The 113,434-nt window shown below is 74.5% G+C and carries 93 protein-coding genes, 1 pseudogene and 2 riboswitches (1 of these 96 running past the window's edge); of the genes and pseudogenes, 42 read left to right on the top strand and 52 right to left on the bottom strand.

All coding sequences use genetic code 11. The features are described 5' to 3' along the window. The 5 genes from ACIQ9P_RS29820 to ACIQ9P_RS29800 all read right to left on the bottom strand — a co-directional run. A protein-coding gene (locus ACIQ9P_RS29820; protein WP_402362834.1) for a condensation domain-containing protein crosses the window boundary here: on the bottom strand, positions 1 to 1,986 show its 5' portion. Its footprint begins 1,251 nt before the window's first position; 1,986 of the gene's 3,237 nt are visible here — the first part of the coding sequence; it begins with the start codon at positions 1,984 to 1,986; its stop codon lies beyond the left edge, outside the window. Between the two features lie 260 nt (positions 1,987 to 2,246). Next, positions 2,247 to 3,599 (bottom strand): non-ribosomal peptide synthetase, encoded by a 1,353-nt coding sequence (locus tag ACIQ9P_RS29815; RefSeq protein WP_402362831.1) that lies wholly within the window; start codon positions 3,597 to 3,599, stop codon positions 2,247 to 2,249. A gap of 70 nt (positions 3,600 to 3,669) precedes the next feature. Beyond that, entirely contained in the window at positions 3,670 to 5,103 is a 1,434-nt protein-coding gene (locus tag ACIQ9P_RS29810; protein ID WP_402362828.1) for an MFS transporter, read from the bottom strand. A gap of 431 nt (positions 5,104 to 5,534) precedes the next feature. Further along, positions 5,535 to 6,479 (bottom strand): hypothetical protein, encoded by a 945-nt coding sequence (locus ACIQ9P_RS29805; RefSeq protein ID WP_402362825.1) that lies wholly within the window; start codon positions 6,477 to 6,479, stop codon positions 5,535 to 5,537. Positions 6,480 to 6,637: 158 nt separating this feature from the next. Then, positions 6,638 to 7,102: a PPOX class F420-dependent oxidoreductase gene (locus ACIQ9P_RS29800; protein WP_402362822.1), complete on the bottom strand. Its 465-nt coding sequence runs from the start codon at positions 7,100 to 7,102 to the stop codon at positions 6,638 to 6,640. 250 nt (positions 7,103 to 7,352) lie between these two features. Here ACIQ9P_RS29800 and ACIQ9P_RS29795 point away from each other — a divergent pair, with 250 nt between their 5' ends. Beyond that, positions 7,353 to 7,763: a hypothetical protein gene (locus ACIQ9P_RS29795; protein WP_402362820.1), complete on the top strand. Its 411-nt coding sequence runs from the start codon at positions 7,353 to 7,355 to the stop codon at positions 7,761 to 7,763. Positions 7,764 to 7,902: 139 nt separating this feature from the next. After that, complete coding sequence (locus tag ACIQ9P_RS29790; protein ID WP_402362817.1) at positions 7,903 to 8,655, top strand: class F sortase; 753 nt, start codon at positions 7,903 to 7,905, stop codon at positions 8,653 to 8,655. 119 nt (positions 8,656 to 8,774) lie between these two features. On the opposite strand, the gene ACIQ9P_RS29785 is transcribed toward ACIQ9P_RS29790, so the two are convergent. Continuing rightward, a complete protein-coding gene (locus ACIQ9P_RS29785) occupies positions 8,775 to 9,806 on the bottom strand; it encodes a methyltransferase (RefSeq protein WP_402362814.1) in 1,032 nt (343 codons plus the stop codon). Between the two features lie 124 nt (positions 9,807 to 9,930). After that, positions 9,931 to 11,019 carry a nitrous oxide reductase family maturation protein NosD gene (locus ACIQ9P_RS29780; protein WP_402362811.1) on the bottom strand — a complete coding sequence of 363 codons (1,089 nt, stop codon included), beginning with the start codon at positions 11,017 to 11,019 and terminating at the stop codon, positions 9,931 to 9,933. Positions 11,020 to 11,253: 234 nt separating this feature from the next. On the opposite strand from ACIQ9P_RS29780, the gene ACIQ9P_RS29775 reads away from it, so the two are divergent. After that, on the top strand, positions 11,254 to 12,282 hold the full coding sequence (locus tag ACIQ9P_RS29775; RefSeq protein ID WP_402362808.1) for a deoxyribonuclease IV: 1,029 nt from the start codon (positions 11,254 to 11,256) through the stop codon (positions 12,280 to 12,282). 112 nt (positions 12,283 to 12,394) lie between these two features. Here the strand turns inward: ACIQ9P_RS29775 and ACIQ9P_RS29770 are convergent, their stop codons facing one another. Further along, positions 12,395 to 13,813 carry a lamin tail domain-containing protein gene (locus tag ACIQ9P_RS29770; protein WP_402362805.1) on the bottom strand — a complete coding sequence of 473 codons (1,419 nt, stop codon included), beginning with the start codon at positions 13,811 to 13,813 and terminating at the stop codon, positions 12,395 to 12,397. A gap of 415 nt (positions 13,814 to 14,228) precedes the next feature. Here ACIQ9P_RS29770 and ACIQ9P_RS29765 point away from each other — a divergent pair, with 415 nt between their 5' ends. Both ACIQ9P_RS29765 and sph read left to right on the top strand, forming a co-directional pair. Next, a complete protein-coding gene (locus tag ACIQ9P_RS29765) occupies positions 14,229 to 16,325 on the top strand; it encodes an MMPL family transporter (RefSeq protein WP_402362802.1) in 2,097 nt (698 codons plus the stop codon). 72 nt (positions 16,326 to 16,397) lie between these two features. Then, positions 16,398 to 17,435: a sphingomyelin phosphodiesterase gene (gene sph, locus ACIQ9P_RS29760; RefSeq protein ID WP_402362799.1), complete on the top strand. Its 1,038-nt coding sequence runs from the start codon at positions 16,398 to 16,400 to the stop codon at positions 17,433 to 17,435. A 31-nt stretch (positions 17,436 to 17,466) separates the two neighbouring features. Here the strand turns inward: sph and ACIQ9P_RS29755 are convergent, their stop codons facing one another. The 3 genes from ACIQ9P_RS29755 to ACIQ9P_RS29745 are packed head-to-tail and all read right to left on the bottom strand — an operon-like array spanning position 17,467 to position 22,725. Continuing rightward, a complete protein-coding gene (locus ACIQ9P_RS29755) occupies positions 17,467 to 17,775 on the bottom strand; it encodes a hypothetical protein (RefSeq protein ID WP_402362796.1) in 309 nt (102 codons plus the stop codon). 3 nt (positions 17,776 to 17,778) lie between these two features. After that, a complete protein-coding gene (locus ACIQ9P_RS29750) occupies positions 17,779 to 20,976 on the bottom strand; it encodes an SNF2-related protein (protein WP_402362793.1) in 3,198 nt (1,065 codons plus the stop codon). A gap of 39 nt (positions 20,977 to 21,015) precedes the next feature. Then, positions 21,016 to 22,725: an FAD-dependent monooxygenase gene (locus tag ACIQ9P_RS29745; RefSeq protein WP_402362790.1), complete on the bottom strand. Its 1,710-nt coding sequence runs from the start codon at positions 22,723 to 22,725 to the stop codon at positions 21,016 to 21,018. A 258-nt stretch (positions 22,726 to 22,983) separates the two neighbouring features. Here ACIQ9P_RS29745 and ACIQ9P_RS29740 point away from each other — a divergent pair, with 258 nt between their 5' ends. The 5 genes from ACIQ9P_RS29740 (at position 22,984) to ACIQ9P_RS29720 (ending at position 28,183) form a co-directional block, all read left to right on the top strand. Further along, complete coding sequence (locus ACIQ9P_RS29740) at positions 22,984 to 23,175, top strand: YegP family protein (RefSeq protein WP_402362787.1); 192 nt, start codon at positions 22,984 to 22,986, stop codon at positions 23,173 to 23,175. Between the two features lie 145 nt (positions 23,176 to 23,320). Then, positions 23,321 to 24,634 (top strand): glycosyltransferase family 4 protein, encoded by a 1,314-nt coding sequence (locus tag ACIQ9P_RS29735; RefSeq protein WP_402362784.1) that lies wholly within the window; start codon positions 23,321 to 23,323, stop codon positions 24,632 to 24,634. Then, positions 24,631 to 25,785, top strand: a complete 1,155-nt coding sequence (locus ACIQ9P_RS29730; protein ID WP_402362781.1) for a glycosyltransferase — start codon at positions 24,631 to 24,633, stop codon at positions 25,783 to 25,785. Before ACIQ9P_RS29735 ends, ACIQ9P_RS29730 begins: the two co-directional genes overlap by 4 nt. A 169-nt stretch (positions 25,786 to 25,954) precedes the next feature. Next, on the top strand, positions 25,955 to 26,917 hold the full coding sequence (locus ACIQ9P_RS29725; RefSeq protein ID WP_402362779.1) for an SGNH/GDSL hydrolase family protein: 963 nt from the start codon (positions 25,955 to 25,957) through the stop codon (positions 26,915 to 26,917). Between the two features lie 150 nt (positions 26,918 to 27,067). Continuing rightward, positions 27,068 to 28,183, top strand: a complete 1,116-nt coding sequence (locus ACIQ9P_RS29720; RefSeq protein WP_402362776.1) for an NUDIX hydrolase — start codon at positions 27,068 to 27,070, stop codon at positions 28,181 to 28,183. Between the two features lie 32 nt (positions 28,184 to 28,215). Here ACIQ9P_RS29720 and ACIQ9P_RS29715 read toward each other — a convergent pair whose 3' ends face one another. The 5 genes from ACIQ9P_RS29715 to ACIQ9P_RS29695 all read right to left on the bottom strand — a co-directional run bounded on the left by ACIQ9P_RS29715 (position 28,216) and on the right by ACIQ9P_RS29695 (position 31,819). After that, positions 28,216 to 29,013 (bottom strand): maleylpyruvate isomerase family mycothiol-dependent enzyme, encoded by a 798-nt coding sequence (locus ACIQ9P_RS29715; protein WP_402362773.1) that lies wholly within the window; start codon positions 29,011 to 29,013, stop codon positions 28,216 to 28,218. Positions 29,014 to 29,252: 239 nt separating this feature from the next. Then, positions 29,253 to 29,627 (bottom strand): hypothetical protein, encoded by a 375-nt coding sequence (locus ACIQ9P_RS29710; protein ID WP_266273136.1) that lies wholly within the window; start codon positions 29,625 to 29,627, stop codon positions 29,253 to 29,255. Between the two features lie 164 nt (positions 29,628 to 29,791). Then, positions 29,792 to 30,184 (bottom strand): roadblock/LC7 domain-containing protein, encoded by a 393-nt coding sequence (locus tag ACIQ9P_RS29705; RefSeq protein ID WP_402362769.1) that lies wholly within the window; start codon positions 30,182 to 30,184, stop codon positions 29,792 to 29,794. 82 nt (positions 30,185 to 30,266) lie between these two features. After that, positions 30,267 to 31,439, bottom strand: coding sequence for a hypothetical protein (locus ACIQ9P_RS29700; protein WP_402362766.1), 1,173 nt, complete (start codon positions 31,437 to 31,439; stop codon positions 30,267 to 30,269). Continuing rightward, positions 31,436 to 31,819, bottom strand: a complete 384-nt coding sequence (locus ACIQ9P_RS29695; protein ID WP_402362763.1) for a hypothetical protein — start codon at positions 31,817 to 31,819, stop codon at positions 31,436 to 31,438. The genes ACIQ9P_RS29700 and ACIQ9P_RS29695 overlap by 4 nt, the downstream gene beginning before the upstream one ends. 753 nt (positions 31,820 to 32,572) lie before the next feature. Between ACIQ9P_RS29695 and ACIQ9P_RS29690 the strand changes: the two genes are divergently transcribed. Next, the gene (locus ACIQ9P_RS29690; RefSeq protein WP_402362760.1) at positions 32,573 to 33,220 is read left to right on the top strand and encodes an alpha-ketoglutarate-dependent dioxygenase AlkB; all 648 of its coding nucleotides are present in this window, start codon (positions 32,573 to 32,575) and stop codon (positions 33,218 to 33,220) included. A 41-nt stretch (positions 33,221 to 33,261) separates the two neighbouring features. Here ACIQ9P_RS29690 and ACIQ9P_RS29685 read toward each other — a convergent pair whose 3' ends face one another. The 4 genes from ACIQ9P_RS29685 to ACIQ9P_RS29670 all read right to left on the bottom strand — a co-directional run bounded on the left by ACIQ9P_RS29685 (position 33,262) and on the right by ACIQ9P_RS29670 (position 37,048). Further along, positions 33,262 to 33,789: a nucleotidyltransferase domain-containing protein gene (locus ACIQ9P_RS29685; RefSeq protein WP_402362757.1), complete on the bottom strand. Its 528-nt coding sequence runs from the start codon at positions 33,787 to 33,789 to the stop codon at positions 33,262 to 33,264. An 88-nt stretch (positions 33,790 to 33,877) separates the two neighbouring features. Beyond that, a complete protein-coding gene (locus ACIQ9P_RS29680) occupies positions 33,878 to 34,726 on the bottom strand; it encodes a carbohydrate ABC transporter permease (RefSeq protein ID WP_402362754.1) in 849 nt (282 codons plus the stop codon). Beyond that, on the bottom strand, positions 34,723 to 35,700 hold the full coding sequence (locus tag ACIQ9P_RS29675; RefSeq protein ID WP_402362751.1) for a carbohydrate ABC transporter permease: 978 nt from the start codon (positions 35,698 to 35,700) through the stop codon (positions 34,723 to 34,725). The genes ACIQ9P_RS29680 and ACIQ9P_RS29675 overlap by 4 nt, the downstream gene beginning before the upstream one ends. Positions 35,701 to 35,737: 37 nt before the next feature. Beyond that, the gene (locus tag ACIQ9P_RS29670; RefSeq protein WP_402362748.1) at positions 35,738 to 37,048 is read right to left on the bottom strand and encodes an extracellular solute-binding protein; all 1,311 of its coding nucleotides are present in this window, start codon (positions 37,046 to 37,048) and stop codon (positions 35,738 to 35,740) included. Between the two features lie 320 nt (positions 37,049 to 37,368). Here ACIQ9P_RS29670 and ACIQ9P_RS29665 point away from each other — a divergent pair, with 320 nt between their 5' ends. From ACIQ9P_RS29665 to ACIQ9P_RS29655, 3 genes are all read left to right on the top strand, one after another. Continuing rightward, positions 37,369 to 38,193, top strand: a complete 825-nt coding sequence (locus tag ACIQ9P_RS29665; protein ID WP_402362745.1) for an IclR family transcriptional regulator — start codon at positions 37,369 to 37,371, stop codon at positions 38,191 to 38,193. 286 nt (positions 38,194 to 38,479) lie between these two features. Beyond that, on the top strand, positions 38,480 to 39,211 hold the full coding sequence (locus ACIQ9P_RS29660; RefSeq protein ID WP_402362742.1) for a dienelactone hydrolase family protein: 732 nt from the start codon (positions 38,480 to 38,482) through the stop codon (positions 39,209 to 39,211). A 369-nt stretch (positions 39,212 to 39,580) separates the two neighbouring features. Further along, positions 39,581 to 41,242, top strand: coding sequence for an alpha/beta hydrolase (locus ACIQ9P_RS29655; protein ID WP_402362739.1), 1,662 nt, complete (start codon positions 39,581 to 39,583; stop codon positions 41,240 to 41,242). A 315-nt stretch (positions 41,243 to 41,557) separates the two neighbouring features. Here ACIQ9P_RS29655 and ACIQ9P_RS29650 read toward each other — a convergent pair whose 3' ends face one another. The 3 genes from ACIQ9P_RS29650 to ACIQ9P_RS29640 form a co-directional block, all read right to left on the bottom strand. Beyond that, complete coding sequence (locus tag ACIQ9P_RS29650) at positions 41,558 to 42,007, bottom strand: hypothetical protein (protein WP_402362736.1); 450 nt, start codon at positions 42,005 to 42,007, stop codon at positions 41,558 to 41,560. Continuing rightward, entirely contained in the window at positions 42,004 to 42,558 is a 555-nt protein-coding gene (locus tag ACIQ9P_RS29645; protein ID WP_402362733.1) for a universal stress protein, read from the bottom strand. The genes ACIQ9P_RS29650 and ACIQ9P_RS29645 overlap by 4 nt, the downstream gene beginning before the upstream one ends. Before the next feature lie 151 nt (positions 42,559 to 42,709). Continuing rightward, complete coding sequence (locus ACIQ9P_RS29640; RefSeq protein WP_402362730.1) at positions 42,710 to 43,459, bottom strand: TetR/AcrR family transcriptional regulator; 750 nt, start codon at positions 43,457 to 43,459, stop codon at positions 42,710 to 42,712. A 280-nt stretch (positions 43,460 to 43,739) separates the two neighbouring features. On the opposite strand from ACIQ9P_RS29640, the gene ACIQ9P_RS29635 reads away from it, so the two are divergent. Then, on the top strand, positions 43,740 to 44,834 hold the full coding sequence (locus tag ACIQ9P_RS29635) for a substrate-binding domain-containing protein (RefSeq protein WP_402362727.1): 1,095 nt from the start codon (positions 43,740 to 43,742) through the stop codon (positions 44,832 to 44,834). A 50-nt stretch (positions 44,835 to 44,884) separates the two neighbouring features. Here the strand turns inward: ACIQ9P_RS29635 and ACIQ9P_RS29630 are convergent, their stop codons facing one another. From ACIQ9P_RS29630 to nirB, 3 genes are read right to left on the bottom strand one after another with little or no spacing between them, the layout of a single operon-like run. Further along, entirely contained in the window at positions 44,885 to 46,252 is a 1,368-nt protein-coding gene (locus tag ACIQ9P_RS29630) for a nitrate/nitrite transporter (protein WP_402362724.1), read from the bottom strand. Between the two features lie 60 nt (positions 46,253 to 46,312). Continuing rightward, positions 46,313 to 46,687 (bottom strand): nitrite reductase small subunit NirD, encoded by a 375-nt coding sequence (nirD, locus tag ACIQ9P_RS29625; protein ID WP_402362721.1) that lies wholly within the window; start codon positions 46,685 to 46,687, stop codon positions 46,313 to 46,315. After that, a complete protein-coding gene (gene nirB, locus ACIQ9P_RS29620; protein ID WP_402362718.1) occupies positions 46,684 to 49,299 on the bottom strand; it encodes a nitrite reductase large subunit NirB in 2,616 nt (871 codons plus the stop codon). The genes nirD and nirB overlap by 4 nt, the downstream gene beginning before the upstream one ends. Positions 49,300 to 49,581: 282 nt before the next feature. Between nirB and ACIQ9P_RS29615 the strand changes: the two genes are divergently transcribed. Then, positions 49,582 to 50,742 carry a uroporphyrinogen-III synthase gene (locus tag ACIQ9P_RS29615; RefSeq protein WP_402362715.1) on the top strand — a complete coding sequence of 387 codons (1,161 nt, stop codon included), beginning with the start codon at positions 49,582 to 49,584 and terminating at the stop codon, positions 50,740 to 50,742. Beyond that, complete coding sequence (locus ACIQ9P_RS29610) at positions 50,742 to 51,599, top strand: sirohydrochlorin chelatase (RefSeq protein ID WP_402362712.1); 858 nt, start codon at positions 50,742 to 50,744, stop codon at positions 51,597 to 51,599. The genes ACIQ9P_RS29615 and ACIQ9P_RS29610 overlap by 1 nt, the downstream gene beginning before the upstream one ends. Here the strand turns inward: ACIQ9P_RS29610 and ACIQ9P_RS29605 are convergent. Next, positions 51,589 to 52,122, bottom strand: coding sequence for a hypothetical protein (locus ACIQ9P_RS29605; protein WP_402362709.1), 534 nt, complete (start codon positions 52,120 to 52,122; stop codon positions 51,589 to 51,591). The two genes, ACIQ9P_RS29610 and ACIQ9P_RS29605, sit on opposite strands and share 11 nt — an antisense overlap. 207 nt (positions 52,123 to 52,329) lie before the next feature. Here ACIQ9P_RS29605 and ACIQ9P_RS29600 point away from each other — a divergent pair, with 207 nt between their 5' ends. From ACIQ9P_RS29600 to ACIQ9P_RS29590, 3 genes are all read left to right on the top strand, one after another. Beyond that, the gene (locus ACIQ9P_RS29600) at positions 52,330 to 53,844 is read left to right on the top strand and encodes a carboxyl transferase domain-containing protein (RefSeq protein ID WP_402362706.1); all 1,515 of its coding nucleotides are present in this window, start codon (positions 52,330 to 52,332) and stop codon (positions 53,842 to 53,844) included. A 455-nt stretch (positions 53,845 to 54,299) separates the two neighbouring features. Further along, entirely contained in the window at positions 54,300 to 54,695 is a 396-nt protein-coding gene (locus tag ACIQ9P_RS29595; protein WP_402362703.1) for a transglycosylase SLT domain-containing protein, read from the top strand. Between the two features lie 317 nt (positions 54,696 to 55,012). Beyond that, complete coding sequence (locus ACIQ9P_RS29590; protein ID WP_402362700.1) at positions 55,013 to 56,233, top strand: ROK family protein; 1,221 nt, start codon at positions 55,013 to 55,015, stop codon at positions 56,231 to 56,233. A 330-nt stretch (positions 56,234 to 56,563) separates the two neighbouring features. Here the strand turns inward: ACIQ9P_RS29590 and ACIQ9P_RS29585 are convergent, their stop codons facing one another. Continuing rightward, entirely contained in the window at positions 56,564 to 57,028 is a 465-nt protein-coding gene (locus ACIQ9P_RS29585) for an HD domain-containing protein (RefSeq protein ID WP_402362697.1), read from the bottom strand. Positions 57,029 to 57,213: 185 nt separating this feature from the next. On the opposite strand from ACIQ9P_RS29585, the gene ACIQ9P_RS29580 reads away from it, so the two are divergent. Next, positions 57,214 to 58,140 carry an AEC family transporter gene (locus ACIQ9P_RS29580; protein ID WP_402362693.1) on the top strand — a complete coding sequence of 309 codons (927 nt, stop codon included), beginning with the start codon at positions 57,214 to 57,216 and terminating at the stop codon, positions 58,138 to 58,140. 9 nt (positions 58,141 to 58,149) lie between these two features. Here ACIQ9P_RS29580 and ACIQ9P_RS29575 read toward each other — a convergent pair whose 3' ends face one another. Next, a complete protein-coding gene (locus tag ACIQ9P_RS29575; RefSeq protein WP_402362690.1) occupies positions 58,150 to 58,605 on the bottom strand; it encodes a MarR family winged helix-turn-helix transcriptional regulator in 456 nt (151 codons plus the stop codon). Positions 58,606 to 59,027: 422 nt separating this feature from the next. Between ACIQ9P_RS29575 and ACIQ9P_RS29570 the strand changes: the two genes are divergently transcribed. Then, on the top strand, positions 59,028 to 59,723 hold the full coding sequence (locus tag ACIQ9P_RS29570) for an alpha/beta fold hydrolase (protein ID WP_402362687.1): 696 nt from the start codon (positions 59,028 to 59,030) through the stop codon (positions 59,721 to 59,723). Positions 59,724 to 59,772: 49 nt separating this feature from the next. Here the strand turns inward: ACIQ9P_RS29570 and ACIQ9P_RS29565 are convergent, their stop codons facing one another. Continuing rightward, entirely contained in the window at positions 59,773 to 60,036 is a 264-nt protein-coding gene (locus ACIQ9P_RS29565; protein WP_402362684.1) for a dsRBD fold-containing protein, read from the bottom strand. Between the two features lie 356 nt (positions 60,037 to 60,392). Here ACIQ9P_RS29565 and ACIQ9P_RS29560 point away from each other — a divergent pair. Continuing rightward, positions 60,393 to 61,232 (top strand): annotated as a pseudogene (locus tag ACIQ9P_RS29560) (DMT family transporter); the annotation flags it as partial. Positions 61,233 to 61,547: 315 nt separating this feature from the next. Next, entirely contained in the window at positions 61,548 to 62,213 is a 666-nt protein-coding gene (locus tag ACIQ9P_RS29555) for a DUF6629 family protein (RefSeq protein ID WP_402362681.1), read from the top strand. A gap of 76 nt (positions 62,214 to 62,289) precedes the next feature. Here the strand turns inward: ACIQ9P_RS29555 and ACIQ9P_RS29550 are convergent, their stop codons facing one another. The 3 genes from ACIQ9P_RS29550 to ACIQ9P_RS29540 all read right to left on the bottom strand — a co-directional run bounded on the left by ACIQ9P_RS29550 (position 62,290) and on the right by ACIQ9P_RS29540 (position 65,504). Continuing rightward, positions 62,290 to 63,738 (bottom strand): MFS transporter, encoded by a 1,449-nt coding sequence (locus tag ACIQ9P_RS29550; RefSeq protein WP_402362678.1) that lies wholly within the window; start codon positions 63,736 to 63,738, stop codon positions 62,290 to 62,292. Continuing rightward, the gene (locus ACIQ9P_RS29545; protein ID WP_402362675.1) at positions 63,735 to 64,364 is read right to left on the bottom strand and encodes a helix-turn-helix domain-containing protein; all 630 of its coding nucleotides are present in this window, start codon (positions 64,362 to 64,364) and stop codon (positions 63,735 to 63,737) included. The genes ACIQ9P_RS29550 and ACIQ9P_RS29545 overlap by 4 nt, the downstream gene beginning before the upstream one ends. A gap of 126 nt (positions 64,365 to 64,490) precedes the next feature. Further along, positions 64,491 to 65,504, bottom strand: a complete 1,014-nt coding sequence (locus ACIQ9P_RS29540; protein WP_402362672.1) for a hypothetical protein — start codon at positions 65,502 to 65,504, stop codon at positions 64,491 to 64,493. Positions 65,505 to 65,786: 282 nt separating this feature from the next. Between ACIQ9P_RS29540 and polX the strand changes: the two genes are divergently transcribed. After that, entirely contained in the window at positions 65,787 to 67,517 is a 1,731-nt protein-coding gene (gene polX / locus ACIQ9P_RS29535) for a DNA polymerase/3'-5' exonuclease PolX (protein WP_402362669.1), read from the top strand. A 345-nt stretch (positions 67,518 to 67,862) separates the two neighbouring features. On the opposite strand, the gene ACIQ9P_RS29530 is transcribed toward polX, so the two are convergent. Both ACIQ9P_RS29530 and ACIQ9P_RS29525 read right to left on the bottom strand, forming a co-directional pair. Continuing rightward, positions 67,863 to 68,546, bottom strand: a complete 684-nt coding sequence (locus ACIQ9P_RS29530) for a response regulator (RefSeq protein ID WP_402362666.1) — start codon at positions 68,544 to 68,546, stop codon at positions 67,863 to 67,865. A gap of 298 nt (positions 68,547 to 68,844) precedes the next feature. After that, positions 68,845 to 70,185 (bottom strand): sensor histidine kinase, encoded by a 1,341-nt coding sequence (locus ACIQ9P_RS29525; RefSeq protein ID WP_402362663.1) that lies wholly within the window; start codon positions 70,183 to 70,185, stop codon positions 68,845 to 68,847. A gap of 503 nt (positions 70,186 to 70,688) precedes the next feature. Between ACIQ9P_RS29525 and ACIQ9P_RS29520 the strand changes: the two genes are divergently transcribed. Continuing rightward, the gene (locus ACIQ9P_RS29520; protein WP_402362659.1) at positions 70,689 to 71,492 is read left to right on the top strand and encodes a (2Fe-2S)-binding protein; all 804 of its coding nucleotides are present in this window, start codon (positions 70,689 to 70,691) and stop codon (positions 71,490 to 71,492) included. Between the two features lie 131 nt (positions 71,493 to 71,623). Here the strand turns inward: ACIQ9P_RS29520 and ACIQ9P_RS29515 are convergent, their stop codons facing one another. The 5 genes from ACIQ9P_RS29515 to ACIQ9P_RS29495 all read right to left on the bottom strand — a co-directional run bounded on the left by ACIQ9P_RS29515 (position 71,624) and on the right by ACIQ9P_RS29495 (position 79,037). After that, a complete protein-coding gene (locus tag ACIQ9P_RS29515; RefSeq protein WP_402362656.1) occupies positions 71,624 to 72,547 on the bottom strand; it encodes a hypothetical protein in 924 nt (307 codons plus the stop codon). Between the two features lie 583 nt (positions 72,548 to 73,130). Continuing rightward, positions 73,131 to 74,783, bottom strand: coding sequence for an alpha-amylase family glycosyl hydrolase (locus tag ACIQ9P_RS29510; RefSeq protein ID WP_402362653.1), 1,653 nt, complete (start codon positions 74,781 to 74,783; stop codon positions 73,131 to 73,133). Between the two features lie 290 nt (positions 74,784 to 75,073). Continuing rightward, the gene (locus ACIQ9P_RS29505; protein ID WP_402362650.1) at positions 75,074 to 75,700 is read right to left on the bottom strand and encodes a bifunctional 4-hydroxy-2-oxoglutarate aldolase/2-dehydro-3-deoxy-phosphogluconate aldolase; all 627 of its coding nucleotides are present in this window, start codon (positions 75,698 to 75,700) and stop codon (positions 75,074 to 75,076) included. Positions 75,701 to 75,900: 200 nt separating this feature from the next. After that, entirely contained in the window at positions 75,901 to 77,622 is a 1,722-nt protein-coding gene (locus tag ACIQ9P_RS29500; RefSeq protein ID WP_402362647.1) for an amidohydrolase family protein, read from the bottom strand. After that, positions 77,622 to 79,037: an alanine racemase gene (locus ACIQ9P_RS29495; RefSeq protein ID WP_402362644.1), complete on the bottom strand. Its 1,416-nt coding sequence runs from the start codon at positions 79,035 to 79,037 to the stop codon at positions 77,622 to 77,624. Before ACIQ9P_RS29495 ends, ACIQ9P_RS29500 begins: the two co-directional genes overlap by 1 nt. Positions 79,038 to 79,480: 443 nt before the next feature. On the opposite strand from ACIQ9P_RS29495, the gene ACIQ9P_RS29490 reads away from it, so the two are divergent. From ACIQ9P_RS29490 to ACIQ9P_RS29475, 4 genes are all read left to right on the top strand, one after another. Beyond that, positions 79,481 to 80,599 (top strand): sugar kinase, encoded by a 1,119-nt coding sequence (locus ACIQ9P_RS29490; RefSeq protein ID WP_402362641.1) that lies wholly within the window; start codon positions 79,481 to 79,483, stop codon positions 80,597 to 80,599. After that, positions 80,596 to 81,345, top strand: coding sequence for an IclR family transcriptional regulator (locus ACIQ9P_RS29485; protein ID WP_402362638.1), 750 nt, complete (start codon positions 80,596 to 80,598; stop codon positions 81,343 to 81,345). The genes ACIQ9P_RS29490 and ACIQ9P_RS29485 overlap by 4 nt, the downstream gene beginning before the upstream one ends. Positions 81,346 to 81,485: 140 nt before the next feature. Next, positions 81,486 to 81,902, top strand: coding sequence for a RidA family protein (locus tag ACIQ9P_RS29480; protein ID WP_402362635.1), 417 nt, complete (start codon positions 81,486 to 81,488; stop codon positions 81,900 to 81,902). A gap of 164 nt (positions 81,903 to 82,066) precedes the next feature. Next, positions 82,067 to 82,789 carry a DUF2470 domain-containing protein gene (locus tag ACIQ9P_RS29475; RefSeq protein WP_402362632.1) on the top strand — a complete coding sequence of 241 codons (723 nt, stop codon included), beginning with the start codon at positions 82,067 to 82,069 and terminating at the stop codon, positions 82,787 to 82,789. 405 nt (positions 82,790 to 83,194) lie between these two features. Here the strand turns inward: ACIQ9P_RS29475 and ACIQ9P_RS29470 are convergent, their stop codons facing one another. Further along, the gene (locus tag ACIQ9P_RS29470; protein WP_402362629.1) at positions 83,195 to 84,214 is read right to left on the bottom strand and encodes a peptidoglycan DD-metalloendopeptidase family protein; all 1,020 of its coding nucleotides are present in this window, start codon (positions 84,212 to 84,214) and stop codon (positions 83,195 to 83,197) included. Positions 84,215 to 84,217: 3 nt separating this feature from the next. Then, positions 84,218 to 84,381: riboswitch (cyclic di-AMP (ydaO/yuaA leader) on the bottom strand. A 311-nt stretch (positions 84,382 to 84,692) separates the two neighbouring features. Here ACIQ9P_RS29470 and ACIQ9P_RS29465 point away from each other — a divergent pair. Then, positions 84,693 to 86,216, top strand: coding sequence for an MFS transporter (locus ACIQ9P_RS29465; protein WP_402362626.1), 1,524 nt, complete (start codon positions 84,693 to 84,695; stop codon positions 86,214 to 86,216). A 103-nt stretch (positions 86,217 to 86,319) separates the two neighbouring features. On the opposite strand, the gene purB is transcribed toward ACIQ9P_RS29465, so the two are convergent. The 4 genes from purB to ACIQ9P_RS29445 form a co-directional block, all read right to left on the bottom strand. Beyond that, the gene (gene purB, locus ACIQ9P_RS29460) at positions 86,320 to 87,759 is read right to left on the bottom strand and encodes an adenylosuccinate lyase (protein ID WP_197698729.1); all 1,440 of its coding nucleotides are present in this window, start codon (positions 87,757 to 87,759) and stop codon (positions 86,320 to 86,322) included. 176 nt (positions 87,760 to 87,935) lie between these two features. After that, the gene (locus ACIQ9P_RS29455; protein ID WP_402362623.1) at positions 87,936 to 88,379 is read right to left on the bottom strand and encodes a MarR family winged helix-turn-helix transcriptional regulator; all 444 of its coding nucleotides are present in this window, start codon (positions 88,377 to 88,379) and stop codon (positions 87,936 to 87,938) included. A gap of 175 nt (positions 88,380 to 88,554) precedes the next feature. Then, entirely contained in the window at positions 88,555 to 88,971 is a 417-nt protein-coding gene (locus tag ACIQ9P_RS29450) for a DUF3037 domain-containing protein (RefSeq protein ID WP_402362620.1), read from the bottom strand. Next, on the bottom strand, positions 88,968 to 89,723 hold the full coding sequence (locus ACIQ9P_RS29445; protein ID WP_402362617.1) for a HipA family kinase: 756 nt from the start codon (positions 89,721 to 89,723) through the stop codon (positions 88,968 to 88,970). The genes ACIQ9P_RS29450 and ACIQ9P_RS29445 overlap by 4 nt, the downstream gene beginning before the upstream one ends. A 348-nt stretch (positions 89,724 to 90,071) precedes the next feature. Between ACIQ9P_RS29445 and ACIQ9P_RS29440 the strand changes: the two genes are divergently transcribed. Then, positions 90,072 to 91,430, top strand: coding sequence for an NAD(P)/FAD-dependent oxidoreductase (locus tag ACIQ9P_RS29440; RefSeq protein WP_402362614.1), 1,359 nt, complete (start codon positions 90,072 to 90,074; stop codon positions 91,428 to 91,430). Between the two features lie 64 nt (positions 91,431 to 91,494). Here the strand turns inward: ACIQ9P_RS29440 and ACIQ9P_RS29435 are convergent, their stop codons facing one another. After that, positions 91,495 to 92,685 (bottom strand): GDSL-type esterase/lipase family protein, encoded by a 1,191-nt coding sequence (locus ACIQ9P_RS29435; protein ID WP_402362611.1) that lies wholly within the window; start codon positions 92,683 to 92,685, stop codon positions 91,495 to 91,497. Between the two features lie 291 nt (positions 92,686 to 92,976). Next, positions 92,977 to 94,341, bottom strand: a complete 1,365-nt coding sequence (locus ACIQ9P_RS29430; protein ID WP_402362608.1) for an aminotransferase class I/II-fold pyridoxal phosphate-dependent enzyme — start codon at positions 94,339 to 94,341, stop codon at positions 92,977 to 92,979. 34 nt (positions 94,342 to 94,375) lie between these two features. On the opposite strand from ACIQ9P_RS29430, the gene ACIQ9P_RS29425 reads away from it, so the two are divergent. The 6 genes from ACIQ9P_RS29425 to ACIQ9P_RS29400 all read left to right on the top strand — a co-directional run bounded on the left by ACIQ9P_RS29425 (position 94,376) and on the right by ACIQ9P_RS29400 (position 100,244). After that, on the top strand, positions 94,376 to 95,122 hold the full coding sequence (locus tag ACIQ9P_RS29425) for a pyridoxamine 5'-phosphate oxidase family protein (protein WP_402362605.1): 747 nt from the start codon (positions 94,376 to 94,378) through the stop codon (positions 95,120 to 95,122). Between the two features lie 12 nt (positions 95,123 to 95,134). Continuing rightward, entirely contained in the window at positions 95,135 to 95,797 is a 663-nt protein-coding gene (locus ACIQ9P_RS29420) for an FMN-binding negative transcriptional regulator (RefSeq protein WP_402362602.1), read from the top strand. 118 nt (positions 95,798 to 95,915) lie between these two features. After that, positions 95,916 to 97,328 carry a sugar porter family MFS transporter gene (locus ACIQ9P_RS29415; RefSeq protein WP_402362599.1) on the top strand — a complete coding sequence of 471 codons (1,413 nt, stop codon included), beginning with the start codon at positions 95,916 to 95,918 and terminating at the stop codon, positions 97,326 to 97,328. Between the two features lie 170 nt (positions 97,329 to 97,498). Further along, positions 97,499 to 98,200, top strand: coding sequence for a dienelactone hydrolase family protein (locus ACIQ9P_RS29410; protein ID WP_402362596.1), 702 nt, complete (start codon positions 97,499 to 97,501; stop codon positions 98,198 to 98,200). Positions 98,201 to 98,272: 72 nt separating this feature from the next. Then, the gene (locus ACIQ9P_RS29405) at positions 98,273 to 99,577 is read left to right on the top strand and encodes an MFS transporter (protein ID WP_402362593.1); all 1,305 of its coding nucleotides are present in this window, start codon (positions 98,273 to 98,275) and stop codon (positions 99,575 to 99,577) included. A 136-nt stretch (positions 99,578 to 99,713) separates the two neighbouring features. Beyond that, the gene (locus ACIQ9P_RS29400) at positions 99,714 to 100,244 is read left to right on the top strand and encodes an HAD domain-containing protein (protein ID WP_402362590.1); all 531 of its coding nucleotides are present in this window, start codon (positions 99,714 to 99,716) and stop codon (positions 100,242 to 100,244) included. Between the two features lie 29 nt (positions 100,245 to 100,273). Here ACIQ9P_RS29400 and ACIQ9P_RS29395 read toward each other — a convergent pair whose 3' ends face one another. Both ACIQ9P_RS29395 and ACIQ9P_RS29390 read right to left on the bottom strand, forming a co-directional pair. Then, positions 100,274 to 101,062 carry a CPBP family intramembrane glutamic endopeptidase gene (locus ACIQ9P_RS29395; RefSeq protein ID WP_402362587.1) on the bottom strand — a complete coding sequence of 263 codons (789 nt, stop codon included), beginning with the start codon at positions 101,060 to 101,062 and terminating at the stop codon, positions 100,274 to 100,276. A 171-nt stretch (positions 101,063 to 101,233) separates the two neighbouring features. After that, a complete protein-coding gene (locus ACIQ9P_RS29390) occupies positions 101,234 to 102,739 on the bottom strand; it encodes a glutamate--cysteine ligase (RefSeq protein WP_402362584.1) in 1,506 nt (501 codons plus the stop codon). 363 nt (positions 102,740 to 103,102) lie between these two features. On the opposite strand from ACIQ9P_RS29390, the gene ACIQ9P_RS29385 reads away from it, so the two are divergent. Further along, positions 103,103 to 103,723, top strand: a complete 621-nt coding sequence (locus ACIQ9P_RS29385; protein ID WP_402362581.1) for a hypothetical protein — start codon at positions 103,103 to 103,105, stop codon at positions 103,721 to 103,723. Positions 103,724 to 104,075: 352 nt separating this feature from the next. Then, on the top strand, positions 104,076 to 104,267 hold the full coding sequence (locus ACIQ9P_RS29380) for a DUF5999 family protein (RefSeq protein WP_266273201.1): 192 nt from the start codon (positions 104,076 to 104,078) through the stop codon (positions 104,265 to 104,267). A gap of 205 nt (positions 104,268 to 104,472) precedes the next feature. Here the strand turns inward: ACIQ9P_RS29380 and gcvP are convergent, their stop codons facing one another. Then, positions 104,473 to 107,373 carry an aminomethyl-transferring glycine dehydrogenase gene (gcvP, locus tag ACIQ9P_RS29375; protein ID WP_402362577.1) on the bottom strand — a complete coding sequence of 967 codons (2,901 nt, stop codon included), beginning with the start codon at positions 107,371 to 107,373 and terminating at the stop codon, positions 104,473 to 104,475. A 240-nt stretch (positions 107,374 to 107,613) separates the two neighbouring features. After that, a riboswitch (glycine riboswitch) is annotated at positions 107,614 to 107,717 on the bottom strand. Between the two features lie 235 nt (positions 107,718 to 107,952). On the opposite strand from gcvP, the gene ACIQ9P_RS29370 reads away from it, so the two are divergent. Together ACIQ9P_RS29370 and ACIQ9P_RS29365 are read left to right on the top strand one after the other, a co-directional pair. After that, positions 107,953 to 109,185, top strand: a complete 1,233-nt coding sequence (locus ACIQ9P_RS29370; RefSeq protein ID WP_402362574.1) for a PRC and DUF2382 domain-containing protein — start codon at positions 107,953 to 107,955, stop codon at positions 109,183 to 109,185. Positions 109,186 to 109,329: 144 nt separating this feature from the next. Beyond that, a complete protein-coding gene (locus ACIQ9P_RS29365) occupies positions 109,330 to 110,820 on the top strand; it encodes an MFS transporter (protein WP_402362571.1) in 1,491 nt (496 codons plus the stop codon). 159 nt (positions 110,821 to 110,979) lie between these two features. On the opposite strand, the gene ACIQ9P_RS29360 is transcribed toward ACIQ9P_RS29365, so the two are convergent. Both ACIQ9P_RS29360 and ACIQ9P_RS29355 read right to left on the bottom strand, forming a co-directional pair. Next, positions 110,980 to 112,437, bottom strand: coding sequence for a DNA polymerase IV (locus tag ACIQ9P_RS29360; protein ID WP_402362568.1), 1,458 nt, complete (start codon positions 112,435 to 112,437; stop codon positions 110,980 to 110,982). Positions 112,438 to 112,491: 54 nt separating this feature from the next. Next, positions 112,492 to 113,235 carry a vancomycin high temperature exclusion protein gene (locus ACIQ9P_RS29355; protein WP_402363044.1) on the bottom strand — a complete coding sequence of 248 codons (744 nt, stop codon included), beginning with the start codon at positions 113,233 to 113,235 and terminating at the stop codon, positions 112,492 to 112,494. Positions 113,236 to 113,434 lie beyond the last annotated feature (199 nt).

Genomic DNA, 113,434 nt, shown 5'->3' with positions numbered 1-113,434 from the left:
CAGCACCTCCTCCAGGGCCACGTCGAAGGACGGCCGGGCGAACAGCAGCACCCGGTCGGCCGGGCCGAGACCGTAGCGGGCGGTCACGGCGGTCAGGTAGCGGGCCAGCGCGGCGCGGCCGACCAGGACCGGCTTGGGCACGCCGGTCGAGCCCGAGGTGTGGATCACATAGGCGGCGCCGTCGAGCACCGCGGCGGGCCGGGCCCCGGGGAAGGCCGGGCCGTCCAGCAGGGCCGGGGCGGTGTCGGCGGGCAGGGCGAGGGCGCTCTGCCGGGTGGTCAGCACCAGGGCCGGGGTGAGCCGCTCCAGCAACAGGGCCAGCCTGGCCTGCGGGTCCTCGGCCGAGAGCGGCGCGTACACCGCGCCATGGCGCAGGCAGGCGAGCAGGGCGACGACGCTGTCGACGCCGCGCGGCAGCACGGTGGCGACCGGCTGCCCGGGGGTCACCCCCGCGGCGCGCAGACGCGCGACCAACTCGCCGACCCGGCGGTCGAGGTCGCCGTAGGTGAGCCGCTCGGACCCGGCGAGCAGGGCGAGCGCGGTGGGGTCGTGGGCGGCGGCCGGGTCCAGGTCGGCCGGCTCGGGCAGGGCCCCGGCAGCGGTGCCGGGGTCGGGGTCGGCGGCGGCGTCCTGGTCGGTGCCGGTCGTGACCGGCGCGAGGTCGGCCAGCAGGGCGTCCGGGCCGTCGAGGTAGCCGCGCAGCAGGTCGAGCAGCCGCTCGGAGAGCAGGGTGGCGATCCTCTCGCCGAACAGGTCGGCGTCGTAGTCCCAGACCAGGGTCATCCCGGCCGTGCCGTGCTTCTCGCCGACCACCCGGCGGTCGTCGGGCAGCAGGACGAGGTCGAGGTCGAACCGGGTGGTGCCGGTGTTGAAGCCCTCGTAGAGCGAGATCTCCAGGCCGGGGGCCTGCACGTCGGGCAGCGGCGCGTCGTGCGCGCTGAACATCACGCTGAACAGCGGGTTGTCGGCGCCGGTGGTGTGGCGGCCGAGCGCCCGCGTCAACTCCTGCACCGGCACGTCCTGGTGGGGCAGCGCGCGGAACAGCACATCGGTCACCTCGTCCACCGACTCCGTGCCCGGCGCGGCCGGGTCCAGCCGCAGGCGCAGCGGCACGGTGTTGACGAACATCCCGACGGTGCCCTCGAAGCCGGGCGGCCGGTTGCCGACGGCGGTGCCGACCATCAGTTCGTGGTGGCCGCTGTGCCGGCGCAGCAGTTCGGCGAAGAGGGTGAGCAGGGTGGAGAACGGGGTGTGGCCGTCGGCCTTGGCCCGCTCGCGCAGCCGCTCGGCGAGGTCGGCGCCGATCGACTGCCGCAGCTGGCCGCCGCGGTGGCGGCGGCGGGCGCCGGGGCGGGCCAGGCCGGGCAGCGCGAGGTCGAGCGGGGCGTCCGCCAACTCCTGCTTCCAGAAGGCGAGTCCGCGCTCCCGCCCGGCTTCCCGGACGGCCTCGGCGGCGTGCACGTGCTCCTCGTAGGAGGGCGCGGCGGGCAGGGTGACGGCGTCGGCCTCACCGAGGACGTGCGCGCGGTAGACGGTGAAGAGGTCGCGCAGCAGGATCGCGAACGAGTGGCCGTCGTGAATGAGGTGGTGCTCGACGTGGATCAGCCGGTGGTGGTCGTCGCCGATCCGGACCAGGTGCCAGCGCAGCAGCGGGGCGTCGGTGGTGTCCAGCGGCTCCTCGGCCTCGGCGGCCAGCAGGGCCCGGAACGCGGCCTCGGGGTCGGCCTCGGCGCTCAGGTCGCTGTCGCGCAGCCGCGGCGCGCTCCGGACGCCGACCCGCTGGAGCGGCAACCCCTCGGCCCGGTGGACCAGTTCGAGCCGCAGGCCGGGGTGATGGGCGAGCACGGCGGTGAGGCCGGCCCGGAGCGCGTCGGTGTCGAGCGGCCCCCAGAGATCGAGGGCGGCGGTGAAGTTGTAGGCACGACTGCCGGGCTGCATCTGCTCGTGCAGCCAGACGATCTCCTGCGAAGAGGAGAGTGCGAACATGGGCAACTCCCAGGTTGTGTCGGGTTGTTGATTCGGTTCGGTGGATCGGGGCGGGCCATGTGGGGCCCTGCCCCGGACCGGGACCCGCCGGGGGTGGTGGCGGGCCCGGCGGGACGGGTCGGGATCAGTCGTGATCAGTCGGGGTCGGGACGGGACGGTCGTGCCGGACCGGCCGGCCTGCGGGCGCGGCAGTCGGCGGGTGGAGCGGTCAGGGGCCCCGGGGCGGCAGCGGCCCGGGCCGGTGGAACGGGCCCGGCGGGTCAGGCCCCGGCGCCGAGGTGGTGGCGCAGGGTCGCGAGCAGCGCCGCGAAGGCCGCCTCCGCCGCCGCGTCCGAGTAGCGCTCGCGGTCCCAGGCCAGCCGGACCAGCAGGTCCTCGCCGTGCGAGGCGGAGACCGCGATCGGCGCGGCGAGCGGACGGCCCGCGAGGTGGACCTCGCGGCCGGCGGCCCCGCCGAGCACCAGCGGCGGCCGGCGGTGCAGATCCTCGAAGGTGAGCAGCCCGTCGAGCGCGCCGGACCAGCTCGCCCCGGCGGAACGGGCCGCGCGCACCACCTCGTCGAACGGGGTGTCCGCGTGGTCGAGGTCGTCCCACCAGTCGGCGCCGAGCGCGTCGAGCGCGCGCGGCGGGCCGGGCGGCGCCGGGTGGACCAGGGTGTTGAGGAAGCAGCCGAGCACGGGCGCGGTCCCGGCGGGGCGGCCGCCCCACGGGTAACCCAGCGCGAGCACCCTGCCGCCCTCGTCGAGCCGGTGCGCGGCGGCGGCCACGGCGTCCAGCAGGGCGGGGAAGACGCCGCCCCGGGCGGCGCCGGTCACGGCGGGCAGCCGGTCGACGGCCATGCCGGTCGACCGGGCGGCCCCGGCCGGCCCGGTCCCCTCCGGGGCGTCGGCCAGGGAGCCGAGCCGGGCGGCCCAGTGGAGCTGCGCGGCCTCGCCGGCGGCTCGCGCCTCGGTGGCCAACTGGCCTTCCACCGCGGCCCGGTAGACCTCGACGGCCTCGTCCGGACCGGGCCCGGGGGCGTGCTCGCCGCCGTCGGGGTCGGTGTAGGCGGCGCCGAGCCCCTCGGTGACCAGGCCGAGCGACTGCTCGTCGCAGGCGGCGTGGTCGAGGGCGACGGCGAGCAGTTCCTCCTCGTCCTCCGGTCCGGCCGCCAGCAGCAGCCGCAGCGCCGGTCCGTCGGTAGGCCAGTCCAGCAGCGCCCGCAGCAGCGCGGCCCGGGCCGCGCCGTCCGGCAGGCCGGTACCCGCGGCATCGTCGGTGGCGGCCGGGCCGGCCGGGTCCACCGGCACCCGGGCCACCTCGACGGAGGGCCCGCCGAGCCGCAGCACCGGCGTACCGCGCAGCACCGTGAACTCGCCGCGCAGCGCCGGGTGCCGCGCGACGAGCCGGAGCGCGGCACGTCGCAGCCGGGGCAGGTCGACGGTGCCGCGGGGGAAGGCGAAGAACAGGGGGACGATGTCCGTCCGGGCCAGCCGGTCGCGGTGGCGGGTGATCAGGAAGCGGCGCTGGGCCCCGGTGAGCGGGAGCAGCGGCGCGGGGCCGGCGCCGGTCCCGGCGGCGGAGGCGAGGGACCGGTAGCGGGTGAGGTAGGCGGCCGTGATGCTGGAGTGCACGGGAGGGTCTCCGCTTTCGGTTCGGGGCGTTCGGTGGGTCGGCCTGGTTCCGGGCCTGGTCGGGCGGCGGTCAGCGGGCCCTTCCGGCGTCGGCGGCATCGCGGCCGGCGCCGGCCCCGGCGACCGGGTCGCCGTCCGCGGCGGGCCGCACGCCCGCCGCCGGGGTCCGGTCGGCCGTCGGGTCGGCCGTCGCGGCCGGGTCGTCGTCCGCACCCGGACCGGCGTCCGGGCCGTCGTCCGCGCCCCCGTCCTCCGGCGGCGCCGACGGCAGGTCCCGCATTCCGCGCAGGGGCGAGAACACCAGCGGCACCGGCACGAGCAGGAAGCCCGCCGCGCAGAGCCAGAGCGCGGCGCGCGGACCGGCCTGCTCGGCGACGGCGCCGCCGAGCAGGGCGCCGAGCGGCAGGGTGCCCCAGACCAGGAACCGCATGGTGGCGTTCATCCGGCCGAGCAGCCGGGGCGGGCAGAGGCTCTGCCGGAAGCTCACCTGGGCGACGTTGTAGACCACCGCGCCGAACAGCACCGCCACCCCGCCGATCGCGAACAGCACCGCTCCCGCGCCACCGTCCGCGAGCGGCCAGAGCAGCGCGAACGGGCCGGTGACCAGGGGGGCGAGCCAGATCAGCCGGGCCTGGCCGATCCGCGCGGCGAGCCGCCCCGCGCACAGGGCGCCGACGAGCCCGCCGACCGCCGAGACCGAGAGCAGCGCCCCGATCGCGGCCGGCGAGAGGTCCAGCACCCGCACCCAGAAGACGGTCTGCACGGCCATCAGCACCGCGCTGAACAGGTTGGACGCCGCCGTGGTGGCGGCGATCACCCGCAGCAGCGGGTGGCCCAGGACGAACCGCAGGCCCTCCGCGACCTCGGCCCGCAGCGAACGCCCGGGCTCGCGCGCGGGCAGCCGCTCCTCGGCCCGGATCCGGGCGAGCAGGGCCGCCGAGACCAGGAAGCCGAACGCGTCGGCGACGATCGCCAGCGGCGCGCCGAGCAGTTGGACCAGTCCGCCGCCCAGTCCCGGTCCGGCGATCTGCGCCGAGGACCGGACGGTCTCGATCGCCCCGTTGCCCGCGACCAGGCGGTCGCGCGGCAGCAGCACCGGGAGGAAGGACTGGTGGGCGACGTCGAAGAAGACCGTCGCGACCCCGGTGACCAGGGCCACCAGGTAGAGCTGGAGCAGGCTGAGCAGGTCCAGCGCGGCGGCCACCGGGATCGAGCCGACGGCGAGGCAGCGCAGGACGTCGGCGCGGACCAGGACCGGCAGCTTGCGCATCCGGTCCAGCCAGGCGCCGGCGGGCAGGCCGACGAGGAGGAAGGCGGCGGTCTCGGCGGCGGTCAGCAGGCCGACCTGGAAGGGCGTGGCATCGAGTTCCACCACCGCCACCAGGGGCAGTGCGACCAGGGTGACCTGACTGCCCGCCTGCGCCGCGACGGCCCCCGAGAGCAGGAGGCGGAAGTCGCGGCGGGCGGACGGGCCGGTACTGGGCAGGTGAGGCGTTTCGTTCATCAGTACGACCCTCGGTTACCGATTCGCTACAGGGCAACCGGCTGGCCGGATTCCGGCCCCCGCCCGAATCGGCCGGATACCACCGCTCCCCGAGCCTTCCCTCACCTGCTCCTTATCCGCCCGCGCGGGCCCGGAAGGGGCACCCGCGGGCACGACCAGCGGCATCGCGCCGACCGGTCTTCCCGTTCGGGATGTCCACCCGGATGTCCGCTATCCGGACCATGGATTTCAGCCAGCGGACGCCCGCCCTCAACTTGGCCGGAACACGGGGACCGTTGACTGTCCGTCACCTGACAGTGGTGCGGACGTGATATCGGGACACGCGAACGGCCCCCGGACCTGGTCGGTCCGGGGGCCGCGGGGGCACCTGGGGCGCGGGTCCGACCGGGGCGGGGCCCGGTCGGGGAGGGGTGTCGGGCCCGGGAAGGGCGTCAGGCCGAGCCGAGGACGGCGTCCGGGGTTCGGCCCGCCTGGGCCTGCTCGATCCGGGCGACCAGCATCGCGGCCAGTCGCCGGGTGCCCGCCGCGTCGACCGGACCGCCCTCGGTGGTGACGGTCGCGACCACCGTTCCGGCGCGCAGCACGACCGCCACGCCGTCCCGGCCCGCGAGCTGCCCCTGGAACGCGCGGCTCTCCGTCCCCAGCAGGCCGATGTCGGCCGGGCCGTACTTGCTCGCGTCGGCGTAGGCGCCGTACGCCTCCTTGAACCGGTCCTGGGCCTGCGCCCGGCCGGGCAGGGTGTCGACGCCGAAGCGCACCACCACCTCGCCGGCGGAGTACCTCGCGCTGCCGCTCAACGGCTTGCCCTTGCAGGGCGCGGCGGCCGTGCAGGTGGTGACGTGGTCGGCGGTGTCGACCCGGCGCTTCTCCTCCTCCCAGCCGGTCATCGCCTTCTGGTCGGGCAGCAGCAGGGCGACCAGCGCGGAGTCCAGCAGGGCGGTCTCCGAGTCCGGCCCGGTGGCCGGCTGCCCGGCACCGGCGCCACCGGTGCCGCCGCCCGTCCCCGCGGTACCGGCCGTGGCGCCCCCGGCCGCCGCTCCGGCGCCCGAACCCGCTCCGGCACCCGCCGTCGCCGCCGGGGCGGTCGCGCCCGGCGTCGCGGCCGGGGTGCCGCCGGTGCCCGCGCCCGCGCCGCCCGTCCCGGCGGCGGCGCCCGTCGTCCCGTCCGTCGCCGCGGCGGTGCCGGACCCGGCGCCGGGTGTGGCCGCGCCCCCGGCCGCCGGGTCCACCGTCGCCCCCGGACTCGCCGACGCGCCCGCCGTCCGCTTCGCCGCGTTCTCGGAGCTCGCGGAGCTCCCGGAACCGCAGGCGGCCAACGCCGCCAGCAGCGCACCCGTGGCCGCCGCGGCGGCCACCTTCCGACCGGCCGTGCCCATGTGCGCCCCTCTCGTGTCCGTGGCCCCTCAAGATAGACGCGGCCCCGGCCGACCGGTTCCCCGGGGCCGCCGGCGCGGCGAACGGTCGCTCCGGAGGGCCCGGGGGCGGGTACGGACACGAGGACGGACCAGGCGGACCCGGCGGACCCGGCGGAGGCTCAGCCCGCCTCGGGGCCGGGGTCGGCCGGGAAGCTCCCGGGAGCGCCCGGCGGCAGCGGCTCGATGCCCACCACCCGGCTGATCCTCGTCGGCTCGACCAGCACCACCACCCGCCGCTCCCCCGGGATGCCCCAGCCGTACCGCTCGACACCGAGGTACGTGTGCGCCAGCCGGTCCATGTTCCGAACGGCCTCCTCGCCCTCCACGAACCGCACCGCCCGCCCCCGGATCTGCACCCGGTCGTACGGGTTCCCGGGGTCGGCGAGCGACAGGCAGACCCGCGGGTCCCGCCGCAGGTTGCGTTCCTTGACCCGCCCGACGGAGGTGTTGAACAGCAGCAGGTCCCCCTCCGTCCCCACCCACATCGGGCTCACATGCGGCGACCCGTCGGCGTTGACCGTGCCGACGTACCAGATGTGCCCCGCCTCGATCCGCTCATGGACGTCCTTCGAGATCTCGACCATGGGCCGAGTCTGCCCACCCGCCCGGGCCCCACTCCCGCTCCCCCTACACGCGCCTCACCCGGATCGCCCAGGGCACTCGGGTGAACACGCCCGGGACTCCACCCGAAGGGGTCACCGGCCGGGCCGGGGCTGCCACCCTCCGGTGGCAGCGGGCGTCACGGTGGTTGACGGTGGATCAGGCGCCACTCCGCGAGTCCCCCGCCCGATGATGTGTCGGCGATCGCGGTACCGCGCCGGAAGGATCATCATCATGCGTTCTGCACGCACCCTGCTCGCCGGAGCAGCCGTCGCCGCCACCCTCACCGTCGGCGCCCCGCTCGCCTACGCCGACGGGGCCGCCGACCAGGGCAAGAACCTCACCTGGCAGGAGAAGCAGGACAAGGCCGCCACCTCCGACGGCCAGAAGACCTGGGACGAGAAGCAGAAGGGCGCCTCCGGCACCGAGGAGAGCAAGGGCACCGAGAGCAAGGGCTCGGACAGCAAGGGCACCGAGGGCAAGGGCGAGGAGAAGACCCCGCACGGCGGCGTGCACACCGGCGGCGGCGGGCTGGCGCTCTCCGGCGGCGGCCTCGCCTCCGGCGCGGTGCTGCTGCTCGGCGGCCTCGGGGCGGGCGCGATCGCCCTGCGCCGCGGCCGCCGCACCGCGGACGCCGCCATCTGACCCCGCGCCGTTCCCGCCGCCTCCCCGTCGTGGCCCGCGCCCCGCGCGCCGGCCGCGGCGGGGGCGTGCGGGGCGGCGCTTCGCCGTGTCGGGCCCGCGGCACCCCGAGCGCGGGCCGCTGAGAGGAGTACGAGCGACGATGGCCGGTCTGATCCCCGGTACGTCCCGACTGCTGCGCGCGGGGATGGGCGCGGCCGCGGTCGGTCTGCTGCTGATCTACAACTCGGTGGACAGCGTCCCGGCGGACGGCGAGGAGCAGGGTCGGGCCGCGCCCCCCGCCGCCGCCGCGTCCGCCGTACCGGGACCGGCGCCGGGCTCCGCCCCGGGAGCACCGGCGGCCACCGGCTCCGCCGTCCCGTCCCCGACCGCGCCCCCGGCCGCCGCCGGGCCCGCCCCCGCCGCGCCGGTCAAGGCGGCGGCGCCGCTGAAGCGCTCCAAGCCGACCAGGCTGCGGATCCCGCAGCTCAACGTGGACGCCCCGTTCACCGAGCTCACCCTGAGCCCCGCCGGCCAGCTCAACGCCCCGCCGCCGGACGACAAGAACCTGGTCGGCTGGTACCGCGACGGCGTCACCCCCGGCGAGCGCGGCGCCGCGGTGGTCGCCGGTCATGTCGACACCACCAAGGGCCCGGCGGTGTTCCTGCTGCTCAGCCTGATGCTGCCGGGCAACAAGGTGGAGGTCCGGCGGGCGGACGGCACCGTCGCGGTGTTCTCGGTGGACGCCGTCGAGACCTTCGCCAAGGACGCCTTCCCCGACCAGAAGGTGTACGGGAAGACGCCCGACGCCCAGCTCCGGCTGATCACCTGCGGCGGCACCTACGACAAGAAGCGCCGCGACTACCTGGACAACGTGGTGGTCTTCGCGCACCTGGAGTCCTCCCGCAAAGCCTGAGTCCCGACCTCCGGGGCGTCGGCCCCCGGCCGGGCCCACCACGCGAACCGGACGCGCGAAGCGGCCGCCGGTCCCCCCTCGGAAGGGGACCGGCGGCCGCTTCGCGCGGGCGGGCCGGGTCAGCCCCGCACCACGGCCTCGAAGGCGTGCAGGTACGGGTTGACCGGGCACACCTCCCGGACCTCCAGCCCGGCCTCGGTCATCAGCCGGACCATGCTCTCCTCGGAGTGCTTGGCGCCGCCGACGTTCAGCATCAGCATCAGGTCCATCGCGGTGGTGAAGCGCATCGAGGGGCTGTCGTCGACGAGGTTCTCGACCACCACCACCCGGGCACCCGGCCGGGCCGCCGCGACCACGTTCGCCAGCGTCCGGCGGGTGCTCGCGTCGTCCCACTCCAGGATGTTCTTGATGATGTAGAGGTCCGCGACCACCGGGATCGCCTCCCGGCAGTCACCGGGGACCAGCCGGGCCCGGTCGGCGAAGGCGCCGCCCTCGCGCAGCCGGGCGTCGGCGCCCGCGACCACCTTGGGCAGGTCCAGCAGGGTGCCGTGCAGCGCCGGGTGCTTCTCCAGCAGGCTGGCGAGCACATGGCCCTGGCCGCCGCCGATGTCGACCACCGCGTCGATCCCGGTGAGGTCGAGGTAGGCCGCGAAGTCGGCGGCGGACTGCCGGCTGGAGGTGGTCATCGCCTTGTCGAAGACCTTCGCGGACTCACCCCCGTCGCTGTGCAGGTAGTCGAAGAACTCCTTGCCGAACAGCTCGGGGAAGACGTTGCGCCCGGAGCGCACCGCCTCGTCCAGCTTCGGCCACGCCTCCCACGTCCACGGCTCGGTGCACCACAGGGAGATGTGGCGGAGGCTGTTCGGCGCGTCCTCGCGCAGCAGCCGGGACATGTCGGTGTGGGTGAAGCGGTCGCCGTCGAGCTCCTCGAAGATGCCGTAGCAGGTGAGGGCGCGCAGCAGCCGGCGCAGCTGGCGGGGCTCGGTGCCGAGCTCGGCGGCGAGGTCGGTCACGGCGGTCGGGGTGTCGCCCAGCTTGTCGGCGACACCGAGCCGGGCGGCCGCCCGGACGGCGGCGGCGCAGGCGGCGCCGAAGACGAGCTCCCGCAGGCGCATGGCTGCCTGCGGGGTGGTGGCGGGTGCGGTGGTCATGGGGCCGGGTCTCTGCTTTCTGCGGGGGGCGAGGGGGCTGGGCTGAGGGGAACGGGATGCGGAGTGCGGGCCGGGCCGGGGCCCGGACGGTAGGCGGGGCCGCAGGGCTCGGGGCCGGGCTCGGTCAGCAGTGGCCGGCCGGCTCGGAGACCGCGCACTGGTTGCGGGCGAACGAGTTGTCGGTGCCGGTGTCGCGGTCGGCCAGGTCGGCCGGCCCGTTGCCGAGCACGAGGTTGTCGGCGACGGTGTTGCGGGCGTTGGCCACCCCGACCACGCTGTGGACGAGCACGATGCCGCCGGAGAACGGCGAGGCACCGACGTTGTCACGGACCTCGTTCTCCGTCACCGAGGTCTCCTCGGCCCCGGTGAGCACGATCCCGGCGCCCTGGATGTGGTCGAGCCTCGGGTTCGGCGGGCAGTAGCGGTTGTTGGCGACGACCTGGTTGCGGGTCACGGTGAGCGCACCGGCCCGGGGCACGCCCTCGTCGCCGACGACGAACACCCCACCGCAGTTGCCGTGGATCCGGTTCCGCTCGACGCTCAGGTCGCGCAGTCGGCGGACGGTCACGCCGACCCGGTTGTCGGTCAGCAGATTGGCGCTGACCAGGGTGCCGTCCGCGGAGAGGGCGCCGCCCTCACTGTCCACCGTGTTCGCCAGGAAGACGCCGGACTGACCGTTGCGGGTGGACTCGTTGGCGGTGATCACGCCCCGGGTCGACTTCTCCGCGCTGATGCCCTGCTGGCCGTTGTCGTGCACGTAGGTGGCGCGCACGGTCAGCCCGTCGGTGCCGGAGGCGTTGACGCCGTTCTTGCGGAAGCCGGTGACGGCGAGCGCCTCGACGGTGACACCGGCGAGCGGCCGGTCGTCGGTGCCGGCCACGCAGAGACCGTGGCCCGCGGCCGCGCAGGCGGCGGCCCCGTCGGCGGCGGACACCTCGGCCGGCAGCAGCACGCTGTCCCGGCCCGCACCGCGCAGGGTCAGGCCGGGCGTGGTGATCCGGACGCTGCCCCGGTACTCGCCGGGGAGCAGTTGCACGGTGTCGCCGGGGAGCGCCGCGTCGACGGCCCGCTGGATCGATTCACCGGGCCGGACCAGGTGCACGTCACCGGCGGCGCGGGCGGGCGCGGCACCGACGGCGGTCAGCACGGTGGTCAGGGCGGTCGTGGCGGCGGCGGTGGCCGCGGCGAGGTGGTGGACCCGTCGCGTGGGCATGGGCGGTGACCTGCTTTCTGACGCGCCGACGCGGGGGCGCGCTCGCGGGGACGTCGGCACGATGACGCGGAGTGGCCGGGAGGTGACGGCCGGTGGGTGTCGGCCGAACCGACGCTAGGGGTGGACGGGAGGCCCCGCCACCAGGGTTGGGCTGCCGGGCTGACGGGGCGTCGGCCGGCCGGGGGGTCGGCCCGGCCGGCGGCGGTCCTCCGCCCGCGTGCCATGCTCGGGACCATGAGCACCAGCACCACCGCACTCGACACACCCGCGGCCGACACCCCCGTGACCGCCCCCGCCGACTTCCGCGACCCGGCGGTCCGCAACCCGATCGGCGCCCATGTGCCGGTGGCCGGCCGGGGCCTGGCCGGCACCGGCCTCGCGTACGCCGGGCGGGTCGGCGCCGAGACGGTGCAGGTGTTCGTCGCGAACCCGCGCGGCTGGGCGACGCCGACCGGGAACCCGGCCCAGGACGCGGAGTTCCGCGCGGCCTGCGCGGACCGGGCCGTCCCCGCCTACGTGCACGCGCCGTACCTGATCAACTTCGGCTCGGACAACCCGGTGACCAGGGAGCGCTCCGCCGACTCGCTGCGCCACTCGCTGCGACGCGGGCACGCGATCGGCGCGATCGGCGTGGTGCTGCACACCGGGTCGGCGGTCGGCTCCGCCCCGGGCGGCGGCTCCCGGCGGACCGAGGCGATGGCCCAGGTCCGCGAGGACGTGCGGCGGCTGCTGGACGAGCTCGACGACCTCGGCGAGGACGCGCCGTGGCTGCTGCTGGAGCCCACCGCGGGCCAGGGCAGCTCGCTCTGCGCGCGGATGGAGGACCTCGCCGAGTACCTGGAGGCGCTGGACGCCCACCCGAAGGTCGGGGTCTGCCTCGACACCTGCCACGCCTTCGCGGCCGGCCACGACCTGGCGGCGCCGGGCGGCGTCCGGGCGACCCTGGACGCCCTGGTCGCGGCCACCGGGCCGGGCCGGCTGCGGCTGATCCACGCCAACGACTCCGAGGACGCGGTCGGCGCCCGCAAGGACCGGCACGCCAACATCGGCTCCGGCCTGATCGGCGCCGAACCGTTCCGCGAGCTCTTCGAGCACCCGGCCACGGCCGGTGTCCCCCTGATCGTCGAGACCCCGGACCGCAAGCACGGCGGCGAGGGCGCCGGCCACACCCTCGACATCACCGCCCTCAAGCGCCTCCGCTCCCGCGCGACCGCGCCGGAGCCCACCACCGGCGGGGAGCGGGTGCCCGGCGCGCCGGTGTGAAGGGCCGCGCCTCCTGGTCCCGCCGCGGCCGCCGGACGGGCCGCGGCCCCGAGCCGGGTGGCTCGGGGCCGCGGGAGGTGCGGAAAACGCGGGACCAGCGGGGTGAACGGGATCAGCAGGTGATGGTGCCCCGGCGGAGGGCGTGGCCGCCGGTGTTGCTGTCGTCGGACCAGTAGACGGGCTTGCTGCCGCCGACGCACTCGGCGGCGCCGGCGATCGCGAAGCCCTCGTTGTTGAGGTTGGCCATGCCGGTCGGACGGTTGAAGACGGCGGTGGTGGCGAACACGCCGGACGCGTTGACCTTGAGCGTGCGGTGCTGGCCGTTGCAGGTGTCGTCGCAGACCACCCACAGGCGCGAGGTCTGCGGCTCCCACTGGACCTCCATCACCCCGGCCAGGCCGGTGCTGATCGAGGCGACCTTGGTGAAGCTGCCGCTGTCCTGGAGCACGAAGCCGTGCACGGCACCGGTGCCCTCGACCCCGACGAAGAACACCCCGCCGGTGTGGGCGGCGTACCCGGCCGGGTTGTAGGCCGCGCCGGTGGACTCGTCCTTGAAGCCGGCCGCGGTCAGGGCGCTGTCCGGCACCCAGGTGATGCCCTCCAGGCCGAGGTTGGAGCCGACCGCGGGCAGGCTCGCGGTGAGGTTCCACTCCTTGCCGGCGGTCAGGGTGCTGCCGGTGCCGCTCACGTCGTAGCGCAGGACGGACAGCCGGCTGGTGCCGGACGCGTCGCCGTTGCGCTCGCTGGAGACGTAGACGCCGCCCGCCGCCCCGGCGGAGGTGACGGTCACGCCCTCGCTGTCGGGGCTACCGGTGCCGCCCGGGAAGCGCAGCGTCTTGCCGGAGCCCCAGCCGGAGGCCGTGTCGGGGGTCCAGCCGCCGGAACCGTTGGGGAGCAGCCGCCACAGCTTGCCGGAGTTCTGCGCGCCCCAGAGCACGCCGCCGTCCTGGTAGAGGCCGCTGAGGTCGGACCCGAAGACGTTCGAGGCGTCGGCGGTGGCGACGGCGCTGCCGCCGGGCCACGCGACCGGGGTGCCGCCGCCGGAACCGCAGCTGTTGGCCGCGCCCAGGCTGAGCTGGGCCTGGACGAAGGCGCCGGTGCCGTCGGGGCAGCGCGACCAGGACGGCGCGGAGTGGGTGCTCCAGCTGAAGCTGTCCACCAGGGTGCTGCCGCCCGGCAGGTAGAGCCGGGCCTTGTCGGCGGAGCCGAGGCCGAAGGCGTTGTGCACGTCGAAGGCCCTGAACGCGCCGGCGGCGAGGGTGGTGCCGGCGGCGATCCTGTAGCTGGAGCTGTTGTCGTCGTCCTTGAGGACCCAGCCCGAGATGTCGACGGCGACGGTGCCCTTGTTGACGAGCTCGATCGAGTCGTTGACGGATCCGGTGGTCACCACCTCGTTGATCCGGATGTCGTCGGCGGGTGCGGCCGTGGCCGGGGACGCCCCGAACACGCCGGCGGCCAGTACCGGGCCGAGGGCGGTGGCGAGGAAGAGGGCGAGGCTGCGGCGCCGGCGCGGTGCACGCGATGCGGTCACGAGGTCCGTCCTGGGGGGAGGGGCTGACAGGGCGCCACCACCGTCCCGGTAACCCGCCAACGCCGCAACGCCGGGAGGCGAGCGCCGTATGAACGACGGACGAACCACGGCACGCCGGGACCACCCGCGCACCGTCCGGGCGCACCTGTCCCGCCCGCCCCACCCGGCACCGGGCCCGGCGGCGCTCTTCCGACACACGGTCGACACACGGTCGGCGGCCCGCCGGGCCGCTCGGGCTGCCGGGTCCGGGGCCCGGTGCCAGGCTGGAGCGGACGACGCCGACGCGTGCCGCGGACGCGCGCCGCCGCGGACGCGAACCGGAGCCCGCAACGGCCCGCACCCGCAAACCGCAGCCCGCGCCACTCGGCCCGCACCCGCACCCGCAAGCCGCAGCCCCGAGAACGGTGGTCCCCCGATGAGCCCGACCCGGAGACTGGCCGAGCTGCCGTGCGGACGCCGCAGCAAGTGGGTGGTACTGGCCCTGTGGCTGATCCTGCTGGTGGCGGCGGGCCCGCTGGCGGGCAGGCTCACCGACGTCGAGGACAACCAGGCGTCCAGTTGGCTGCCCGGCAACGCCGAGTCCACCCAGGTGCTCGACGAGCAGCGCGCCTTCCAGCCGGTGGACACCGCCCAGGCGGTGGTGGTCTACGTCCGGGACAGCGGCATCACCGCCGCCGACAAGGCCGAGGCCGCCGAGGACGCCCGGGCCTTCGCCTCCGCCCCGCACGTGGTCGGCCCGGTGACCGGGCCGGTGGAGTCCGCGGACGGCAAGGCGCTGCAGACCATCGTGTCGGTGGACATCGGCACCGGCGGCTGGCAGGACCTCCGCCCGGCGGTGGACAGCCTGCGCGCCACCGCCGCCGACCACAGCCTCGGCATGACCACCCATGTCACCGGCCCGGCCGGGGTCGGCGCCGACCAGGCCGAGGCGTTCGCCGGAATCGACTCCACCCTGCTCGCCGCCACCGTCGCGGTGGTGATCGTCCTGCTGCTGCTCACCTACCGCAGCCCGGTGCTGTGGATGCTGCCACTGTTCTCGGCGGCCGGGGCGCTGGTGGTCACCCAGGCGGTGATCTACCTGCTGGCCGACCACGCCGGACTGACCGTCAACGCGCAGAGCGCCGGCATCCTGATCGTGCTGGTGCTCGGCGCGGGGACGGACTACGCCCTGCTGCTGACCGCCCGCTACCGGGAGGAGCTGCGCCGGCACCAGGACCGGCACGAGGCGATGGCCTTCGCCCTGCACCGGGCCGGTCCGGCGATCCTCGCCTCGTCCGCGACCGTGGTCGCCTCGATGCTCTGCCTGCTGGTCGCGGAGATGAACTCGACCAGCGGTCTCGGCCCGGTCTGCGCGATCGGCGTCCTGGTGGCGCTGGCGGCGATGACGACCCTGCTGCCCGCGCTGCTGGTGATCCTCGGACGGTGGGTGTTCTGGCCGGTGCGGCCCGCCTTCGGCACGCCGGAACCGACCCGGTCCGGGCGCTGGGCGCACGTCGGCGAGTGGATCGCGCGACGGCCGCGCAAGGTGTGGGTCGGCACCGCGCTGGCGCTGGCGGCCTGCTGCGTCGGACTGGTCTCGTTGAACGCCACCGGGCTCAGCACGGCCGGCAGCTTCACCGGGACGCCGGACTCGGTGGTCGGCCAGCAGGCCCTGGAGGAGCACTTCCCGGCCGGGACCGGCGCGCCGCTGAGCGTGGTCTCGGCGGCCGGGGAGAGCGGTGCGGTCCGCGCGGTCACCGCGGCCACGCCCGGGATCGCGAGCACCACGGAGCCGACGTTCCACGAGGGGCGGGCACTGTTCCGGGCGACGCTCACCGACCCGCCGGACAGCCAGGCCGCGAAGGACACCGTGGACCGGCTCCGGACCGCGGTGCACGCCGTGCCGAACGCCGACGCCCAGGTCGGCGGTTCGACGGCGGTGGTGCTGGACGCGGGCCGGGCCGCGACCTCCGACAACCGGACCGTCATCCCGCTGGTGCTGGGGGTGGTGCTGGTGATCCTGGCGCTGCTGCTGCGAGCGGTCACCGCGCCGCTGGTGCTGATCGCCACCGTCGTCCTCTCCTACGCGGCGGCGCTGGGCATCAGCGCGTTCTTCTTCGAGCACGTCTTCCACTTCGAGGGGCAGGACAACTCCTTCCCGCTGTTCGTGTTCGTCTTCCTGGTGGCACTGGGGATCGACTACAACATCTTCCTGATGACCCGGGTGCGGGAGGAGGCCGGGCAGCACGGCACCCGGCGGGGGGCGGTGGCCGGGCTGGCGGCGACCGGCGGGGTGATCACCTCGGCCGGCCTGATCCTGGCCAGCACCTTCGCCGTGCTGGGCACGCTGCCGGTGGTGGGTTTCGCCGAGATCGGCTTCGCGGTGGCCCTCGGGGTGCTGCTGGACACCCTGGTGGTGCGGTCCGTCCTGGTGACCGCGCTGACCGTCGACCTGGACCGGCGGATGTGGTGGCCCAGCGCGTTGTCCGGACAAGTTCCTCCGTCCGAGGAGGAGTTGGCCAGACAGCTTTAAGTTACCAATGAGTTCATATGGTTATCGTTCACTGTCTGGACGAGTGTGGCCCGGCCTCGCTTCACTGCGCACATGCCAACTCCCTCCACGCGCCGCCCCGGCGCGCGCCTCGCCGCGGTGTGCACCGCTGCCGCCGCTCTGCTCGCCCCGCTCGCCGCCGCGCCGAGCGCCCTCGCCGCCCCCGCGGCGGGCACCGCTTCGGCGGGCACCGCCGCCCAGGCCGCCGCGCTCCCGACGGTCCCGGCGCTCAAGGTGCTGACGTACAACATCTTCCTGATGAGCAAGAGTCTCTACCCCAACTGGGGCCAGGACTACCGGGCCAAGGCCATCCCGGCCACCGGCTTCTTCCAGGGCCAGGACGTCGTGGTGCTCCAGGAGGCGTTCGACAACGCCGCCTCCGACGCCCTGGTCGCCCAGGCTTCGGCGCAGTACCCGTACCACACCCCCGTGGTCGGCCGCTCGACCGGCGGCTGGGACGCCACCTCCGGCAGCTACAGCTCCACCACGCCCGAGGACGGCGGGGTCACCCTGCTCAGCAAGTGGCCGATCCTCCGCAAGGAGCAGTACATCTTCAAGGACGCCTGCGGGGCGGACTGGTGGTCCAACAAGGGCTTCGTCTACGCCGTGCTGAACGTCAACGGCGTGCGCACCCACGTCATCGGCACCCACCTCCAGTCCACCGACTCCGGCTGCTCGAACGGCCAGCCGGCCGCCGTCCGGGCCGCCCAGCTCAAGGCGATGAAGGCGTTCGTCGACGCCAAGAACATCCCGGCCGCCGAGCCGATCGTGCTCGCCGGTGACCTCAACATCGACTCGCACGGCAGCGAGTACCCCTCGCTGCTGGCCAACGCGGGCGTCGCCCCGGCCACCACCCGCGACGGCTGGGTCAACTCCTTCGACACCGCGGACAACTCGATCGCGTCCTACCGCTACCCCGGCGAGCCGAAGGAGGACCTCGACTACGTCCTCTACCGCGCCGACCACGCGCGCCCGGCCGCCTACACCAACTCGGTGGTCCGCTTCCACAGCGCGCCCTGGACGGTCAGCAGCTGGGGCACCAGCTACACCTACAACGACCTGTCCGACCACTACCCGGTCACGGCGGGCTGAGCCCCCGGCTCCGCGCGGCGGTCCACCGGGGTCAGCCGGCCCCGGTGAACCGCCGGTAGGCGGCGGCCAGTCCGGCCTCCAGCGGGCGTCCGCGCAGCGTGAGGCCGGACGGGCCCAACTCGTCCAGCGCGGTCGGCGCTCCGGCCCGCCCGGGGTCGACCGGGTCCGGCACCCGGCCGCGCCAGTAGACGTCGAGCAGCTCGGCGAGCGGCCGGTCGGCCGGGCGTTCCGGACGGCGTTCGGGACGGCGGTCGGCACGGTGCTCCGCGCGGCCTTCCGGGCGGTACTCGGAAGAGCGGTCCGAAGGGCTCGCGGGGGGCACGGGGGTCGCATCGGCCACGGGTCACACTCCGATCGAATCGGCCGACAGATCGAGCAGCTCCCGCAGCCGCCCGGCCGGGAGTTCGGCCAGCCACTGCTCGTCGGCGCCGACCACCGCCTCGGCCAAGGTCCGCTTGGCGGTGAGGAGTTCGTCGATCCGTTCCTCGACCGTGCCCGCGCAGACCAGCCGCCGCACCTGCACGTCCCGGCGCTGGCCGATCCGGTGCGCGCGGTCGGTGGCCTGGTCCTCCACCGCCGGGTTCCACCAACGGTCCAGGTGCACCACCTGGTTGGCGGCCGTCAGATTGAGCCCGGTGCCGCCCGCCCGGAGCGACAACAGGAACACCCGCGGCCCGTCCGGCGACTGGAAGCGCTCGACCATGGCGTCCCGGCGCCCGCGCGGCACCCCGCCGTGCAGATAGAGCACCTCCTCGCCCAACTTCCGCCGCAGGTAGGGACGGAGCATCGCACCGAACTCGGCGTACTGGGTGAACACCAGCGTCCGGTCCCCCTCCGCCAGCGCCTCCGTCAGCAGCTCGACCAGCCGCTCCACCTTGCCCGAGCGGCCCGCCACCGCCGTGCCGTCGTGCAGCAGCTGGGCCGGGTGGTTGCACACCTGCTTGAGCCGGCCGATCGCCGCCAGCACCGCGCCCTTGCGCTCGACCCCGCGCAGCCCGCCCAACCGCTCCAGCAGATCGGTCACCACCGCCCGGTAGAGCCCGGCCTGCTCGGCGGTCAGCGAGCAGGTGACGGTGAACTCCTGCTTGGCGGGCAGGTCCTGGACGATCTGCGGATCGCTCTTGCGGCGGCGGAGCAGGAACGGACCGGTGACCCGCCGCAGCCGGGACGCCGCGTCCACGCTGCCGGTCTGCTCGACCGGGTTGGCGAACCGCTCCCGGAACGACTCCGGGCTGCCGAACAGCCCCGGGTTGGCGAAGTCCAGCACGGCATGCAGATCGGCCAGGCGGTTCTCCACCGGGGTGCCGGTGAGCGCGATCCGCGGACCGGAGCGCAGCGAGCGCAGCGCCCTGGACTGCCGGGCCGAGCGGTTCTTGATGTGCTGCGCCTCGTCGGCGACGATCCGCCGCCAGTGGATCCGGCGCAGCTCGGCGGCGTCCCGCTGGACCACCCCGTACGTGGTGATGACCAGGTCCGGGAGGTCGGCGGGGTCGGCGGACCCGTCGAGGCCGGGGCCGAGGCCGGCGCCGGGGCCGGGCACGGCCGGGGCGGGCGCGGTGCGGTCGGGGCCGTGGTGGACGTGCACCCGCAGGCCGGGCGCGAAGGCGGCGGCCTCCCGGCGCCAGTTGCCGACCAGCGACATCGGGCAGACCAGCAGCACCGGTCCGCGCGCCCCGCGTTCCCGTTCCAGGGCGAGCAGGGCCAGGGTCTGCACCGTCTTGCCGAGCCCCATGTCGTCGGCCAGAACCGCGCCGAGGCCGAGCCGGCCGAGCGCGTCCAGCCAGGCCAACCCGCGCCGCTGGTACGGGCGGAGGGTGCCGGTGAAGCCCTCGGGCAGCTCCGGGACCCGGTCCGCCGGGCCCGGCCGCCCGGCCAACAGGTCACCGATCGGCCCGGCCGCCCGCACCTCGGTGACCGGCAGCCCGTCCACCACCACGCCGTCGTCCACGGCCAGTCGCAGCAGTTCGACCGGCGCCATGGTGCCGGTGCCGTGCTCGGCCAGGAACCTCACGGCGACGGCGAGCTGGGCCTGGTCGACCTCGACCCAACGGCCCCGCAGCCGGACCAGTCCCTGCTGGGCGGCGGCGAGATCGGCCAACTCGCGCTCGGTCAGCGTGACGTCGCCCAGGGCGAGCCGCCACTCGAAGGCCAGCACGGCGTCCCGGTCGACCTGCGCGGTGCGGCGCACGGCCGCCGGGCCGTCGGCGGGCGCGCCCGCCGACAGGACCAGACCGAGCCGGGGGCGGCGCTGCCACCACGCGGGCAGCAGCACGCCGAAGCCGGCGGCGGTCAGCGCGGGCGCGTCCTCGCGCAGGAAGCGCAGGGCACCGGCCCGGCCGAGCCGGGCCTCGGTGGGGAAGGTGCCGGTGAGCAGGGCGCGCAGCTCCGGGGCGACCCGGACGGCGCGGGCCAACTCCTCGTGGAACGCCTCGACCGGATCCCCGGCCTCGGCGGGGACGGCGTCGGCCAGGGCCTCCCGGGCCGGATCACCGACCCCGGGGCGCAGGGCGGCGGCGGGGACCACCAGCGACGGGCGGTCGACGGCGCGCACCAGCAGGTCGAGGCGCCAGGAGTCGGCGTCGTCCCCGGTGGGACCGGTGTCCGGGGCGGCGACGTCCGGGTCGGCGTCGTGGCCCAGCGGTTCGGTGAGCCGGAAGTCCAGCCGCAGCGGCCCGTCCTCCGGTCGGGCCGCCTGCCAGACCGCGAGCCGTTCGGGCAGCCCGGCGGGCGGCACCTGGCCGAGCCGGCCGTCGGGGGTGTGCAGAGCGGCCAGGAACGGCTCGGCGGGCGGGTCGAGGTCGGCCAGGGCGACCCGGGCCTCCTGGTCGAGCAGCGCGTCGAGGACCCCGGTGAACAGGGCGCCGGCGGACGGCGGCGCGGGCGTGCCGTCGGGGGAGGCCGGCGCCGGGTGCTCGGCCCGGCACACCGGGGGGCACCCGGCGACCAGCGCGGCCGACTCCCGGCGGGCCGGCGCGTCCGGAGCGGGCCGCCAGCGGGCGTACCACTCCCCCGCCTCCTCGACCGGCACCGGCAGCAGCCGCCCCCGCCCGACCAGCCGCCACGCCAGGTCGTGCACGGCCGCCAGCCAGCGCACCGAGGCGCCGTACACCAGCTCGGCCGGTGTGCCGTCCGGCAGCTGGACCGTCGCGCCCGGCCAGTGCGGATCGTGCAGGGCGCCGAGCAGTTGCGCGGCCTGGGAACGGTCGAAGAGCAGCGCCGGCACCCGCCACGGGCTCAGCCCGACCCCGCGCGACGCGGCCCCGACCGGCAGGTCCGGCGACGGCACGGGCCGCCCGCCGAGGCCGGGCAACAGCAATCCGGTCCAGCGCTCGACGGCCTGCTCGGCCAGCCACCCCAGCCCCGGCCCGACCGAGCCCAGCAGCCGCGCCACCTCCCCCGCCGGACAGGCGAACGGGTGCGCCGTCCCGCCGCGGTCGGCCCGGTCCCCGGGTTCGTACGCGTCCCCCCGGTGGACCGCCGCGTCCTCCGCCCAGACGGCGAGCCGGCCGTCGGCTCGCCAGAGCGCGTGCAGGGCGTACATCGGCGGGCGGCACCTCTCCTCGGGACGGGGTCCTTCACCCTAGCCCTCACCTCGGACAACGCCCGGCGGGGCGGCCGCCGCCGGAGGCCCGGCGAACGTGCGACGCAGGTGGGCGGTCAGGGCGGCGGGGGTCGGGGCGGGGAACCGGGCGGCCAGGTAGCCGTCCGGGCGGACGACGAACGCCTCGCCCCCGGCCGGTGCCCAGGCGGTGCGGAACGAGCCGGCCGCGTCCCGCGCGTACGGCAGCAGCAGTCCCTCCGGCGGCGGGGTGTCGTCGGCCAGCACCACGTGGACATCCAGCAGACCGTGCGCCGCCGTGCGGGCCGCGTCGGCCAGCGCGTGCAGGTGCTCCGCCCGCGCCGCGCCGTCGGCCCGGGCGCCCGGGTACAGCAGCAGCGTGTGGTGCGGACGGTCCCGCAGCAGGTCGAACAGCCGCTGGGGGAAGGCGGTCAGCGGCCGTTCCAGCCCGGCGCAGTCGGGTGCGCGGTCCCCGGCGCGCGGTCCGGCGCCGCCCTCGCCGTCCTCGGCGCCCGCACCACCCGCGCCGTTCAGCGGTCCGCCCCGGTAGTTCACCAGCAGCTGTGCCTGGCGCAGCAGCACCGTGGTCCGGTCGTCGCCGTCCGCCTCGCCCCGGGCGTGCCGCACGGTGCGGCCGACCACCTCCGCCCCGACCGGGTGGCGCTCGGCGTGGTAGCTGTCGAGCAGCCCCTCGGCGGCGGCCCCGCGCAGGGCGAGCGCGAGCTTCCAGGCCAGGTTCCAGGCGTCCTGGACGCCGGTGTTCAGGCCCTGGGCCCCGGTGGGCGGGTGGATGTGGGCGGCGTCACCGGCCAGGAACACCCGCCCGACCCGGTACCGGTCGGCCAGTCGGTGGCTGATCCGGAAGACCGAGGACCAGCGCAGCGCCCCCGCCGTCGCGGGCCGGGGCGAGAGCCGGTCCAGCACCGCCTGGATGTCCGCCAGTCCGGGCCCCTGTCCGCCGGCCAGACCGTGCTCGACCTCCCCGCCGTCCGCGCCGTCGCCGCCGTCCGCCGAGCCGTCCGGACCGGACGGGACCAGCATCGACACCCGGTAGCGGTGGTGCCCCGGCAGCGGGATGCAGACGAGCACGTCGTCGGGCGCGCCGTCGCCGGTACGGCGCAGGCACCGCACGCCGTAGCCCCCGGGCAGGTCCCAGTCGACCTCGACGTCCCCGAGCATGTACCGCTCCGGGAAGGCGTCGCCCGCGAAGTCGACGCCGATCGCCCGGCGCACCCGGCTGTGCGCGCCGTCGCAGCCCAGCACGTACCGCGCCCGCAGCACGGCCGGGCCGTCCGGGGTCGCCAGTTCGGCCCGGACGTGGTCGTCCTCCTGGTCGAGGCCGAGCAGCTCGGTGCCGCGCTCGACCCGGGTCCCGAAGCCGGCCAGGTGCTCGGTGAGCAGCCGCTCGGTGGTGTCCTGCGGGAGCGCGGCGAACCGGTAGGGCACCTCGGCGGGCAGCTCCAGCTCCAGCCGCGGGCCGGGCTCGCCGTCGACGAAGGTGAGCTGGCCGAGCAGCGGCACCGCCTCGTCGAGGACCCGGCCGACCAGGCCCATCGCCTCCCACACCTCCAGGGTGCGGGGCTGGATGCCGACGGCCTTGGCATAGGGCTGGGGCCGGTCCAGCCGGTCGACGATCCGGCAGCCGACGCCGCGGCGGCGCAGTTCGGCGGCGGCCGTCAGCCCGACCGGTCCGGCGCCCACGACCAGGACCTCCGTCTCCGTGTCCGCCATCACCGCTCCTCCGCGACCGGGACCGTCCCCGTCTCCAGACTCCCGCGCCCCCTCCCGGGCCCGCCACTCGTGGCGGGCCCGACGCCACCGCCCACGTCCACGCCGCCGCCGACCGCGGCCGCCCCCGCCGCCGCCGCCGCCCGGGCCGTCCCCGCGCGGCCGCCCCGGGCACCCGAACGCGTCATCTGACGGGCAGGGCCGGGTGATTGCTCCTACGTTGCGTTGCGAGGGGGCCACCGAAGGAAAGGCGAACACTCCATGGCCGGCAAGTTCGAGCTGTACACCGACGACAGCGGCATGCACCGGTTCCGGCTCAAGGCGAGCAACGGGACGGTGGTGGTGACCGGCGACCCGCAGGAGAACCGGGACGACTGCCTCAAGAGCATCGAGTCGATCCGCAAGCTCGCGCCCTACGCGGAGCTGAAGGAGGCGACCGCGGGGGTGGCCTGAGCGGCTCGGTGACGTCCCGGTGACGTCTCGCTGACGCCCCACGGAGAGTGGGACGCGGGTCGGTGGCACAATTCGCCGACCCGCGTTCGTTTGTACGACAGATCCCTTTGGCCGCCTGCACGCCGGACCCGGACAGAACACTGGCATGCGTGTCGTCATCGTCACCGAGTCCTTTCCCCCCGAGGTCAACGGCGTCGCCCACAGCGTGCTGCGGACCGCCGAGCACCTGCTCCGCCGGGGACACCAGCCGCTCGTCGTCACCCCGGCGCCCGCGCGCGGCGCGCAGAGCCCCTCGCACACCTTCGGCGCCGGCGGCGTGCCGGACGAGCTGCCGGTGGTGCGTGTGCCCTCCGTCCCGCTGCCCGGCTACCCACAGGTCCGGATCGCGCTCCCGAGCCGCCAACTGGCCGCCGCGATCCACGGCCACCGGCCCGACCTCGTCCACCTGGCCAGCCCGTTCGTGCTCGGCGCGCGCGGCGCGCAGGTCGCCGCCCGGCTCGGCCTGCCGATCGTCGCCGTCTACCAGACCGACCTCGCCGGGTACGCGCACGCCTACCGGGCCGGGCGCGGGCTCGGCGAGGCCGCCGCCTGGCACCGGATCCGCACCGTCCACGGCCTCGCCGCCCGGACCCTCGCGCCGTCGACACCCGCCGCCCAGGACCTGACCGCGCACGGGGTCTCCAGGGTCCAGCTGTGGCCGCGCGGCGTGGATTCGGCGCGCTTCCACCCCCGCCACCGCGACGAGGCGCTGCACCGGGCGCTCGCCCCCGGCGGCGAGGTGCTGGTCGGGTACGTCGGACGGCTCGCGCCGGAGAAGCGGGTGGACCTGCTCGCCGAGACCGCGACCCTGCCCGGCGTCCGGGTGGTGGTCATCGGTGACGGGCCCTCCGCGCCCGGGCTGAAGTCCGCGATGCCCGGCGCGGTCTTCCTCGGCCGGCGCACCGGCGAGGAGCTGGCCCGATGTTTCGCGACCCTGGACGTCTTCGTGCACACCGGGCCGCTGGAGACCTTCTGCCAGACCATCCAGGAGGCGATGGCCAGCGGGGTCCCGGTGATCGGCCCGGCCGCCGGCGGACCGCTCGACCTGGTGGCGCACCACCGAACCGGCCTGCTCGTCCCGCCCCGCGACGGCGCGGCGGTGGCCCGGGCGGTGACCGCCCTGGCCGGGGACGCGGAGCTGCGGGCGGCGTACGGGCGCGCCGGGCGGGCGGAGGTGACCGCGCGCACCTGGGAGGCGGTCGGGGACCTGCTGCTGCGGCACTACGCCGAGGTGCTGGCGGAGCACCGCGGGGTGGCGGTCACGGTCGCGGACGCGGCGGACGGGATCGTGGCGGGGGCCGGGGCGGCGGCCGGCGGGGCGGACGCGACCCCGACCGTCGGCCCTGTCCCGGCGCCGACCCCGCCACCGGCCCCGGCCGCTCCGCCGACCGCTCCACTGACGGAGGACCTGCCCGCATGACCACCGGCTCGCTCCGGATCGTCCGGGTGGCCAACTTCGTCACCCCCGTCTCCGGCGGACTGCGGACCGCACTGCGCCACCTCGGCGCCGGCTACCGGGCCGCCGGGCACACCCCCGTGCTGGTCGTGCCCGGGAAGCGTCGCGCCGTCGAGGAGGACGAGCAGGGGCTGGTCGTCACCCTGCCCGGTCCCGTGCTTCCCGGCAGCGGCGGCTACCGGCTCCTCACCGACCGCCGGGCGGTGGCCGCCGAACTCGAACGGCTCGCCCCCGACCGGCTGGAGGTCTCCGACCGCACCACCCTGCGCTGGACGGGCGCCTGGGCCCGACGGCACGGTGTGCGGGCCGCGATGGTCTCGCACGAGAGCGCGGTCGGGCTGCTGCGCACCTGGGGCCTGCCCGGCCCGGTCGCGGGGGCCGCCGCGAACCGGCTCAACGGGCGAACCGCCCGGTGCTACGACACGGTGATCTGCACGACGGAATGGGCCGCCGCCGAATTCCGCCGCCTGGGCGTGCGCAACCTCGCCCGCGCCCCGCTGGGCGTGGACCTGGCCGCCCTGCGCCCGCCGGACGACGACACCCGGGCCGCCGAACGCACCCGGTACGCGGACCCGGCCCAGGTGCTGCTGGTGCTCTGCTCCCGGCTCTCCACCGAGAAGCGCCCCGAGCTCGCGCTCGACGCCCTGGAGGCGCTCCGGTCCACGTCCACCGGCCCCGGGGCCGTCCTGGCGGTGGCCGGTACCGGGCCACTGCGCTCCCGGCTCGCGGCCTCCGCCGCGCGGCGCCGACTGCCCGTGCACTTCCTCGGCCACCTGGCCGGGCGGGCGGCCGTCGCCCGACTGCTCGGCTGCGCGGACGTGGTGCTCGCGCCGGGGCCGGTGGAGACCTTCGGGCTGGCCGCGCTGGAGGCGCTCGCCTGCGGCACCCCGGTCGCGGTCAACCGGGGCTCGGCCCTGCCCGAGCTGATCGGCGCCGCCGGGGTGGCCGCCGAACCGACCGGCGCGGGGTTCGCGGCGGCGGTGCGCGAGCTGCTCTCGCGCCCCGAGCCGGACCGCCGTGCCGCCGCCCGCGCCCGGGCCGAGCACTACGGCTGGCCGACGGCGGTCTCGGCCTTCCTCACCGCCCACGGCGCGGCCCCGGTCGCGACCGGCTGAGCCATCAGGCGGGCGGAGTGGGACGTCGATCCCGCCGACTTCCCACTCCGGTGCACAGCGGGACTGCGGGGCTTCGGGAGAGCAGGACAGCGGCACCGCACGGAACGACACAGCACGACAGCGGCAGGGAACGGCCGGACCGGACGGTCCGGGAACGGTGGGAGGTGCGATGAACACGATCGCGGCGGTGGACGACGACGGAGGAGGCGGCACCGTACCCGGTGCCGCAGGAGGAGCGGTCCGCCCGGGCGGACGAACAACCGGCGAAGCGGTGCGGTTCGTCGCCCTCGGCGACTCGCTCACCGAAGGCATCGGCGATCCGATCGCCGACGGATGGCGCGGCTGGGCGGCCCTGCTCGCCCGGTCGCTGGCCCCACCGCAGACCGGTGTCGAGTTCACCAACCTCGCGCGCAGCGGCGCGCTCACCACCGACCTCACCGCGGAACAACTGCCGGCGGCCCTCGCGCTGCGCCCGCGGTTCGCCGCCGTGGTGGCGGGCGGCAACGACACCCTGCGGTCCGGCTTCGACGTGGAACGCACCACCCGGGCCCTGGACACCGTCCTCGGCGGGCTCACCGACACCGGCGCCGTGGTCCTGACCGCCTGTCTGCCGGACCCGGGCTCCCTGCTGCGGCTGCCCCGCCCGCTGGCCCGCCCGCTCGCCCGGCGGATGCGCGCGGTGAACACCGTGGTCCACGCGCTCGCCGTCCGCCACCGGGCCGTCCACCTGCACATCGCCGAACTGCCGTGGACGGCCGAGCGGCAACTGCTCAGCGTCGACCGTCTGCACCCGAGCGCCGAGGGCCATCACCTGATCGCGCGCGGGTTCCACGCGCTGCTCACCGCCACCGACCACCCGCTCGGCCCCGTCCCCGCCCCGGTACCGACGGAGCCCCCGCCCGGCACCCTGGCCGACGTCCGGTGGATGGCCACCCGCGGCACCCGCTGGGTCGTCGACCGCAGCACCGACCTCCTTCCGGGCCTGGTGGCCCTCGCCGCCGTCGAGGGCTACGCCCGCCTGCGCGGCGCCACCGACCGCCAGGACCACCGAATGACCCGGGCCACCACCACCGCCCTCGCCTCCCTCCCCGCCCCACCCCGTCCCCGACCCGACCCGACACCCCCGACCTGACCTGGACGTCCACGCCCCCGGACCGACCGCCGGCACGTCGTGCCCGAACCGAAGCGTCGAACCGCCACCGCGCCGGAGCGGGGTGGGCGGGAACCGGAGTGGTCGGTCGGGGTGTCCTGGCCCGTGACCGGACGGGCGAAGGGGGTACGGATGGTGGCGGGGGCTTCGGGGCAGGAGTTGCTGGCGGCGGCGGGGGTGCTGTTCCCGGACGGGCGGGGGCGGGTGCTGGTGGTGCGGTTGCCGTACGACCGGAAGCATCCGGTGGGGGTGCCGGGCGGCGGCTGGGACCCGCAGGACGGCTCGCCGCGACGGACGGCGGTGCGCGAGATCGAGGAGGAGCTGGGTTTCACGCCCCGGCTGGGGCCGCTGGCCTGCCTGGACTGGACGCTGGACGACCACCGTCCGCCGATCGCCGCCCACCTGTACTGGGCCGAGCCGCTGACGCCGGAACAGGCGGCGGCGTTCACTCCGGACCGGGCCGAGGTGGGTGGCTGGGCCTGGTTGACGCCGGAACAGGCGGGCCGGGCGCTGCCGCCCCGGCTCTCCCGGCGGGTGACGGCCTGTCTGCGGGCGCCCCGCGCCGCCGGGCCGCTGGAACTGGAGGACGGCCACCCGGTCGGGCACGTCCTGGACGCGCTGAAGCCCGGTCCGGTCCCGGAGTACACCGGCCCGGCGGGGCTGTCGGAGCTGTCCGCGTGGTGGCCGTCGACGGCGGGCGCCCCGCCGGTCGCCGCCGCGCCGCCGCTGGACCGGGACGCCTACATCGCCGGCCGCCCGCGGATCCGGGCCAAGGCGCGGACGGTGTTCACCGACGGGGCGGGCCGGGTCCTGCTGGTCCGGCTACGGCCGTGGGACCTTCCGGGCGGCGAGGTGCCGTACTGGACGCTGCCGGGCGGCGGGATCGAGGCGGACCGGGAGCAGCCCCGGGCGGCGGCGCGCCGGGAGGTCCGGGAGGAACTGGGCTGGTCCTGCGAGCCCGGACGGCTGCTGGCCCTGGACTGGCTGCCGGGGCGGGAGGCGGATCCGGCCGCCGACCGGGACACCACCCAGCTGGTGTACCTGTTCGACGGGGGCACGGTGGGCGAGGAGTTGCTCTCCTCGATCGTGCTGGCCCCGGACGAACTGGTCGAGTGGCGGCTCTGCGCACCGGCGGAGGCGCGGGCACTGTTGTCGCCCGCCTCCTGGGCGCGGACGGCGGCCGCGCTGGCGGCGCGGGGCCGACCGGGCGGCCCGGCCGAACTGGTCGGCGGGTACCCGGCCGGCTGAGCCGCGGCGCCGCGGCTCCGGGCAGTCGCGCCCTACGCCTCCGGCTCCCAGGCGCGGAGCAGGTCGAGCAGCCCCGCGTCGCCGTCGACGCGCAGGGACGCGGCCGGGATGCGGTCGTACAGGTAGACGACCAACTCGCCGGCCGTGCCGTGCACGGCGGCACCGGCCGCGTCCAGGTCCTCGCCCGCCGCGGCGGTGGGCGAGGCGATGCGGGTGGTGCGGGCGCCGTCACCGTCGACCGTGAGCCGCCAGGAGCGGCCCTCGGTGGCGTGGAAGTCGAAGGCCGTGGGCTTGTGCGGCCAGGGGCTCGACGTCGCGCAGACGCTGAAGAGGAACTCCTCCACCCCGTCGAGGGCGACGTCGACCGGCAGCGGTTGCGCGGTGCCCCCCGCGAGCTGGGCGTCGTAGGTGTGCACCGTGGTCTCCTGGACCCGGTGCCGGGCGACCCCGCCCGCGGTGCGCGGCGTCTGCAGGTCGCTCCACCACGCCCAGCAGGCGGCGTCCGGACCGGCCTCGCGCAGTGTGGTCAGCAGGACCTCCGTCGACGCGGCCAGCCAGGCCACCAGGGCCTCGCGCTCCTGCGGCGGCTCCAGGGCGGCGCGCGCGGCGACGGCCTCGGCCGGGGGACCGTCGGCGGGACCCGCGCCGACGATGGCGGCCCAGAATCGGTCGCCCCCACCCAGGTGCTTCACCAGATCGAACAGCGTCCACCCGGGGCAGGTCGGCACCGGTGCGTCGAGACCGGGCGCGGCGGCGACCACGGCGCGGAAGGCGATGGACCGTTCGTCGATCAGTCGCAGCAGCTCGGGGAACTCAAGATTCTTTTCCACGCCGGATGTCTATCACCGGGCCCCGGTGATCGGACAGCGATTTTCCCGGTCGCCCGCGGCCGCCCGGGCTGCCCGGGGCAACAGCCCTGCGGCTGAGCCGCGTCGGTCCGGCCCGCGGGGGCCGGCGGCGTCCCGCCGGCCCCCGCGGGCCGCTCCCGGACGGCACCGGCCCCCGGCCGACCGGACCACTGCTCGGCCCGGTCGGCCGCCGGGGAGCCCGGCGGCCGGAGGGGCGCCGGTCAGACCTCCAGCTCCGCCTCGACCTTGGTGAGCTGGTGACGGGCCATCGCCAGGTTCGCCCGGCCCTTGTCCAGCGCCAGGTAGAGGAAGAGGCCCTTGCCGCTGCGGCCGGTGAGCGGGCGGATCAGGTGGTACTGGCTGCTGAGGGTGATGAGGATGTCCTCGATCCCGTCACCCAGGCCGAGCATGTCCATGGTGCGCATCTTGGCCCGCACCACGTCGGTGTTGCCGGCGGCCGCGACGTTGAGGTCGAAGCCGCCGGGGCCGTCGAGGGTGGCGAGCGCCATGCCGCTGTTGTAGTCGACCAGGGCCGCGCCGATGGCGCCCTCGATCACGGTCATGGCCTGCTTGAGCGCGCCTGCGGCGTCGGTCATGTCACTGTCTCCAGTTCGTCGGTGCGTCGGTGCGTCGGTGCGTCGGTACGCCGAGAAATCGGTGTGCGGGTGCGTGGAAATCGGTACATCGGTAGGTCGGTACATCGGTAGGTCGGTAGGTCGGTACGTCGATGAATCGGCCCGCCGGAGCCCCGGAGCGGCTGTCAGTTCTCCCGGGCGTCCTTGGGCAGGAGGGTGTCGTTCAGCAGCGCGGTGATCCGCTGGGCGGACCGCCGGGCCTCCAGGTGCAGGCGGCCGACGTTCGCGTCCGGGTGGGCGAGGAGGGTGAGCACGCAGCTCCCTCCCGCCGCGTAGGTGGCGACGTAGCCGTGCTCACCGCGGACCAGCGACTCCCGGAACTCGCCCTGGCCGGTGGTGTCGGCCAGCCGTTGGGCCAGGCTGAGCGAGGCGGCGGTCATCGCCGCCAGGCCCGAGGGTTCGGTCCCGTGGGTGTCGTGGGCGACCAACAGGCCGTCCACACTGGCCACCAGACCGCCGGCGAGGTGAGGTACCCGGTGCTTTATGGCGCGGAGTTCGGCCAGCAGCTCGGTCTCCAAGGCGATCAGTTGTCTCCTTCCGACACGCTGCTTGAGCGCCCGCCTCATGGCCGTGCGGGGGGCGTCGCGGGCGGGGAGTGGTTCAAAGTCTGGCCTCCAGAAGGGTTCGGATCCGGATCAGCAGCGCTGTGTCCGGATCGGCGGCGGTGAGCGGGAGGACACGGGTGAGCGACCTGGACGCGGCCTGTTCCGGCACGGTCGGAGCCGTCGGGACGGGCGGGGCGGACGGCGGCGCCGTCGCGTGGCCGGTGAGCGCCGCCAGCGCCGCCCCGGGCACACGCCGGTGCAGGCCGCGGGGCCTCCTCGGCCCCGGCACCGCGTCGACCGCACCGGTCCCGCCGACCGCACCGCCGACCACGCCGGGTCCGGTGCCCGGCCCGGCCCCCGCCGCGCACCCGCTTCCGGCGGGTCTCCCGACCGGATGCCCGACCGGATTCCCGCCGGGGGGTCCGACGGGGCTCCCGCTCGCGGCCCCCGCGAGCAGTCCGGCGGCGGCGAGGCGGCGGACGTCCGCCGTGGTCGCGAACGCGGAACGGCCGAACAGCCGGGCCAGCTCCGCCGCGCCTCTCCGGCCGTCCGCGTGGTCGAGCAGCTCGTACTGGCGCCGGGTCGGCGGGCGCACCCGGCGGGCGTGGCGCCCGGGGGCGGGGGCCGGGGCGACGGTCCGGCGCAGCGGCACGGTGTCGAGCTGCGCCGAGGGCCAGATCCGGTCGAGCAGGTGCCGTCGGCGTTCGGCCTCGCGACGGAGCCGGTCGGCGGCGACGGCGGCCACCGGGCCGAGCCAGTGCCGCAGGCCCGGGGCGAAGGTCCAGGAGGCGAGGGTGGCGGGAGTGTCGAGCAGGAAGCAGGCCGCGTCGTAGAGGGCGCCGAGATGGCAGAGTTCGAGTTCGCCGCGGGTGACCCGGCCCTGTTCGACCAGGGCTTCGCCGACCCGGGCGTACGGACCGAAGCGGTGGACGGCCTCCTGCCAGCTGTCCGGGTCGAGCCGGCCGCTGGTGGTGAGCAGGGTGGCTAGGTCGGGTGCCCGGTCGGACTCGGCGTGGGTGATCAGGCCGTCGACGAGGTGGACGGTTCCGGCGGGGCCGCGCAGGGCGCCGGTGGCCCGTTCGGCGGCGAGCCGTTCGACGGCCGCGCCCGGGGTCCAGCCGGGCTCGGCCCCGACCGGGAGCACGGGCGCCACCGGGCCGGCCGGTGGCCGGAAGCCGACCTGGGTACCGGCGGTCGCGGCCGGGTCACTGGTGACGGGGTTCGTCATCCGAGCACCAGTTCCTCGGCGAGCGACTGGAGCCGGTAGCGGGCTCCGGCGAGGTTGCCCTCGGCCCGGTCCAGCCAGAGATGCAGGACGAGCCGGCTGTCGAAGACGGTATCGATGAAGCAAAGCAGGTGGTAACTGCGGCCCGCGGTCAGGATGATGTCCTGCAACGGTGCTTCGCTGTCCTCCGCCGCGGTGAAGGTGGCCCCCTCCACGGCCGCCCGGACCAGGTCGGTCGCCTCCGCCGCCGTGGTGTCGTGGTCGCCGGTGGGACTGACTCCGACGCTGCCCAGGGCGAGGCCGCTGCTCCAGTCGATCAGACCGGCGGCGCGGGCCCCGGCGATCGCCATCGCCTGGGACAGGCACTCGTCGATACCCGGCACTCGGGCTCCTTCGGAGGGGTTCGGGGAGGAAAGGGCGCAGGACGCGGCGCAGCACGCGGCCGTCGGGCGCCGACCGGACCGCCACGACGAGTGGCGGGTTCGACACGGAAGGCTACTGCCGGATCTCGTACGACGAACATTCCAATGGCATATTCACACCACAACCCGGTATTTTCAGCCATCCTTTGACGCATCGTCAGTCCGCGACGCGCGCCATCACCGCTGCCCGTACGCCAGTACGCCGCACGAACGAACGATCCACCTGGCACGGGACCTTGGCCGATTGTCGGCCGCGCCGATGGGTTTCGGGCCCCGGATGCGATAGGACCGGAGGCATCCGGACCCCGGGCGCCCGCACCGGGCACACGCACCGGGCACACGCACCGGGCCGGACGTCCGCGACCGGGCACCCGCACCGAAGCGGGCACCCGCGGCCGGCCGGCCCGACCACCGGGGCCGCTCCGGCACAACGACGAAGCGGCCGCCCCCCGAGGGGGACGACCGCTTCCGCTGGAGCGCCAGGCCCGGGTTGCACGGACTCTCCCTACTGAAAGTAGGACGTGCTCTGGTAGCACCGCTGACGCCTGTTCGATCCGATCCGAACTCCGCTCTGCGAAGATCGTTTCCTCTCGACGGGTTGAACACTAGCAGGCGATCGCCCCAGGTCAGAAATCGGTTCAGCGACCCCCGCCCCCGAATCCCGCCCCCCGCTCCATTCGCATGCATGTTCGATTCTAGGCGTAGGCTGGAACCATGAGCACCACCGCCGCCGTCCACCGCCAGCCGTCCCTGTTCGACGACCCGGGCCCGGCCGGACCGGCCCTCGGGCCGCTGACCGGGGTGCGCCGCGAGGTTCTGGCGGCGGGAGCCTGGGTGGATGTGCTGCCCGGCTGGCTGCGCGGTGCCGACCTGCTGTTCGAACAGCTGGCCGCGGAGGTGCCCTGGCGGGCCGAACGCCGCGAGATGTACGAGCGGACCGTCGACGTCCCCCGGCTGCTCGCCTCCTACCGGGAGGACGACCCGCCGCCGCACCCGGTGCTGGACGCGGCCCGGGCGGCGCTGAGCGGGTACTACCGACCCGAGCTGGGCGAGCCGTTCCGCACCCTGGGGCTCTGCTACTACCGGGACGGCCGGGACAGCGTGGCCTGGCACGGCGACCGGATCGGCCGCGGGGAGCGCGAGGACACCATGGTGGCGATCCTGTCCGTCGGCGAGCCCCGGGCCCTGCTGCTGCGGCCACGGGGCGGCGGCGGGCCGGTGCTCCGGCACCGGCTGGGGCACGGCGACCTGCTGGTGATGGGCGGCTCCTGCCAGCGGACCTGGGAGCACGCCGTCCCCAAGACCGCCGGACCGGCGGGGCCCCGGATCAGCGTCCAGTTCCGGCCGCGCGGCGTCTCCTGACCGCAGCGGCTCCTGACCCCGGCGCCGAACCCGCGTGGGCCCTACGCCCCGACCAGGGCCGCCCGCAGCCGGGCGATGTCCTCGGCGTCCTTGGCCCGCCGGGGGCGACGCGGGTCCCAGATCGGCATCATCCTCTTGATCTCGATCTGCGCCCCGACGGCCACCACCGGGCAGACCAGCCCGTCGAGCCGCCCGGGCGGCCCGGCCAGCAGTCCGTCCGGCCAGGCCCTCCCGGCCCAGGGCCCGCCGGCCACCAGCACCCGGCCGTCCGGCGCGAGGTCCACCAGGGCGAAGCTCGACTCCAGCCCGTCCTTGACGAAATCCAGCTGCTGCTCCGACGGGACGCCCTCCAGTGGCGCGTACCCGAGGGCGCCGAGGCCGGCCGCGAGCGCGGCGGCGTCGGCGGCCGGGGCGAACCAGTCGATGTCCTCGTGGTCGCGGGTCCGCTCGCCGAGGAAGAAGTCCATCGCCCAGCCGCCCCGCAGCCAGACACGGGTGCCGAGACGGCGGGCGAGGCCCACCGTCTCGGCGATCTGCGCGAGTTGCCCGTCGGCACGTTCCCGGTCCATGGACCCCACCTCCACGGGCCCGGACGCTACACCCGCCGCAGCCTCTCCGTCGCGGCGGTTTCCGCCGCAGGACCGACCCCGGGAGTCCTCAGTCCTTGACGGCGCCCGCCAGTCCGGAGACCAGCTTGCGCTGCACCGCGATGAAGAAGATCAGCACCGGCACGGTCATCAGCGTCGAGGCCGCCATGATGCCGCCCCAGTCGTTCTCGTCCGGCTTGAAGAACACCAGCAGCGCGGAGGGCAGGGTCTGGTTCTCGGTCGCGCTGATGATGAAGGTCTTGGCGAAGACGAAGTCGTTCCACGCCGCGATGAAGGAGAACACGCTGGTCGCGGCCAGCCCCGGGGCGACCAGCGGCAGCAGGACGGTCCAGAGGATCCTGGTCCGGCTCGCACCGTCGATCTGCGCGGCCTCCTCGATCGACACCGGCACCGCGGCGACGAAGCCCCGCATCATCCAGATCCCGAACGGCAGCGAGAAGGCCAGCTGCACCAGGATCAGCGAGGCCAGGGTGTTGAGTCCGATGCCGGGCGCGAACCGGCCCGCGTCCCGGAACATGAAGAACAGCGGGATGGTGAGCGCCTCGACCGGGATCATCTGGGCGATCAGGAACATCACCATGATGGTGGTCCGGAAACGGAACCTGAACCTGGTCACCGCGACCGCCGCCAGGAAGACCACCAGCGCCGAGAGCACCACCACGGACAGCGCGATCACCAGGCTGTTGAGGAAGTACCGCCCGAAGCCGTCCACGCTGAGCACCTGGCGGAAGCTCTCCAGGGTCGGATGGGCCGTCCACGGCCGGGGGTCGAGCGACTGCACCTCGCCCTTCGGCTTGAAGGCCGAGAGCACCATCCAGAAGATCGGGAAGGCGGTGACGACGGCCACCACGAGGGCGGTGGTGTTGGCGCCGAGGCGCCAGCGGCTACGGGCGTTCACAGTTCGTTCCCCGTCCTGCGGAGCGAGCGGATGTAGAGGACGGTCGGGATCACCAGGACCAGCAGCATGATCACGCCGATGGCCGCGCCCAGCCCGTACTGGGAGGAGGCGAACGCCTTCTGGTAGGCGTAGACGTTGAGGACCAGGTTCTGGCCCGCGATGCCGCCGCCCTCGGTCATCACATAGATCTGGGTGAAGACCTTGAAGTCCCAGATGACCGACTGGATCACCACGATGGTCAGGATCGGCCGGAGCATCGGGGCGGTGATCCGGCGGAAGGTGGTCCAGGTGCCGGCGCCGTCCAGCGCCGCCGCCTCCAGCACCTCGGCCGGGATCGCCCTGATGCCCGCGTAGAGCGTCACCATGACGAACGGGAACGAGTGCCAGACGACGACGGCACCGACGATCAGGAACGCCGTCCACTTGTCGTAGAACCAGTTGAACTCGTGGAAGCCGTCCAGACCGATGCCGACCAGGGTCTTGTTGACCAGACCGAGGTTGGTGTCGAACAGGAAGCTCCACACCGTCGAGCCGGTCATCGCCGGCGCCGCCCAGGCCGCCATCGCGGCGGTGGTCAGCACCAGCCGGGGCACCCGGCCCACCCTGGTCAGCAGCACCGCGAGGGTGGCGCCGACAGCCAGAGTGGCGACCACGCAGAACGCGGCGAAGCCGAGCGTCTGCGACAGCACCGACCAGAACTGCCCGTCGCTCAGGATCTTCCGGTAGTTGCCGAGGCCGACGAAGCTCGTCGGCACGCCGCCGGAAGCCTGCGCCTGTCCGAAGTTCAGGACGGACAGCAGCCCGAGCTGGTAGATCGGATAGGCGACCAGCGGGATCATGACGAGCGCCGCCGGCAGCAGGAGCAGCAGCGGGGTACGGCGGCGGCCGCGCGGGGGCGCGGCCGCCGCGGCGCCCCGGCGCCGCCCGCTCGGGGAGGGCGGCGCCGCCGGGGCGGTCGTGGTGGGTGCGGACACGTACGGGACCTGCTCTCTGGATGCCCCGGGGGCGGGCTCAGCGGGCGGCGAAGGCCGAGGTGATCTGCGTGGCGGCGTCACCCGTGGCCTTGGCCACGTCCGCCTTGCCGGTGACGACCTGCTGGAGCATGGTCGGGATGACGGACTGGGCGTCGATCTGCGCCCACGCCTGGTCCAGCGGGACGAAGCGGGTACCGGCCGCGATGGTGTCGGTGAACGGCTTCAGGAACGCGTCCTTGGCCGCGACCTTGGCGTTGACCGACTTCAGGGTCGGCAGGTTGCCCATCGCGTCGTACATCTGCTCCTGGTAGCCGGGGCCGGCCAGCAGCTGGGCGAACTGCACGGCCAGGGTGCGGTGCTTGGCCGCCTTCATGACGCCGAGGTTGTTGCCGCCGGCGAAGGCCGGGGCGACACTGCCGGCCTTGGCGCCGGGCAGCGGCACGACCGCGTACTTGTCCTTGGCCGCGCCCGCGTCCACCTTGCTGCGGCTGGAGTTCGGCAGGATCGCCATGGCCGCCTTGCCGGCCGCGAACAGGTCGACGGTCTTGCCGCCGGTGAGGTCGGCGCACTGCTGCGCCGGGCAGCCGGCCTCGTCGAACAGGTCGGTGTAGCGCTTCACCCCGGCCTGCGAGGCGGCCGAGTCGATCGCCGCCTTGAAGGTCTCGCCGTCCTTGGCGGCGATGTCGCCGCCCGCGTCCCAGACGAAGGGCAGCGCGCCGAAGGTGTACTTGCCGCCGATCGCGATGCCGAAGGTGTCGGCGTGCGCGGCGTGGATCTTCCGGGTGGCGGCGACCAGCTCGTCGTAGGAGGTGGGCGCGGCCAGTCCGGCCTCGGTGAACAGGTCGGTGCGGTAGTACAGCGCGCGCACGCCGACCCACCACGGCACGCCGTAGGTCTTGCCGCCGAGGACGGCGGTCTTGGCGATCGCCGGGTCGAGGTCGCCCTTGTCCGCCCAGCCGTCGAGTTCGGCGCCGATCTCGGCGAGTCCGCCGGCCGCGACGTAGCCGGGCAGGTCGGTGTTGCCGAACTCGACCAGGTCGGGAGCGCTGTTCGGGTCGTTGAACGCGCCCTTCATCTTGGCGGCGCGGGCCGAGGCGTCGGTGTCGATGTAGCTGACGTTGACGGTGACGCCCTGGTGGGCCGCCTGGAACTCGGTGACCGCCTTGGCGACCACCGCCTCCTTGGCGGCGTTGCCGGCCTCGTTGTAGAGCCAGACCTGAAGGGTGCCGGTCCGGTCGTCGCCGGCCTTGTCGCCGGCCGGGACAGCGGTGCCGGGCGAACAGGCGGCGGCGGCAAGGCAGGTGGCGGCGAGGACGGCGGCCGCGGTGGTCCGTCTGACGATACGCATGGGTGAGGAGCCTCCCCTCCCGACAGCTGCCGCCGGGACGCGCCGTCGCGGACGGGCACGTCGCAGCAGGCCCTGACCGGGGCCGATGGTGGATGTGGGGGTGGTGACGCGGGTGGGTACGGCAGTGCGTCCGCTCGGATGGGCGGCGTCGCCTGCTCGATGCCAGGGACGTTAGGCGGGGGCGCGGACGACCAACAAGAGCCGATTCGGGAAGTTTTGCAGTGCACAACGCTGTATCGAAAAAGCGGCCCGCATGCCCTTAGGGGGTACGGTTCGACAACCGCCGCAGACGGACGGCGGAACGAGAGGGGAACGGACCGATGACGGAGCAGACCGCCGCCACCACCGGGAAACCGCGGAAGGCGGCGGGCGAGCGCAACCAGTCCTCGTCCCTGCGCCGCGCGCTGTCCGTCCTCGGCTACGTCCGCGACCACGGCGACGGCCGCGGCGTCCCGCTCGCCCAGCTCGCCGAGGCGCTCGACCTCAACAAGTCGACCGTGCTGCGCCTGACCGGTCCGCTGCTCGACGAGCACCTGCTCGACCGCGACCGGGAGACCGGCTGGTTCCGCCTCGGCCACGGCTCGCTCCGGCTCGGCCAGGCGTACCTCTCCACCCTCGACCTGCGCAGCGTCGCCGCCGAGCACCTGCGCCGTCTCCAGCGCGAGGCCGGCGAGACCGTCCACCTGACCGTCTGGCAGGCGCCCGGCATCGTCTACCTCGACAAGGTCGAGGACGAGACCAACGTCCGGATGGCCTCCCGGGTCGGCAGCCGGGCCCCCGCCTACTGCACCGCGACCGGAAAGGCGATCCTGGCCTGGCTCCCCGAGGAGGCGGTCACCGAGGTGGTCGCGGCCGGACTGCGCCCCGTCACCACCTGGACCATCTCCGACGAACCCCGCCTGCGCGCCGACCTCGCCCGCATCCGCGCCCGCGGCTACTCCATCGACGACCGCGAGAACGAACCCGAGGTCCGCTGCGTCGCCGCCCCGATCTTCGACCACACCGGCGAGGTCACCGCCGCCCTCTCGGTCTCCGGCCTCACCTCCCGGATGACCGCCGCCCGGGTCCGCGCCCTCGGCCCGGTGGTCGCCCAGGTCGGCCTGCGGATCTCCCGCGAACTCGGTTCCGACCGCCCGGTCGCGTGACCCGGGCGGGCGCGTGACGGGCGCGGGCGCCTCCGTGCGAGGGGCGGCCACGAGCGGCGACGGGCGGGCGCGAACGCTCACGCGAAAACGCGAACGGGCCCGGTACCTGAAGAGGTACCGGGCCCGTTCGACCTTGGAGCGCCAGGCCCGGGTCGCACGGACTCTCCCCACTGAAAGTGGGACGTGCTCTGGTAGCACCACTGACGCCTGACGAGAGATCATTCCCTCGCGACAGGAAGAACAGTACCAGTCCGGAACACCCGCCCGAACCGCAGGAGAACCGCGCATGTCCGTCACCACCCCGACCGAGACCGTCGAGTACGCCCCCGGCCGGTTCCTGGACGTCCACCGGCCGCCGACCGGGCAGGACGGACCCTGGCCCGTCCTCCTCCTCTGGCACGGGAAGGGCCCCGACACCCGGTTCGAACTCGCCCCGCTCGCGCGGGAGGCGGCCGGACACGGCCTGCTGGTACTCACACCGGACTGGAACTCCGACGCGGAGGACGGCGGCCGCGCCGACCTGCTGGCCTCGCTGGAGCACACCCGCCGGCACGCGGCCGACCACGGCGGCGACCCCGCGCTCGGCCTGGTCCTGGCCGGCTGGTCGATGTCCGGCCGGGAGGCGATAGCCGTCGCCACCCGGCGCGGCCTCCCCGAGGAAGGCCGCCCCACGGCGGCCGTCGGCATCGCCTCCAGCTACGCCCGCCCGGCGGTCACCACCGGCGAGGCGCCGCTCAGCGCCCTCGCCGACCGCCCCTCCCCCGTACCGCTGTTCCTGATCCACGGCACCGGGGACGACCTCGTCCCCGCCGACACCACCCGGGCCCTGGACACCGCCCTGCTGACACCGGCGGCCGAGTTCCTGCAGCCCGACACCGACCACGCCGGCGTCATCCTGACCGAGTTCGACCCGGCCCTCGGGCACTGTGTCGCCGCCCGGGCGCCGCACGCCGTCGAGGCCGGCCGCGCCACCGCCGCCCTGCTGGCCCGCGCCGCCGGACTCCCGGTCCGCGCCTGACGGGTCCGGGTCCGGGTCCGGCGCCTCCCCCGGCGTCGGACCCACCCTTCGGAACCGCACCCGGAAGCACATGTGGAAACGCGAACGGGCCCGGTACCTGAAGAGGTACCGGGCCCGTTCGACCTTGGAGCGCCAGGCCCGGGTCGCACGGACTCTCCCCACTGAAAGTGGGACGTGCTCTGGTAGCACCACTGACGCCTGGCGAGGGATTCTGTTCGTCCCCCTCGCGACAGGAAGAACACTACCAGGTCGGAGCGGGTGCGCCGGACCACGAACGGCCGCCGCCGCCGAACCGCCCCGCCGTCACAGCTTCATAACGTCACGTCAGCTGAGTGGATGTCACATTGCACATATCACATCATGCTGACCATGAGAAAAGTCATCGCCTTACTGTCCGCCGCCACCGCCGTCGCCGTGCTCGGTGGCGCCTCCGCCGTCGGCGCCGAGCCCGGGGCCGACGGACTCGACGACCGGAGCGTGCTGTCCGACACCGGCCAGGGCACACTGACCTGGAGCTCCTGCGAGGACCCGACCGCACCGACGCTGCAGTGCGCGATGCTCGACGTCCCGGTGGACTACTCCGACCCGCGCGGCCGCAAGATCAAGATCAAACTGAACCGGCTCCCGGCCACCGCGCCCAGGAACAAGCGCCAGGGCCCGATCCTGCTCAACCCCGGCGGCCCGGGGAACTCCGGCCTCTGGATGCCCGCCTTCATCTCCGGACAGATCCCGGCCGACGTCGCCTCCACCTACGACTGGATCGGCTTCGACCCGCGCGGCACCAACGGCAGCGAGCCCCATGTCGTCTGCGACCCCCACTACTTCGACGCCGAGCGCCCCGACTACCAACTGGACCAGGGCACCGCGAAGGTCTGGCTGAAGAAGGCCGCCGGCTATGCCTCCGACTGCGCGGCCGACTGGTCCTGGCTCCTCCCCCACATGACCACCGTCGACAACGCCCGCGACCTGGACAGCATCCGGCGGGCGCTCGGCGAACCGAAGATCAACTTTTACGGCGGCTCCTGGGGCACCTCGCTCGGCTCCACCTACGGACAGCTGTTCCCGTCCCGGGTGCGCCGGATGGTGCTCGACAGCATCGTCGGCCCGACCACGACCTGGTACGAGCACAACAAGCTCCAGGACAAGGAGCACCAGCGCCGCTTCGAAGCCTTCACGGCCTGGACCGCCAAGGCCGACTCCGTCTACCACCTCGGCACCGACCCCGCCGACATCCAGCGCGCCTACGACCAGGTCGAGGCCGCCCTGCGGACCGAACCGCTGGACGCCGCCCCGGCGGTCGGAAAGATCGGACCGGCCGAGTTCGAGGACACCTTCTACGGCGGCGGTTACAACTTCCTGCGCTGGCCCCGGATGGCCACCGTGCTCTCCGCGTACGTCACCCAGCACGACACCCGGCCGCTCGCCATCGCCTACAACCGCTACGCGGCCCCCGGCGCCGACGACGGCGCCTTCCCGGCGTACAACGCCGTCCAGTGCACCGAGAACGCCTGGCCGCGGGACTGGGAGTACTGGAAGAAGGACCAGGCCGCGGTCGACGCCGTCGCACCCTTCTACACCTACAACAACATGTGGTACAACGCCGCCTGCATGTTCTGGCCCTACGAGGGCAACCGGGCCGGCCGACTGAAGATCACCGGCAAGGGCCTGCCGCCCGTCCTGCTCTTCCAGTCCACCGAGGACGGCGCCACCCCCTACGAGGGCGGGCTCGCCATGCGCGACGCGCTGCCCAGCGCCAAGCTCGTCGTCCAGGACGGCGGCAGCTTCCACGAGATCCTGTTCCACGGCAACGCCTGCCTGGACGACACCTTCACCGCCTACCTCCGCGACGGCAGCCTGCCCGGCGGCAAGGGCCGGATCGCCAGGACCTGTGCTCCCGGCGCCGAACCCGATCCGGTCTACGTGACCCCGCCCCCGGCCGCCGCCAAGGCCGCCGGTGGTGCCGTGGGTTCGCCCGACGCCGCCCCGCTCGCCCCGACCGACCCCGAGGCGGTCCGCGGCGTACTGCGCTGACCCCGCGGGAGAACGCGAACGGGCCCGGTACCTGAAGAGGTACCGGGCCCGTTCGACCTTTGAGCGCCAGGCCCGGGTCGCACGGACTCTCCCCACTGAAAGTGGGACGTGCTCTGGTAGCACCACTGACGCCTGGCGAGGGATTCTGTTCGTCCCCCTCGCGACAGGAAGAACGCTACCAGCTCAGAACGGGTGTCCGAACCACGGGGAACGGCCGGGTGACTGCGGGTCACTCGTGGACGACGTCCCCGGCGGGGGTGAGGCCGAGGTCCTGGAGGCGGCGGGCGGTGTCGGCCGGGGTGCGCCCGCGCCCGGTCACCCGGAGCACCTCCGCCAGCGTGACGGGCCGCTCCGGGCTCGGTCCGGCACCGGTCCCGGGAAGCTCGAAGCAGTCACCGCCGTGCGCTGCCGGCCACCGGGCCGGGGGCCGTGCGGAGCCGGGAGAAGGGCGGCGACGAGGGCCGCGGCGAACGCGGCGGCGGTGAGGACGAGGACGTGGACGGCCTCGGCGGCCGGGACGGCGAGGCCGAGGGCGCCGTGCCGGTGTTCGACGAAGCCGTTGTGGAAGAGCCAGGCCGCGGGGCCGATCAGCGGGGCGGCCGACGGACGGGAGCGGCCGCCGACGGCGGCACAGACGGCGGCGTAGGCGGCGAACGCGACCCAGGTGGGACGGAGTTCGCCGAGCACGGCGAGCGCGGGCAGCAGGGCGGCGGACGCGGTGAGGGCGACCGCGGCGGACATCGAGGGGGCGAGGCGGACGGTCACACCGTCACCGTCAGCCTGGTCCGGGGGCGGCGCTCCATGGCCTCCAGTTCGCGCTGGAGCGGCGGCTTCGGCACGGCCAGCACCGGGCAGGCGGCGTGCCGCACGCAGTAGGCGGTGATCGAGGGGCGCAGGGTGCGGGCGAGCAGGCCGCGGGGGCCGGCGCCGAGGACGAGCAGGTCGTCCGGCCGGTCGGCGCAGCGGACCAGCGCCTGCCCGGTCTCGCCGCGGACGGCCACGGCGCGCACCCGGGCGCCCGGCCGGGCGCCGCCGAACGCCTGGTCGAGGGCCTCGCGCAGCCGGGTCGCGGCCGCGTCGCGGCAGGCGGAGAGGAGCGGCGGGCAGGGCGAGCGGCGGTAGCCGAACTCGCCGCCGACCGGGGTCCAGCAGTGCACGGCGAGCACCTCGGCGTCGGTCCGGCGGGCCTCGGCGACGGCGCGGTGCAGGGCGGCGAGACTGCCGAGCGAGCCGCTGACGCCGACCACGATCCGGCCCCGGCCGTCGTCCTCCGGTGCCCCCGGTTCTTCGGTGAGGGCTGTCGGCTGGTCCGCCATGGCGCTGTCCGTCCTTCCGACCGGTCACCGGTCGCTGATGACCGGTGTCGTCGGTGCCAGCCAAGCCGGGGCGGCGGGGGAAGAACGGTTCGTTGACGGGGCTCTGACGCGGGCGGGGCCGGTCCGTACGGGTCCCTGACGGGGGCGGCGGTCAGGCGGTGGGCGGTGCCTCGGGCGACGCGTCGGGCGAGACGGCGGCCGGGGTGGCAGCCGGTGCGGCGGCGCGAGAGGCAACCGGTGGGTGGGCCGGGGTCGCGGCGGGGGTGTCGGCCGGGGAGTCGGCCTCCCAGAGCTCGGCGAACACCCGGTCCAACCGCTCCTCCCCGACCGGCGGGACGGACAGCGGGTGGACGGCCCGGGCGCGGAAGCCGTCGAGCAGCAGCGCGAGGTGGCGGCGCCACAGGTCGGGGCGCAGTTCGGTGGCCGCGGGCAGGGCCCGGCAGAGCGCGCCGACCATGAACAGCAGGTCCATGGTGACGACGTCGGCGCGCATGGTGCCCTGCTCCTGCGCGCGGGCGACCAGGGCGCCGACCCGGGCGGCGTTGCGCCGGCTGATCCCGATCAGTCCGGGGACGGTCGGGACGGCCCGGGTGACCAGGTCGTTGATCCCCCGGTCCGCGGCGACCAGTTCGAAGATCCGCTCGAAGTAGCCCTCGATCGCGCTCCAGGCGTCCTCGGTGGCCAGCGCCTCCTCCCCGGCTTCGGCGAGCAGGTCCGCGGCGTTCGCGAAGACCTCGCCGACCAGGGCCTCACGCGTCGGGAAGTGCCGGTAGAGGGTGGCGTTGCCGACGCCCGCCTCCTTGGCGATCTGGTCGAGCGGGACGTCCAGGCCGTGCCGCGCGAACAGGTCGCGGGCCGTGGCGAGCAGGAGGTCGCGGTTGCGCCGCGCGTCGAGCCGCAACCGCGCGGGTGGACGGGGACTACAACCGGGACCGCCGATGCCTGTCCTGCTCGCTGCCATGCCCCGACCCTAACAACGCGGGGCCCCACCGCCCGCCCGGCCCGGAACGGGTGGCCGGGGCCCCACCGGAGGAAGAACAGGTGGCGGTGGAAGGGCCGGAGGACCGGCGATGACCTGCGGTGCGCCGTGCGTCCCCGGGCGCCGGGGGCTGTCGGGCGCCGGACGGGCGACTCCAGGATGCCGGTGACCGAACCGTCCCCCCCGACCGGGAGTCCGCCCCATGCTTCGCCTCGCCGCCCGGGCCGCCTCGGCCCTCGCCCTGGCCTCCGCACTGGCCCTCGCCGTCACCACCCCCGCCCTCGCCGATCCTCCGCAGCCGGCCGCGACCGACATCGTCGGTGTGGGGGCGGGAACCACCGAGCTGCTGTTCGACCAGTTCTCCACCGACTACAACGCCTCACTGGCCGCCGCCGGGGACACTACCTCGCCCCGGCTGTACAGCTGGGACGCGACCGGCACCACGGCGATCACGACCAAGACCGGCGCGACCCCGATCGTCCGGCCCGACCGGAGCGGCCCGGGCATCCTCACTCTGAACAACACCACCAGCAGCGCGGTCGACTTCGCGCGCTCCACCCGTGGGCCCGCGACCACCGACCCCAGCACCGACCTGTTCGTGGCGATGGCCAAGGACGCGGTCAGCTGGGCCGCCCCGGCGGGCGGCAACGCCCCGGCGAACCTGACCAAGGCCCAGTTGTTGGGCATCTACAACTGCGAGATCACCAACTGGCGGCAGATCGGCTCCTCGCTGCCGGACGCCACCATCGTGCCGGTGCTGGCCGGCCACCTCCTCGTGGACCGCCTCGGCGTCGACGGCGCCGCGATGGACAGCTCCTCGTTCTTCCTCGGGGCCATCGGCTACCTCCCCCCGCCGTACTACGGCGGCGGGGCCGACCGCTCCTGCGTGCGGGTCGTCCAACGCGGGGACCAGGGCACCGATCCGGTCCTGCACGACCCGAACGCGATCGTGCCGTACTCCGTCGGCCGGTACGTCGGCCAGGTCTACAACGGGCGCACCCGGCCGGGTGACGACCAGGGCGTGCTCACCGTGCGCAGCCTCGACGGGAATCCGGCGGTGGAGGAGCCGTCCCACCGGATCGGGTACGCGCTCGCCACCTCCTCCTTCGCGTACATCCTGTACAACACGGTGCGCGCCAACGAGTGGAACACCGCAGATGCCCATGGCTGGGCGCTGCGCAACATCTTCGGTGTCTTCGGGTGGATCTGCAGGTCGCCCGTGGCCGCCTCCCTGGTCCGCGGTTACGGCTTCCTCTCCCTGGCGAACGGCGCCTGCGGCTCGACCAGGCACAGCTGACCCGTCGGCCCCGGGCGCGCTTCCTGCGCCCGGGGCCGACGGCGTCCCGGTCAGCGCCGGGCGCCGGGCCGGAGCCAGACCGCCCAGGTGAGCGCGGAGCAGCACAGGTAGGCGATCAGGAAGGCCAGGTAGGCGTCGTCCCCGTTGCCGCTGCCGAGGAAGGACTGCCGGAAGGCCAGGTTGACCAGCACCCCGCCGAAGGCGCCGATCGCGCCGGCCAGGCCGATCAGCGCGGCGGTGCGGCGCCGGGCGGTGGCCTCGGCGGTGGCCGGGTCGGCGCCGTCGGCGACGGCGAGGCGGGCCCGGCCCTCGTAGTGGGCGGGGATCATCTTGTAGGTCGAGCCGTTGCCGAGGCCGCTGAGGACGAACAGCGCGATGAAACCGGCCAGGAAGAGCGACAGCGAGCCGGCCCGGGAGGCGGCCAGGACGACGGCGGTGCCGGCGCCCATCGCGACGAAGGTGACCAGGGTGACCCAGGGGCCGCCCCAGCGGTCGGCGAGCCGCCCGCCGACGGGCCGCAGCAGGGAGCCGAGCAGCGGGCCGAGGAAGGTGAGCGCGGCGGCCTTGACCGGGGTGTCGAAGCGGTCGTGGAACTGCACCTGGAGCACCTGGCCGAAGGCGAACCCGAAGCCGATGAACGAGCCGAAGGTGCCGATGTACAGGGTGGAGACGGCCCAGCCGTAGGGGTCGCGGGCGACCTCGCGCAGCGAGCGGTCGGCGGGGGCGCCGGGCTCCCGGGGCACGGTCGGGAGGTTGTCCATCCGGCGCCAGGCGAGCGCGGCGGCGGCCAGGATCAGCGGCAGGTAGATCAGCGGCAGCAGCCGGGGGTGGGCGGCGCCGGCGGTGGCGAGCACCAGCAGGCCGAGCAGCTGCACGGCGGGGACGCCGAGGTTGCCGCCGCCCGCGTTGACGCCGAGGGCCCAGCCCTTGAGGCGGTGCGGGTAGAAGGAGTTGATGTTGGCCATCGAGGAGGCGAAGTTTCCGCCGCCGACTCCGGCGACGCAGGCCACCGCGAGCAGGGTGCCGTAGGAGACGCCGGGCGTGAGCACGAGTGCCGCCAGGCCGGTCGGAACCAGCAGCAGCAGGGCGCTGACCACCGTCCAGGTGCGGCCGCCGAACCGGGCGACGGCGTAGGTGTACGGCAGCCGGAGCAGTCCGCCGAGCGCGGTGGGGAGGGCGGTCAGGGTGAACTTGCCGGCCGGGTCGATGTGGTACTCCGGGCCGAGGAAGAGGACCAGGACGGACCACAGGCTCCAGACCGAGAAGCCTATGTGCTCGGAGAGGACGGACAGGATCAGGTTGCGGCGGGCCGTGCGGGCGCCGGTGCGTTCCCAGAACTCGTGGTCCTCCGGGTCCCAGTGGGTGAGGGTGCGGGTGTCGGCCGTCCGGGCCGGGCGGGCGCCGAGGGCGGTGGTCATGGCCGCCGCTCCTTCCAGGGGTCGGTGGTCATGGCCGCTGTTCCTTCCAGGGGTCGGTGGTCATGGCCGCTGTTCCTTCCGGGGGTCGGTCGCCGTGGCGCGGACCGGCCACCGGCGGAGCACCGCGGGGGTGCCGTCGGGGGCGGTGTCCTCGTCCAGGCAGCGGCCGTCGGTGAGGTCGAAGGTCTGCTTGTACATCGGCGAGGCGAGCGTCGGCCGGCCCTCGCGGCTGCCGAGCAGGCCGCGGGAGAGCACCTGCGCGCCGCTGAACGGGTCGCGGTTGTCGACGGCGTACAGCGCGCCGGAGCGGTCGACGAACAGGGCCACCTGGGTGTCGGCGGGGGGCAGCAGGACGGCGACGCCGCGGCCCGGTTGCAGGTCGTCGAGGCTGCAGACGGGCTGCCAGCGGGTGCCGTCGTGGATCTCCACGGTCACTTGGCGAGCACCTCCAGTCGGGGGCCGGCCACGAGGACCGGGGCGGGAGCGGGGGCGGGGAGGACGTGGCCGTCCTCGTCGGGGCGGGCGGGGCGGATCTGGCCGCGCTCGGGCACGAAGGTGACGGCCGGGTCGGGGGTACCGGGAGCGTTGACGAACGAGGCGAAACGGCGGAGCCGGTCCGGGTCGGCCAGCGTAGCGGCCCACTCGTCCTGGTAGGAATCGATGTGGCGGGCCATCAGGGCGTCGAGTTCGGCCGCGATGCCGAGCGTGTCGTCCAGGACGACCGCGCGAAGGTGGTCCAGACCACCGTCGAGCCGTTCCAGCCAGACCGAGGTGCGCTCCAGCCGGTCGGCGGTCCGGATGTAGAACATCAGATAGCGGTCGATGGTGCGGATCAGCGTCCCGCGGTCCAGGTCGGCGGCGAGCAGGTCGGCGTGCCGGGGCGTCATTCCGCCGTTGCCGCCGACGTAGAGGTTCCAGCCGGTGGAGGTGGCGATGATGCCGAAGTCCTTGCTGCGGGCCTCGGCGCACTCGCGGGCGCAGCCGGAGACCGCCGACTTGAGCTTGTGCGGGGAGCGCAACCCCCGGTAGCGCAGCTCCAGTTCGATGGCGAGGCCGACCGAGTCCTGGACGCCGTAGCGGCACCAGGTCTCGCCGACGCAGGACTTCACGGTGCGCAGTGCCTTGCCGTAGGCGTGCCCGGACTCGAAGCCGGCGTCCACCAACCTGGCCCAGATGGCGGGCAACTGGTCGACGCCGGCGCCGAACAGGTCGATCCGCTGACCGCCGGTGATCTTGGTGTAGAGGCCGAAGTCACGGGCCACCTCGCCGATCGCGATCAGGCCGTCCGGGGTGATCTCGCCGCCGGGCACCCGGGGCACCACCGAATAGGAGCCGTTGCGCTGGAGGTTGGCGAGGAAGTGGTCGTTGGAGTCCTGGAGGGCGGCCTGCTCGCCGTCCAGGATGTGGCCGTTGGAGAGGCTGGCCAGGATCGAGGCGACGGTCGGCTTGCAGATGTCGCAGCCCTCGCCGGTGCCGTGCCGGTCGACCAGCGCGGAGAAGGTGCTGATACCGGTGACCAGCGCGATCTCGTACAACTCGGCCCGGCTCTGCGGGAAGTGCTCGCACAGACCGGTCCCGACCGCCGCCCCCGCGGCGGTGAGCTCCTCGGTGACGACGGTGGTCAGCTGCTTGAGGCAGCTGCCGCAGCCGGTGCCGGCCCGGGTGCACTTCTTGACGTCGGCGACGCTCGCCGCGTCCTGCTCCCGGACGGCGGTGCGGACGGCCCCCTGGGTGACGTTGTGGCAGGAACAGAGCACCGCGTCGTCGGGCAGCGCGACCGGGCCGGCGGCGGCGGATCCGGCGGGCAGCACCAGCTGCTCGGGCGGGACGGCGAGCGGTCGGCCGGCCGTCGCCAGCGGGCGCAGGATCCCGTACGCGTCGGTGTCGCCGACCAGGACGCCGCCGAGCAGGGCGCCGTCGGAGCCGATCACCAGCTTGCGGTAGACGCCGAGCCGACCGTCGCTGTAGAGCACGTCGAGCGCGCCCTCGGCGCTGCCGTGCGGGTCCCCGAAGCTGGCGACGTCGACACCGAGCAGTTTGAGCTCGGTCGAGGTGTCGGCACCGGTGAAGCCCGGCCCGGGGCGGCCGGCGAGTTCACGGGCCGCCGTCTCGGCCATCTGGTAACCGGGGGCGACCAGTCCGTAGACCCGGCCGTCGGCGGCCTGGGCGCACTCGCCGATGGCGAGGACGGCCGGATCCTCGGTGCGGCAGCGCTCGTCGACCACGATGCCGCCGCGCGGGCCGACCGCCAGGCCGCAGTCCCGGGCCAGTTGGTCGCGGGGGCGGACACCGGCCGAGAACACCACCAGATCGGCCGCTAGTTCGCGGCCGTCCGACAGGAGCAGGCCGCGCACCGCACCGTCCGGACCGGTGGCGACCCCGCTCGCGGCGGCCGCCGTGTGGACGGTGACGCCGAGTTCCTCGATCTTGCGGCGGAGCACCGCGCCGCCGCCCTCGTCGACCTGGACGGCCATCAGGCGCGGGGCGAACTCGACCACGTGGGTGGTGAGTCCCAGCGCCCGCAGCGCGCCGGCGGCCTCCAGACCGAGCAGGCCGCCGCCGACCACGACACCGGTACCGCCGCCCGCCACCACGGCCCTGGTCGCGTCGGCCCGGATCGCGTCGAGGTCCTCGACCGTGCGGTAGACATGGCAGCCGACGGCGTCCCGACCGGGCACCGGCGGCACGAACGGGGCCGAGCCGGTGGCCAGCACCAGGTCGTCGTAGCGCAGCCTGGCGCCGGAGCGGGTGGTGACGGTGCGGGCGGCCCGGTCGACGGCGGTCACCGGATCGCCGAGGCGCAGCTCGATGCCGTGCTCGGCGAGGAAGCCGGGCGGGCAGAGCGTGAGGTCCTCGGGCGTACGGCCCTCGAAGAGCGAGCTGAGGTGGACCCGGTCGTAGGCGGGGCGGGGCTCCTCGGCGAGCACGGTGACCCGCCGGCGCCCGGCGCCGGGCTGCTCGGTCCAGGACTCCAGGAAGCGCTGGCCGACCATGCCGTGGCCGACCAGGACGAGGTCCAGCGGCGGCTCGGCCCTGTGCGACGTCATGCGTGACTCCTCGGGGTGGTGCGGTGGGGTGGGGTGGGGTGGGGTGGGTGCGGAGCGGATGCGGTGGGGTGGGGTGGCGGAGGGGCCGGTGCCGAGAAATCTCGCCGGTGGTCGTTTCGCCTCCGGGTCCGCCGTGTTGCGCCCCCGGTACGCCTCGCTCACGCCCGGTACCGTCCGAGGTGCGGCTTCGGACATCCCCCGTAACGGGAGCGGCCCGTTCGCTAACGCCCGGGTGACGGCCGGGCAATCGGCCCGTAACGAGCGGCCCGCACCCTTTCGGCCATGGCAACAACCACCCTCACCGGACCGCGCCCCACCCCGCGGCCCGGACCCCTCACCGGCTTCACCATCGGGGTGACCGCCGCCCGCCGCCGGGACGAGCTGACCGCGCTGCTCACCCGGCGCGGCGCGCAGGTCGTCGAGGCGCCGGTGCTGCGGATCATGCCGCTCGCCGACGACCTCGCACTGCGCCGGGCGACCGAGGCATGCCTGGCCGCGCCGCTCGACTACGTGGTCGCCACCACCGGCGTCGGCTGGCGCGGCTGGATGAGCGCCGCCGAGGGCTGGGGCCGGGGCGCCGCCCTCGCCGACGTGTGCCGACGGGCCGTCGTCCTCACCCGGGGCCCCAAGGCCACCGGCGCCGTCCGGGCCAGTGGCCTCGGCGAGGGCTTCTCCCCCGGCTCCGAGGCCACCGGCGAACTGCTGACCTGGCTGCTCGCCCGCCCGCTGGCCGGCCGGCGGATCGCCGTCCAGGAACACGGGGTGCGGCTCGACGACTTCGCGGCCGCGCTGCGCGAACGCGGCGCCGAGGTGATCTCGGTCCCGGTCTACCGCTGGGCCCCGCCCGACGACCCGGCCCCGGTGCGGCGGCTGGTCGAGCAGACCGTCCGCCGCCAGGTCCACGCCCTCGCCTTCACCAGCGCGCCCGCGGTCAGCGCCTTCGTCGCGACGGCTGCCGCCGACGGCCTTCGCGACGCGCTGCTCGACGCACTGCGCGGGGACGTGCTGCCGGTCTGCGTCGGCGCCCTCTGCGCCCGGCCGTTCGCCGACCTGGGCCTGCCCGCGGAGTTTCCCGAGCGCGGACGGCTCGGCTCGCTGGTCCGACTGCTCGCGGAGACCCTGCCGAGCCGGGGCCGCCGCGAACTCGACCTGGGGAGCACCCGGTTGACCCTCCAGGGCAACGCCGCCCTGGTCGACGGGGAGAGCCGCCTGCTCAGCCCGCGCGGCGCCGCCGTCCTGCGCGCGCTCGCCGAACGCCCCGGGCACGTGCTCAGCCGCGCGGACCTGCTGCGCACCGCCTGGCCGGACGTGGCCGCCGACGAGCACACCGTCGACGAGCACGCCGTCGAGGCGGCGGTCGGGCGGCTGCGGGCGGCGCTCGGGCCGCACGGGAAGCTGATCCGCACCGTGCCGAAGCGCGGCTACCGGCTGGCGGTGGGCTGATGGGGGCGCGGCCGCCCGACGGGCACGGTGCTGGCGCCGGGGCCACCCTGGTCACCGGGGCTACCGGGGTGGCCGGGACGCTCGGCCTTGTCGCCCCCGCTCGCCGGTCCGCCGCCGGCCCCGGGCTACCGCGCGCGCGGGCGACGGAGGGTCCTGTCCTGCTCGCCGTCGCGCACGGCAGCCGGTCCGCCGCCGGGGTCGCCGCGAGCCACGCGCTGCTGCGCCGGGTCCGCGCGCTGCGCCCGGGGCTCGACGTGCGTTGCTGCTTCCTCGACCTGGCCCGCCCCTCCCTGCCCGAGGCACTCGCCGCGCTGGACGGGCGAACGGCCGTGCTCGTCCCGCTGCTGCTCGGCGGCGGCTACCACCTGCGGGTGGACCTGCCCGAGGCCCTCGCCGCCGCCGGACTGGCCCGGCTTCCGCTCGCGCGGGCGCTCGGCCCCCACCCGCTGCTGGCCGCCGCGCTCGCCGACCGGCTCGCCTCCGCCGGGCGCCCGGTCGGCGGAGGGCCGGTGGTCCTCGCGGCGGCGGGCTCCTCCGACCCGGCCGCCAACGCCGACACCGCGCGGACGGCCGAGCTGCTCGCCGACCGTCTGGGCGACGGCTGCCCGGTCGTCCCGGCGTTCCTGTCCGCCGCCCGCCCCACCCCGGCGCAGGCGGTCGCCGCCCTGCACCGCGCCGGCCACCGCCACGTCGCCGTCGCCACCCATCTGCTCGCCCCCGGCTTCTTCGCCGACCGCGCCGCCGCCACCGGCGCCCACTGGACCAGCACCCCGCTCGGCACCCACGACGCCCTCGCCCACCTGGTCGCCCTGCGCCACGACGAGGCCCGCACCGAGGCGCTCGCCACTACCCGCTGACCGTCGGGTCCGGGAGTCGAGCGTGCCGTCGTCGCCGCCGGTACGAGTACGTCAGCGCGAGGATCAGCGGTCCCCAGAGCACGAACAGCCCGCTCACCACGGTCGCCAGCGCCCGCCACCAACCGTTGACGAAGCCGACGTCGTGGAAGCCCGCGAGCTCGAAGGTGGTGAGCACCCACTGCACGGTCAACGCCGTGAACGCGCCGCCCGCCACCGTCCCGGCGGCGACCACGAGCCAGCCGGGCACCCGCTCGCCCCACGGCCGGACCAGCCCGGAGCAGAGCAACGCGAAGGCTTCGGACAGCAGGCTCAACGCGAGGACGTAGGGCACCGTCACCCAGAGCGGGAGGTCCTCGCGCGGCATGTCCATCCCCATCCGGAACCCGAACCCGAACGGCAGCCGCCACAGGCACACCGGCAGGGCGAGCAGGGGCAGCGCCCGTGCGGCGCGCAGCGCCCAGAAGGGGACGGGTCGTTCGGCGGCCGGGGTGATCCCGCTCGTGGTCAGGTCCGTCGTCGTCATGTCTCCACCCTCCGCCCCCACCGGTCTCCCCGGGATCGTGCGCGGGCCCGATCCCCCTCCCCCGCCGGAGGGAGCCGTTCCCCGGGCTCCCGCCGCTGTCGACCTCCTCACACCCGGCGCCCAATCCCCCACCGCGTTCCCCCCGCGCCCTATGGTGATCTTCCTCGGCGCGGACGCGGACCGGACGATGGGGTGGAGCAGATGAGCATGTCCCTCACGGCACATCAGCTGATCGGACTGCTGGTCGACCCCGGCTCCTTCGTGAGCTGGGACGAACCGGTGACCGCCGAACCGCGTGACGCCGCCTACCGGGCGAGCCTGGCCCGTGCCCGGGAGCGGACCGGTATCGACGAAGCGGTCGTCACCGGCATCGGCCGGATCGGCGGGGGACAAGCAGCCCTGATCGCCTCGGAGTTCGGCTTCCTCGGCGGGTCGATCGGCGTGGCCACCGCCGAGCGGATCACCCGGGCCGTCGAACAGGCCACCGCCGCCCGGCTCCCCCTGATCGCCCTCCCGGTCTCCGGCGGCACGCGGATGCAGGAGGGGTCGGCGGCGTTCCTGTGCATGCTGCGGATCACCGCCGCCGTCCAGGCCCACCGGGCGGCCGGACTGCCCTACCTCACCTATCTGCGCAACCCCACCATGGGCGGGGTGTTCGCCTCCTGGGGCACCCTCGGGCACCTGGTCCTCGCCGAGCCGGAAGCACGCCTCGGGTTCCTCGGCCCGCGCGTGTACGAGGAACTGCGGGGCGTCCGGCTGCCGTCCGAGGTGCAACGCGCCGAGACCCTCGCCGAACGCGGCCTGGTCGACGCGGTGGTCGCGCCCGAGGAACTGCGCGAGGTCCTGCGCCGCTCCCTGTCCGTCCTGACCCGCCGCGCCCTGCCCGCTCCTCCTCCTTCTCCTTCCTCCGCTCCCCCGGCCACCGTTCCCCCGGCCGTCGCCGAACAGCCCGACGCCTGGGAGGCCGTGCTCCGGACCCGCGACCCCGACCGCCCCGGCACCCGCGAACTGCTGCGCCGCACCACCGAGCAACTCGTCCTCCTCGACTCCCCGGGCGGCCGCGACGGAGCCCTCGTCCGGGCCCTCGCCGTCCTGGACGGCCAGCCGGCCGTGGTCGTCGGCCAGCAGCGCCGGGCCGGCGCCCGGGAACGCCCCTTCACCGCCGCCGACCTGCGCTCCGTCCGCCGCACCGCCCGGGTCGCCGAACAACTCGGCCTCCCCCTCGTCACCGTCGTCGACACGGCCGGCGCCGAACTCTCCGCCCAGGCGGAGCTGGACGGCGTGGCCGTGGAGATCGCCCACTGCCTCACCACCCTGCTCTCGCTGCGCACCCCCGTCCTCGCCGTCCTCCTCGGCCAGGGCTCCGGCGGAGGTGCGCTGGCGCTTCTCCCCGCCGACCGCGTCCTCGCCGCCGCCAACGCCTGGCTCGCCCCGCTCCCCCCGGAAGGCGCCTCCGCGATCGTCCACCGCGACGGCTCCCACGCCCCCGACCTGGCCCGCGCCCAGGGCATCGGGGCGCACGACCTCGCCGCCGTCGGCCTGGTCGACACCGTGGTCCCCGAGCTCCCCGACGCCGCCGACGAACCGGCCGCGTTCTGCGCCCGCCTCGGCCGGGCCGTCGCCACCGCCCTCGCCGACCTCACCGCCACCCCCACCACCGACCGCCTCACCGCCCGCACCACCCGCCACCGGCGTCTGGGCGACCTCACCCTCCGTCTCTGACACCCCCCGCCTCCGACCGCCGATCCCGGCTGTGGTGCCGGTCTCAGATCAACAGCGACGCGTCGTGGCGGGCGTGCGGCCGTGGGTGACGGGCGGCGGGCGCAAACGGTGAGTGCGCTCACAGGGATTCCGTCGGCACGACCGGGAGTAGTGCTCGGGCCGGGTGCGGGACAGGGGCACACGACGCGCAGGTCAGGCGGCACGGCGGGCGGCCTTCGAATCCACGGCGCGCGAGATCGCTACGACGGTCCGTCGTAGTGGAGGGGTCTTGGCGGGGGCCGATCCGGTCTGGCAACAATGGCTCTCGTCGCCAGCCGCCCCCGGTACCTGTCCCACCGGAGAGCGGCTCTTCACGAACTGCTGCCGATGCGCGCCCCGCGACCGTTACGGCCCCTGTCCGGCCACGGTCCGGGCGGGGCGAGCACCGGCCCAACCTGATTGAGGTCTAGTTCTTCATGCCCGCTTTCAAGCTTCGTATGCGTACCTCGGCCGCTCTTCTTGCCGGTGCCGCCGGTCTGACCGCCATCGGGGCCGGTGTCATGCCCGCCACCGCCTCCGCCGCGACCGCCTCCCCGCAGGCCATCGCCGCGCAGATCGTGCCGGCGAACCAGCTCTCCGCGTTCAACCAGATCATCTCCCACGAGTCCAGCTGGAACGTGACCGCGACCAACCCGAGCTCGGGTGCGTACGGTCTGGCGCAGGCGCTGCCGGGTTCCAAGATGGCCACCCACGGCTCCGACTGGAAGACCAACGCCACCACCCAGATCCGCTGGGCGCTCGACTACATGAACGGCCGCTACGGCAGCCCGAACGCCGCCTGGACCTTCTGGCAGAACCACCACTGGTACTAGGCCGACCCGAGGAATCCTCCACGGCGACGGCATCCGGACCATCTGTCCCCCCTCACCCCGGGGTCGGACAGGGACCACCGGGGTGACCGAGGCCCGGCCGCGCGCGATCCGCGCGGCCGGGCCTTCGGCCGTTCCCCGCTTTCCCGGTGCTGTCCTTTCCCGGTGCTGCCGCCCTCACCGGCTCCGGCCGGGCCGTGCGTTCCGGTCGCGTGTCCGCCCGGCCCGTCGTGCCCAGCGGATATATTCGGGCCGAGACGAAGTCCCGCCGCCGTTCGGGCCGTGCCCGGCCCCGCCCCGCCCCGTTCGAGGAGCACCCGGTGCCCAAGCCCCCGCGCCCGGCGACCGCCACCACCCGGACCGTGGCGCAGGTCAACCGGACCGTGCTGCTGGAGGTGCTGCGCCGCAACGGCTCACTCTCCCGGCAACGGCTGGCCGCCGAGAGCGGACTCTCCACCGCGACCGTGCACCGCCTGGTCGAGGCGCTGCGCACGGCCGGGCTGGTGATCGTGGAGCCCGAGCGCGCGCCGTCCAGCGGCGGCCGGCCGCCGCAGCTGATCCGCTACAACGCCGGGGCGCAGACCGTCCTGGCCGTGGCGCTCCGGCCGCGCCGGGTCGTCGGCGTGGTCACGGACCTGCACGGCACCGTGCTGCACGAGACCGAGCGGCAGTGGGCGCCGGTGCTCGGCCCCGACCGCACCCGCGAACCGTCCGCCGAGGACCTCACCGGACCGCTGCTGGCCCTCGTCGACGGCCTGCACCGCTGGGCCGCGCGCCACGCGGGCACGCCGCGCGCCCTGGTGGTCGGGGTGCCCGGGGCGGTCCGGGACCGCGGCACCGGGCTGGTGGAGTTCGCACCGGTGCTCGACTGGCCCGGGCTGCGGCTGCGCGCGCCGCTCCAGGAACGGCTGGGCGTGCCGGTGGCGGTCGAGAGCAATGTCGACCTGGTCGCGCTGGCCGTCCAGCACGGCGAGGCGGGCGCGGGCGTGAGCGACCTCGTCGCCGTGACGGTCGGGATCGAGGTCGGCGCCGGGATCGTGCTCGGCGGTCGGCTGCACCGGGGACGCCTGGGGTCGGCCGGCGCCCTCGGCCACCTGATGACCGACCCCCGGGCCCTGGAACGTCCGGCCGGGCGCACCGGCGACACTCAGGCGCGGATCGGCGACGCGGCCGTCGACCGGCGGATCACCGAGGCCGGCCTGGACGTGGCCGGGACCTCGGCCGAGCGGGTCGCCGAACTCTTCCGGCTGGCCCGGGCCGGTGTGCCGGCGGCGGTGCGGCTGGTGGACGAGTTCACCGACGACCTCGCTCTGCTGGTGGCGCGGACCATCGGCGTGCTCGGCCCCGAACTCGTGGCCCTGGGCGGACGGCTGCTCCGGGAGAGCGGCGGCGGGATGCTGCCCGCGATCGAGTCCCGTCTCCAGGGCCGGGTGCCGGTGCTGCCGCGGCTGATCACGATCCCGTCCGCCGCCACCGAACTGGTCGGCGCCACCGCCGCGGCCGTCCGCCTCGCCGACGGGGCCACATTCATCACGCGCTGAGCCGGCGCGCTGCTCCCGGCCGGGGCCGGTCCGCCCGCCCCGGGCCGCCTCCGCCGCAGTATTTCTCGGTGTGACAGGAACCGCCCGCGTGGCTCCTGAAGGACCGCCGTGGACCCGGGAAGCCTCGTGGCCTCTCGACTCCCGCACCGGACGGAACCGCCACCGCGCGTCACCGGCGCCTCCGGACTCCTCGCCGAACCGGCTGCTCGGCGGAACCGCCCACGACCGCGGGCGTGCCGTCCCGTGACCACGGCCCGATCGCGGGTGCGCCGACTCGTGACCACGGCCCGATCGTGGGCGGACAGCGGGCCGATCACGGGACGACCCGCGTCAGTCGGACTCCGCCGCCAGGCCCAGCAGTTCCCGGGTGCGGCGGTACTTGGCGGCCAGCCGCTCGGCGGTCGCCGGGTCGAGGCTCGCCAGCCGGGCCGGGTCGGAGTTGTGCGCCAGGTCGGCCCGCTTGACGACGAGGGCGCCCGGCGTGGCGAGGATACGTGCGGTGTACTCCTCCAGCGGCTCGCCGGGACGCTTGGTGAGCGCGTCCACGATCGCCTTGGTGGCGTCGCTCAGGGCGGCCCCGGCCAGCCACTCGCGGGTCAGCGCGTCGTCCTCGACGGCGTCGTGCAGCCAGCCGGCCGCGATCTGCTCGGCACTGCCACCCCGCGCCGCCACCCCGTGGGCGACCGCCGCCAGGTGCTCGGCGTAGGGGTGGCCGTTCTTGTCGGTCTGCCCCGCGTGCGCGGTACGGGCGATCCGCTCGACCTCGGCCAGGCTCAGATGGTCCACGCCGCCCATCGTAGGCGCCCGGCCCGCCCGACCGCGCGGGGGCCTGCCCACCGACGGCGTCCGGGCGGCTGATTGACTTCCGAGGTGCCCCACCGGGCCGACAACCGCCCTGGCACACGCCCCGACACGCACCCCCTGACACGCGCCCCGACAACCACTCCGAAGGTCCGTCCGCCGACCGCGCCGAGGAAGCCATGCCCAGCCTGCACCCGCTGTTGTCCGGTTTCGCCCCGATCTGGGCCCTGACCGGCGTCGGTTACGTCCTGGGCCGCGGCGGGCTGCTCGGCGACCACGCCGAACAGGTGCTCAACCGGTTCGTCTTCCACGCGGCCATGCCCGCCGCCCTGTTCCTGATGATCGCGCGTACACCGCTGGACCGGTTCGCCAACCCCTCCATGGTCGCGTTCACCGCGAGCAGCGTGGTGGCGGGCGGGCTCGGACTCCTCGCCTCGTACCGGCTGTTCGGCCGCGGGTGGCCGGAGCGGACGCTCGGCGGGATGGCCGCCGGGTACGTCAACTCGGCCAACCTCGGCATACCGGTGGCCGTGCAGGTGCTCGGCGACGCCTCCTTCGTCGGCCCGGTGGTGCTGTTCCAGATCCTGGTGGTCACCCCGGCGGTGCTGACCGTGCTGGACTCCGGCCGGGCGGGCCTCCGGGCGGCGCTCACCCTGCCGCTGCGCAATCCGATCCTGCTGGCGGTGGGCCTCGGCGCCCTGCTCTCGGCGACCGGCTGGCAGCCTCCGGCCGAGCTGAATCGATCCTGCGAACTGCTGGGCGGTGCCGCGGTACCGACCGCCCTGGTGGCGCTCGGCCTGTCGATCTGCCACCCGCCCACGGTCACCGGCGCCTCCCGCTACCTGGAGGTCGGGACGGTGGTCGCGATCAAGAACCTCGTCCAGCCGCTGGTGGCCTGGGTGGTCGGCGCCCTGGTCCTCGACCTGCCGCCGCACCAACTGCTCACCGTGGTGCTGTTCTCGGCCCTGCCCACGGCGCAGAACGTGTTCACCTACGCCCGCGAGTACAACCACGGCACCGTCTTCGCGCGGGACTCCGTGCTCGCCTCGACCCTCGTTTCGATGGCCACCCTGTCCCTGGTCGCCTGGACGCTCGGCCCGGCGTAGAGGCGCTCCCTAGTCCGCCCGGGCCGAGGCCACCACCCCGGTCATCGCCACCAGGAACCTTCGCGCCACCGCGAGTTCCGCCTCCCCGAAAGCTCCCATCGCGGCCATCAGATCGGTGATCAGACCTCCGAAGAAGACCTCGCCGAGCTCGACCGCCCGCTCCTCCACCAGCAGCCGGACCTTGCGGCGGTCCTCGTCGTCGCGCTCGCGCCGGATCAGACCCAGCCGCTCCAGCCGGTCGACCAGCCCGGTCGTCCCGGCCGAGTTCAACCCCAACGCCGCACCGAGCCGCCCCGGAGTGACCACCGCCCCGACCCGCCCGGCGTCCAGCAGATGGATGAGCGCCCGCAGATCCGTCGGATGCAGGCCGTTCCGCGCGGCGAACTCCGCGCCGAAAAGATCCAGTTCGGACGTCAGCCCGCGCAGCAGTCGGACCAGCTGCGTCGGCGTCTGCGACGGCTCCACCTCATCGCCCCTTCCCCGGAGTCGCTGAACACGCCCAGAACCCCACCTCTACCCCCACCCGACCCTCCCGACGCCCACCACCCCTGCGCCGTCGGACCCCGGGCTCCGGGAAGGCCCGAAACGGCCGCGACTCCAGCGGCCGGCCGACGGTGAGCCGGTACGGGACGCGGCGGAAAGCCGGGGGCCGGGGGCAGGGGCCGGGGGCCGGGCCGGGGGCCGGGCCGGGGGCCGGGCCGGGGGCAGGGGCCGGGGGCCGGGCCGGGGGCCGGGCCGGGGGCCGGGCCGGGGGCCGGGGCGGGGGCCGGGGCGGGGGCAGGGGCGGGGGCAGGGGCCGGTCGCCGGACGGGTGGTGGGTGGCCGGCGCCGGGCAAGGGGGCGAACATGGTCGGCGAGAAGCCGTCGGGGCCGACGTGGAGGTGGCGATGAGGGTCGTGTTCGTGCACGGGGCGTGTGTGCGGGACGGGTCCTGGTGGTGGCACCGCACCGCCGAGCTGCTGCGGGAACGCGGGGTGCCGAGCGTGGCCCCCGAGCTGCCGAGCTGCGGTGAGGCGGGCCTGCCGTCCGGTAGCGGCGGGCCGGGGCTGCCCGAGGACGTGGCGGCGGTACGACGGGTGCTGCGGGCCGGCGACGAGCCGACCGTCGTGGTCGCCCACAGCTACGGCGGAATCGTCACCGCGGAGGCCGCCGCCGGGATCGGTTCGGTGCGCCATCTGCTGCTGGTCTCCAGCTACCTGCCCGAGGTCGGACAGAGCCTTTCGGACTTCGGGGAGGACGGCCCCGCCCCGTTCCTGGACGTCGACCCGGGCGAGGGTACCTTCGGCGTCCGGCCGGAGCTGCTCGTGGACACCTTCCTCCAGGACTGCGCCCCCGAGGACCAGCTCCGGGCGGTGGACCACCTCGCCCGGCAGAGCGTTCACGTGACGGCGCAGCCGGTCGGCGCGGCGGCGTGGCGGCAGGTGCCCTCGACCTACCTCGTCTGCGCCGACGACCGGGGCACCCCGCCCCAGCGGCAGCGCGAGTTCGCCCGTCGGGCCGGCAGCGTCGTCGAACTCGACGCCGGCCACCACCCGTTCCTGTCCCGGCCGGCGGCGGTCCGGGATCTTCTGTTGAGCCTGTGACAGCGTCCCGGGCCCGGCCGTTCGCGCGGCCGGGCCGGTGGGATCCGGCTCAGTAGATCAGGTACCCGGGCCGGTGCCCCTCGTCGTCGATCTCCCCGGTCGCCTGTGCCCGGAGCTTGCGCGAGAGTGCCTCCAGCGCCCGGGAGGCCGCGACCTCTTCGCCGATCCTGGCGAGCGGGCGGTCCTCCGTGCTCTTGGTCGCCTCCCCGTGTGCCGTGAGACCCGGCGCCCGGGCGCCCGTCAGCCTCGCCTGGCATCCGGTGTGGACACCGTCCTCCTCGAAGCTCAGCTCCACATCCCACTGGTTGTGCATGCCACACCTCCTGGCGCCGGCGCACGTCGCGCCCGCCCGGGCCGGTCCGGGCGGTGCTCCCGCGACGGCCGCTCACACCAGCGTGCGCCCGTGGGCGGGACGGCGGCAAGCGGGCACCGGGGCGGCCCGGCCCCGCCCACCGGATGCCCGTTCCGTGAGGCCGACGGGACCGCTCCCGGCGCCACGCCCGGACCGTTCCCGGGGGGTCGGCGTACCGGCCCGGCGGTAGGCTGGCCACAGCGCGCCAATGCCGCGAACACCCTGCTCCGGACCACCGAACCCACCTGGGCGCACCCCCGCCGAGGCCCCGGAGCCACGCGGTGCGGCGCGGTCGGCAACCATCGGGCGGTCCCTCCGTGGCGGTCTTCCTTCTGGCATTGAGTGCCGCCTGCTTCCTGGGCCTCGGATTCGTCCTCCAGCAGCACGCGGCGCAGCGGGCCCCGCGTGCCGACCTGCTGCACTGGCGTCTGCTGCTGGACCTGCTTCGGATGCCGGAGTGGCTGCTCGGCACCGGCTTCATGGTCATCGGCCTGATCCTTTCCGCGCTCGCCCTCAACCAGGGTGAGGTGTCGCTGGTCGAGCCCCTCCTCGCGACCAACCTCATCTTCGCGATGGCGCTCGCCAGGGTGCTGACCCGCCAGACCCTGGGACGCTCCGGCTGGGCGGGGGTGCTGCTGCTGGCGCTGGGGGTGACGGTGTTCATCGTGGCCGGCCGTCCGACCGGCGGCGGCCCGCCGGCGAGCGAACTGCGGCACTGGCTGGTGATCGGGACGGTGGTCGGACTGACCGTTCTGCTGGTCTCGTTCGCCCGTCGGCTGCCGCTGTTCGAGGAGGCGACTCTGCTCGCGCTGGCCGCGGGCCTGCTCTACGGGCTCCAGGACGCGCTCACCCGCACCACCACCCAACGCCTCGACCACCAGGGACTGGACGCCGTCCTTCGTAGTTGGCAGCCGTACGCCGTCGTCGCGGCCGGTGTGGTCGGCCTGCTGCTGGTCCAGAGCGCGTTCGAGGCGGCGCCGCTGCGGATGTCCCTCCCCGCGCTGACCGCCGCGCAACCGATCTCCGGTATCGCCTGCGCGGTCGGCTTCCTCGGTGACCGCCTCCGGGTCACCCCGGGGGCGCTGGCCTGGGAGGTGATCGGTCTGGTCGCCATCGTGATCGGTGTCGTGGTGATCGGCCGCCACCCCGCCCTCCCGGGCACCGTCGGCGCCAGAACAGACACCGGCACCGGCACCGGCAACCCCACCGACAGCGACAGCGACAGCGACAGCCCGGAACCGACCGGTACGGTCCCCGGTGCCGTTGAGGGCCGCCCCGGAGGTGTCACCGGCAGCGGCACCGTCGGAGCGGACTCCTCGTCCGAACCTCCGGGCCCGGCCGACCGCCCGCCCAGGGCTTCGACCGCCGATGGCCCCGACGCCGGCACCGGCAGTCCCGCCGACCCCGGCTGACCGACCGCCCCCAGGGCCGTTGACCGACCGACCCACCCGCTGCCGACCACCGGAGACCCCATGTGTTGGAGTGCCCAGGCGGACCTCGTCGTCGGCAGCGCCGTGACGGCCGTCGGCGTGCTTTGCCTGGTACGCGCCCACCGCGCCGGCCTACCCGAGCGCCTGCCGCTCGCCACCCTTCCGCTCGTCCTCGGGGTGCACCAGCTGATCGAGGCCGCGGTCTGGTTCGGCACCGACGGGGACCTGCCGCCCGCACCGGCCGACTGGGCCCGCACCGCCTGGGCGGTGATCGCCCTGCCCCTGCTCCCGCTCCTGGTCCCGATCGGCGTCCGCTGCGCCGCCCGGGTCGACCGCCCCCGTCAGCGCCTGCTCACCGGGTTCGTGATCCTCGGCTTCCTTGTCGCCGTGCCCCTGGCCCACACCGTCGCCACCCACCCCGTCGGCGCCACCGCTCATGCCCACACGCTCGACTACAGCCTCGGCGCCCCGTACCCCGCTCTCCTGCTCTCCGGCTATCTCGTCGCCACCGTCGGCTCGCTCCTCCTCAGCGGCGACCGTCTCCTGCGCCGCCTCGGCCTGCTGACCGGAATCGGCGCCCTGGTCTGTGCCCTCCTCTGGCAACTCGCCTTCGTCTCGACCTGGTGCGCCCTCGCCGCCCTCACCTCCGTCCTTCTCCTCCGCTGGACGGCCTCACCACCCCCGGCCCCTCTCCCCCGGAGCGCGTAGGCATCCGGTGGGCGGCCGCCCGGGGCGCGGGCTGTCCGGCAGCACGGGCCACTGCGGCCGCCCGTGCCCGACCTGCTCAGCCGGGCAGCGGAACCGTCGGGCCGGGGAGGTTCTGCTCCGGGGCGCTGCTCGCGTCAGAGGCCGCCACCGGGGCACGGCCACGATTGCGGTCCATCTCCCGCCACTCGGGCCTCAGGCCGGACAGCGCGGTGGTGGCGATGTACAGACCGCCGCACGCGAGCAGCACCGGTACGAGGCCGACCATGGACACGGCCGCGCCCGCGAGCAGGCCGCCCATCGGGATCCCCGCCCAGGCGAGCGAGTCGCCCAACGCGTTGACCCGGCCCAGCAGGTGGCGGGGCACCCGCTCGAACTGGACGGCGCCGAGGATCGGATTGAGGAAACCACCGCCGAAGCCGCTGACCACGAAGACCGCGATCACCACGCCCATCGGCGCGTCCATGGCGAGCACGAGGAAGCGCGGGGCACCGACGAGCAGGAAGCCGACGAAGAACACCGTCCGGCGCGGCAGGCGGTGGGCAACCGCCGCCGCGATCAGGCTGCCGGCCACCGCCGCGATCCCCCAGGCACTTCCGGTCAGGCCGATCGCGGCCGGGCCACCGCCCGTTTCCTGGGCCCAGACGGGCACGAGCACGGTCATGAAGGCCGCGTCCAGGAGGTTGGTCACCGCGACCGTCACGATGACGGTCAGCAGCAGCGGCTCGCCCCGGAGGAAGGTGAAGCCCTCCCGGAACATGCGCCAGTAGCCGACCGGCGGGTCCCCGTCCTCGACCGGGGCTTCGACCGCACCCCCGCTTCCCGTCGGCGCGGTCGCCGGCCCGGACGCCCGGGGCGCTCCAGCGGACTGGCGGCCCATCCCCCGGGGAAGCGCGACCGCGATCACGAGCGAGCCGAGCGCGAACGCGACCGCGTTCACCGTCAAGCCGGCCATCGGACCGAGCAGGGCGATCAACCCGCCGCCGACCGCCGGTCCGATCGTCGTGGCCAGCCGCTCCGTCACCCCGGCCAGGCCGGTGGCCCGCTCCATGGGTATCCGGCCCCGGTCGGCCGCCTCGGCGACCATGACCTCCTTGGCGAGGTCCCCCGGACCGCGAGCGGCGCCGATCACCGCGACCATGACCAGCAGCAACCAGAACGGAAGCAGGCCGAGCACGTGCAGCAGCGGGACCAGGCCCGCCGCGACGGCGCTCACGGCGTCCGTCGTCCAGGAGACGACGCGCGGACCGAGCCGGTCGACCACGGGGCCGGTGAATGCCTTGACCAGTACGTACGGCGCGAGCTCGACGAACGCGACCACGCCCGTCATCGTGGCGCTGCCGGTCGTGGCCAGCACGAACCACGGCAGGGCGATCGCCGAGACCCGGGTGCCGGTGAGCGAGACGGCCATCGCCGTCAGCACCCCGATCAGCGGCCGGAGGCTGCGTTCCCCCGCAGCGGAGGCCGAGTCGGCGGAGGTCGGCTCGGGCGGCGACACCCGGGCCGGCTTCGTGGTGTCCGCGCTCATGACCAGTCCTCCGACGCGTCGTCGACAACGGCCTGCGGCTCGGGAAGCACCTGGACGATCACGGCGACCCGGTCCGTTCCCTCGGGTATGGGCCCTCCCGGATCGATGCGGCGGTAGCGGGCGACCACCGCCGACATCTCCCGGGCCAGGGTCCGGGCCTCCTCCGGGGTCAGCTGGAGCACCATGTCGCTGAGGTCCGTCGCGTGCCGCCACTCCGGCGTCATCGTCTCGTAGGAGTTGAGCGCCGTCTGCGCGGTGAGGGTGTGGGCCGCGACGATCGACCGCAGGTAGCCGAGCGCCGCCTCCGGCTCCTCCTCCGCCAGGTCGGCATCCGTCCACCAGGTGGCCTGGTGGACGGACTTCCACCAGCGGTCGCGGGCATTGCCGCGCTCGGTGTCCTCGGCGACGAAGCCGGACGCGGCGAGCTGGCGGAGGTGGTAGCTGGTCGCTCCCGAGTTCAGCCCCAGCTGCTCGGCCAACTTGGTGGCGGTGGACGGGCCGTTCTTCCGGAGCAGCCCGATCAGCTGCACCCGGACCGGGTGGGCCAGGGCCCGCAGGCCCCTGGCATTGATCACGACATCGGTCTGCGGGTCCGGACTGTGCGGCCACCGGCGGTCATCGGTCATGGCAGTACCGTAGAACCACAAAGGGTTCTTCGCAAAGGGTTTTTGCGAATAATCCTTTGCGGTTTCGAACAGAGCCGACGGCCACCGCCGAACCGGCCCGCACGGCCCGGGGGCCGAGCGGGCCCCTCAGTCCCGCGCGACGGCCAGTACCAGGACCACCGTGAGCCCGCCGCCGGCCGTCTGCTCCACCCTCAGCCGGCCGCCGGCCGCCCGCACCAGAGCCGATATCGACGGCCCGACCGACTCCGGCCCACCACCTGCCCCAGCCGTCCGCCGCCGGGGGTCGCTCGCGTCCCCCGCGGCCCCGGCCGGCCAACCGCTCCCGCCCCCGCTGCCGGGACCACCGAAGCCGCCACCCGGCGCCCAGCCCGCACCCGGGATGCCCGGCTCGCCGTGCATCCCGGCGAGCAACCACTGACGGGTCTCCGGCGGCTCCGACGTACCCCGGTCCACCACCCTCAGCTCGACCCGGGCGGGCTCGGCCGTCCACGCCTCCGGGCCGCCGAACGCTCCCCCGGCGAGCGCCCCCTTGCCCAGGGAGCCCTTGCCCAGGGAGCCCTTCCCGGCCGCCCCTCTGCCGAACACCCCTCCCGCCCCCACCCCGCCCCGCGCACCCAACAGACCGTCCGGCCCCGGCAACGGGTCGGCCCGGACCAGCACCCTGGCGCCCGCCGGACTACGACGGATCGCGTGATCGACCAGCCCGGCCAGCGCCGCCTCCAGCCGCGGCGCGTCCGCGACCACGACCGGCAGCCCCACCGGCAGCCGCACCGCCACCGATGCTCCGCGGCCACCGCCCCGCAGTACCCGTCCGACCACCTCGGCGACCTGCACGTGCCTCGCGTCCGGCACACAGCCGCCGGCCCGGTCGATCCAGCGCAGCCGCTCCAGCTCGGGCCGCGACAACGGCTGCGGACCGGCCATGCCGCCGGCCGCGGACCGGCCCGGACTCGCGGCACCCACTACCCCGTTCGGCGCGACGAGCATCGATCCGTGCCGGTCCGGCTCCGGCCGGCCGCCACCACCCACGCCCCTGAGCAACCGCGCACCCGCCAGCGCCCCGGACCGTCCGAGCGGTCCGAGCCCGCCCAGCGCCCGCGCTCCCGACGCGACGTAGCCCCAGAGCTTCCCGCCTGTCATCGCCCTGCCCCTCGTCCTTCGCGGACCGGTCCGCCGTGCCGCGGCGGACCGATGCGGGCCGCTTCCCCGGCCCTGCGCCAAGCCTGCGCCCCCGCCGCCCGGGTGACAATCCGGCCCCGGGGCCACTCCAGCCGCTGCTCCCCCGCCGACCAGCGGGGGCGGCCTCCGGCAACCGGCGGGAGCACCACACCGGCGCACGTCGGTCCGCACGCGCCCCCGCCCCGGCCGCCGGTGGCCCACCGGCACCCGGCCCGATTCGACCGGCGAACCTAGACTGACCCCATGGCCCGGCTCAACGACAAGGTCAGGGAGCTGCTGCAGGAGTACGCCGACCTGATCTCGATCACCGGCGGCGACGCCTTCCGCGTCCGCGCCTACGAGAAGGCCGCCCGGGCGGTCGGCGGCCACCCCGAGGACATCGACGGCCTCGACGTGAAGGGGCTCCAGCAGATCCCCGGGGTCGGCAGGTCCACCGCCGAGAAGATCGCCGAGTACCTCACCGACGGGCGGATCGAGGCGCTGGAGACACTCCGGTCCGAGATCCCGGGCGGAGTCCGCGCGATGATGTCCGTTCCCGGCGTGGGACCCAAGCGCGCCTTCGCGCTCTACCGTGATCTCGGCATCGCCTCCGTCGACGAACTCGCCGCGGCGATCCGCGCCGACCGACTGAGCGAGGTCCCCGGCCTGGGTGAACGCAGCGGCGAGAAGATCCTGCACGGCATCGAACTGATCCGGCAGTCCGGCGGCCGGACCCTGCTGGACGCCGCCACAGCACTGGCCGACCGGATCGTCGCCACGCTGACGGCCGTGCCGGGGTGCACCCGCTGCGCGTACGCGGGCTCGCTGCGCCGGATGCGCGAGACGGTCGGCGACATCGACGTCCTGGCCACCGCCGAGGATTCGGCACCCCTGATGGCCGCGCTCACGGCGCTTCCGTTCGCGGCCGAGGTGATCGGCACCGGGCCGACCAAGACCTCGATCCGTACCACGGACGGGATCCAGATCGATCTGCGTGTGGTCCCGGAGGAGGACTGGGGCGCGGCCCTGGTGTACTTCACCGGTTCGAAGGCCCACAACATCAAGCTCCGGACGATGGCGGTGCGGGCCGGCCTGAAGCTGTCGGAGTACGGGTTGTTCGACGCCGAGGGCGGCGAGAAGATCGTGTCGGCGAGCGAGGAGGAGGTGTACACCGCGCTCGGCCTGCCCTGGATCGCGCCACCGTTGCGCGAGGACCGGGGCGAGATCGAGGCGGCGCTGCGCGGCGAACTGCCGGAGCTGGTGACCGAGACGGACCTCCGCGGCGATCTGCACACCCACACCGATCTGACCGACGGGCTGGCCACCCTGGAGGAGATGATCGACACCGCTGCCGCCCGCGGCTACTCCTACTACGCGGTCACCGACCACGCGCCCGACCTGGTGATGCAGCGGATGACGGACGAGAAGATGCTCGCCCAGCGCGAGCGGCTGCGCGAACTGGCCGGGCGGCACCGGCGGATGCGACTGCTGCACGGCACCGAGCTGAACATCGGACCCGACGGCTCCGTCGACTGGCCGAGCGAGTTCCTGTCCGGTTTCGACGTCTGCGTGGCCTCCGTCCACTCCCACTTCGGCGCGGACCGGGACGCCCAGACCCGTCGGCTGATCCGCGCCTGCGAGAACCCGCACGTGCACATCATCGGCCACCTCACCACCCGCCGGATCGGCCGACGCGGTCCGATCGACGTCGACCTGGACGCCGTCTTCGCCGCCGCCGCCCGGACCGGGACAGCGATCGAGATCAACAGCTCGCCCCAGCGCCTCGACCTGCGGGACGAGGACGTGCTCCGGGCCAGACGTCACGGCGTGAAGTTCTCGATCGACAGCGACGCCCACGCCACCCCCCACCTCGCCTACCCCAGGTACGGAATCGGCACCGCCCAACGCGCCTGGCTCACCTCCGAGGACGTGATCAACACCTGGCCGTGGCAGCGCCTCAAGCGGTTCCTCCGCAAGGACGCGCTCCGCGTCTGAGCGTCCGACCGGGGTGGGCGCCCCGGGCAGGTGGCCCGAGGTGAAAATTTGCCCGATTTGTGGGAATTTTCTCCGAATACCCCTGGTGCGGCGGTCACCCGAGGCGCATCATGGTGGTGGACCTGCGAGGTAGCCGAGGAGGTTCGACCGCAGGAGGCAGTGGCGACAGATCGAGACGGATCAGGGTCTGCCGCTGGTACCTCGGTCGACGATCGAACTACACAGGCCGGAGGACGGGACGTCCGGAGGCCACCCCCACCTCGCAGGTTCCGCGTGTCCGGCCGGACCCCTCACCGGCCGGACATTCCGCGTCCACCCATCGGTGCCCCGTCGCCCGGTCCACCGCTACGGCGCGGTCGGCAGGGCGTACCCCATCTCCCAGGCGTGCACGGCGATGCCCACCCGGTTCCGGACGCCGAGCTTGCGCTGGATGCTCGCCACGTGCGTCTTCACCGTGCCGGGGGAGATGAACAGTTCGGCGGCGATGTCGGCATTGGTCCGACCGCCCGCCACATGACCGGCGATCTCCACCTCCCGTTCGGTCAGCGGCGCCGCGGGGGCCGAGCGGCGGTCCACCCGCCGGGGCTCGGTCACATGCTGGAGCAGCCGCACCGTGACCGCCGGACTGATCAGGCTCTCCCCGCCCGCCGCCGCCCGAACCGCCTCGGCGAGCAGCGCCGGCCCGGACCTCTTCAGCAGGAACCCGGAAGCCCCGTGCCGCAGAGCCGGATAGACGTACTCGTCGAGGTCGAAGGTGGTCAGCACCACCACCCGCACGGGAGTGGCCGCCCCCGGACCCGCCAGGCGCCTGGTGAGCTCCAGACCGTCCATCCTCGGCATCCGGATGTCCACCAGTGCGACGTCCGGGCGCAGCTCCGCCGCGAGTTCGAGCGCGGCGACCCCGTCGGCCGCCTCACCGACCACGGTGATGTCGGGCTGGGCCTCCAGGATCCGCCGCACGCTCCGACGTACGGCCTCCTGGTCGTCGGCGATCAGGGTGCGGATGGACTCCGGGTTCGGACTCGTCACGTACGGAAGTCTCGCACGAAGGACCCGGGCGGCCCCGGCCCCGGTCGACCGCCAACGGCGAGGCACCACCGCGGCGGTGTGCCGACCACCCCCGTCGTCAGCGGCAGCAGCGGGACGCGGCTTCGCGGCACGGTCGCGGTGAACAGGGTCGAGACAGGTACGGCGGCCACGGCAGGCCCTCCCTCGGACTCGGGGCACGATCGGTCACGGCTACGAGCATCGCCGCTCGGCGAGCCGCCGGCATCTGCCGATCGGCACACTTCCACGGCCGATCTCGCCCTCCCCCCTGCCGTTCGGCCTACCCGACCGGCAGTTCGCAGCTCGTCCGCCAACCCGTCGGCCGCAGCGGACCAGGTCCCAGCGGTCCGGACTCCACTGTTCCGCCGTGCGCGGCGAGGCGTTCGGCAAGCCCTGCCAGACCGGTCCCGCCGCCGCCCCGAAGGCGACGCAGCCCGCGGATGCCGCCTGCCGCCCCGCCGTCGTTGGTCACCGACACCCGTACCACCGCCGCAGCCCCGCCCTCGGCCGCCCGGACCTCCACCCGGACGACCGCCTCCGCGGCAGCCGGGGCATGCCGTCGCACATTCGTCAGCGCCTCCAGCACGACCGCGTACACGGCGCCCTCCGCCTCCCCCGACAGCAGGGCCGTGGCCTCCCGTGCCGCCTCGCACCGGGCCCGGGTGGGGCCGGTGCGGTCGAAACGGCCCACCAGTTCCGGCAGGTCGGCCAGCCCGTACACCCGGGTCGGACCGGTCGCGGCCACCGGCCCACCGGCCTCGGACCGCGCGTCCGTCCCTCCGTCCCCGCCGCCGCCCTCGCCCGGCTCCCGCAGCGCCCCCACCATCGCGTCCATCGAGTCCAGCGCGCGCAGGCCGGCCTCCTCCAGCCGCCGCAGCAGCGCCGCCGTCTCCTCCGGTTCCCGCTCACCCGGGAGTTGACCTGCCTGCGCCTCCAGCACGATGCCCGTGATCTCGTGCGCCACGAAGTCGTGCAGCCCACGCGCCACCTCCAGGCGCTGATCGCGCCGCGCCTTCGCCACCGCGCGCTCACGCCGCGCGTCCAGCATCCGCAGGTAGAGGCTCGCACCGGCCACGACGGCCAGCGGTACCGCCGAGATCAGCACCGCCAGCACCGAGGCGGTCCAACCGCCGTTCGGGGTCCGGACCGTGAACCGCAGCGGCACGGCCGCCACCGCCGTGACGACCAGGGCACCCACCGGGCCGGCCCACCGCCCGCCGGCCCGCCGGACCGTCCGGCCCGCCAGCACCAGCAGCGCCGCCCACTCGAACGGCAGCCAGACCGCCGGCAGTCGGTACGGACCGGGACAGACCAGGTCGAGCAGCAGCGAGGCGACGGCCACCCCGCCCGCCGCGTGAGCCAGCGTCACCCGCCCCCTCGGCCACGGTGTCGCGGCCACCAGCGCCGCCGCGGCGGCCATGACGGCCAGCAGGAGCGCCGCGGCGCGCTGCCCCGGATGCGCCAGCAGGACGGGCGCGAGCACGACCAACGCGGCCACCACCCCCGTCGGCCCCCGGAGCACCCTGAGGCGCCCCGCACCGCCACCGAGGGACGCGGGGGCGGTGATGACGGGCGCGGTGGGCCGGACGAGGACCGGATCCACCGAGGAATCGGCAGGCATACGTCCGAGCCTAAGGTCCGGACCGTCGGCCCGGCGTCGGCCACCGGGCCGGGCCAACTCCGCTCAAAACGAGATGAATTCATCACAAGCAAGGTCAAACTCCCTCATTCGAGGGAGGTACGAGCTGCGAGAAGGGGGGATGTTGGTCCGTGACCGAACAGAGAGCCGGACCGGCTCCGACGGGCCTGAGGAGAGGACGTCCCCCGTGCGCTTCCGCACCAGCACCACCATCCCGACCGAAACCCATGGGCCTTCGAGGCGCCCACCCGGAAGCACCGGCGCACGGTACCGTTCGTCGGGACCGGCAGCGGCACCTCCCCGGCGGCCCCACCGGGCCGGTCCGCCGCGCGCCGGTGCCGTCACCGACCGCCCCAGCCCGCCGCACGGATCCGGAGGACCAGCCCGATGCCGACCCGCGACCGTCCGCCCTCCGGCCCCGTCCAGGCGCTCCTCTCCCCGGCCGCCGCCGACCGCAGCACGGCGACGGCGACGGCCTGCCGCCGATGAGCGTCACGTCCGGCCCCGACCGGCTCGCCGCCGTCGGCCCGTACTTCGCGCTGGACACGGCCGAGGTGCCCGGGCAAGCTCCACCTCCGGGCTTCCGACCGCTGCGGGAGCTCTACGCCCCCGGCCGGGACGGCCTGCTGGCGGGCCGGATTCAGGTGGTCGGCCGGAAACTCGGCACGACCGAGCCGCGAGTCGCGGCCTCGATCCTGCACCTCGGCCTGGCCGCCAGGTTCTGTTCCGTGGGCCTCGGCGCCGCCGTACTGATCGGCGACGTGCCCGACCTGGCTCCCGATGAAGCGTGGGTCCGCGTCCCCGAACAGGGGCCGATCGACCTCTGGGCCCCCTACCCGCCCACGTCGACGGCACAGGCCGGCTCGACCGGGACCTCGGCGGACACCCCCTCGGCCGATCCGGCTCGGCTCGCCGGACGCCTCCGCCGGACCGTCGTCGAGGGGCAGTTGACGGAGCTGGCGGCAGCCGTCCGCTCCACGGTCCCGCTCTCCGACGGACTGCTCCGGGGGAACGTGGCCTCCGCGCTGGCCGGCGCTCTGCGCATGCTGGACGCCCACCTCGCGCAGGCGGCCCCCGCCAGCCCCGCCGCGGACCCGGGGCTGGCCCGGACGCTGGTCGCCCACGTACTCGACCAGCCACCCCTGGCCGGTACCGGAACGCTGACCGTCGGCGGCGCTCGGGCCGGCACCGCGTTCCGACGCGCCAGTTGCTGCCTCTACTACCGGGTCGGCCCGCAGGCGGGCGTCTGCGGCGACTGTTGCTTCACCCGTCCACCGCGCCGCCCCTGAACCGCACCGTCCCTGAACCGAAAGCCGGAAGGCAAAGGGCGAAAGCCAAAATCAAAATCAAAATCAAAAGGAGCCAGGAAGAGTACGGATACCCGGCCCACCCGGCGGCACCGCCCGAAGTCCCGGGCGCGCTACCGCTCCAGTGTCGCGGCCAGCAGGTTGGGGTCGGTCCGCGAATAGAAGGCCGCACTCGCCACGTACACCCGGCCACCCCGGATCCCGACCGAGGTCGGGTTGGACAGCCCGTCCGAGGCATCGAGAACGGTGTGCCGAGAACCGTCACCGCGAAGGTGGACGGCCTCGCTGGAGGTGTTGAGCGCCGCGATCAACTCGTCACCGACCCCGACGAAGGCGAAGTCGTCGAGCCCCGCGAGCCCGTCCGCGCGGACCTCGACCGGACCGGCGGAGCCGTCCTGGCCGATCGGGATCCGCAACAGCGAGCCGCTGTCGGTGTTGCCGACCCAGACCGCGCCGCGGTGGACCTTCAGGCCATTGGCACCGAAAGCGGCCGTGGGCCTGAGAAGGGCGTCGTCGGACCAGACCACCGGGGCGCCGCCGGCCGTCGGCACGGCCCGGACCAGGCCGAGCGCCGAGTCGGCGGAGTAGAGCACGCCCGCGCGCTCGTCCAGCGCGAGGCCGTTGGGCAGACTGTTCGCCGGGAGGGCGGCGATACGCTCCGGCTCCCCCCCGGGGCAGAGCCTCCAGATACCGGTGAGGTCCTCGGTGCCGGTGGCGTAGGCGAAGTACAGGGTGCCGTCGTGGGCGCGGGCCAGGCCCGAGACGGCGGCGGCGCCGACGACCGGGGTCGCGGGGTGAGCGGGTGCGGGCATGACGGCCAGGACGGCGAGCCTGCCGGCGCGGTCGAGGTGGACGACCTGGCGGGCGAAGGAGAGGGTGAGGTCCACCGAGCCGTCGGGCTCGACCGCGATGTTCTCCGGCTGACCGCCCTGGGCCAGGTCGAAGTGGGCGACGATCCGGGGCCGCGAGAGCGGTGGTGCGACAGCGACGGCCGGGGTGACGGCGAGCAGCGCGAGGGCGAGGGCGGTGACCGGCACCGCCCCCAGCGCCCGATCAGCGAAGGCGGTACGGGGAGTACGGGCGGCGGGGGACGCGTGGACCGCACAAGATCCGTGAGGTGTCGGGCGCTTACGGGTACGGCGGAAGAACGGGCGAGGCACGGCGGTACTCCTCGGGGACGGCGAAGGGACGGGGCGGCGGCCCCCGCAGGCAGAGCACGTCCGATCCTGCCAGCCGACCGGTAGCGGCCCGCGCCGCCACGCGGATCGCTCGCGACGCCCGGCCGGGGCGACGACGCGCGTCTCCACCGCGGGGGCCCGCCCTCGGCCTGTCCAGGGCCGAGGGCGGGCCGCCGAGCCCAGCCCGGACTCGACGCCCCTCGCACCGGGTGAAGTTCACCCACGACGTTGACGGGCCATCGGAACGCGACCGCCGACTCCTCCATTTCCTCCTCCGCCCCGGCGCCCTCCTCCCCCCTTTCCCCCCGCGACAGCCCGGTAGCGCGCGCCGCACCGATCGCGCCGCACCGATCGCTCCGCACCGATCACGTTGCACCGATCACGCCGCCCGCACGGCGCGGGCCACACCCGTTGGGCCGCGACGGCACCTGTGCCGCGCCCGTCACCCCAGGTCGAAGACCCCGTACGAGAACCCGTCCACCCGCAGCTCACCTGCCGCGTCGACCCGCACGCCCTGGACCTCCAGCGGGACGACCCCGCCCGCCCTGCCCTGCCGGCCCGATCGCCCCGCCCATCCCGTCCGGCCGGCCGCGCCGACGCCGTCCAACAGCCCGTCGAGCGGGAGCACCGCCGGCTCCCGCCTCGGATTGACCACCACCAGGTACCGCCCGGCCCGGAGGTAGACCAGCGGGTATCCCGCCTGCCGGACCTCCACCGAGCCGCGCGCCCCCAGCCCCGGGTGCTTGCGGCGCAGAGCGATCAGTCGCCGCACGGTGTGCAGCAGGGAGGTCGGGTCGGCCCGCTGGGTCGCGACGTCCGGCCGGTGCGGGTCCGGATCCACCGGGAGGTAGAGCCGCTCCGCCGGTGCGGCCGAGAATCCCGCGTTCGGGCCGGGAGCCCACTGCATGGGCGTGCGCGAGCCGGCCCGGTTGTACGCCGGTCCCAGCACACTGCCCTCGACGTCGGGAAGGTCCGGCACGTAGCGCATGCCGATCTCGTCGCCGTAGTACACCGCCGGCAAGGTGGGCCAGGTGAGCAGCAGGGCGAAGGCCGGGGCGAGTTGCTCGGCGGTGCGCGGGCCGGTCGCGAGCCGGGAGAAGTCGTGGTTGGCGGTGGGGAGGGCAATGTGTCCGACGCCCTCCGTCAGTTGGGCCGCGGAGCGCCAGGCGTCCAGGAAAACCTCGGGTGTGCCGCGTCCCTCGGCCTCGAAGTAGCAGGGGCCCTGCTTCCAGAACTCCTCCACCGTCCCGGCGTTGTTGTTCCAGAGCGAGCGCAGCGGCAGGCCGTGGTCCGCACCGCCGAACTGGAGGAGGAAGTCCGCGTGGAAGCCCGCGGCGACGGCGGCCGCGGGGTCGCCCCATTCGGCGAACAGGGCGGCCTGCGGGTGGTCGCGGTCGAGCCAGTCACGCAGTTCGGCCCAGAGCTTGCCCGTCTCGACGAAGCCCGGGTCGTCCTTGACCAGGGAGGACGCCATGTCGACCCGGAAGCCCGCAAGCCCGAGGCCGAGCCAGTGAGCCATGATTCCGCGCAGCGCGGCGCGGTTGGCACGAGGCCCCTCGGCGTCGACGGGCTGACGCCAGGGCTGCTCCGGATCCTCGCGCCCGTAGCCGAAGTTGAGTGCCGGCTGGCACTCGAAGAAGTTCGGCCGGTACCAGCCGGTCCGACCGCCGGGGGACGCGACGAAGCCGTCCACCGGCCGGTCGGACCAGATGTAGCGGTGGTCGGACGGATCCTCGGCCGAGGCCCGGAACCAGGGGTGCTGGTCGGAGGTGTGGCCGGCGACCAGATCCAGCAGGATCCGGATGCCCTTGCGGCGCGCCGCCTCGACCAGGGCGGCGAGGTCGTCGGCCGTGCCGTAGCGCGGCGCGGGTGTCAGGTAGTCGGTGACGTCGTAGCCCGCGTCGCGGAAGGGCGAGGCGAAACACGGGTTCAGCCAGACCGTGTCCACGCCCAGCCAGGCGAGATGGTCCAGATGCTCGGTGATGCCCGCGAAGTCGCCGATGCCGTCGCCGTCGGAGTCGGCGAAGGTCTGCGGGTAGATCTGGTACAGCACGGCGTCGGTCAGCCAGTCGGGGCCGGGGCGGGTCGAGGTCATGGGTGGGATCCTCCTGCCGGGTGCCGGGGGCTACCGATTCTCGTCGAATCCCGGTCGCCCCAACAGTCCGGCTCGGCCCCTCCCGGACCGGTGCGGGACTCCTGGAAGGAGCCCCCCACCGTGCCGCGCGCCCTCCCGAGCCCCTTCCACTCCCTCACGCCCCGCCTTCGACGCCGCCTGTCGGGCATGCCGTCCGCCCGAGGCCGCGCCTCGCACCCTCCGTGCAGCGCGCACATCGACTCGCTCCGCAGCACATCCGGTGCGCTCCGGGAGCCGTGGAGCCATAGGCCCTACCGAACCGCGCAAGCCTCCGTGAACGCCCGGGCCCGGCGGGTGATCTCCGCCCAGTCCCCGGCAGCGACAACCTCCGGCGGCACCACGTCCGTCCCGGCGCAGACCGCGAGCGCTCCGTGCGCCAGGAACTCCGCCGCGTTGCCCGCGTTGACGCCGCCGGAGGCGACCAGCGGGACATCGGGGTACGGGCCCCGCAGATCCTTGAAGTAGCCGGGGCCGAACGCCCGGGCCGGGAAGATCTTCACCGCCGCGGCGCCGAGGTCCACCGCCTGGGCGACCTCGGTCGCGGTGAGGGCGCCGAGGATCACCGGAACGCCCGCCGCGTGCGCGGCATCCGCCACCTCGGGTCGCAGACCGGGCGTGACCAGGAAGGACGCACCGGCGGCGAGGCCCTGCTCGGCCTGGTCGGCGGTGAGCACCGTCCCGACCCCGACCCGGTGGCCGGCCTGTGCCGCCCGGTGCAGGTGGGTTGTCACATCGGGCGTGGTGAAAGTGAATTCGGTCCAGGTGATCCCGCCCTCGGCGAGCGCGGCGCAGAGCGCGGCGGCGTCCGGTATCCGTGGCGCGCGGACGACCGCGACCACCGGCGAGGCGGCGAACGCGGCCCGCGCGGCCTTCGCCATGTCGGCGGCGGACAGCCCGCACCTCCCGGGCCCCGGACTCCCGGAACCCGCAGCGGCGTCGGCACCCACACCCGCACCCGCAGGCTCCCGATCCACGAGGCCCGCTCCGGCCGGCCTCGGATCAACTGAATTCGCATTCACGGTGTTCGCATCCATTCGACTCGTACTCACTGGACATCCCGATGCACTGGGCACGGCCGTCATACCGCCTCCGCCCCGCGCTCCGTCCGGCGCAGCGCCCGACCGGGGCGCGCGCCCGTGGTGCGGCCCTGCTCCACCACGGCCACACCGTTCACATAGACGTGTTCGACGCCGACCGCGGGCCGTCTCGGCTGCTCGAACGTGGCGGCGTCCTGGACCCGCTCGGGGTCGAAGAGGACCAGGTCGGCGTGGTACCCGGGGGCGATCCGCCCACGCCGGTGCAGCCGCAGCCGGGCCGCGGGCCGGCCGGTCATCCGGGCGACCGCTTCCTCCAGCGTGAGCACGCCGGACTCGCGGACGTACCGGGCCAGATAGCGGGGGAAGGTGCCCCAGGCCCGGGGATGCGGGCGCGCGCCGACCAGCAGCCCGTCGCTGCCGACGGTGTGCACGCGGTGGCGCATGATCGCCCGGACGTTCGCCTCGTGGCCGACGTGCTGGAGGATGGTGGTGGCCAACTCGTCGCGGAGCAGCAGGTCGAGGAATACTTCCGTGCCGCTCCGGCCCTGTTCGGCGGCGAGGTCGGCGACGGTCCGGCCGACCGCGTCGGCGAGTTCGGGGGCCCGGACGCCGGAGAGCTGGATGGTGGTCCAGTCGGTGACCACGCCGTGGCAGCCGTCGCTGCCCTTCTCCTCCACCTCGTACCGGATCCGCTCGCGCGCGGCCGGCTCGCCGAGCCGCGCCAGGGTGGCCTCCGGTCCGCCCTCGGTGGCCCAACTGGGCAGCAGGGCGGCCAGGGTGGTGGATCCGGGCAGGTAGGGATAGCTGTCCAGGGTGAGGTCCACGCCGTCGTCGAGGGCCTGGTCGAGCAGGGCCAGCAGTTCGTCGGCGCGGCCCTCGTTGACACCGAAGTTCATGGTGGCGTGGGTGAGATGGAGCGGACAGCCGGACTGCCGGGCGATCTCGACCATCTCCGCGTAGCCCTCCAGGGCACCTGCCCCGTAGGAGCGCTGGTGGGGGGCGTGGAAGCCTCCGAATCCGGCGACGATCCGGCAGAGTTCGACCAGTTCGGCCGTTCCGGCGTACATCCCCGGGGTGTACGTCAGGCCACTGGACATCCCGACCGCGCCCTCGGCGAGACCTTGCGCCAACAGCTCGCGCATCCGGTCGAGCTCGGCGGCGCTCGGGGCCCGGTTCTCCCAGCCCATGGCGAGCATGCGCAGCGAGCCGTGCGGCACCAGGTAGCAGGCGTTGACGGCGGGGCCGGTCCGGTCCAGGCGGTCGAGGTAGCCGCCGACGGTGCGCCAGTCCCAGTCGAGGTCGTCCGGGTCGCCGTTCCAGCCGGCGATCTGGCGGCGGAGCGCGGGCAGGGTCGTGTCGTCGACCGGCGCGTAGGAGAGGCCGTCCTGGCCGAGGACCTCGCAGGTCACGCCCTGGGTGACCTTGGCCGGGTGCTCCGGTTCGCGGAGCAGGGCGAGGTCGGAGTGGGCGTGCATGTCGATGAATCCGGGCGCCAGGACCAGCCCGTCCGCATCGACCGTCCGCACCGCTCCAGCACCCGACCGGCCCGCACCGCTCGCAGTGCTCGCAGTGCTCGCACCACCGACACCGCCCGGGCCGGCGGACGCCGCTGACCGGCCGGACGCCCCCGAACCGCCCGGTTCGCCGATCTCGACGATCAGCCCGTCGGCGATCCGCACGTCCGCCCGGTAGCGTCCGGCGCCCGTCCCGTCCACCACCGTCGCACCGCGGAAGAGCACTCCCCTGCCGCCCCGGGTACTCATCAGAAGAACGTCCTGACCAGTCCGGTGACCTTCGGCTCGGCCGCCGATGCGTCGTCCAGCACCGGGATCAGCGTCCACTTGTCGAAGGCGGTGCACGGGTGCGAGATACCGAGCCGCAGCACCGCGCCGACCGGTGCGAGGTCACCCGCGTCCCGGAGGAACGCGTGCTGGTCGTTGAGCGCGGTGATCCGCGCGGCCGTACCCGTCAACTCCGCCCCGCCCCGCACCAGATGCGGTTCCGGCAGGCCCTCGTCGAAGGGCAGGTCGCGCTTGCCCGCGTCCAGCAGGGCCAGCTGCGGCTCCGGGCGGGACACCACCCGCGCCCATCCGTGCAGCGCCCCGCGCAGCGAGCGGCCGGCACCGGCCCCCGGCTCCGCCCCGCTCCGGGCGAGCGGCGAGATCCCCCGGTAGAAACCGTCGTCGTGCGCGAGGTACGCGCCCGAACGCAGCACCACGAACGCCTCCGGCAGCGCGGCCAACTCCTCTGCCACCAGGTCGAAGTAGGCACTGCCGCCGGCCGTGACCACCGGCGCGGAATCCTCGGCGTACCGACCGGCCAGTCGCCCGTGCAACTCGACCAGCGACCGCAGGTACCCGCGCACGGTGTCGAGACCGCCCTTGCTCGCGTCATGGGCCAACGCGCCCTCGTACCCGCCGATACCGGCCAACCGGAGGGTCGGCGCGCGGCGGACGGCGTCCGCGATCTCCACCGCCCCGTCGACGGTGCGCGCTCCGGTACGGCCGCCGGGTCCGCCGAGTTCCACCAGCACCTCGACCGGGCGCTCGGCACCGGCCGCACGCAGCGCCTCGTCCATCAACCGGACGCTGTCCACCGAGTCGACCCAGCAGGCGAAGGCGAAGTCGGCGTCGGCGGCGAGTTCCCCGGCCAGCCAGCGCAGGCCCGCCGGGTCGAGCAGGGAGTTGGCGAGCAGCAGGCGCCGCACGCCGAAAGCGCGGGCCACCCGCAACTGCGGCAGGTTGGCGAGGGTGATGCCGTGGCTGCCCGCGTCCAGCTGCGCCTGCCAGAGCGCGGGGGCCATGGTGGTCTTGCCGTGCGGCGCGAGTGCCACTCCGGCGTCCGCGCACCAGCGGGCCATGGTGCGGAGGTTGTGGTCGAGCGCGCCCTCGTCGAGGGTGAGCAGCGGGGTGCCGAGGTCCGACAGGGTGGGACCGGTGGCGAGGTACTGGCGGACAGTCAGTCCTGCCGCGGCCGCCGGCAGCGCCTTGAACCGCCAGTCCAGCAGCTCATCGGCGAGTGCCGCCACCGCACCGGCGTCCATGCCCGGACCGCCGACGTCGATGCCCGGACCGCCGGCGCCGGGGCGGTTGCCGCCACCGCTCCCGCTACCACCTCGGCCGCTACCGCGCCTGTCGTCACTACCGCCGCTCGCACTGCTCGCGAAGGTCTGGTCCACCGTCTTCCTCCATCTGCCATGTTGCAACATGTGCAATGAGGGTTGCACATGCTGGCAACACGGTTCTAGCATCGGCGCCGGACGAAGGTCAACGACAGCCGCCCGCCGCACGCAAGTCAGCCAGGCTCGCCGCAGCACCCCACCCCGGCCGGGCCGCAGCACTCCGAGGAGCCCAGCAGATGCCACGCCAGGACGCCGCCGCGAGCGAGGCCACCCCGTCGCCCGGCGATCCGACGGCCGCACTACCGCCCCGGACACCGGCCGCACCGGGGCCGCCCCAGACACCGCACCGGGCGCAGAAGCCGCTCCCGACACCGACGCCCGCACCGTCGCCGACAACACCCCCGGCACCGGCAACGGCACCGGCACCGAGACCGGCACCGGCCGCACCCCGGACCCCGGCCGCACCCCCCGCCCCCCTCGCCGTCTGCGTGGGCGAGTCGATGGCCGTCCTCCTCCCCGACCGCGCCGGCCCGCTGGAGTCCGTGGAGAACTTCCGCCTCTCCGTCGGTGGTGCCGAATCCAACGTGGCCGGCGCCCTGACCGCTCTGGGCGTGCCGAGCGCCTGGATCAGCCGGGTCGGTGACGACGGTTTCGGCCGCCGTCTCCTCGGCGACCTGACCGCCCGCGGGGTGGACGTCTCCGCCGTCGCGGTCGACCCGCACCGCCCGACCGGCGTCTACCTCAAGGAGGTCGGCGGCACCACCGGCGACCACCACGACCTCGGCCCGGGGCGGAGCCGGCTGCACTACCACCGGCGCGGTTCGGCGGCGGCCGCCCTCTCCCCGGAGCTGCTCGACGACCCGACCGCCGCCCGCCTACTGGCCGGGGCCCAGCTGCTCCACCTGTCCGGCATCACCGCCGCACTCTCCGACGACTGCCTCGCCCTGCTCCGCGCGCTGCTGGCGGACCGCCGTCCCGGCCGACTGGTCAGCTTCGACCTCAACTGGCGCCCGGCGCTCTGGCGCGACCGCGACCTCTCGGTTCTGCCGCCCCTGCTGGACGCGGCCGACCTGCTCCTCCTCGGCGCCGACGAGGCCGAGGCCGCCTTCGGCACCGGCGATCCGCACGCCCTTCGCCGTCTCTTCCCGTCACCGGCCACCCTCGTGGTCAAGGACGAGGCCCGGTTGGTCACCGCGATCGGACTCGACGGCACGGCCGTCGCCGAACCGGCCCTGACGGTCGAGGTGGTCGAGGCGACCGGCGCCGGCGACGCCTTCGCCGCCGGCTACCTGGCCGGCACCGTGCGCGGCCTCGACCAGCGGCGCCGTCTGCGACTGGGCCATCTGAGCGCCGCCTGCGCGCTGACCACCCACGGGGACCAGGCCGAGCTGCCGCCCGACCCGGTGGTCCGCGCCCTGCTCGACGCCTCACCGGCCGCCTGGGCGGCCACCCGGGTGTCGGCGGATGGCATCGTGTCCCCTGCGATCATCACATCCCCCGCCACCGGACCCGCCACCACCACCCCCACCTCCCCCACTCACCGCTCCGCGCCCGTCGCACCGGGGGGCGGTGCGCCCGACCCTCGACCGGCCGCCACCCCGGCCCTTGGAGCACCATGAGCCAGACCGTCACCCGCGCCCTGCGCATCCTCGCCGAGCTCGGCGAGGGCGAGCGCTCCCTGGACCAGCTGGCCGAGGTTCTCGGTGTGCACAAGACGACCGTGCTCCGACTGCTCCAGAGCCTCGAAGAGGAACGATTCGTCTACCGCGACGCCGGGTACCGCTACCACCTGGGCGCCGGGCTGTTCGCGCTCTCGGGGCTCGCCCTGGAACAGCGCGGAGTCCGCCGGATCGCGGCGCCGTACCTCGCCGAGCTGAACGCCGGCACCGGCCAGACCGTGCACCTGGCCGCCTACGAGGGCGGCGAGGTGGTCTACATCGACAAGTACGACTCCCGGCACCCGGTGCGGATGTACTCGCGGATCGGCCTCCGGGCCGCCCTGCACAGCGCCGCGGTCTCCAAAGTGCTGCTCGCCGACCTGCCCACGCCCGAACGACGGCGCGTGGTGGCCGGCATCGACTTCACCCCGCACACCGCGCGCACCCTCACCACGCCCGAGGCGCTGCTGGCCGAGCTGGAGAAGGTCGCCGCCCAGGGCTGGGCCCAGGACCACGCCGAGCACGAGGCGTTCATCAACTGCGTGGCCGCACCGATCCGCGATGCCAGCGGCCGGGTGGTCGCCGCCGCCTCGATCTCCGTCCCGGACGTCGTCCTCCCCTACGAGCAGGTGCTGGAGCTGTTGCCCCAACTGCTCGCCACCACCCGGGCGATCTCCGCCGACTGCGGCCAGCCCCCGCACCGCTGACCGCCACCCGGCACCGCCGACAAGCACCGCACCGCCAAGAAACACCGCACCGCCAAGAAGCACGGCAGCGCCGAGAAGCACCGCGCCCCGGCACCACCGAAGCCCCCAACCACCGTCCCCGAACGAGGAATCGAGCACGCATGAGCGTTCAGAACGGCAAGACCGAGATCCGCACCGACGGCGCCCCCGCCCCGGCCTGGATGTTCTCCCAGGGTGTCCGCAAGGGCCCGATCCTCCAGGTCTCGGGCCAGGGCCCGCAGGACCCGGCCACCGGCGAGTACCTCCACCACGGCGACGTGAAGGCGCAGACCCGCCGCACGCTGGAGAACGTCAAGGCGATCGTCGAGGCCGGCGGCGCGACCGTCGAGGACGTGGTGATGTTCCGCGTGTACCTCACCAAGCGCGCCGACTTCCCGCTGATGAACGAGGTCTACGCCGAGTTCATCGAGGAGAACATCCCGGCGGGCGGCGTGAAGCCCTGCCGGACCACGATCTTCTGCGAGCTCCCGCAGGAGCCGATGCTGGTGGAGATCGACGCCCAGGCGGTCGTCGCCTGACCCGCACGCATCACCCGCACCGCAAGGGCTCCGACTCCGCGTCGGGGCCCTTCGCGCGTTTCCGGGTACCCCGCCCCGACGACACCTTGCCCTCGCTCCCACAACTGATTAGGTTAGGCTCACCTAACTACAAGGTCAGCTCGTCCGCCGGAGGTCCCGATCCCATGAGCCCGCACCCGCAGCACGATGCCGAGATTCCCGAGCCCACCGCCGCCGAGCGGATCGGCAGTCTGCTGACCGCCGCCTCCTCGGTGGTCCTCCGGACCGGCGGCGAGCAGCACGAACTCTCCACCCCCGTCTCGGTGCACGGCTCCCGGCTCCGGCTGCGCGCGCCGCTCGACTCCCCGGTGACCTCCGCCGCCGCCCGTGAGCAGGACGGCCTCGCCGTCGTGCTGGACCTCACGGACATCGCCCCGGTGGCCGTCCGGGACCGGGTCCGCGGCCGTCTCACCCTGGCCGGACGGCTCCACCTCGCCCACCTCGCCGACGACGGCCTCAGCGTGCACCTGCGCCTCGACGTCGCGCACGCCGTGCTCTCGACCCCGTACGGCACCACGGCGATCACCGGCGCCGACCTCGCGGCCGCCGCCCCCGACCCGCTGGCCCGCTACGAGGCCGGACTGCTCACGCACCTCGCCGACGACCACCCGGACGCGCTCGCCGTGCTCACCCGGCTGCTCGAACCGGCGCTGCTCGCCGACCGGCCCGACGTCCGCCCGCTCGCGCTCGACCGGTACGGCCTGGTGCTCCGACTGGACCACCCGCACGGCCACCGCGACGTCCGGCTGGTCTTCCTCGAACCCGCCCGCGACGCGGACGAGTTCGGCCACCGGGTGCACCAACTGCTGTCCGCCGCCGAGCAGGAGCCGGCCGTCCACCGGTCCTGAACCCGCCGCCCCGGGCCGGCCCGGACCGGCCCGGACCGGCCGCACCGCACAGACCCGCACCGCACCGCACCGGCCCGCATCGGCCCGCATCGGCCCGCATCGGCCCGCATCGGCCCGCACCGCGCCAACTGTCCTGACCCTCGATCAACTCCCCGCCCCACGCCGACGGAGAGTTGCCGAACACTCGAACCGCTCACACCCGGAACCCCGCCCCCGGACACGACGACGACCGGCCCGGCCCGCGAGAGAAGTCTCGCGGGCCGGGCCGGTCGGCAGGACGGGCGTGTCCCGCGCCCGTCGATCCGCTGAGGTGCGGCGACCACCGGTCGAGCGGTCACCCGACATGACCATCCCGGGAGGTCGTTTCGCCCCGCACCCAGCGGTGGCAGATGCTCCGACCGAAGGTCAGAGCGCGACGCCGTGCGCCCGCAGGTAGGCGATCGGGTCGATGTCCGAGCCGTACTCCGAGCCGGTGCGGATCTCGAAGTGCAGGTGCGGGCCGGTCACGTTGCCGGTCGCACCGGAGAGGCCGATCTGCTGGCCGGCGGTGACGGTCTGACCGACGGACACGCCGATCGAGGACAGGTGCGCGTACTCGGCGTACTTGCCGTCGGCGAGCTTGATCTCGACCTCGTTGCCGTACGCGCCGCCGTTGCCGGCCTTCACCACGGTGCCGGCCGCGACAGCGCGCAGCGGGGTGCCGGTGGAGGCGACGAAGTCGGCGCCGGTGTGGTGGCCGGAGGCCCACATCGAGCCGGCCACGCCGTAGGCGGTGCCGAGCTTCGGGTTGGCCAGCGGGGCGAAGAAGCCCGAGGTGGCGGCGGCCGGGGCCGGGGTGGCCGGCTTCGCGACCGGGGCGACGACGGCCTGAACGGCGGGCTTGGCAGCCGGGGCCGCCGGCTTCACGGCCGGAGCGGGCTTGGCGGGCTTGGCGGCCGGAGCGGCCGGCTTCACCGAGTCCTGCGAGGTCTGCGCCTTGGTGGCGGGCGCGGCCGGAGCGGCCGGCTTCGCGGCCTCGGCGCCGAGCGCGAGCTGCTGGCCCGGGTAGATGAGGTTGGGGTCGGCGCCGATGACCGAGCGGTTGTGCTCGAACAGCGCCTTCCAGCCACCCTCGACGTTCTTCGCGTCGGCGATCTTCGACAGGGTGTCCCCGCCGACGACCTTGTAGTCGACCGGAGCGGCCTCGGCGGCGGGAGCGGCCGGGGCCGCCTCGGCGACCGGAGCGGCGGCGGCCGGCGTGGCATCGGCGCTGGTGGCGCCGGTCCAGGTGCTGCTCCGCTGCGCGTGGCCGGCGGCCGGGGCCTCGTGCGCCTGGGCGGTGACGGTGGTCACCAGCGGGAGGGCGAAAGCGGCGCCGGTGACGGCGGTGGCGATACCGATGCGGACGGCGCGGGGCATGGCGATACGACGTGCCTGTGCGGGCATGGAAGCTGTCCTCTCCGACGCCTGCGAGGTGAGCTGTCGGGTTCGGGCTGGAGTTGCCCGGCCGCAGAGAAATGCGGCTTCACCCCAAGCCGGACCGTCAATTCGGGTCCGGCGACTTACCTGTGGGTCCCCCGCTCCTGCCGTACAGAGTTCGTTGCGTACCACCGGGCAGCGGCAGGACTAGGCGTTCCACCCGGTGGCCACCCGGGCTGACGCCGGGCGGTCGCTGAACTAAAACCCATCCGTTCGGGTGAAGCAATGTCGATCTCCGTTTTCCGGGACCAAAGTCCGGAACACCGTGACGCTCCGCATGAAAGGCATGCACAGTACGCACACAATCCATTCACTGCGCGCACGTGATCCGCCACCCTCCGCCGAAGTCGTGACCGGTCCGCACACGATCACTCACGGAACGGACATCCCCGACACACCCCCGGTGACCCTTGTCACGTCACCCCCGGGAGCCTCACCATGGGCCGTGACCACCACCGATGCAGCCCCCCTGCGCCTGGGCACCGCGCAGGGCCGCTGGGTACTTCTGGCGACGGTGCTCGGCTCCAGCATGGCGATGCTCGACGGGACCGTCGTGAACGTCGCACTGCCCCGGATCGGCACCGATCTGGGCGCCCGACTCGACGCCCTGCAATGGACGCTCAACGCCTATCTGCTCACCCTGGCGGGCCTGATCCTGCTCGGCGGCGCGCTCGGCGACCGGTACGGGCGGCGCCGGGTCTTCCTCCTGGGCGTGGTCTGGTTCGCCGCCGCGTCCGCGGCCTGCGCCGCCGCGCCGACCATCGAGGTACTGATCGCGGCCCGCGCCGTTCAGGGCATCGGCGGGGCGCTGCTGACCCCGGGCTCGCTGGCGATGCTCCAGGCGGTGTTCCATCCGGACGACCGCTCGGCGGCGGTCGGCCTCTGGTCCGGCTTCGGCGGTGTGTCGGCGGCGGTCGGCCCGTTCCTCGGCGGCTGGCTGGTGGACGGCCCGGGCTGGCGCTGGATCTTCCTGCTGAACCTGCCGCTGGCCGCGATGGTGGTCCTGGTGACCGCCCGACACGTCCCGGAGAGCCGGGACGAGACCTCCACCGGTCGCTTCGACGTGCTCGGCGCGGTGCTGGCCGCCCTGGCGCTCGGCTCGATCACCTACGCGCTGACCGCCGCCGGGAGCGGCCTCTCCCCCGCGGTCTGGGTCACCGGCACGGCCGGGCTCCTGCTCGGCGCCGCCTTCGTCGTGGTCGAGCGCCGCACCCCGGAGCCGATGCTGCCGCTGGGCCTGTTCTCCTCCCGGCTGTTCACCGCCGTCAACCTGGTCACCCTCGCCGTGTACGCGGCGTTCAGCGGGGTCTTCTTCCTCCTGGTCGTCCAGCTGCAGATCGTCTCCGGCTTCTCCCCGCTGGTCTCCGGACTCGCCCTGGTGCCGATCACCGTGATCATGCTGGCGCTCTCCGCCCGGGCGGGCCGGCTCGGCAAGCGGATCGGCCCGCGGCTGCCGCTCACCGTGGGCCCGCTGCTGTGCGCGGTCGGCGTGCTGCTGATGCTGCGGATCGGGCCCGACGCCTCCTACTGGACGGACGTACTGCCCGCCGTCGCGGTGATGGGGAGCGGGATGGTGCTGCTGGTCGCACCGCTGACGGCGACCGTGCTGGCGGCGGTCGAGGTGCGGCACGCGGGCATCGCGAGCGGGGTCAACAACGCCGCGGCCCGGGCAGCGGGTCTGCTGGCGGTCGCCGCGCTGCCCTCGCTGGCCGGTCTGAGCGGTGACGCCTACCAGGTGCCGGAGTCCGTCGACTCCGCCTTCCACACCGCGATGCTGATCTGCGCCGGGCTGCTCGTGGCGGGCGGGCTCACGGCCCTGGCCACCGTCCACGGCAACGTCCTGGCCCCGGAGGACCACCGTCCGGTGGCCGAACCGGACTGCCGCTACGCCTGCGGGACCAACGCCCCGCCCCTCGACCCGGGCCACCCGGCGCCGGACCGGGGCAACCCGGCGCCGGACCAGGGCTGAGCGACCGGGCCGGCACCCGACCGCACCCGACCTCACTCCGGACACGCCGAGGGCCCCGCCGCCTCGACGGCGACGGGGCCCGGAAACCGGGGTCGGACAACCGTCAGAGGATGTCGCCCGGCGCGTACTTGGCGGCCTCCGGGTACGCGGCCGCGACGGCCTCGACCTGGCGGACGACCTCGGCGACCTGGGCACCGGCCGCACCGGTGAAGGACAGCCGGTCGGCCAGCAGCGCGTCCAGCCCGGCCCGGTCCAGCGGGATCCGGTCGTCGTTCGCCAGCCGGTCCAGCAGCTCGTTCTCCCGGGCCCCGGCCCGCATGGCGAGCGCGGAGGCGACGGCGTGCTCCTTGATGACCTCGTGCCCGGTCTCCCGGCCGACGCCCGCGCGCACCGCGCCCATCAGCACCTTGGTGGTGGCCAGGAACGGCAGGTAGCGGTCCAGCTCGGCCTCGACCACGGCAGGGAAGGCGCCGAACTCGTCGAGGACGGTCAGGAAGGTCTCCAGCAAGCCGTCGAAGGCGAAGAAGGCGTCCGGCAGCGCGACCCGGCGGACCACCGAGCAGGAGACGTCGCCCTCGTTCCACTGGTCGCCGGCCAGCTCGCCGGTCATCGACGCGTAGCCGCGCAGGATCACGGCGAGGCCGTTGACGCGCTCGCAGGAACGGGTGTTCATCTTGTGCGGCATCGCGGAGGAGCCGACCTGGCCCTCCTTGAAGCCCTCGGTCACGAGCTCGTGGCCGGCCATCAGGCGGATGGTCTTGGCCAGGCTGGACGGCGCGGCGGCCAGCTGGACGAGGGCGGTCAGCACCTCGAAGTCGAGCGAGCGCGGGTAGACCTGGCCGACGCTGATGAGCACGTTGTCGAAGCCGAGGTGGCCGGCGACCCGGCGCTCCAGCTCGGCCAGCTTCTCGGTGTCGCCGCCGAGCAGGTCCAGCATGTCCTGGGCGGTGCCGACCGGGCCCTTGATCCCGCGCAGCGGGTAACGGGCGATCAGCTCCTCCAGACGGCGGAAGGCGACCAGCAGCTCGTCCGCGATCGACGCGAAGCGCTTGCCGAGGGTGGTGGCCTGCGCGGCCACGTTGTGCGAGCGGCCGGCCATGACCAGCTCGGCGTGCTCGGCGGAGAGCCGGCCCAGACGGACCAGCACGGCGACCGTGCGGTCGCGCACGTGCTCCAGCGACTGCCGGATCTGCAGCTGCTCGACGTTCTCGGTCAGGTCCCGGGAGGTCATGCCCTTGTGGATCTGCTCGTGACCGGCGAGGTCGCTGAACTCCTCGATCCGGGCCTTGACGTCGTGCCGGGTGACCCGCTCACGGGCGGCGATGGACGCGAGGTCGACCTGGTCGATCACGCGCTCGTAGTCGGCGACGGCGGTGGCGGGCACCTCGACGCCGAGGTCCTGCTGGGCCTTCAGGACGGCGAGCCAGAGGTGGCGCTCAAGGACCACCTTGTGCTCGGGGGACCACAGCTGGGCCAGGGTCGCCGAGGCGTACCGGGAGGCCAGGACATTGGGGATCTGGGGCTTCGCGCTCACGCTTCGCAAGCCTAACAGCCGAGGTCAGCCGGACCCGCGCCGGACCGGCCCACCGCGGTCCCGAAGGCCGCGGGAGCAGTCCGGGCACCGCCGGGAACCGGCCCGGGGGCACTCGATCACACCCGGCAACACCCGGAGCGGCCTGCCGACAGCCCCGCACCGGGCCCGTCCTGCGGCCGGCCGCCCTAAGCCCGGCCGCTGAGCACCGGGAGCACCTGGAGGCAGATCGAGTGCAGCGCGCTCCGCTGCTCGCCGCTGAGGCTCTCGAAGGACTGGTGGGTGCGGCTCATCTCGCCGCGGACCAGCGCCAGGATCTCCCGGCCCTGCTCGCTGATGACCACGATCTTGACCCGCCGGTCCCCGGCCGAGGGCTCCCGGCGGGCCAGGCCCAGGGCCTCCAGCCGGTCGACGATCCCGGTCACGTTGGAGGCGTCGCAGCCGAGCCGTCCGGCCAGCGCGCGCATCGGCACCGGCTCCTGGACGGCGCCGAGCGCCTTGGCCTGCGAGGAGGAGAGACCGTGCCTGGCGGCGGCGGCCGCGAAGTCCTGGAAGTACGCGGCACCGACGGCGGCCAGCGCCTCCATCAGCTCGGCGTTGGTCGGTACGGTCGTGGTCGCTGTCGAACCCATGAGGTAAGCCTACGACCGAGTGCTTCAGTAACTCAAGCTTTGATCACGGCAAAGATCCGGCAGTCAACCGCCCCGCTGCCTTCCCACCCCGGGCAACCCGCCCCGCCACGCCCCGGACCGCCCCGCCAGTCACGCCACGCCATGCCACGGACCGGACCGCGTACAGCCGGACGTCTCAGAGCACCAGCTGGTCGAACAGCCGACGCAGCTCGGTCTCCGGGTCCGCGGTCAGCCCGGTGTGCACCGGCCCCGGCTGCACCACCGCGCTGCGCGGAGCGGTCAGCCAGCGGAACCGCTGCCCCGGGGTGTCCGACGCCGCCGGACCGGCCTGCGGTCCGCCCTCGCACACCGCCTCGATCCCCTGCAGCGCACGCCGCACCCCGGACACGTCCGCGACCGGGTCCAGCGCCAGCAGCCGCGCCTGGTCCAGATGGGTCCGGGCGGCCAGGTGGGCGCTCTGCCGGCAGTACAGCAGCACGCCGACGTTGACGCACTCACCGCGCTCCACCCGGGGCACCGCCCGGATCACCGCGTACTCGTAGTCGTGCAGTTCGGCGACGGTCGGCGGGGCCGACCGGTTCGGCTCGGTCATGCGGACACCTCCGGCAGCCAGTCGCGCGGACCGGCCAGTCGCTCGGTCAGCTGGGTGCGGTACGCCGCGCGCACCGCCTCGGGCGAGTCGAAGCCGGGCTCGTCCGCCAGCCAGACGTCCGGGATCCGCGCCACCGCCTCCTCGATCGAAGCCTCGGCCAGCGGCGCGAGTGCCTTGTCGGCGGCGAGCAGGTCCGGTTCGGCGCCCAGCAGCGCGTGGTCGGAGGCGTCGTAGGGGCGGCGGATCCAGGCGGCGGCGCCGGCCCAGTGGTGGTGGAAGATCAGGCTCGCGCCGTGGTCGATGAGCCGCAGTCCACCGGTGGCGACCAGCAGATTGGGGTTGCGCCAGGAACGGTCGACGTTGCCGATGAAGGCGTCGAACCAGAGCACCTGCCCGGCCAGCCCGGCGTCCACGTCGAAGCAGAGCGGGTCGAAGTTGAGCGCGCCGCTGACGAAGGCCATGCCCAGGTTGAGCCCGCCGCTGGCACGCATCTGGTCCTGGATCTGCGGGTCCGGCTCGCTGCGGGCCAGGACCGGGTCCAGGTCGACCGTCACCAGTTCGGGCACCGGCAGGCCGAGCCGCCGACCGAGTTCCCCGGCCAGCACCTCCGCCACCAGCGCCTTGCGGCCCTGTGCCGCGCCGACCCATTTCAGCGCGTAGAGCCGCCGGTCGTCGGCCTCGACCAGGCCCGGCATCGAGCCGCCTTCTCGCAGTGGCGTCACATAACGGACCGCCGTCACCTCGGGGAGCACGGCCGACAGCCTATCGGGCATATGCACGCGGCGGGTGTCGCCCGGCCCGCTCACCCGCCCCGCCTGCCCGACCCACCTGCCCGGCCCGCTCACCCGACCCACTCGCCCGCCCGGCCCGTCCCGGTGGCAGCCGCAGCCACGCCGTGCGAACGTGGCGGACAGTAGCCGGGGAACGCCACGGCCACGACCCCAACCGGCCACGACCCGCATCGGCCATGACCCGCATCGCCGCACTCGCACCGCCGTCCCCGCACCGCCGCCTCCGCGCCCACCCGGCCGCGCCCGTGGCGGCACGGCCCCGGCGCGGACGAGCCGCGGCGGAACGACCCGCACTGTGAGGGACGCACGATGGAACGAGCCCGGATCCTGATCGTGGGCGGCGGCTTCGCCGGACTGGAGTGCGCGCGCCGACTGGAGCGCAAGCTCTCCCCGGCGGAGGCCGAGATCTCCCTGGTCACCCCGTTCAGCTACCAGCTCTACCTGCCGCTGCTGCCGCATGTCGCGGCCGGTGTGCTGACACCGCAGTCGGTGGCCGTCTCGCTGCGGCGCTCGCTGCGGCGCACCCACATCGTCCCCGGCGGCGCGATCGGGGTGGACCCGGCGGCCAAGGTCTGCGTGGTGCGCAAGATCACCGACGAGGTGGTGGCGCAGAAGTACGACTACCTGGTGCTGGCCCCCGGCAGCGTCACCCGCACCTTCGACATCCCCGGTCTGACCGACTACGCGCGCGGCATGAAGACCCTGGCCGAGGCGGCGTACGTCCGTGACCACGTGATCGCGCAGCTGGACCTCGCCTCGGCCACCCCGGACCAGCGGGAGCGCGAGTCCCGGCTCCAGTTCGTGGTGGTCGGCGGCGGCTACGCGGGCACCGAGACCGCCGCCTGCCTCCAGCGCCTCACCACGGCCGCCGCCCACCGCTACCCGCGGCTGGACGCCCGGCAGATCAAGTGGCACCTGATCGACATCGCCCCCAAGCTGATGCCCGAGCTCGGGGACTCCCTCGGCACCGCCGCCCTGGAGGTGCTGCGCGAGCGCGGCATCGAGGTCTCGCTGGGCGTGTCGGTGGCCGAGGTGGGAGCCGAGTCGGTCAAGTTCACCGACGGCCGGGTGCTCCCCTGCCGGACCCTGATCTGGACGGCGGGCGTCGCGGCGAGCCCGCTGATCGCCACCCTGGACGCGGAGACGGTGCGCGGGCGGATCGCGGTGACGGCGGAGATGCGGGTGCCGCCCTTCGAGGGCGTGTTCGCGCTCGGCGACGCGGCCGCCGTCCCCGACCTCGCCAAGGGCGACGGCGCGATGTGCCCGCCGACCGCCCAGCACTCGGCCCGCCAGGGCCGGGCAGTGGCCAACAACGTGATCGCCGCGCTCCGCAACCAGCCGCTGGAGCCCTACTACCACAAGGACCTGGGCCTGGTGGTGGACCTCGGCGGCAAGGACGCCGTCTCCAAGCCGGTCGGGGTGGAGCTGCGCGGCGTGCCCGCGCAACTGGTGGCGCGCGGCTACCACCTGATGGCGATGCGCACCAATGTCGCCAAGTTCCGGGTCGGCGCGAACTGGCTGCTCAACGCGACCGCGGGCGACGACTTCGTGCGGACCGGGTTCCTCGCCCGCCAGCCCGCCCGGCTCCGCGACTTCGAGTACACCGACGCCTATCTGACGCCGGACCAGGTCAAGGAGCACACCCAGGCGCTGCTCGCCAAGGGCTGACCGGGGACGCGACGTCGCCCTTCCCCCACCGCGCGGGAGGAAGGGCGACGTCGCGTTCACGCGGCTACTTCGCCGTCAGGTACATCCCGCCGGCGTCCTGTCCGGCGGTGTTGCGGCAGGACCAGTCGCCGCTGGTCCGCCCGTACAGCAGGGTCAGGCAGCGCCCGAGCGCCTGCTGCCCGTAGTAGTTGGGGTGCAGCGACTCCTGGAGGGCGCCCTGCGAGGAGTTGAGCCCGCCGTCCAGGAACCGCGCCCACTCACTGGTGGTCGCCGACGGCGCGCTGGTCGAGCCGGCCTGACGGGTCGCCCTGGAGCAGACCTCGCGGCCCTGGAGCATGTCGCTCAGGTCCAGGAACTGCACGCCCTTGGCCTTGGCGACCCCGGCGAGCGCCCGGGAGATCTGCGGCACCAGCGAGTCGCGCGCCCAGTCCGCGTCACCGTTCCAGAGCGGACAGCCGCCCGTGTCCGAGCGGCTCCAGCCGCTCTCGGGGTAGCGGATCTCGGCGGCGCGCGGGATCGGCGAGGGGTAGGACTGCAGCACGATCCGGTAGTCCCCGGCCGCGTACCCGGCACCCGTCATCACGGCGCGGATCTCGTCGAGTGCCTTGCCGACGCCCGCCATCGCGGCCGGCATCCGGCCGTCGACCGCGCTCTGCTGATCATCGTTGCAGTAGGAGTACCAGACGAGGTAGTCCTGCACGCAGTTCGAGATCACGTCGCCGAAGCCGAGGTCGTTGCCGCCGATCGACAGGGTGATCAGCTTGACGTTGTTCTGCCGGGCCACCGCGGCGAGCTGGTCGGCCTGCGGGGCCTCGCCCTTGAACGACTGCCCGCCGCTCGCGGCGCGGAAGACGTTGGCGGCGACGGCGCCCGAGCAGGCCAGGTTGATCTGGGTCTGGGCGACGGTCGGCGCGCTGCGCACCTCGGCCACGTCGGAGCGGTCGCACCCGCTCGCGTAGCTGGCGCCGTAGATCCGGCTCGGGTCGTAGCCGCTGCCGGTCCAGGCCCGGTCGGTGCCGGCCCGGCTGCTCCCGCCGGTGACGGAGTTGCCCTTCCAGCGGCCGGCCTCCCCGGACATGTAGCTGTCGCCGAGGCTGACGCTGGCCGTCGGGCCGGTCGGGGTGGCGGCCCGGGCGGGGGCGGCGGTTCCCGCCACCAGTCCGGTGGCGGCGAGCGGCAGGGCGAGCGCGGCGGCGAGCAGCCGTCCGCGCCACCGGGCGTTGGTGCGGGAAATGCTCGAACGGTTTTCGGGCACGACGGAACTCCAACGTTCGGTCTCGCCCGCAGGTGGGGGCGGGGAGACTCGGGGTGAGGGTAGGCCGCCGGCCGGTGGCGCGATGAACATGACACGCCCACGCTTGTTACCGCTAGGTATCTGCAGTGAATTTCTCGGCTTGTTACCAATCGGTATTGATCGGCTCGAACTATTTCTGGTCAGAGAATGGCGATGCCTATTTCGATTCGATCCGGATCGAATCGAAATAGGCATCGCCATTGACCTGGAATCCGGGGGGCGTTCCCTTCCCCCGGCACGGGCCGGACCGATTCAGACCGACCGCGACGGCGCCCCGTCCGCCCCCGCTCCCGTGATCCCGCGCCGGCCGCCCAGCACGGACGCCAGATCCTCCGCCAGCCGCCCGGCGTCCGCCGGATCCAGCTGCGCGACCGTGACCCGCAGCCCGGGCGGCGACTGGAGCCGGTAGCGCGCACCCGGCGCCACCACCCAGCCGCGCTGCGCCAGGGCGGCGAACGCGACGGCCTCGTCCGGCACCGGCACCCAGACGTTCAGCCCGCTCGCTCCGTACGCCGCGACACCCCGCGCCGCCAGCTCCCCGATCAGCGCCCCCCGGCGCGCCCGGTAGGCGCCGGCCACCCGCGCCACCGGCGCGGCGTCGCTCCGCCACAGCTCGGCCACCGTGTGCTGGAGCAGATGACTGACCCACCCGGCACCCAGGCGCTGGCGCCCGAGCACCCGTCCGACGGTGTCCTCGTCCCCCACCGCGACCGAGAGCCGCAGGTCAGGCCCGTACGCCTTGGCCGCCGAACGCACCACCGCCCAGTGCCGCGAGCCCGCTCCGGCCAGCGGCCGGTAGGGCTGGTCGACGATGCCGTGGCCGTGGTCGTCCTCGATCAGCAGCACGTCCGGACGGGCGGACAGGACGGCGCGCAGCTCCGCGGCCCGGTCGGCGGTGAGCGCGGCGCCGGTCGGGTTCTGCGCCCGACTGGTGACGACCACCGCCCGGGCGCCGTCGTCCAGCGCTCCGGCGAGGGCGTCGGGCAGCGGGCCCGCGTCGTCGAGCCGGACCGGGACCACGCGCAGGCCGAGCGCCGGCAGCAGGTCCAGCAGGCTGCCCCAGCCCGGGTCCTCGACGGCGACGGCGTCCCCGGGGCGCAGCCGGGTGACCAGGATCCGCTCGATGGTGTCCAGCGAGCCGGAGGCGACGGCGATCGGGCCGGAGGGGAGTCCGTCCGCGGCGAAGGCCGCGCCGGCCAGGGCGAGCAGTGCGGGGTCGGCGGTCGGGTCGCCGTAACGGACCGGTTCGCGGCGGGCGGCATCGGCGGCGGCGGCGAGGGCCGGGGTGAGGTCGGGCAGCAGCGCCGGGTCGGGGTTGCCGTCGGAGAGGTCGCGGGCGTGCGCCGGGACGGGCAGCCGGATCTCGTCGCGCGGGGTGTGGGCGGGGCGCGGGCGGATCCGGCTGCCCCTGCGGCCGGCGGTCTCGATCACGCCCCGGTCGCGGAGGAGCCGGTAGGCGGCGGCGACGGTGTTGGGATTGACGCCGAGTTCGGCCGCCAGGTCGCGCAGCGGGGGCAGCGACGTCCCGGGGGGGAGCTGTCCGCCGCTGACGCCCCGCTCGATCTCGGCCGCAATCTCGCTGGCACGCCGACCGGTCATCCGATAGTCTCCTAGCACAAAACAGAGTATGCACTAGTACATAGAGGTTGTCATGTCGACCGAACCGGACCACGACACGTCCTACGCCCGCACCCCGCGCACCACCCCCACCCGCTACAAGGACCGGGCCACCTGGGAGCGCGAGGCGATCCACGCGGTCCTGGACGCCACCTACCTCTGCCACCTCGGCTTCGTCGTCGACGGCGCGCCCGTCGTGCTGCCCACCATCCACGCCCGGGTCGGCGACCGACTCTACGTGCACGGTTCCACCGGCAGTCGGCCGCTGCGCGGCGCCCGGGGCGAGCAGGGCCTGCGGATCTGCCTCACCGTCACCCTGGTCGACGAGCTGGTGCTGACCAAGTCGGCGTTCAACCACTCGGTCAACTTCCGCTCGGTGGTGGCGCACGGCACCGCGCACCAGGTCACCGACCCGGAGGAACTGGGCGTCGCGCTGGACGCCCTGGTCGACCAGGTGGTGCCCGGCCGCTCCGCCGAGGTCCGCCCCGCCAACGCCAAGGAACTCGCCGCCACCGCGGTGATCCGGCTCGACCTCGACGAGGTCTCCGCCAAGCGCCGGACCGACCTCGCCGCCGACGACGCCGAGGACCTCGACCTGCCCTACTGGTCCGGCCTGGTCCCGGTCACCACCGGCTACGGCACGCCCCGGCCGGACGCCTCCACCACCGTGCCGCTCCCGGCGAACCTGCGCGCGCTCACCGCCCCGAGCCCCGCCCCCGCGCCGGCCCCCGACGCCGACGACTCCACCGCCTCGCCCGGCTCCACCCGCTCCGCCGGCTGACCGGGAGCCCCGATGCTGATCCGCTCCTGGGACCGCGGCGACGAGGCCGAATGGCGCGCCTGGCTCGCCGAGGGCCGCGACTTCGGCCTGCTCGCCGCCAACGGCGGGCCGGGCCACGGCCCGGTCCTCGTCCCCACCCACTTCCTGCTGGACGCCGACCGCGGCGAGATCCTGCTCCACCTCGCCGCCCCGAACCCCCTGCTCACGGCGGTCCGGGCCGACCCGGAGGTGACCCTCGCGGTCACCGACGACTACGCCTTCGCCCCCGGCCACTGGCGCGGCGAGCCCGGCACCCCGACCAGCTACTACGCCTCGGTGCACTTCCACGCCACCGCCTCGCTCGTCAGCGACCCGACCGACAAGGCGGAGATCCTCAACCGCCAGCTGGCCCACTTCCAGCCGGAGCGCCCGGACGTCCGGGTCACCCCGGGCGAGGGGGAGTTCGCCCGGCTGCTCCCCGGCCTGACCGGGCTGCGCCTGACCGTCCGCGAGGTCCGCGCCAAGTTCAAGTACGACGACAAGAAGCCGGCCACCGAGCAGTACGCGACGGCCGACCGGCTCGCCGAGCGGAACCGGGGCGCGGACGCCGGGGCCCGCGTCCAGTTGCTGCGCCGCAACGCCCGCCGCTCCCCCGCGCGGACGGCGCCCGTTCCCCCCAACCGGGTGCGCGACTGACGCTCCGTCACCCGTTCGGCCCATTCGGCGAGGCGTCGCCGCCCGGGCCCTGGTCGAATGTGAGCCGAACCCTGCCCGCTCGGCCGCGCGGACGGGACCGTCGACCCGGGGAGCGTGCGTGTCCAGGACCCAGACCCATCCGGCATCCGGCGAGGCGCACCTCGGGCACGTCGTCTTCATCTCGGCCGCCGCCGCGATGGGCGGCTTCCTGTTCGGCTACGACAGCGCCGTGATCAACGGAGCGGTGACGGGCATCCAGAAGCACTTCGGGGTCGGCAACGGCACCACGGCCTTCGTGGTCGCGATCGCCCTGCTCGGCTCGGCGGCCGGGGCGGTCGTGGCCGGGCGGCTCGCCGACCACCTGGGCCGGGTGCGCACCATGCTGCTGGCCGCGTCGCTGTTCGCGGTCAGCGGCATCGGCTCGATGTTCCCGCCGAACCTGGAGCTGCTGGCCACCTGGCGGGTGATCGGCGGCGTGGCGATCGGCATCGCCTCGGTGATCGCGCCGACGTACATCGCCGAGGTCGCCCCGACCGCCTACCGGGGCCGGCTGGCCTCGTTCCAGCAGATGGCGATCGTGCTCGGCATCACCGTCTCCCAGCTCGCCAACTGGGCGCTCAACCAGGCCGCCGGCGGCGAGTCCACCGGCCACCTCGGCGGCATCCAGGCATGGCAGTGGATGCTCGGCGTGGAGACGATCCCGGCCCTGGTCTACGGGCTGATGGCGATGTCCATTCCGGAGTCGCCGCGGTTCCTGATCGCCGACAACCGGGAGGAGCAGGCCCGCAAGGTACTGCTGGAGGTCGAGGGCGAGGGCGTCGACCTCGACGCCCGGGTGGCCGAGATCCACTCGGTGCTGTCGTCCGCCCACAAGCCCCGGCTCAAGGACCTGCTGGGCGGCCGGTTCGGGCTGCTGCCGATCGTCTGGGTCGGTATCGGCGCCTCGGTGTTCCAGCAGTTCGTCGGCATCAACGTGATCTTCTACTACTCCTCCTTCCTGTGGCAGTCGGTCGGCATCAACGAGTCGAACTCGCTGCTGATCAGCCTCTCCACCTCGATCGTCAACGTGGTCGGCACGGTGATCGCGATGGCCCTGGTCGACCGGATCGGCCGCAAGCCGCTCGCCCTGGCCGGCTCGGCCGGGATGGCCCTCGCCCTGGCCACCGCCGCCTGGGCGTTCTCCTACCGGCAGGGCACCGGTGACTCCGCCACCCTGGAGAACACCTACGCGACGGTCGCGCTGGTCGCCGCGCACGTCTTCGTGTTCTGCTTCGCGTTCTCCTGGGGCGTGGTGGTCTGGGTGCTGCTCGGCGAGATGTTCCCCAACCGGATCCGCGCGCTCGCGCTGTCGGTCGCCGCCTCCGCCCAGTGGATCGCCAACTGGGCGATCACCGTCAGCTTCCCGGACCTCGCCGACTGGAACCTCTCGGCCACCTACGTCATCTACGCCGCCTTCGCGCTGCTCTCCATCCCGTTCGTGGCCTTCTGCATCAAGGAGACCAAGGGCCGCGCCCTGGAGGAGATGGGCTGACCACCCGCCCGGCCGACCATCCGCCCGGCCGAGAACCCGACGGCCCCGACCGACCCCCGCCCGCACGTTCCGCGCGCACGACCGGGCACCCTCACCGGCCCCGACACCCCACCGGCCCCGACCCGCCGCCGTGCCGCCGCGCCCGGCGGCCCGTCCCCCGAGAGGAAGCCATGCCTGACCAGGGCGGCTCCCGGCAGAACGTCACCTTCCCCAGCGGTGGCCGCGAGGCCCACGGATACCTGGCCCGTCCGCCCCAGGGCGTCGGCCCCGGCCTGGTGGTGGTCCAGGAGTGGTGGGGCCTGACCCCGTACCTGGCCGAGGTCGCGGACCGGTTCGCCGCCGAGGGCTTCACCGTGCTCGCACCGGACCTCTTCGGCGGCGCGACGACCCACGACAGCGCCGAGGCGGCCCGGCTCAAGCGCGAGCTGCCGGTCGAGCAGGCGGTACGGGACCTCGGCGGCGCGGTCGACCTGCTGCTCGGCCTGGAGGGCGTGGTCGGTGACGCGGTCGGCGTGGTCGGCTTCTGCATGGGCGGTGGCTTCGCCCTGCTGCTGGCCGCCGCCGAGGGCGACCGGGTGGCCGCGGCGGTCCCGTTCTACGGCCTGCCGCCCGATCCGGACTTCGAGTACCGGGGCCTGACCGCCCATGTGCTCGGCCACTACGGGGAGCACGACCGGTTCCTCCCGATGGCCGCCGTCGACGAGGCGGCGATCAGGATCGGCGAGGCCACCGACGTCCGACCGGAGTTCCACTTCTACCCGGCCGGGCACGCCTTCATGAACGAGGAGAACGCGCTCGGCACCTACGACCCGCTGCAGGCGGCGATCGCCTGGAAGCGCACCCTGACCTTTCTCTGGGGACACCTCGGCTGAACCCCGGGCGCGCCCCGGCGCCGGTCCGGTAATCGGATGGACACGGACCAACCGCCCCGGCATAGTCGCGGAGTGCAGAGCCAACCCCCGCCCCCGCCCGCCGGCCGCTTCGCCTGGGCGAGCCGCAACTTCCGGATCCAGACCGCCGCCACCGTGGTCAGCGGGCTCGGCAACGCCGGCGCCCCCATCGCCACCGCGTTCGCGATCCTCGACGGCGGCGGCTCGACCGCCGACATCGGTTACGTCACCGCGGCCAGGCTGCTGCCCACCGTCCTGCTGCTGGTGATCGGCGGCGCGCTGGCCGACCGGCTGCCGCGCCATCACGTCATGGTCGGCGCCAATCTCTTCAGCGCCGTCTCCCAGGGCGCCCTCGCCCTCCTGGTCCTGACCGGCGAGCCCACGCTCTGGCAGCTGATGCTGTTCTCGGCCGGTGCCGGCGCCGGCTACGCCTTCTACTCCCCCGCCTCCGGCGGCATGATCCTGGAGAGCGTCACCCCCGAGCACGCCGCCCGGGCCTTCGCGGTCTACCGGACGGGCTTCAACGGCGCGCAGATCGGCGGCGCCGCCCTCGGCGGCGCGCTGACCGCGGCGGTCGGCGCCGGATGGGTGCTCGCCCTGGACGCCGCCTGCTTCCTGGCCGCCGCCGCACTGCGCTTCCTGCTCGAACCGCAGGCCCCCACCGCCCCGGCCGAGGGCGGCGGCATGCTCCGCGAACTGCGCGAGGGCTGGCACGAGTTCTCCTCCCGCCGCTGGCTCTGGGTCATCGTGCTCCAGTTCTCGATGCTCGTCGCCTGCGTGGGCGCGGTCGAGGCGGTGTACGGGCCGGCCGTGGCGAAGGAGCGGCTCGGCGGTGCCCGCGACTGGGGCCTGGCGATGGCGGCCTACGGCGTCGGCCTGGTCGCCACCGGCGTGCTGATGGTCCGCTGGCAGCCGCGCCGGATCCTGCTGGTCGGCAACTGGGGGGTGTTCCTGTTCGGCGTGCCCGCGTTGGCGCTGGCGGTGTCCGCCCCGCTGCCGGTGCTCTGCGCGGCGATGTTCCTCTCCGGTGTCGGCGTGACCGTCTTCGGCGTCAACTGGATGATCGCGCTGCAGCAGGAGATCCCGGCCGAGGCGTTCTCCCGGGTCGCCGCCTACGACGAACTCGGCTCGCTCTCGCTGGCGCCGCTCGGCGCCGCCCTGGCCGGCCCGGCCGCCGACCTGCTCGGCCTGTCCGGCGCGCTATGGTCCTGCGCGGTGGCCTCCCTGGTGCTCAGCGTCGCCGTCCTGCTGGAGCCACAGGTCCGCCGGCTCTCCCGGCGCCCAGCCGGGCCTCCCGCCGCCGGGCCTCCCGCCGACGCCCTGGCGAAGCCCGCCGAGGAGCCCGCTGCGGCCGCCTGAGCCCGGCCCACCGCAGCACGCCGGGTCCGCTGCGAGCGCCCCCGGTGCGCCCCCGTACGCGCCCTCCGGCGGGCAACCGACGGGGGCCCCGGATCGTCCGACCAGGTGACGACGCACGAGACCTGGGGGGCGCCCGATGCCGAAGCCACTGCTGTTCCTGGACGTCGACGGCGTGCTCAACCCGGTCTGCCCCCACCCCGGAGCGGGGTTCGACACCCACCCCCTGCTCGGCTACACCGTGCTGCTCTCCGCCCGCCACGGCAGCTGGCTGCGCGAACTGGCCGGGACCTACGAACTGGTCTGGGCCACTACTTGGGAGGAGCATGCCAATAGTCACATCTCACCGGCGCTCGGCCTGCCCGAGCTGCCCTTCGTCCGCTTCACCGGCTACGTCCCCCAGCCCGGCGACCCGCGCGTCCCGCTGATGGAGCTGTTCTCCGCGCGCAAGTGGGCCCCGCTGCTGCGCTACGCGGCGGGCCGCCCCTTCGCCTGGATCGACGACGTCATCCCGCCCCGGCTCGTGCGCGGCTCGCTCTGGCGGCGCGACCGGGTACTACTGCCGATCGACCCCGGCGAGGGGCTCGAACGGCGCCATGTGGACCGGCTGCTGTCCCGGCCGCCCCGGCCCGGCGCGACGGCCCCGGTCAGGCGCCGGGCGGCCGGCTGACCTCCAGCTGGGGCAACGGCCGGCCCGGCTCAGGCGGTGGGCAGCCAGCCGACGTGCCCGGCCAGCAGCGCGTACCCGACGAACGCCACCGTGTCGATCAGCGCGTGCGCCACCACCAGCGGCATCACCCGCCCCCACCGCCGGTACAGCAGGCAGAACACCGCACCCATCACGATGTTCCCGACCAGCCCGCCGACCCCCTGGTACAGGTGGTACGAACCGCGCAGCAGCGAGCTCGCCACCAGCGCGGCCGGCCACGTCCAGCCCAGCTGCGTCACCCGGCGCAGCAGGTAGCCGAGGACGACGACCTCCTCCAGGATCGCGTTCTGCCAGGCCGAGAGGACCAGCACCGGGATCCGCCACCAGACGTCCGGCAGCCCGGACGGCGCGACCGTCAGGTTGTAGCCGGCCGCCTGCGAACCCAGGTACAGCACCAGTCCGGAGCCGCCGATCGCCGCCGCCACGGCCGCGCCGCGGCCGAGGTCGCGCAGCTTCTGCCCGAGGTCGAAGCCCAGGATCCGCAGCGACACGCCCTCGCGGACCAGCAGGTAGCCGACCAGCACGACCGGCATCAGCCCGCGGCCGATGTAGTAGAGCTGCCAGACCAGGTCGAGCCAGGGTCGGCCGGGCGCGCGCGAGCCGTTCAGGGTGGCCACCTGCTGGCCGAGCTTCAGGGTCTCGGTGAGCGAGCCGGTGAAGCTGATCAGCGCGGCGACACCGCTCGCACCGAGCGAGAGGCCGAGCACGGTCAGCAGTTCCACACCGAGCAGCCGGCGGGTCGGCTTCGCGGTCTCCGGTGCGGTGGGAACGGTCGTCACGGGGGTGCTCCAGCGCGGACGGCGGCGGACGGACGGTGCTCCGGCCGCCGGCGGACGACGGCGGCGGACCGGAGCGGTCATCCTTCCACAGCCCGCCGCGCGGGCCCCGGCGAGGACCCGGTGGCGGATCCGGAGGGAATCCGGAGGTGGTGGCGGGTCCGGAGGCGCGCCCTACCCGACCGGCCAGGTGTGCACCGGCTCGCCGCCGCGCATGTGCTCCATGTAGCGCCGGGTCATCGCCGCGAGCGCGCTCGGCCGGTCCGTCCCGTACTGCTCGCGCAGCCGGTGGAAGGTCGCGCTCTGCCAGGCCGCGCCGTTGGTCCGGCGCAGGCAGCGCTGCTCGATGATGCCGAGGTAGCGGTCCCGGTCGGCCGGCTCCACGCCCCACGCGTCCAGCCCCTGGTAGGCCATCGGCAGCAGCTCGTTGAGCACCAGGTCGACGGCGGAGATCGTGCTCGGCCCGCCGCCGCGCCCGGTCCGGCCGGAGCGGGGCCACTGGAACACCGCGTCGATCCCGTACCTGGCCGCCTGGCGGAAGTTCTCGTCGGCCAGCTCGAACGGCAGCCTGGTCCAGATCGGGCGGGACTGCTCGGCCAGCACCCGCACCACGCCGTAGTAGAAGGCGGCGTTCGCGAGCGTGTCGGCCACCGTCGGCCCGGCCGGCAGGGCCCGGTTCTCCACCCGCAGGTGCGGCACGCCGCCGCTGACGTCGTACACGGGCCGGTTCCAGCGGTAGATGGTGCCGTTGTGCAGCCGCATCTCGGCGAGCCGCGGCACCCCGCCGGAGGCCAGCACCTTCGCCGGGTCCTCGTCGTCGCAGATCGGCAGCAGCGCCGGGAAGTACCGCAGGTTCTCCTCGAACAGGTCGTAGGCCGAGTCCACCCAGCGTTCGCCGAACCAGGTGATCGGCCGCACGCCCTGGGCCTTGAGTTCCGCCGAACGGGTGTCGCAGGCTTGCTGGAACAGCACCGGCCGGGTCTCCCGCCACAGCTCCCGGCCGAACAGGAAGGGCGAGTTGGCGCCCAGCGCGAGCTGCGGCCCGCAGATCGCCTGGGCGGCGTTCCAGACCGAGGCGAAGCGCTCCGGGGTCACCTGGAGGTGGAGTTGGAGCGAGGTCGCGGCGGCCTCGGCGACCATCGTGATCGAGTCCAGTTCGAGGCGCTCCACGCCCTCGATGTCCAGGGTGATGTCCTCGCCGCGGGCGGCCAGGATCTGGTCGCTGAGCAGGCTGTACCGCTGGTTGTGGGACATCGCGTCGAGCCCGGTGTGGTCGAGCTCCAGGGTCGGCAGGATGCCGACCATCACGATCCGCGCGCCGGCCTCCCCGGCCCGCCGGTCGGCGTAGCGCAGGCCGGTGTCGATCTCCTCGCGCAGCTCCTCGAAGACGTGTCCGCCGAGCCGGTGCGGTGCGATGTTGACCTCGATGTTGAAGCGGCCGAGCTCGGTCTGGAAGTCGGCGGAGCCGATCGAGGTGAGCACCTGCGCGTTGTTCAGCACCGGAAGGCCCTGCTCATCGGCCAGATTGAGCTCGATCTCCAGGCCCATCACGGCCTTCGGGCGGTCGAAACGGTCCTCACGGAGCATGCGGCCGAGCGTCTCCAGGCAGGACTGGAGCTTGCGGCGGTACATCTGCCGGTCCGACAGTTCCGCGCGAGTCGCCACGACCTTCTCGCCCATGGTCCCCTCCTCCTGAGCCGGCCGGCCCTCGACCGTGCAAGCATCATGCCCACCCCGAAGATCGATACCCGAAGGCTTCGAATGGCTTGCAATGCAAGGGAACTGACGTCGTTTCAGCTCAACTGCCGACTTGCCCGACGCCACCGCCTGTGATAAACAGGTCACCCTGCGCACCTGTTCGAGTAGAATTCGCACTGCGCCACGGCGCGGTCCGCCGTCGCCCGGGATCCGAGGACGGCGGCCGAGCCGGCACCGCGATCCTGCCCAACCGGACAAGGCCCAGGTTTCCGTCACCGTCGACGCACCCGCCATGCCGGTATGCCGCACTCGCACGCCGATCTCGCACGGAGAGGCGACCTTGCCATGACTCTGCAGACCCCCCAGCCCCCGCCCAGTGCCCTGCGCGCGGTGCTCGCCGCGCTCGACTCGGAAACAGCGCTGCGCCAGCCCGCCGCCGCCGCGCTGCGCCGTCCGACCGGGCCGCTCCTCCCCGCGCACCCACTCGCCGTCCACGTCCTGGACGGGCCGCGGGCCGAACTCGCCGCCGCCCGCCGGACCGGGTGGCGCTTCCTGATCAAGGACGGCGCCGAGGTCGCGGCGGCGGCCGAGGTGGTGCAGGGGGCCGAGGGCCATTCCTTCTCGCACTTCACCGCCGGCCCGTACCTGGACTCGACCGTCAGAGCGCTGCGCCAGGCGTGGCAGCTCGCGCAGTCCTCCCGGACCCGCTGCCAGCCGAGGCTGCTGACCTTCCCGGGCCAGTACGCGACGGCGCTCTGGCTGCACAGTCCGGACGGCGGTCCCGGCGCCGATCTGCTGATCCCGCTGGCCCCGGCGCCGATGGGGGTCACCGCGCACCGCGCCCACCCGGCCGCCGAACTGCTGCCGGTCCTGGCCCGAGGTCCGATCGCCCGCTCCCCGATCGCCCGTCCGGTGCTCCTCGGCGCCCCCGCCGATCCGACCCGGCTCGCCTCCGGGGCGCTCTGACCGTCGTCGGCTCCGCTCGGCTCACCCGTCCGGCCCTACCCGTTCAGGTCATCCGGCATGGCCCGAACGGACCGTCCGACCGATGGCCCGTTCGGCCTGGATTCCGGCCGCTCACCACCTGAACGGGTGATCTATGGCCGGGGGTTGTGGCGCGTGTCACGAAATCGCTGCGCGCGGGTCCCGGGATGCCGACACTGGGAACCAGCGTGGAAGGACCTCCTGTCCTACCCACTTGAGCGCCGGTCCACACCTGGCCCGGCGCCGGACAGGATCCGACCACCGCGGCGGCGCCCGACGGCCATCCGGCGGCACCGCATCACGGGGAGGATCGCGGAGCGAAGCGAGGGTACGTATGTGCCAGCACCGTCCTGAGTGTCCGTCGGCCGAGTCCGAGGACCGCGAGGCCGCCGTCCCGGTGGCCTGTCACCCGGAACAGGGGTGGAGCCTGCTCTGCAACGGCGTCCTGCTCTTCGAGGACACCGGCGAGCTGCTGCCCGACGGCCGGGTGATCGCCCCGCGCCGTCCGGCCGCCAGCGCGGTCTGAACCGCCGGACCGACCCGGGGGCGCGACGCACCGACCGCTCCCCGGCCGCACCGACCGCCCCGGGCCCGCAGCCGCAGCCGCAGCCGCAGCCGAGTATCACGGAACACCGCAGGCGCACCACGGGGCAGGGCCCCGGCGGAAACACCGCCGGGGCCCTGTCGCATGCGGTTCCGTCCGCCGTCCGGTCCCGGACGGCACACCGGAATCAGACGCCGTACTCGTCCATCGGCGGGCAGGAGCAGACCAGGTTCCGGTCGCCGTACGCGCCGTCGATCCGGCCGACCGGCGGCCAGTACTTGTCCGCCGGGTTCACGCCGGCCGGGAAGACCGCCTCCTGCCGCGAGTAACCGTGCGCCCAGTCGCCGGCCAGGGTGGCGGCGGTGTGCGGCGCGTTGCGCAGCGGGTTGTCCTCGGCGTCCCACTCGCCCGAGCCGACCTTCTCGATCTCGGCCCGGATCTCGATCATCGCGTCGCAGAACCGGTCGATCTCGTACAGGTCCTCGGACTCGGTCGGCTCGATCATCAGCGTGCCGGCCACCGGGAACGACATGGTCGGCGCGTGGAAGCCGTAGTCGATCAGGCGCTTGGCGATGTCGTCCACCGTCACGCCGGTCTCCTTGGAGAGCGGGCGCAGGTCGATGATGCACTCGTGCGCCACCAGGCCGCCGGGGCCGGTGTAGAGCACCGGGAAGTGCGGGGCCAGCCGCTTGGCGATGTAGTTGGCGTTCAGCACCGCGACCTGGGTGGCGCGCTTGAGGCCCTCGCCGCCCATCAGCCGGACGTAGGACCAGGAGATCGGCAGGATGCCGGCCGAGCCCCACGGGGCGGCCGAGATCGGACCGACACCGGTGGCCGGGCCGGCCTCCGGCTGCAGCGGGTGGTTCGGCAGGTACGGCGCGAGGTGCGCGCGCACCGCGACCGGGCCGACGCCGGGGCCGCCGCCGCCGTGCGGGATGCAGAAGGTCTTGTGCAGGTTCAGGTGCGAGACGTCCGCGCCGAACTTGCCCGGCTTGGCGAGACCGACCAGGGCGTTGAGGTTGGCACCGTCGACGTAGACCTGGCCGCCGGCCTCGTGCACCAGGCCGCAGATCTCGGTGATCTGGGTCTCGTACACGCCGTGGGTGGACGGGTAGGTGACCATCAGCACCGACAGGTTGTCGCGGTGCTGCTCGATCTTCGCCTTGAGGTCCTCGACGTCGACGTCACCGTCGACCAGGGTCTTGACCACGACGACCCGCATCCCGGCCATGACCGCGGAGGCGGCGTTGGTGCCGTGCGCGGAGGACGGGATGAGGCAGACGTCGCGCTGGGTGTCGCCGTTGCCGTGGTGGTAGGCGCGGACGGCCAGCAGGCCGGCCAGCTCGCCCTGGGAACCGGCGTTCGGCTGGATGGAGACGGCGTCGTAGCCGGTGACCTCGACCAGCTGCTGCTCCAGACCCCGGATCAGGGAGAGGAAGCCCGCGGCCTGGTCGACCGGCGCGAACGGGTGCAGCTGGCCGAACTCCGGCCAGGTCACCGACTCCATCTCGGTGGTCGCGTTGAGCTTCATGGTGCAGGAGCCCAGCGGGATCATGCCGCGGTCCAGCGCGTAGTCCCGGTCCGACAGGCGGCGCAGGTAGCGCAGCATGGCGGTCTCGGAACGGTGGCTGTGGAAGACCGGGTGGGTCAGGTACTCGTCCTCGCGCAGCAGCGCGGCGGGCAGGGTCTCGGCGTTCTCCGCCACCTCGACGCCCTCGACGCCGAACGCGGCCCAGACGCCGGCCAGGTCCTCGCGGGTGGTGGTCTCGTCGGTGGAGACCGAGATCCGGTCCTCGCCGTCCTGGAAGACGTTGATGCCGTTGACGCGGGCGGCGGCGGCGATCGCGGCGGCACGGCCCGGGACGACCGCGGTGACGGTGTCGAAGAACTCGCCGTGCAGCAGCTCGACTCCGCCGGCCCGCAGGCCCTGGGCCAGCGCGGCGGCGTAGCGGTGGGTGCGGCGGGCGATGTCGGCCAGGCCGTCGGGGCCGTGGTAGACGGCGTACATCGAGGCCATCACGGCGAGCAGCACCTGGGCGGTGCAGATGTTGCTGGTGGCCTTCTCGCGGCGGATGTGCTGCTCGCGGGTCTGCAGGGCCAGCCGGTAGGCGCGGTTGCCGTGGGTGTCGACCGAGACGCCGACCAGGCGACCCGGCAGCGAGCGGGCGTACTCGGCGCGCACCGCGAGGTAGCCGGCGTGCGGGCCGCCGAAGCCCATCGGCACGCCGAAGCGCTGCGAGGTGCCGCAGGCGATGTCGGCGCCGAGCGAGCCCGGGGACTTCAGCAGGGTGAGGGCGAGCAGGTCGGCGGCGACGGCGACGATCGCACCGAGGCCGTGGGCCTGCTCGATCACCGGGGCGAGGTCGCGGACCGCGCCGGTCGCGCCCGGGTACTGGAGCAGCACGCCGAAGACGCCGCGCTCGGCGATCTCGGCCGGGATGCCGTCGGAGAGGTCGGCGACGACCACCTCGACGCCGGTCGGCACGGCGCGGGTGTTGATCACCGCGACGGTCTGCGGCAGGGTGTCGGCGTCGACCAGGAAGACGCCGCCCTTGACCTTGGTGACGCGGCGGGCCAGGGCCATCGCCTCGGCGGCCGCGGTGCCCTCGTCCAGCAGCGAGGAGCCGGAGGTCGGCAGGCCGGTCAGGTCGGCGACCAGGGTCTGGAAGTTGAGCAGCGCCTCCAGGCGGCCCTGCGAGATCTCCGGCTGGTACGGCGTGTAGGCGGTGTACCAGGCCGGGTTCTCCATGACGTTGCGGAGGATCACCGGCGGCGTGAAGGTGCCGTAGTAGCCCAGGCCGATCATCGACCGGAGGACGGAGTTGCGGTCGGCCAGCTCGCGCAGCTCGGCCAGGACCTGGGCCTCGGAGCGGCCGTCGGGCAGGTCCAGCGCGGTGATCGAGCGGATCGCCTCGGGAACGGCGGCGGTGGCCAGCTCGTCCAGCGAGCCGTAGCCGACGTGGGCCAGCATCTTCTCCTGCGCGGCGGCGTCGGGGCCGATGTGCCGGTTCTCGAAGGGGCTGGCCTGTTCGAGCTCGGTGAGGGTCGCGGGGGTGGTGGGGCGTCCCGAGTTCGGCTGGGCGTTCATGGTGGTCGAGGCCTCCTGGTCACGGACCGGCGGGGGTGCGCACGCCGGGCTCCCTCGCCGCTGCGGACAACAGCGGAGGACCCGGTCGGACGAACCCGACAGGCCTCCCCCTCTGTCATCGGGACCTGAGAGCTTCGCCCGCGCGGAGCGCCGTGGGACGCCCCGCCGGCTTGCACCGTCGGTGAGGGTGGGGTCCGCCGGCTCCCTCGCCCGCGTTCCTGCCCTGCTTTCCAGAGTGACCTATCCCGCACGGTACGGATGCCTGAGAGATTCCGGGGAGGAGTTGCTCCTTCGGCGCCCCGACCAGCGGTTTCCACTGCCGGGGACTCTCCCGCGCGGGCTCGGCGGTCGCGCCCAGGGTACCAGCGGGAGGCCCGGCGATCACGGGTGCGTCCGGTCACTTCGGCTCCGGGACCCGCCCGCCCGGCTTGCCCCGGACGGCGCAGCGCCGCGCCCGTCCGGACCCGCCCCGGTCGCGCGGGTCCGGTTCATGGCTTTTGGTGTGAAGTGGCGGACGGGTTGGGCGGGCCGGCCGTCGTCCTGCGGGAGTTCCGCAGGGTCACCGCACTGGAGGAAAGAGTGCAGACCGACATCGACCCCCGGGACCTCATCGGCCACAAGGCGGTCGACCGTAACGGGGACAAGATCGGCACCATCGACGAGGTGTATCTCGACGACGCCACCGGCCGGCCCGAGTGGGCGGCCGTGCGGACCGGCATCTTCGGCCGGGACGCCTTCGTCCCCCTGACCACGAGCGAGTTCTCCGGCGACGAGCTGCGGGTGCCGTACGACAAGTCCCTGGTGAAGGAATCACCGGACTTCGGCGTCGGCCAGCACCTGTCGCCCGCCCAGGAGCTTCAGCTCTACCGCTACTACGGGCTGGACACCCCGGTGGACGGCCGGCCGTCGGCGGGTGACGGCTCAGGTTCGGAACCGGCCGATCTCGACTTCGGCACCACCGCCGACCGGGGCACCGCCGACCGGGGCACCGCGATCGGCACGGCCGCCGTGGGCGCGGCCGCGGCCCAGGGCACGAACATCACCAACGGCACCACCAACGGCACCGGCACGACCAACGGCACGGGCACCACGCATCCGGCCAAGCCGCTCGGCCTCCACCAGTCCCCCACTCCCGTCCCGAGCCCGGCCGCCGACCTCGGCAAGCCGTCCGACCCCGCCCCGGAGGCCCCCGTGCGGACCCTCGCCACGCCCCTGCCCACCACGACACCCACCGCTCCGCAGCAGGCCGCCGAGCGTCCGCACACCCCGGCGCCCCCGGCCACCGTGCCCGCCGCGGGGACGGCCCGCCCCGAGGAGGGTCCGGCCGCGTCCTCCCCGAGCGGCCCGGTGGAGATCACCTGCCGCGAGGAGCGGCTGGACATCACCACCGAATGGCATGTGCTGGGCACCGCCAAGCTGCGCAAGTACGTCACCAGCGAGCCGGTGGAGCGGCGGGTCGCGGTGGTCCGCGAGCGGGTCCGGGTCGAGCGGATGCCGGTCGGCGACGCGGAACGGGCCTCGCTCACCGAGAAGGAGATCGCCGAGGCGGTGGAGGAGGTGACCCTTCGCGAGGAGCGCCCGGTGGTCCGCAAGTACCTGGCGCCGATCGAGCGGGTCCGCCTGGTGGTGGAGCGCTACACCGCCGAGGAGGTGGTCCGGGACGAGCTGCGCCGCGAGCACGTCGAGGTCCACGACAACACGGCGGCCGCGTCGACCCCGGCGCCGTCCGCCGCGCACGCGCCGGCCCGTCAGGCCGCCCATCCGGCGGTCGAGGACCAGGGCCGCCCGGCTCCGCTGCGGCCGCTCGCCTGACCTTCCCGGAACCGTGGGACCCCGGCCGATCATGGCCGGGGTCTTTCCTTTTTACCAAGGCTTAACCAATGAATATTTGACACATTGAAGTATCTCCCGGCATGGTTACTTCAGTTCATTCACTATGTACGGAAGGAAGCAACCGTGAGTGAGGCACCACAGCCCACCACTGCGGCCGAGAAGCCGAGCAGCGCCCGGGTCCTGCCGGCCCTCATCCTGGCGATGCTGTCGTTCAGCGTGGTGCAGACGGCGGTCGTCCCGATCCTGCCCTCGCTCGCCAAGGAACTGAGCGTCTCCGGCTCCAGCATCACCTGGCTGATGACGGCCAATCTGCTGTCCGCCGCCGTGCTCACCCCGCTGCTCGGCCGCTTCGGCGACCTGCGCGGCCGCAAGCCGATGCTGCTGATCTCGCTCAGCGGCCTGGTCGCGGGCTCCGCGCTCGCCGTCTCGACCCACTCCTTCACCTGGCTGGTCGTCGCCCGCGTCCTCCAGGGCGCCGGCGGTGGCGTGCTCCCGCTGGCCATCAGCATCGTCCGCGACGAGCTGCCCAAGCAGAAGGTGACCGGAGGCGTCGCCGCCATCAGCGCCTCGATGGGCGTCGGCAGCGGCCTCGGCCTGGTCGCCACCGGCCTGCTGCTGGAGCACTGGAGCTACAAGTCGATCTTCTGGATGGGCCTGGCCTTCGGCCTGCTCGCGATCGCCCTGGTCGCCGTCCGGGTGCCCACCGACCCGGTCACCGACAAGGAGGGCGGCGCCGACCCGCTCGGCGCCATCACCCTGGCCGGCTGGCTCTCCGCCCTGCTGGTCGCGGTCAGCCAGGGCAACCACTGGGGCTGGACCTCCACCAAGACCCTCGGCCTGTTCGCCGTCGCCGCCGTGGTCGCCCTGCTCTGGGGCGTCATCGAGGTCAAGGTCAAGCACCCGCTGGTCGACATGAAGATGATGTCCCGCCCGGCCGTCGCCTTCACCAACCTCGCCGGCCTGCTCATCGGCTTCGGCATGTACGGCTCGTTCATGGTGATCAGCAACTTCGCCCAGACCCCGGAGAAGTTCGCCCACTACGGCTTCACCGCCACCGTGCTGCACGCCGGTGTGATGCTGCTGCCCTCCGCCCTCGGCTCGATGGTCGCCGCCCCGCTCGGCGCCATGCTGATCGCCCGCCGCGGCCCGCGCCTGCCGCTGGTGCTCGGTGGCGTCCTCGGCGCCGTCGCGATGGCCTACCTGGCCCTGCGGCACAGCCACGAGGGCGACATCTACCTCTCTTCGGCCATCTTCGGCCTCGGCATCGGCCTCGCCTTCTCGGCGATGCCCGCCTACATCAACGGCGCCGTCCCGGTCGAGCAGAGCGGCATCGCCAACGGCATGAACGCCGTGCTGCGCACCGTCGGCGGCGCGATCGGCACCGCCGTCATGGCCGCCATCCTCACCGGCGACACCATGAAGCTGCCGATCCCGATCGCGCTGCCCACCCTGGACGCCTACAAGCACGCGTTCTGGACCGCCGCCGTCGTCTGCATCGTGGCCGGCGCGGTGCCGTTCCTGATCCGCAGCGTGCGGCCGACCACCACGGTGGCCTCCGGCAACACGACGGCGGACCTCTCCTCCGGCCGCGAGCCGGTCAAGACCGACGCCTGACGAGGCGTCCCGCCCCGCGCCCAGGGACAGGGCGCGGGGACCGGACCAGGACGGTCGCCGAGGGCATCGCGACCGTCCACGGCCCGGACACGAAGCGGCCCCACCCGGCTCCCCCGCCGGGTGGGGCCGCTTCGTGTCCGCACCCGGCGGGGGAGCCGCTCAGCCCTCCTCCCCCGGACCGCCCCCCGTACCCTCCGGTTCCGCACCGTCCCCGTCCCCGTCCCCGTCCTCGGCGCCGGGCCACCCCTGACGCAGCGGCAGCGGCCGGGCCGGCTCCAGGGCCGGCTCGTCGATCCGGAAGGTCCGCACCCGGCCCGGCCCGCTCCACGGCGTCTCGAACCGGACCGTCACCCGGCCCACTCCGCTCCCCTGCACCCACCCCGGCCCGTGCTCGGCATGCCGCACGTCCTGCCCCGGCAACCAGCGGCGCACCGCCACGACCGGCTCCCCGGCCGGCTCCGGCGACTCCTCCACGCCCGCCTCGGTCACCGCCCCGGCGGCGGCCTCCGCCTCCTCCCGGACGGCCTGCGCGAACAGGTCCTCCTGGGTGTAGTCGGCCAACTGCGCCACCCCGACGCCCAGCAGCCGCACCCCGCCCGTGATGTCCACCTGGGCGGCCAGCCGTCGCGCCGTCTCGACGACCACCGCCTCGTCGTCCGTCGGCCCCCGCAGCGTCTCCGACCGGGTCAGGGTCGAGAAGTCGAACCGCCGGACCTTCAGCACCACCGTCCGCCCCGAACGCCCGGCCCCGCGCAACCTCCGCACACAGCGCCGCGCCAGGGCCTCCACCTCGCGCAGCACCCGGTCCCGGTCGGCCAGGTCGACCTCGAAGGTGTCCTCCACCGACACCGACTTGGCGTCCTGGTCAGCCACCACCGGCCGGTCGTCCAGCCCTATGGACATGGCGTGGACGCCGACGCCGTGCGCCTTGCCCAGCAGTTGCACCAGCTCCGCCTCGCCCGCCTCGGCGAGCTCGGCCACCGTGCTCAGCCCCGCCCGCTTCAGCACCTGCTCGGTGGCCGGGCCGATCCCGGGCAGCGCTCGCACCGGCATCGGCCCGAGCACCGCGCGCTCGTGCCCCGGCTCGACCAGCACCAGACCGTCCGGCTTGGCCTGCTCGGAGGCGATCTTGGCCATCAGCTTCGACCCGGCCGCCCCGACCGAGGCGGTCAGGCCGGTCCGCTCCAGGATGTCCGCGCGCAGGTCCTCGGCCAGCGCCAGCACCAGCCGCTCCCCCGTCCCGTGCTCCGCCCCGGCGAGCACCGGCCCGTACGGACCGGCCTCCAGGTCGACGAAGGCTTCGTCCAGGCTGAGCGGCTGCACCAGCGGCGACAGCTCCCGCAACAGCCCCATCACCAGCCCGCTCGCCCGCCGGTACGCCTCGAAACGGCCGGCCAGGAAGGCCGCGTTCGGGCAGAGCCGGCGCGCCTGCGCCATCGGCATGGCCGAGTGGACCCCGAACTTCCGCGCCTCGTAGGACGCGGTCGACACCACCCCGCGCCCGCCGAGCCCACCGACGATCACCGGCTTGCCGCGCAGGCTCGGCTTGGCCGCCTGCTCCACCGCCGCGAAGAAGGCGTCCATGTCGAGGTGGATGATGCTCGGCAGCGACCGCACCCGCCGATCATCCCGCACGGGTCCGACAACGTGTCCGAACCCGGCCGCCGGAGGTCAGCGCGCTCCCGTGCCGCCACCAGTGCCACCGTCCGTGCGCCCGCCCTCACCGGCCGCGCCCGCGTCGGCCAGCGCCCTCGGTATCCCCGGTTCGCGCGGCCCGAGGAACAGCGGGTCCGGCCGCAGCCAGGCGTTCAGCAACGCCTTCCCGGCCCCCGGGACCTCCCGGAAGCCGCCGTACAGCCAGGTGAGGTCCCGGACCTCCGGCACGCCCACCGCGTACGAGTCGATCCCCGCCGCCTCGCAGAGCGCCAGGGCCCGGCGGACGTGGAAGTCCTGACTCACCAGCACCGCCCGGTCCACCCCGAAGACCCGGTGCGCCCGGGTACAGGAGTCCCAGGTGTCGAAGCCCGCGTAGTCGCCGACCACCCGCACCTCCGGCACCCCGTGCTCGACCAGGTAGCGGCGCATCGCGTCGGTCTCGTCGTAGCTGGTCCGGCCGTTGTCACCGGTCACCAGGATCGCCCGGACCTTCTGCCGCTCGTACAGCTCCACCGCGGCGTCCAGACGGTGGGCCAGGTACGGCGAGGGCTTCCCGTCGAACAGTCCGGCGCCGAAGACCACCGCCACCGGCGCCGAGGGCGCGCTCGCCACCGTCCCCACCCGGTCGCCGGCCGAGAGCCAGAGCCAGGCGCTCGGCGCGAGCGCCAGCGAGCAGCCGAGCGTCACCAGCTGGAACAGCCGCCGCTGGGCCGACCGCCGGCGCAGCCGTCGGCCGAACCCCACCGCCCTGCGCGCCACCAGCCCGGGAATGCCGGAACCGAACCGCACGTGCCCTCCCTCGTCTCGGCTCACCGGGCACGACGACGCCGTGGGGCCCGCCGGGGGCCCCGCCCGGGCCCCCCCGGCGGGGCCCACCCCCCCCCCGCGCCGGGGGGGGGGCGGGGGCCCCCGGGGGGACCCCGCCCCACCCCCGGTGGGGCGCGGCGCCCCCGCGGCC

Origin of the sequence: Kitasatospora sp. NPDC094019 (assembly GCF_044764505.1) — a bacterium.
In the GTDB taxonomy this organism is placed as follows: domain Bacteria; phylum Actinomycetota; class Actinomycetes; order Streptomycetales; family Streptomycetaceae; genus Kitasatospora.
Note: the sequence above shows the minus strand (reverse complement) of the source record. Positions and strands in the feature narration are given on the sequence as shown.

What these genes read in the sequence shown, in the direction of transcription:
- ACIQ9P_RS29735 (WP_402362784.1), top strand. Translation starts at nt 23,321, where the DNA reads ATGCGTGTCGTCATCGTCACCGAGTCCTTTCCCCCCGAGGTCAACGGC.
- ACIQ9P_RS29645 (WP_402362733.1), bottom strand. Translation starts at nt 42,558, where the DNA reads ATGGCGGACCAGCCGACAGCCCTCACCGAAGAACCGGGGGCACCGGAG.
- ACIQ9P_RS29450 (WP_402362620.1), bottom strand. Translation starts at nt 88,971, where the DNA reads ATGACCGAGCCGAACCGGTCGGCCCCGCCGACCGTCGCCGAACTGCAC.
- ACIQ9P_RS29420 (WP_402362602.1), top strand. Translation starts at nt 95,135, where the DNA reads ATGCTGATCCGCTCCTGGGACCGCGGCGACGAGGCCGAATGGCGCGCC.
- ACIQ9P_RS29730 (WP_402362781.1), top strand. Translation starts at nt 24,631, where the DNA reads ATGACCACCGGCTCGCTCCGGATCGTCCGGGTGGCCAACTTCGTCACC.
- ACIQ9P_RS29400 (WP_402362590.1), top strand. Translation starts at nt 99,714, where the DNA reads ATGCCGAAGCCACTGCTGTTCCTGGACGTCGACGGCGTGCTCAACCCG.
- ACIQ9P_RS29610 (WP_402362712.1), top strand. Translation starts at nt 50,742, where the DNA reads ATGGGGGCGCGGCCGCCCGACGGGCACGGTGCTGGCGCCGGGGCCACC.
- ACIQ9P_RS29810 (WP_402362828.1), bottom strand. Translation starts at nt 5,103, where the DNA reads ATGAACGAAACGCCTCACCTGCCCAGTACCGGCCCGTCCGCCCGCCGC.
- ACIQ9P_RS29720 (WP_402362776.1), top strand. Translation starts at nt 27,068, where the DNA reads ATGGTGGCGGGGGCTTCGGGGCAGGAGTTGCTGGCGGCGGCGGGGGTG.
- ACIQ9P_RS29740 (WP_402362787.1), top strand. Translation starts at nt 22,984, where the DNA reads ATGGCCGGCAAGTTCGAGCTGTACACCGACGACAGCGGCATGCACCGG.
- ACIQ9P_RS29725 (WP_402362779.1), top strand. Translation starts at nt 25,955, where the DNA reads ATGAACACGATCGCGGCGGTGGACGACGACGGAGGAGGCGGCACCGTA.
- ACIQ9P_RS29780 (WP_402362811.1), bottom strand. Translation starts at nt 11,019, where the DNA reads ATGCCCACGCGACGGGTCCACCACCTCGCCGCGGCCACCGCCGCCGCC.
- sph (WP_402362799.1), top strand. Translation starts at nt 16,398, where the DNA reads ATGCCAACTCCCTCCACGCGCCGCCCCGGCGCGCGCCTCGCCGCGGTG.
- gcvP (WP_402362577.1), bottom strand. Translation starts at nt 107,373, where the DNA reads ATGAACGCCCAGCCGAACTCGGGACGCCCCACCACCCCCGCGACCCTC.
- ACIQ9P_RS29385 (WP_402362581.1), top strand. Translation starts at nt 103,103, where the DNA reads ATGACTCTGCAGACCCCCCAGCCCCCGCCCAGTGCCCTGCGCGCGGTG.
- ACIQ9P_RS29605 (WP_402362709.1), bottom strand. Translation starts at nt 52,122, where the DNA reads ATGACGACGACGGACCTGACCACGAGCGGGATCACCCCGGCCGCCGAA.
- ACIQ9P_RS29600 (WP_402362706.1), top strand. Translation starts at nt 52,330, where the DNA reads ATGTCCCTCACGGCACATCAGCTGATCGGACTGCTGGTCGACCCCGGC.
- ACIQ9P_RS29630 (WP_402362724.1), bottom strand. Translation starts at nt 46,252, where the DNA reads ATGACCACCGCCCTCGGCGCCCGCCCGGCCCGGACGGCCGACACCCGC.
- ACIQ9P_RS29790 (WP_402362817.1), top strand. Translation starts at nt 7,903, where the DNA reads ATGGCCGGTCTGATCCCCGGTACGTCCCGACTGCTGCGCGCGGGGATG.
- ACIQ9P_RS29670 (WP_402362748.1), bottom strand. Translation starts at nt 37,048, where the DNA reads ATGCGTATCGTCAGACGGACCACCGCGGCCGCCGTCCTCGCCGCCACC.
- ACIQ9P_RS29380 (WP_266273201.1), top strand. Translation starts at nt 104,076, where the DNA reads ATGTGCCAGCACCGTCCTGAGTGTCCGTCGGCCGAGTCCGAGGACCGC.
- ACIQ9P_RS29635 (WP_402362727.1), top strand. Translation starts at nt 43,740, where the DNA reads ATGCTTCGCCTCGCCGCCCGGGCCGCCTCGGCCCTCGCCCTGGCCTCC.
- ACIQ9P_RS29505 (WP_402362650.1), bottom strand. Translation starts at nt 75,700, where the DNA reads ATGGCGAAGGCCGCGCGGGCCGCGTTCGCCGCCTCGCCGGTGGTCGCG.
- polX (WP_402362669.1), top strand. Translation starts at nt 65,787, where the DNA reads ATGGCCCGGCTCAACGACAAGGTCAGGGAGCTGCTGCAGGAGTACGCC.
- ACIQ9P_RS29685 (WP_402362757.1), bottom strand. Translation starts at nt 33,789, where the DNA reads ATGGACCGGGAACGTGCCGACGGGCAACTCGCGCAGATCGCCGAGACG.
- ACIQ9P_RS29475 (WP_402362632.1), top strand. Translation starts at nt 82,067, where the DNA reads ATGAGCCCGCACCCGCAGCACGATGCCGAGATTCCCGAGCCCACCGCC.
- ACIQ9P_RS29555 (WP_402362681.1), top strand. Translation starts at nt 61,548, where the DNA reads ATGTGTTGGAGTGCCCAGGCGGACCTCGTCGTCGGCAGCGCCGTGACG.
- ACIQ9P_RS29580 (WP_402362693.1), top strand. Translation starts at nt 57,214, where the DNA reads ATGCCCAGCCTGCACCCGCTGTTGTCCGGTTTCGCCCCGATCTGGGCC.
- ACIQ9P_RS29805 (WP_402362825.1), bottom strand. Translation starts at nt 6,479, where the DNA reads ATGGGCACGGCCGGTCGGAAGGTGGCCGCCGCGGCGGCCACGGGTGCG.
- ACIQ9P_RS29585 (WP_402362697.1), bottom strand. Translation starts at nt 57,028, where the DNA reads ATGGGCGGCGTGGACCATCTGAGCCTGGCCGAGGTCGAGCGGATCGCC.
- ACIQ9P_RS29655 (WP_402362739.1), top strand. Translation starts at nt 39,581, where the DNA reads ATGAGAAAAGTCATCGCCTTACTGTCCGCCGCCACCGCCGTCGCCGTG.
- ACIQ9P_RS29765 (WP_402362802.1), top strand. Translation starts at nt 14,229, where the DNA reads ATGAGCCCGACCCGGAGACTGGCCGAGCTGCCGTGCGGACGCCGCAGC.
- nirB (WP_402362718.1), bottom strand. Translation starts at nt 49,299, where the DNA reads ATGACGTCGCACAGGGCCGAGCCGCCGCTGGACCTCGTCCTGGTCGGC.
- ACIQ9P_RS29520 (WP_402362659.1), top strand. Translation starts at nt 70,689, where the DNA reads ATGAGCGTCACGTCCGGCCCCGACCGGCTCGCCGCCGTCGGCCCGTAC.
- ACIQ9P_RS29485 (WP_402362638.1), top strand. Translation starts at nt 80,596, where the DNA reads ATGAGCCAGACCGTCACCCGCGCCCTGCGCATCCTCGCCGAGCTCGGC.
- ACIQ9P_RS29785 (WP_402362814.1), bottom strand. Translation starts at nt 9,806, where the DNA reads ATGACCACCGCACCCGCCACCACCCCGCAGGCAGCCATGCGCCTGCGG.
- ACIQ9P_RS29750 (WP_402362793.1), bottom strand. Translation starts at nt 20,976, where the DNA reads ATGTACGCCCTGCACGCGCTCTGGCGAGCCGACGGCCGGCTCGCCGTC.
- ACIQ9P_RS29745 (WP_402362790.1), bottom strand. Translation starts at nt 22,725, where the DNA reads ATGGCGGACACGGAGACGGAGGTCCTGGTCGTGGGCGCCGGACCGGTC.
- ACIQ9P_RS29700 (WP_402362766.1), bottom strand. Translation starts at nt 31,439, where the DNA reads ATGACGAACCCCGTCACCAGTGACCCGGCCGCGACCGCCGGTACCCAG.
- ACIQ9P_RS29660 (WP_402362742.1), top strand. Translation starts at nt 38,480, where the DNA reads ATGTCCGTCACCACCCCGACCGAGACCGTCGAGTACGCCCCCGGCCGG.
- ACIQ9P_RS29690 (WP_402362760.1), top strand. Translation starts at nt 32,573, where the DNA reads ATGAGCACCACCGCCGCCGTCCACCGCCAGCCGTCCCTGTTCGACGAC.
- ACIQ9P_RS29500 (WP_402362647.1), bottom strand. Translation starts at nt 77,622, where the DNA reads ATGAGTACCCGGGGCGGCAGGGGAGTGCTCTTCCGCGGTGCGACGGTG.
- ACIQ9P_RS29540 (WP_402362672.1), bottom strand. Translation starts at nt 65,504, where the DNA reads ATGACAGGCGGGAAGCTCTGGGGCTACGTCGCGTCGGGAGCGCGGGCG.
- ACIQ9P_RS29490 (WP_402362641.1), top strand. Translation starts at nt 79,481, where the DNA reads ATGGCCGTCCTCCTCCCCGACCGCGCCGGCCCGCTGGAGTCCGTGGAG.
- ACIQ9P_RS29665 (WP_402362745.1), top strand. Translation starts at nt 37,369, where the DNA reads ATGACGGAGCAGACCGCCGCCACCACCGGGAAACCGCGGAAGGCGGCG.
- ACIQ9P_RS29595 (WP_402362703.1), top strand. Translation starts at nt 54,300, where the DNA reads ATGCCCGCTTTCAAGCTTCGTATGCGTACCTCGGCCGCTCTTCTTGCC.
- ACIQ9P_RS29455 (WP_402362623.1), bottom strand. Translation starts at nt 88,379, where the DNA reads ATGGGTTCGACAGCGACCACGACCGTACCGACCAACGCCGAGCTGATG.
- ACIQ9P_RS29550 (WP_402362678.1), bottom strand. Translation starts at nt 63,738, where the DNA reads ATGAGCGCGGACACCACGAAGCCGGCCCGGGTGTCGCCGCCCGAGCCG.
- ACIQ9P_RS29615 (WP_402362715.1), top strand. Translation starts at nt 49,582, where the DNA reads ATGGCAACAACCACCCTCACCGGACCGCGCCCCACCCCGCGGCCCGGA.
- ACIQ9P_RS29390 (WP_402362584.1), bottom strand. Translation starts at nt 102,739, where the DNA reads ATGGGCGAGAAGGTCGTGGCGACTCGCGCGGAACTGTCGGACCGGCAG.
- ACIQ9P_RS29510 (WP_402362653.1), bottom strand. Translation starts at nt 74,783, where the DNA reads ATGACCTCGACCCGCCCCGGCCCCGACTGGCTGACCGACGCCGTGCTG.
- ACIQ9P_RS29425 (WP_402362605.1), top strand. Translation starts at nt 94,376, where the DNA reads ATGTCGACCGAACCGGACCACGACACGTCCTACGCCCGCACCCCGCGC.
- ACIQ9P_RS29480 (WP_402362635.1), top strand. Translation starts at nt 81,486, where the DNA reads ATGAGCGTTCAGAACGGCAAGACCGAGATCCGCACCGACGGCGCCCCC.
- ACIQ9P_RS29410 (WP_402362596.1), top strand. Translation starts at nt 97,499, where the DNA reads ATGCCTGACCAGGGCGGCTCCCGGCAGAACGTCACCTTCCCCAGCGGT.
- ACIQ9P_RS29525 (WP_402362663.1), bottom strand. Translation starts at nt 70,185, where the DNA reads ATGCCTGCCGATTCCTCGGTGGATCCGGTCCTCGTCCGGCCCACCGCG.
- ACIQ9P_RS29795 (WP_402362820.1), top strand. Translation starts at nt 7,353, where the DNA reads ATGCGTTCTGCACGCACCCTGCTCGCCGGAGCAGCCGTCGCCGCCACC.
- ACIQ9P_RS29470 (WP_402362629.1), bottom strand. Translation starts at nt 84,214, where the DNA reads ATGCCCGCACAGGCACGTCGTATCGCCATGCCCCGCGCCGTCCGCATC.
- ACIQ9P_RS29565 (WP_402362684.1), bottom strand. Translation starts at nt 60,036, where the DNA reads ATGCACAACCAGTGGGATGTGGAGCTGAGCTTCGAGGAGGACGGTGTC.
- ACIQ9P_RS29710 (WP_266273136.1), bottom strand. Translation starts at nt 29,627, where the DNA reads ATGACCGACGCCGCAGGCGCGCTCAAGCAGGCCATGACCGTGATCGAG.
- ACIQ9P_RS29545 (WP_402362675.1), bottom strand. Translation starts at nt 64,364, where the DNA reads ATGACCGATGACCGCCGGTGGCCGCACAGTCCGGACCCGCAGACCGAT.
- ACIQ9P_RS29800 (WP_402362822.1), bottom strand. Translation starts at nt 7,102, where the DNA reads ATGGTCGAGATCTCGAAGGACGTCCATGAGCGGATCGAGGCGGGGCAC.
- ACIQ9P_RS29775 (WP_402362808.1), top strand. Translation starts at nt 11,254, where the DNA reads ATGAGCACCAGCACCACCGCACTCGACACACCCGCGGCCGACACCCCC.
- ACIQ9P_RS29570 (WP_402362687.1), top strand. Translation starts at nt 59,028, where the DNA reads ATGAGGGTCGTGTTCGTGCACGGGGCGTGTGTGCGGGACGGGTCCTGG.
- ACIQ9P_RS29440 (WP_402362614.1), top strand. Translation starts at nt 90,072, where the DNA reads ATGGAACGAGCCCGGATCCTGATCGTGGGCGGCGGCTTCGCCGGACTG.